This window comes from Arthrobacter sp. 'calajunan', assembly GCF_046940185.1.
Classification (GTDB): domain Bacteria; phylum Actinomycetota; class Actinomycetes; order Actinomycetales; family Micrococcaceae; genus Glutamicibacter; species Glutamicibacter soli.
Genome location: NZ_JBKZDY010000004.1, coordinates 287318 through 399535, shown reverse-complemented (window position 1 = coordinate 399535; position 112218 = coordinate 287318). Strand labels below are relative to the sequence as shown.

Genomic DNA, 112218 nt, shown 5'->3' with positions numbered 1-112218 from the left:
GTGCTGGTCGGCTTTTCCGCGGGGCTCGCGCTGGCCAAGACGATGTCGCTTCCCGAGGAGCAGATCGCGTTGATCGGCACCGTGATCACGCTGGTCACCTGGCTGGCGGACGAAGCGGTCACGCTCCCGGCGAAGGACACCCGGCTCGGGGCGGCCTTGCACGGCACCCTCAGGTTCCTCGCGCTGGTCGGATTCATCATGGCCCTGCAGTCCCTGGCGGCGCTCAACGGGCTGACCTCCTAAACCCCGCCGCGCTGCAACCCTGCGCGCAGGCCGCGCAGCGGTCCAGGCAACAAAAAAGCTCGGGCGGATGCTTCCAATCAAGGAAGCATCCGCCCGAGCTCTTGGCGTTCAACGCAGGGGCGTCGGAGCCTAGTCGGTGCCTGAATCGAAGGCGGCCAGCTCGTTGGCGCGGTCGGTAGCCAGCTCGTCGCTGTCCACCGGGGTGGCGTCGACGATCGCGTCGGCGCCGCCGGCCTCTAGCGAGCCCACCAGCTTGGCGGTGGTGCCGCCGACCAGGCCCATGGCAGCGTACTGCTCCAGGCGGCCGCGGGAATCGGCGATGTCCAGGTTGCGCATGGTCAGCTGGCCGATGCGGTCCACCGGGCCGAAGGCGGCGTCGCCCACGCGCTCCATGGACAGCTTGTCCGGGTGGTAGCTCAGGTTCTCGCCGGTGGTGTCGACGATGGTGTAGTCGTCGCCGCGGCGCAGGCGGATGGTCACGGTGCCGGTGATGGCCGAGCCGACCCAGCGCTGCAGGGACTCGCGCAGCATCAGGGCCTGCGGATCCAGCCAGCGGCCTTCGTACATCAGGCGGCCCAGGCGGCGGCCTTCGTTGTGGTAGCTGGCCACGGTGTCTTCGTTGTGGATCGCGTTGACCAGGCGCTCGTAGGCGATGAACAGCAGCGCCATGCCCGGAGCCTCGTAGATGCCGCGGGACTTGGCTTCGATGATGCGGTTCTCGATCTGGTCGCTCATGCCCAGGCCGTGGCGTCCGCCGATGATGTTCGCCTCGTTGACCAGGGCTACCGGGTCGACGTATTCCTTGCCGTTGATGGCGACCGGGCGGCCGGCGGAGAAGGTGACGGAAACATCTTCCGAGGTGATCTCAACGCTTTCGTCCCAGTACTTCACGCCCATGATCGGCTCGACGTTCTCGATCGAGCTGTTCAGCAGCTCCAGGGTCTTCGCCTCGTGGGTGGCGCCCCAGATGTTGGCGTCGGTGGAGTAGGCCTTCTCAGCCGAGTCGCGGTAGGGGAAGCCGTGGGCGACCATCCACTCGCTCATCTCCTGGCGACCGCCCAGTTCAGCGACGAACTGCGGGTCGAGCCACGGCTTGTAGATGCGCAGCTTCGGGTTGGCCATCAGGCCGTAGCGGTAGAAGCGCTCGATGTCGTTGCCCTTGTAGGTCGAACCATCGCCCCAGACGTCCACGCCGTCCTCGCGCATGGCGCGCACCAGCAGGGTGCCGGTGACCACGCGGCCCAGCGGGGTCGTGTTGAAGTACGACTTTCCGCCCGAGCGGATGTGGAAGGCGCCGCAGGCCAGGGCGGCGAATCCCTCTTCGACCAGGCCCGGCTTGCAGTCGACCAGGCGCGAAGCCTCGGCGCCGTACTCCAGGGCGCGGCCCGGAACGGCGTCGATGTCCGGCTCGTCGTACTGGCCGAGATCGCCGGTGTAGGTGTACGGGATGGCGCCGTTGTGGCGCATCCAGGCGACGGCAACGGAGGTGTCGAGGCCACCGGAGAACGCGATACCGACGCGCTCGCCTACTGGGAGATTGGTAAGAACTTTAGACATGTTTCCATCCTAATGGATAAATATGCATTGTAGTGAATTGAGACTGAATGCCGGGGCGCGGAGACCTAGCAGATAGCCTATGGGTATACGACGCTCCAGTGAAGCGGAGCACAACTATGAAGTGAAGAGGTGTCCATGGAATTCCGCCAACTTGGCCGCAGCGGCCTGAGTGTTTCCGTCGTCGGTCTGGGCTGCAACAACCTGGGGCGGACCGGTACCGCCACCGAGTCCCAGGAGGGGACCAACGCGGTCGTCCATGCCGCGCTGGAGGCAGGAATCACGCTGTTCGACGTGGCCGACACCTACGGGCGTGAACCGGGCCTTTCCGAAATCCGCCTGGGCGCCGCGCTGGGCAGCGCCCGCGGGGACATCATCCTCGCCACCAAATTCGGCATGGACATGCGCGGGGTCAATGGGCCAGACTTCTCGGCGCGCGGATCGCGCCGCTACGTCGTCAAGGCGGTCGAGGCCTCGCTGAAGCGTCTGGGCACCGACTACATCGACCTGTTCCAGTTCCACACCCCGGATCCGAATACCCCGATCGAGGAGACCCTGCGGGTGCTGGACGTCCTGGTGGCCAGCGGGAAGGTGCGCTACATCGGGCACTCAAACCGGTCCGGCTGGCAGATCGCGCAGGCCGAGTACGTGGCCCGGGAGCTTGGCACCGAACGCTTCATCTCCGCCCAGAACCACTACAACCTCATCGACCGCCGCGCAGAGCTGGAGGTGCTTCCGGCTGCGAGGGAATTCGGGCTCGGCGTGCTTCCCTACTTCCCGCTGGCCAACGGGCTGCTCACCGGCAAGTACTCCAAGGGCCACGCGCCAGAAGGAAGCCGCCTGACGCATTCACGGCAGCACCTGGTGGAATCCAGCAACTTCGAGCAGCTGCAGAAGTTCGCCGACTTCGCCGCAGCGCGCGGGCTCACCGAGATCCAGCTGGCCTTCTCCTGGCTGGCGGCCCAGCAACCGGTCGCCTCGGTGATCGCCGGAGCCACCCGTCCCGAGCAGATCACGGCCAACGCGGAGGCAGTCAGCTGGGTGCCGACCCCGGCCGAGCGCGCGGAGCTGGACGAGATCTTCCCGGCCCCGGAGAAGATCGCGCCGTTCTAAACGGAGCTTAAAAACACCATGCGGCGGAACCCCCGAATCGGGGAGTCCGCCGCATGGCGCTTTAAGCGACAGCAAACCAGCAGGGATCTATGCGTCGGCGGTGACGTAGACGACGATGTTCTTGTCCTTGATTTCCGCGGCGTAGCGCGGCAGCGCCGCCTTGGCCGGGCCGGCCACCACGGTGCCGTCCTTCGGGGCGAACTTCGAGCCATGGCAGGCGCAGTAGAAGTTCTCGTCCTGCGACTTCGGCGTCAGCGCGCAGCCCTGGTGGGTGCACTTGTTCGAGTAGGCCAGCACGGTCTTCTCATCCGGGCGGAACACCATGACCGCGGTCGCGCTGCCGTCCGGGTAGGTGGCCGGCGCCGAGGCGCGCGAGCCGACCGGCAGGTCCGAGACCGGCATCAGCACCTGGCCTTCGCCGCTCGGTTCGGGGATGGAATTGGCCTCTGGGGTTTCAACCGCTGATTCTCCGTTGCCGCAGGCGGTCAGCAGGGCTGCCGAACCGATCGCGGCGGAGGCGCACATGAACGTGCGGCGGGCTGGTCGGGCGAAGTCAGTCATGGCTTCATTGTTGCAGAATTATCTGTGACGTCGCCAAGAAGGCCCACCACACCCTGTTTCCGGACGCCGTATCTCTGTAGAGTGGGCGAATTCGCCAATGCCAGCGGAGAAGGACCCCGAGCCGAGGAGAACCCATGCGCACCTTGACCTACTACGTGGCGGTAAGCCTGGATGGATTCATCGCCGGACCGGCAGGGGAATTCGACGCGTTCCTCGCCGAGGGGGACCACATGCAAGCCACCGGCGAGCAGTTCCGCGGCACCGTGCCCACCGTCCTGGCCGAAGCCGTGGGTATCCCAATCCAGGACGGGCCCTTCGACACCGTGCTGATGGGATGGAACACCTACGCGGTCGGGATGCCCGACCAGCATCTGGCCAGCCCCTACGCCCACCTTCGCCAGGTCGTGTTCACGCACGGACGGCAGGGCCCGGAAGGCAGCCAGGACGTGCTGTTCACGGACCGGGATCCGGTGCAGCTGGTGCGCGAACTGAAAAAGGAAGACGGTAAGGACATCTGGCTGTGCGGCGGCGGCTCGCTGGCCGCCGCACTGGCCGAGGAGATCGACCAGCTGGCGCTGAAGATCAACCCGGTGACCTTAGGCGGCGGCATCCGGCTGTTCGGCGACCGCTCCTACCAGCCGCAGCCCTGGCGCAGCACCTCCGTGCAGGCCTTCGAATCCGGGGTCGCGCTGGCGCAGTACGAGCGGGCCTAGCGCTTCCCTCCAGTTGCAGAACACGACGGCGGGGCCCTCGGCCGGCGCATGCCGCCGCCGAGGACCCCGCCGTGATGCGCCTGATCAGTTGTTGAACTTTGCTCCGTTGACGCGTTCGGAGGCGCCGACCTGGTCGAGGTACGGAGTGATGCCGCCCAGGTGCATCGGCCAGCCCGCGCCGGTGATCATGCACAGGTCCACGTCGGCCGCTTCGGCCACCACACCCTCGGAGAGCAGCAAGCCGATCTCCTGGGCCAGCGCGTCCTGGACCCGAGCCAGGATCTGCTCCGCACTTGACGGGTTGCTTCCTTGCATGATGACCTGCGCCGCTGCCGGGTTCAGCACCTGGCCGCCCTGCTCGTCGGAGACCCACAGCGAGGTGACCTTCGCGTCGATCAGCTTCTGCAGGTTCTGCGACACCGCGAAACGGTCGCCGAAGGCGGCGTGCAGGGATTCGGTGACATGCTGGGCCACAGGCAGCCCGACCATCGACAGCAGGGTGAACGGGGTCATCGGCAGGCCCATGCTGGACAGGGCGTTGTCCGCGGCCTTGGCGTCGGTGCCTTCGTCAAAGGCCGCCTGGACCTCGCTGAGCAGGCGCAGCAGCACGCGGTTGACCACAAACGCCGCCGCATCCTGGGTGAGCACGGTGGTTTTCCTCAGCGCCTTGCCCAGCACGAACGCGGTGGACAGCGCGGTGTCGCTGGTCCATTCGGTGGCGGCGATCTCCAGCAGCGGCATGAGGGCCACCGGGTTGAAGAAGTGGAAGCCCACCAGGCGTTCGGGGTGCATCAGGTCCCGGCCCATCTCGGTGACCGAGAGCGAGGAGGTATTGGTGGCCAGCACGCACTCGGGGGAGACGACCGCCTCGACCTCGGCGAAGACCTGCTTCTTCACGCCCAGCTCCTCGAAGACCGCCTCGATGACGAAGTCCGCGTCGGCGAAGCCCTCCTTGGAGACCGAGCCGGAGACCAGCGCCTTGGCGCGGTTGACCGCGTCCTGGCTCATCCGGTCCTTGGCATGCAGCTTGTCGATCTCGCCGTGGATGTAGCCCAGTCCCTTGTCGATGCGCGACTGGTCAAGGTCGGTGATGACCACCGGCACGTTCAGCCGGCGCACGAACAGCAGCGCCAGCTGGCTGGCCATCAGCCCGGCTCCGACGATGCCGACCTTGGTCACCGAGCGGGCCAGCCTGGCGTCGGGCGCTCCGGCCGGGCGCTTGCCGCGCTTCTGCACCAGGTCGAAGAAGGCGTAGACCGTGTTCTGGAACTGCCTGCTGCCCATCAGCTCGGTCAGCGCCTGGATTTCCAGCTGCGCCGATTCGGGCTGGGTCAGGGTCAGGCCCTGGCGGAAGACCTCCAGCACCTTGGACGGGGCGGGGGCGGCGCCGTGCAGCTTCGCGTCGACGAACGCCTGCGCGGCATCCGCGGCCTCCAGCCAGCGGCGGGCCACCTCGGGATCGCGCGGGTCCACCGCGTTGGGGCGTCGCACCTCGAGCTCTCCGTTGAGCACGCCGTCGACGAACGCGACCGAATGCTCAATGAAGTCCGCCGGCTCGAACAGGGCATCGGCTACACCCATCTTGTAGGCGGCAGGCCCGGAGAGGGTCTTGTTGTTGTTCAGCGGGTTCTCGATCATGACCTTCAGTGCGTTCTCCGGGCCCACCAGGCGCGGCAGGCGGTAGACGCCGGCCCAGCCCGGAATCAGCCCGAGGAACGCCTCGGGCAGGCCCAGCGCGCCGGCGGCGGTGCTGACGGTGCGGTAGGTGCAGGCCAGCGCGATCTCCAGGCCTCCGCCCAGGGCCAGTCCGTTGACGAAGGCGAAGGTCGGCACACCCAGGTCGGCTAGCAGGTCGTAGGCGTGGTGGCCCAGGGAGGCCATGGCGCTGCCCTGCTCGGGGGAGCGCAGCTGGGTGACCGCGGACAAATCCGCGCCGGCGATCAGGAAGTGCGGCTTGCCGGTGATGGCCAGCGCGTGGATCGCCCCGGCCTTGGCGCGCTCGGCCTGGGTTTCCAGCGCGGCGCGCAGCTCGATCAGCCCGTTGGGGCCCAGCGTGGTCGGCTTGCGGTGGTCCAGCCCGTTGTCCAGGGTCAGCAGGGCCAGCACCTTGCCGCTGGGCAGCAGGACGTCGGAGACCAGCGAGTGGGTGACGGTCTCGTCGCGCATGAGCTCGGCGACGTCCGAGAAGTTCTGTGAAGTTGCTGCGGTCATGGTTCTGCTCCTTTAGGCCTTGCTGCCGAAGTCGGGGTGGTTCGGGTTTTCCCAGATGACGGTGCCGCCCATGCCCAGGCCGATGCACATGGTGGTGATCCCGTAGCGTACCGAGTGGTCCTCGGAGAACTGGCGGGCCAGCTGGGTCATCAGCCGCACCCCGGAGGAGGCCAGCGGGTGGCCGACGGCGATGGCGCCGCCGTAGCGGTTCACCCGCGGGTCCTCCTGGTCGATGCCGTAGTAGTCAAGGAAGGAGAGCACCTGCACGGCGAAGGCCTCGTTGATCTCGAATAATCCGATGTCCTGAATCTCCAGCCCGGCCTTGGCCAGTGCCTTCTCGGTTGCGGGGACCGGGCCGTAGCCCATCACGTCCGGCGCGACGCCGGCGAAGGCGAAGGAGACCAGGCGCATCTTCGGGGCCAGCCCCAGCTCGCGCACGGCTTGGCCGCTGGCCAGCAGCGCGGCGGTGGCGCCGTCGTTCAGGCCTGCCGCATTGCCGGCGGTGACCCGGCCGTGGGCGCGGAAGGGGGTGCGCAGTTCGCTCAGCGATTCCATGGTGGTTCCCGGGCGCGGCGGCTCGTCCACGCGGTGCACCGCCCAGCCTTCGCCCGGGCGCTTGGCGGCCACGGAGACCAGGTCAGGCTGGATCTGCTGGTTCTGGTAGGCGGCGGCGAGCTTGGCCTGCGAGGCCACCGCGTAGCGGTCGGCGCGTTCCTTGGTGATCGCGGGGAAGCGGTCGTGCAGGTTCTCCGCGGTGTTGCCCATGTTCAGCGCCTGCGGGTCGACGATGCGCTCGGATACGAAGCGCGGGTTCGGATCGGCCCCGGCGCCCATCGGGTGGTTGCCCATGTGCTCCACGCCGCCGGCGATGACCAGGTCGTAGGCACCGAAGGCGATGCCGCCGGCCGTGGAGGTCACCGCGGTCATCGCGCCGGCGCACATGCGGTCGATCGCGTAGCCGGGCACCGACTGCGGGATGCCGGAGAGCAGCGCCACGGTGCGCCCGATGGTCAGGCCCTGGTCGCCGGTCTGCGTGGTGGCCGCCAGCGAGACCTCGTCGATCTTCTCGGCCGGCACCTGCGGGTTGCGCTCCAGCAGGCCGCGCACGGCCTTCACTGCCAGGTCGTCGGCGCGGGTGCCGTGGTAGATGCCCTTCTCGCCGGCGCGGCCGAACGGGGTGCGGACCCCGTCGATGAAGACGACGTCGCGGTCATCGAGCATTCTGCTTGCGTTCTCGTGCTCGGTCGTGGTGTTGGCACTCACCGGCGGGCTCCTTGCGGGGTAGGTTCTGCCTGCCGGAGGGGCCCGGCAGTGGCCACCGTCACAGTGACCTGCCTCATACGTTACTCATGAGTAACTTTTAGCGCAAGTGGAGATCCCGCCGGCTGGCCGGCATCGGGGCCGCAGGGGACGCAAAAGCCGCATGCGGCACCCGCGCCGAGGGCTCGGCGGCAGGGTGCTGCATGCGGCAGCGGTATGCAACGGTGCGGTTCACAGGCCGGGCGAAGGTGAACCCGAATTTCGGCTAGGCCTTCATCGCGGCGGCCAGCTTGCCGGCCAGCAGCTCGCGCTGCCACGGGCGGGCGCCCAGCGCGCTCAGGGCCTCGTCGATGGAGCCCTCGCTGAGCACCGCCGGGGGAGTCCAGCACAGTTCGCGCAGGAACTTGGGGGTCAGCAGGTTTTCGGCGGGGATGTTCCAGGCCTCGCTGACCTCGGTCACCACCAGCTTGGCGGCGGCCAGCCGGTCCGCGGCCTTCGGGTTCTTCTCGCTCCAGGCGCGCGGGTTGGGCAGCCCGGTCTTATCAGTGCGCAGCTCGGGCAGGTCGCGGGTGCTGCGGCCGCGCCGCACCGCATCCAGCCAGCGCGGGGCGTCGCGCTTCACGCTGCGCCCGTGGAAACCGGGGATCTGCAGCAGCGCCGGCACCGAGTTGGCCCGGTGCTCGATCGCCGCCATGATGGCGCGGTCCGGCAGCAGCCTGCCCGGGGCGACATCGCGGCTCTTGGCCAGCGATTCGCGCGAAAGCCACAGCTCGCGGGCCACTGCCAGGTTGCGTTTGCTCTTGATCTTGTGGATGCCCGAGAGCTTGCGCCACGGCTCGGCCACCTCGGCGACCTGCGGCGGAATCAGCTCGAAGGCGAATTCCTGCCGGGCGAACTCCAGCTTGCCCTGCTCCTCGAGCACGCCGGTGACCTCCTGGCGCAGCTCTTCGAGCACCTCGACGTCCAGCGCCGCGTAGGTCAGCCAGGATTCGGGCAGCGGGCGCGTGGACCAGTCGGCGGCGGAGTGCTCCTTGGCCAGCGCCAGGCCCAGCAGCTCGGCAACCATGGTGCCCAGCGAGACGCGCGGGAATCCGGCCAGGCGCCCGGCCAGCTCGGTGTCGAACAGCGAGGCCGGGGCCAGGCCCAGCTCGTTCAGGCAGGGCAGGTCCTGGGTGGCGGCGTGCAGGATCCATGGCTGCTCGTTGGCGAACTCGACCAGCGGGGACAGGTCCTCCAGGGTTTCCGGATCGATCAACCAGGTGCCGGCGCCTTCGCGGCGGATCTGGATCAGGAAGGCGCGCTGGCCGTAGCGGAAGCCGCTGGCGCGTTCGGTGTCCACCGCCAGGTCTCCGGTTCCCGCGCGCAGGGCGCGCACCGCGCGGCGCAGCGCCGGCGGGGTGTCGATGACTTCGGGCACGCCATCGCGCGGCGCGGTGAGCGGGATCAGCGGCGGCGCGGAAGGCTGCGAGTCGTCGGAGGCGGATAACGGTGCGGTCGGCTGGGAATTGCTCATGGTGATTCCATTCTAAGACCGCGCGGGGAACTTCGGCGCTAGCTCAGGCGGCGGCGCGGCAGCTGCTGCACGCCCTCGGGCAGCGGAGGCAGCCCGGCGAAGGTGCAGACCATGTCCGCCCAGGCGCTCAGGTGCACCCCCTGGTCTTCGGATTCGGGGGACCAGGAGGCGCGCAGCTCGATGTCGATGTGGTCCTGCTCCCCGGCCATGTTGCCGAAGGATTCGGAGATCACGCGCGTGGCGGTGCCGCCGGCCGAATGATAGGCCGCGCCGCGTTCGCATAACGCGTCCTCCAGCCAGCTCCAGGCGACCGAGGCGAGCATGGAGTCCTGCCCCATATCGTTCTCGAGCCGGGCGCGGATGTAGGTGACGATGCGGAACTTGCCGTTCCACAGCTGCTGCCCGGCAGGGTCGTAGAGCAGGATGAAGCGGCCGGTGGCCAGCTGCTCGGCCGGCTGCAGGAACGGGGTGCGGCCCAATTCCTTGCCGAGGCGACCGTGGCTGGGACCGGCGTGCTCCAGCACGTCCCCGCTCAGGGCCAGGGCGAAGGGCGCGAGGCGTCCGGGGGCCGGGATTTCGGTGAACTGAAGCTCTTTGCGCACCGTGGCGCGGGACAACTCGTCCAGGGCCTTGGCGAAGGCCGGCGGGGTGGCGGCGGCAGGGCGTTCATTGGTCACAGTCAGAGTCTAAAACGCGCCGCACCGCTGGTGCGGTACGGCGCGCCGGTCGGCCGGGGGCCAACTGGAGTTCGAAGCTAGGCGGTCGCGAACTGGCCCATCAGTTCTTCGAGCTTCGCGGTGAAGGCGTCCACGTCGGCCTCGGTGGTGTCGAAGGAGCACATCCAGCGCACCTGCCCGGCGGCGCGGTCCCAGTCGTAGAAGCGGAAGTGCTGGCGCAGCTCGTCGCTGACCAATGTGGGCAGCTGCGCGAACACGCCGTTGGCCTGGGTTGGGTAGACCAGTTCCACGCCGTCGATGCGCTGCACCGCGGCGGCAAGTTTTGCGGCCATGGCGTTCGAATGCCCGGCCAGCTCGCGCCACAGCCCGGTGCCGTAGAGCTCGATCAGCTGCGCGGAGATGAAGCGCATCTTGCTGCCCAGCTGCATGTTCATCTTGCGCAGGTACTTCATGTCGGCGGCCAGCTCGCTGCGCAGCGTCAGGATGCCCTCGCCCAGCAGCATGCCGTTCTTGGTGCCGCCCAGCGAGACGATGTCCACCCCGGCGTCGGTGGTCAGCTCGCGCAGCTGGACGCCCAGCGAGGCGGCGGCGTTGGACAGCCGCGAGCCGTCCAGGTGCACCTTCATGCCCAGCTGGTGCGCATGCGCGGTGATCGCCTTGAGCTCTTCGGGGGTGTACAGCGTGCCCAGCTCGGTGGCCTGGGTGATCGACACGGCCAGCGGCTGCGCGCGGTGCTCGTCGCCCCAGCCCCAGGCCTGCTGGTCGATCAATTCAGGGGTCAGCTTGCCGTCCGGGGTGTCCACCTGCAGCAGCTTGAAGCCGCCCACGCGTTCCGGGGCGCCGTTCTCGTCCACGTTGATGTGGGCGCTCGAGGCGCAGATGACAGCACCCCAGCGCGGCAGCAGCGACTGCAGCGCGGTGACATTGGCGCCGGTGCCGTTGAACACAGGGAAGATCGCCGCCTGCTCGCCGAACAATTCGCGCGCCAGCGCATCGAGCTGCTCGGTGTACTGGTCCTCGCCGTAGGAGATCTGGTGGCCGCCGTTGGCGCGCTCGATGGCCGCCAGGATCCGCGGGTGCACGCCCGAGTAGTTGTCCGAGGCGAATCCGCGCAGTGCCGTGTCGTGGCTGAAGGTCATGATGGGTGAGGTCCTTTGCAAGTCGGGGCCGGCCGGTGGGCCGGGGAAAATGGTGGGCGCGGCACATCGGCCGGTGGGCCGTGTTCCGCGCCGGTGGCGGCACGACGCCTGCCCGCCGCCGGGAGCGGTTGCGGGCAGGCGTGCGCGGGCTAGGCCTCGGGCGCCGCGGGCGTGGCCTTCGCGCCGGCCTTGGGCAGCGCGACGCGGGTGCCGTTGAGCTTCGCGGCGTCTGTCCGCAGCGCGTCCACCGCGGCCTTGGCCAGGAATTCGACCGGGGTGTGCCCCTCGGGCGCCTGGTCGGCCGGTTTGTCGCTGAGCGCCTTGACCACCCAGCTGAAGGCCGCGGCCTGCGGAGCCTGCTTGGTGAACAGCCGGGCCACGGCGTTGACCCAGTGCTCCGCGGCGGCCTTGACGGCGCCGTAGTTCGCGTTGGAGGGGGTCGGGTTCAGCACCGATTCGGAGCTGACGATCGCCAGCCGGCCGGCCTCGGAGGCCACCAGGTCGTCGACGAACACGCGGCTCGTGTTGCGCAGCGTGGTCATGACCGACTCGTGCAGGAAATCCCAGTCCTCGTCGCTCTGCCCGGCGATCGACTTGCCGCCGCGCCAGCCGCCGACCAGGTGCAGCAGCACGTCGATCGGGCCGTGCTGGCCGTGGATGGTGTCGCGCAGGTGCTCGACCGCCGGGTGGTAGGCAAGATCGCACTGGTAGCGCAGCACGCCGCGCGGCATGCGCTCCACCAGCCGATCCGCATCGCTGCCGATGGCCAGCACCTTGGCTCCCGCCTCCATCAGCGCTTTCGCGCAGGCGATGCCGGATGCCGAGGTGGCCCCGGCGATGAGAACCACCGGGGCCTTGCGGCCTTGCTGCTTCTGGTCCAATGTTTGTTCGCTCACGTACCTAGCCTAAATCAAGCGGGCCTGAAAAGGGCCGACTAGATGCGGTCAGCGCCGGTCATGCCGCGAGTGGACTCGATGACCGCGGTCATCTTCTTGGACAGCGCCTCGTAGAACATGGACAGCGGGAACTCGTCGTCCATCACCTGGTCGGTGATCTCGCGCAGCGGTGCGGTCAGCGGCAGCGCCTGAGGGCCCTTGGCCCAGACCGAGGCCGGGTGCGGGGTGACGGTGGCGGACACCAGCTCGTAGGCGGCCAGCCAGTGGGCCAGCTTCGGGCGGTCGATGGACTTCCAGTACAGCTCGTCGATCGAGTCGCCCAGCGCGGCGACCACCGCGGGCACCTCGGCCCAGTCGATGCGCAGCTTGGTGTCGGTCCAGTGCAGCACGTGGTGCTGGTGCATCCAGGCGAACAGCAGCTGGCCGCCCAGGCCGTCGTAGTTGCGCACGCGCGAACCGGTGATCGCGAAGCGGAAGATCCGGTCGAAGATCACCGCGTATTGCACCAGCTTGGCCATCTTCGCGGTCTTGTCGTCCGCCTTCGGATCGGCGGCGATCTTCATGCATTCGCGGAACGCGGTCAAATCGCAGCGCAGCTCCTCGAGCGAGTACAGGAAGAATGGCATGCGCTGCTTGATCATGAACGGGTCGAAGGGCAGGTCCCCGCGCATGTGGGTGCGGTCGTGGATCAGGTCCCACATGATGAACGCCTCTTCGGCCAGCTGCTGGTCTTCGAGCAGCGCCGCGGCGTCGTCCGGCAGTTCGAGGTTGGTGATCTGCGCGGCGGCCTTGAGTACCTTGCGGAAGCGCGCGGCCTCGCGGTCCTGGAAGATCGCGCCCCAGGTGAACGACGGGGTCTCGCGGATCGCGACCGACTCCGGGAAGAGCACCGCGGAGTTGGTGTCGTAGCCGGCGGTGAAGTCGATGAAGCGCAGCGGCACGAACAGCTTGTTCGAGTACTCGCCGGCCTCGAGCTGCGAAATGAACTCGGGCCAGATCACCTGGACCAGCACCGCTTCGAGGTGGCGGTTGGTGGATCCGTTCTGGGTGTACATCGGGAAGAGCACCAGGTGCATCAGCCCGTCCACGCGCTGGGTCTGCGGCTGGAATTCCATGAGCGAATCGAGGAAGTCCGGCACGCCGAAGCCCTGCTCGGCCCAGCGCCTCAGGTCTGCGACGAGCTTGTCCAGGTAGTCGGCCTCGTGGGCGAAGAAGCCGCGCAGGGTCTGGATGGAGTCGACGATCGTGTCGACCAGCTCGCCGGCGCGGACGCGCTGCTCGGGCTCGGCCACGGAGCCGTCCTTGAGCTGCAGACCCTGGAATTCACTGGCGGCGGCCTTGAGTCCAAGCCATGCGTCGGACTCGGCGATGCGGCGGGCGTCGGAGGGGCTGGTTGGCCGTGGTTCTGCGGAAATCTGGGTCATTGAGATACACCTTCTTCTTCGGTAGGGCAGCGTTCAGTTGCTTGACTAGAACGCTACGCCCATCGAAAGGAAAAGTAATCCTGACTCCTCGGTGAATAAGTAATGCTTATTCTTGGGGTGACTTGCGTTGCTTCACGCTGAGCACTGTTTAGCCCTGCGTTTCGCGCAGCTTCAAGCTCAGCGAATTCATGCAGTACCGCAGGTCGGTCGGGGTTCCGAAGCCCTCGCCCTCGAACACGTGGCCCATGTGCGAATCGCAGTTGGCGCAGCGCACCTCCACACGCTTCATCCCCATCGACTTGTCGGTGATGTAGCGGACGCGGTCTTCGGCCAGCGGTGCGAAGAACGAGGGCCAGCCGCAGCCGGCGTCGAACTTGGTGGTGCTGGCGAACAGTTCGGAGCCGCAGGCACGGCAGGAATACACGCCCTCGGTCGTCGTGTCCCAGTATTCGCCGGTGAACGGGCGTTCGGTGCCGGCCTGCCGCAGGACGTGGAATTCTTCGGGGGAGAGAACCTGGCGCCAATCGATCTCGGCGGGGTTCCGGTCTTCGGTGTTCTGGTTTTCGTTCATACTTAGGAAACTACCTCCGGGGCGTGATGATTCCCAACACGCCATCTGCAAAGATGAAAACATGGCTCGGAAAATCGTCGACAAGCTCGAACCACGCAAGACAGTTCCCGCGACCCTGATCGGCGCCGGTCTGGGAGTCGCGGCAGGTTCGCTGGTGGCCGCCAGCGTTTCCGCGCTGGCCGGGTACTTCGCCCGGCGCGTGGTCACCCCGGAGGAGCGGCGCGCCTCGAACGCGGTCATCCGCGAGATTACCACCGACGCGCAGGGCAAATTGTGGATGCATCTGGCCCGCGACGCGGAGACCGCCGAACCCGGCGGGTGCACCTTCCTGGCCGAATTCGATGCCTGCGCGGTGCGTTTGTCGGCTCCGCAGGATGTCGCGGGCAAACCGAAGATCGTGGCCCGGCAGATCGAGCAGGTCTACCGCGGCACCCTGGACGGGGTCAAGCGCGGCTACCTCTCCGGGGCGATGTACGAGCACCCCTCGGACTTGGGCTTCGAGGCCGAGGACGTGAGCGTCAGCCTCGACGTGGGCGACGGACCGGCCTGGCTGGTGCCCGGGACCAGCCACCAGGACGTCTGGGTGATCGGGGTGCACGGGCGCGGGGCCCGCCGCACCGAATCCATCCGCGCGCTGCCCGCTCTGGCCAAGGCCGGGGTGAGCACCTTGTTGATGAGCTACCGCAACGACGGACTGGCACCGACCGCCCCCGATGGGCGCTACGGGCTGGGAGACACCGAATGGCTGGATGTCGAAGCCGCGGTCCACTTCGCGACCTCGCGCGGCGCGCGGCAGGTCATCTTGCTGGGCTGGTCGATGGGCGGGGCGATCAGTCTGCAGATGGCCGACCGCTCGGACTTGGCCGACCGGGTGGATTCGCTGATGCTGGTAGGCCCGGTGATCAACTGGGTCGACGTGCTCTCCCACCAGGCGCGGGCGAACAAGATCCCGCAGTCGGTCGGGCGCTTCGGCCAGTGGCTGCTGTCCAACGAGGCCGGGCGCTGGATCACCGGCCAGGCCGCCCCGGTGAACCTGAAGCGGCTGAATTGGGTGGACCGGGCCGAGGAGCTGTCCCACCCGATCCTGCTCATGCATAGCAGGGACGACCAGTTCGTGCCCAACGGGCCGAGCCTGAAGCTCGCCGCGCTGCGCCCGGACCTGGTCAGCCTGAAGACTTTCACCCTGGCCGGGCATACCAGGGAGCCGAACGTGGATCCGGACGGATTCACGCAAGCGGTCAGTGACTTCCTCGCCGCGCGGATCAACGCATATACGGCGAGGTAGCCGACCGCCGCGCCGGACCGCCTAGCCGGCGGCGATCGACGCCCAGATGGCGCCGGTGGCCTTCGCGGCATCCTGCGGGGCGATCTCCAGGCTGAAGCCGCGGCGCCCGCCGGAGATGAACACCGTCTCGAACTGCAGTGCGCTGTCGTCGATCACGGTGCTGGAGTGCTGGCGCTGCCCGAACGGGGAGATCCCGCCCAGCACATAGCCGCTGCGCCGCTGGGCTGCGGCCTTGTCGGCCATCTGCACCTTCTTGGTGCCCAGCGCCGCGCCGACCGCCTTGAGATCCAGCATGCTGTCCACCGGCACCACCGCGACGGCCAGGTCCTGGGCCGCGGTGGCGCCGGTGGCGACCATCAGCGTCTTGAACACCCGGGCGCCGGGAACCCCGAGCTGCTCGGCCGCTTCTCCGCCGTAGCTTTCAGCCGAGTCGCTGTGCGTGTAGCTGTGCGCCACGTAGCCGATCCCGGCGGCATCCAGGGCCGCGGTGGCCGGGGTGGAGGCGGCGTGTTTCTTCTTGCCCACGGGCGTTTGAACCTTCCTGCGCGGTATGTTGCGCCGCGCCTAGGCGGCGAGCTGTTCGGCGATCTGGCGCTTGATGCGGCCCAGCATGGCGGTCATGCCGCGCATGCGCAGCGGCGAGAGCGCGCGGGTCAGTCCCAGCTGCTGCGGCATGTCATCGGGCACCGCCAGGATCGCGGCGGCGTCCTTTCCGTCCAGCCCGGCGGCCAGCACCGAGGCGAAACCACGGGTGGTCGGCGCCTCGGGAGGAGCGGAGAAGAACAGGTTCACCGGGTTCGCGTCCGCGGCGGACACCTCCACCACCAGGAACAGCGGCGACTGGCATTCGACCACCTGCTCGAACAGCTCCGGGTGCTCGGCCAGGCGCTCGGGCAGCTCGGGCAGCTCGCGGGAGTACTCCAGCAGCAGCTCCAGGCGGTCGGCCTCGGGCACCTCGGTGAATTCCTCGATGATTTCGGCCAGTTCTGCGGGAATCGTGCTCATGCGCGCACCCCGCGCTTGGCTGGAACCTCGCCCTGCTCGGCGCCGCGGACGATCGGCACGCCCACGGCGTTGCCCCATTCGGTCCACGAGCCGTCGTAGTTGCGCACGGACTCGAAGCCCAGCAGGTGCTTGAGCACGAACCAGGTGTGGCTTGAGCGTTCGCCGATGCGGCAGTACGCCACCACGTCGTCGCCCGGCTTCAGCCCGGCCTCGTCCAGGTAGATCGCTTCGAGCTCGGCGCGGGAGCGGAAGGTGCCGTCCTCGGCGGCGGCGCGGGCCCACGGCACCGACGCGGCGCTCGGGATGTGCCCGCCGCGCAGCGCGCCCTCCTCCGGGTAGTTCGGCATGTGGGTGCGTTCGCCGGTGTACTCCTCGGCGGAGCGCACGTCGATCAGCGGGTTGCCCAGGTGCTCCAGCACCTGCGGCAGGAAGGCGCGGATTGCCTCGTCCGAACGCTCGATCACCGGGTACTGCGACGGGGAGACCGCCGGCTTCTGCGTGCTCAGCTCGCGGCCCTCGGCGATCCACTTGTCGCGTCCGCCGTCCATCAGGCGCACATCTTCGTGGCCGAACAGGGTGAAGACCCACAGCGCGTAGGCAGCCCACCAGTTCGACTTGTCGCCGTAGATCACCACGGTGCTCTCGCGGCTTATGCCCTTGGCCTGCATCAGCGCCGCGAAGCCCTCGCCGTCGACGTAGTCGCGGGTGACCTCGTCATTCAGCTCGGTGTGCCAGTCGATCTTCAGCGCGCCAGGCACATGCCCGGTGGAGTACAGCAGGATGTCCTCGTCGGACTCCAGCACCACCAGGTTCTCGGCGCCCAGGTTGTCCGCGACCCACTGCGTGGAGACCAGCCGTTCAGGATGGGCATACGCTGCATACTTCTCGTTGGACTCAACGGGCAAAGGCATTTTCTATCACGTTCCTTGACGGTATCGGGGCGGCGGGAGATCCCCGCCGATCGCTTGCTCTGCTTCTAGCCTAGTGCTCCGAGCGCCCCGGCACTGTGTGGGGTGCGACATTTCACCGTTTCTGCGGGTCATTCAAGGTAAACTGGCCGATGGGCCGCCCGCGGGCCGCCCGCACATCACCGCATTCAACCGAAGGATCCCCGAAGCCCATGGCGACGATCACCCACCTGAGCGAAACCATCCCGCAGCTGTCGATCGACGAGCTGCTCGCCGGATTCCATCCGTCATACCGCTTCGGTGAGGTGTCCTTCAATACCTACCGCCCGGACCCGAACCAGCCTTCGCAGACCGAGGCGGTCCACAAGCTCACCAGCTTCGCCGAATCGGTGGGCAAGAGCTCCTCGAGCTCCTTCCTGGGCAAGCTGTTTGGGAAGAAGAAAGTAACCAAGAACGGCATCTACCTCGACGGCGGCTTCGGCGTGGGCAAGACCCACCTGCTCGCCTCGCTGTGGCACGCCGCTCCCGGCCGCAAGGCCTTCGGCACCTTCGTGGAGTACACCAACCTGGTCGGCGCGCTGTCCTTCCGCCAGACAGTCGACGTGCTCAGCCAGTACTCGCTGGTCTGCATCGACGAATTCGAGCTTGACGACCCGGGGGACACCGTGCTGATGTCCCGCCTCATGCGCGAGCTGTCCGACGCCGGGGTGAAGCTTGCCGCGACCTCCAACACCCTGCCCGGCGCGCTGGGCGAGGGCCGCTTCGCCGCGGTGGACTTCCAACGCGAAATCAAGACCCTCTCCGAGCAGTTCGACGTGCACCGCGTGGAGGGCGAGGACTTCCGCCACCGCGGCCTGCCCGAAGCCCCGCAGCCGCTGGAGGACTCCGCCATCGAATCCTTCGCCGCCGAACGCTACCCGGATAAGACCCTGGCCGTGGACAACTTCGCGGACCTGGTGGCCCACCTGTCCAAGGTCCACCCCTCGCGCTACCGGCAGCTGCTCTCGGAAACCGACGTGCTGGTGCTGCACAACGTCGACACCATCACGGACCAGGCCATCGCGCTGCGCTTCGTGGTGCTCGCCGACCGCCTCTACGACAAGGATGTGCCGATCGTTGCCTCGGGCAAGCCGTTCAGCGAGCTGTTCACCCCGGAAATGATGGCCGGCGGCTACCAGAAGAAGTACTTCCGCGCTGTCTCGCGCCTCACCGCGCTGGCCCGCGAAGGCCAGATCGGCGAAGCGGCGCTCTAAACCGCGCCCCGCACTTCCAGCTCATCGCCGGGCAGTCACCTGCTCGGCGATGACGTGTATTAACAGGCCGATCACCAACGCCCAGAACGCCCCGCCGATACCGAACAGCGTCACGTTCGCCGCGGCCACGAGCATCGTGGCCAGGGCGCTGAGCTGCCAGCGAGGCTCCTTCATGGCCCCGAGCATCGCATTGGCCAAGGTCGCCAGCAGGGCCAGGCCCGCAGCGGCCTCGAACAACCCGGCGGGGGAGAGCGTCGCCAGCGAGGCGACCAGCGCCGATCCCAGCGCGAACACCAGGTAGAACACCCCGGAGGAGGCCGAGGCCTTCCACCGCTGCCCGGGATCCTTGCCACCGGACTCGCCGGCGGACAGGGCGGCGGAAATCGCCGCCAGATTAATCGCATGGCCGCCGAAGAAGGCGCCGGCGGCGCTCCCGAACCCGGTGGACAGCATGCTCGAACGCCACGGGGTGCGGAACCCGAAGGACGACATCACTGCCACGCCCGGGATGTTCTGCGAGGCCATGGTCACGATGAACAGCGGCAGGCTGATGCTCGCCACCGCCTGCCAGGAAAACTCCGGCGCCACGAATTCCAGCGTCGGAAGCACCTCGATCTGCGCCCAGGAATGGGAAGCGCCGATCGAGAACAGTCCGCACCCCACAGCGCCGAGCATGCTCAGGGCCACCGCATAACGCGGCAGGAAACGCAGCCCCGCCAGGAACACCGCCAGGATCAGCACCGCCGCCACCGGGATGCTGCCCAGCGCGGTGAAGGGCTTGAGGCACAGCGGAATCAGCACGCCGGCCAGCATTCCCTGGGCGATCGGCACGGGAATCGAAGTCAGCAGCCGGTGCAGCACCGGGATGAGCCCGGTGAGCATGATCAGCACGCCGCTGATAATGAATGCGCCGACGGATTCGGCGAAACTGAAACTGCCCGCAGCCAGGCTTGCCAGCAGCGCCGCGCCCGGTGTGGACCAGGCAACGGTGATCGGCAGCCGGTGCTTCAGGGACAGTACCAGAGAGGCTACTCCCACTAGGAAAGTCAGCGCGAGCAGGCCGGAGGATGCCTGTGAGGGGCTTGCTCCCGCCTGCAGCAGCCCGGTGATGACCACTGCGAAAGACGACGTGAACCCGACCATGGTGGTGATGAACCCGGCGAGCACGGCTTCGCGTGGCAGACGCGGACGGCTGATGATGTTGCTTTCCATGCTTAGTTTCTATCGGTTCGCGAGCCGGGTGGGAAATTGCGGCGATCCGCCGACCAAGATGTGGGATCGGCAGGAGCGGGCAACCTGCCCGGAAACGTAGAAAAGCGCCACCCGCTGGGGTGGCGCTTTCCTACGTGCCTAGGGTAAGGCCAAAGCTCTAACGACTGGACGTTAGGCCTGATCCTTGTTTCCGAGGTTGCCCAGGAAGTTCTTGGCTCCATCCTGAACGCCATCGACCTTGTCGGCGTACTTGCCGCCGGTCTTGCGGTCGATGAAGTCCCCGGCCTTGTCGATGCCGTCTGAAATCTTGTCAGAGTTCTGGCTCGCGAATTCTCCGGCTTTCAGTGCCAGTCCTTCGACCTTGCCCTTTAGCTCGTTAAAACCTGCCAATGGACACCTCCCTTCAACACGGAGGGCCTCTTGCCCTCAACTCCTGCGTCCCATCATAGGGTGCAGCCTTCGCGTTGGGTAGTTCACACGGCGAACAAATATGTTTCAGGGCCAGATCGAAGCCACGGAAGTGCCCGCTGAGCAGGAAACTACTAAAAGTTTTAGCTGAGAAAGAAACTTGGGACCCACACTGATGTGTGGGTCCCAAGTTTTTCGGAGCGGTCAACGAGGTTCGAACTCGCGACCTCAACCTTGGCAAGGTTGCGCTCTACCAGCTGAGCTATGACCGCAGGATCTATATGAAGTTATGGAGCGGTCAACGAGGTTCGAACTCGCGACCTCAACCTTGGCAAGGTTGCGCTCTACCAGCTGAGCTATGACCGCATGGACACTGAACTGTATCCAGTGCGCGATACTGGGATCGAACCAGTGACCTCTTCCGTGTCAGGGAAGCGCGCTACCGCTGCGCCAATCGCGCCGAAGATTCAATGAAGAATCCCGACAGAATTATCATTTTACCGATGAATTCTTGGAGCGGTCAACGAGGTTCGAACTCGCGACCTCAACCTTGGCAAGGTTGCGCTCTACCAGCTGAGCTATGACCGCATATATTTAGTTATGAAATCCGTAATCTGGTGGACTACGAGTTCCGTGCGCGATACTGGGATCGAACCAGTGACCTCTTCCGTGTCAGGGAAGCGCGCTACCGCTGCGCCAATCGCGCAAAAAAGATGAGCAATCTTCATTGCGAGGTGGGGACGGGATTCGAACCCGCGTATACGGCTTTGCAGGCCGCTGCCTCGCCTCTCGGCCACCCCACCAAATCCGGCCGAAGCCAGGCGACTAGTTTTACCTAGTCGGTGCATCTTTTTGCGAGCGGACAACGAGGTTCGAACTCGCGACCTCAACCTTGGCAAGGTTGCGCTCTACCAGCTGAGCTATGTCCGCAAAATGGTTGTTGTTGGAACGTTTTCGTTCTTTCCAACGAGTAAAAACTCTATACGAGTTTTCCCAAGCTTCCAAATCGAAAGGCTGAGATCTGGTTCACAAAGCCCAAAACCCGCGGAATTACGGGGAATAATTCCTAAACGCGCGGCGACTAGGGGCGAAGTGTCCACCTGCGGTGCAATCATCGTGTATATGACGTCACCGAAACTAGCGATTCAGACCGATCATGGCCGCATGTACAGCCGCCGGGTCGGCGGCGAGGCAACGGTTCCATCGATTACGACAATCATTGGTATGGACCATGTCGACCTCACCGGTTGGGCGGGCTACATGGCAGCCAAGTCCTTATCCGAGGATGCCCGGCTTGCCGCGTCCATCTCCGAGCTCGGCCGTATGAGGTCGCTCGTGCGTGATTCGGCTACCGCGGCGGAGTCCTACCGTGATGCGGCGGCCGCACGTGGCGACCGGGTGCACAACTATGCAGAGCAGTGGGCGCTGGCGGAACTAGGCCAGCCGCACGAACTGGATTCGGCGCGCCAACTGCTGCAGGCCCATGGCGAACAGGACTACGCCGCCCACTTTGAATCCTGGTGGCGCGACTACCGGGTGGAGCCGGTGGCCGCGGAGGTGACCGTGTGGAACGAGAGCATCGGCTACGCCGGGACCATCGACCTGGTCGCGAAGATCGGCGGAAGGGACTGCCTGGTCGACTACAAAACAAAGACCAGCGACCGCGACGGCTTCGTCAAGCGGCCCGACGACAAGGTGATCATGCAGCTTGCCGCCGCCTGCAAGGCCGAGGAGCGGGTCGCCGACGCGGAGGCCGGGCAGTGGGAGCCGTGGCCGTATGGTGCTGACACCATGCTGCTGGCGGTGGCCCTGGGCCCCACCGGCAGCCGCACCTTCATGGCGCCTGCGGCCGCCATGCCCGACTACTGGGCCAAGTTCTACGCGCTGCGCCGCAACTGGGAGGCGTCCTTCAGGATCGCCAAGTCACGGGCCACGCTGGTGGAAATCACTCCACCACCTCAGCGCCAGCCGTGATCGACCGCGTAGACTGGATGGGCTTGGGTCTGGCGCGGCTGGACCGGGCGATCCGCTGAAAACAACAGAAGGCAGTTTGAAGAACTATGGCAATTTTGGGAATTCGGATCATCGGTGATCCCGTCCTTCGCACCCCAGCGCAGGAGGTGACCGAGTTCGGACCGGAAATCCAAAAGCTGGTCGAGGACATGGACCAGACCATGGAAAACGTCGACGGCGCCGGCCTGGCCGCGCCGCAGGTCGGCGTATCGCTGCGCGTCTTCACCTACCAGATCGGCGAGGAGCGCGGGCACATCATCAACCCGGTGCTCGAGCTGAGCGATGACTTCCAGGAGGACCAGGTCGAAGGCTGCCTGTCCATCCCCGGCATCGCCGCCCCGGTCCCGCGCCGCCGCCATGTGCGCGCCACCGGCTTCGACAAGTTCGGCACCCCGCTGGTCCTCGAAGGCGAAGGCATGCTCTCGCGCTGCGTGCAGCACGAAACCGACCACCTGGACGGCATCCTCTTCCTTGACCGCCTGCCCGCCGACGAGAAGAAGGCGGCCTGGCGCAAGCTGCGCGCCACCAGCTACTCGCAGACCGCCAACCAGACCATCGCCAAGCGCTCCGGATCGCTGGGCTCCAGCTTCGGCGCAGGATTGGGGAAGTAGCCCGTGCGCATCCTCTTCGCCGGCACCCCGCAGGTCGCCGTCACCTCCCTTGACTCGCTGCACGCGGCAGGATTCGACATCGCCGCCGTGCTCACCCGCCCCGACGCCCCGCTGGGCCGCAAGCGCGTGCTGACCCCTTCGCCGGTTGCCGCCCGCGCCGCGGAGCTCGGCCTGCCGGTCATCAAGGCCTCCAAGATCACCGCCGAGGTCACCGAGCAGCTGCAGGGCCTGGATCTGGACGCCGCCGCCATCGTCGCCTTCGGCGGGCTGGTCCCGGAAGCCGCGCTCTTGGTCCCGCGCCACGGCTGGATCAACCTGCACTTCTCGCTGCTGCCGAACTGGCGCGGCGCCGCCCCGGTGCAGCACTCCATCATCAACGGCGACGACATCATCGGCGCGGTGACCTTCCAGCTGGAAACCGGGCTGGACACCGGCCCGGTCTTCGGCCAGGTCACCGAGGTGGTCAACGAGCTGGATACCGCCGGAGTGATGCTGGAACGGCTCAGCGCCTCCGGCTCGATGCTGCTGGTGCAGACCCTGCAGGCGCTGGACGCCGGCCAGGCAGTCGCGGTCCCTCAGACCGGGTCGCACACCTACGCGCCGAAGATCACCGACGAGGACGCGCAGCTGGACTTCACCCGCCCGGCCACCGAGATCCGCCGCCGCGCCCACGGCACCACCCCGTTCCCCGGCGCCTGGTGCGCGGTGGGGGGCCAGCGCTACAAGTTCGGCCCGCTGCGCGAACGCCGCGACGTGGCCGGCCTGGCTCCCGGGCAGCTGCGCATCGAACCGGGCAAGCAGCCCACAGTGCTCATCGGCACCGCCACCTGGGCCCTTGAACCGACAATGATCCAGCCCCCGGGCAAGAAGATGATGAACGCCTCAGACTGGGCCCGCGGCATGCTGACCCAGGGAACGGAAGTGAGCTTCGCATGAGCGCGAACGAACAGCGCGGGAATTCCCGCCCAGGGCGCCGCGGCGCGGAGCACGGCGACGGCCAGCGCCGCAACGAGGCCGGGCGCACCCGCAACCGCGGCCAGGGCGGGCGCCCGCGCCAGTACTCGCAAGCCGCCCCCGGCCAGCGCAAGCGCAGCGCCGACCCGGCCCGCCTGGTCGCTTTCAAGACCCTGCGCGAGGTGTCCGGCGCGGATGCCTACGCCAACCTGGTGCTGCCCAAGCTGATCCGCGAATACCAGCTGGACCGCCGCGACGCGGGCTTCGCCACCGAACTGGCTTACGGCGCGCTGCGCGGCCAGGGGCTGTACGACGCGATCCTCACCACGCTGGTCGACCGCCCGCTGGCCGAGCTGGACCCGGCGATCCTGGACGCGCTGCGCCTGGGCGCCCACCAGCTGCTTGCCATGCGCGTGCCGAAGCACGCCGCCCTGGACGAGACCGTGTCCCTGGCCCGCGCGCAGATCGGCGCCGGCCCCTCGGGGCTGATCAACGCCGTGCTGCGCCGCGTGAGCGAACGCGAGGCCGGCGAATGGATCGAGCAGCTCACCGCCGCCGCGGAGGGCGACGCCGCGAAGCTGGCCATCGAGCACTCCCACCCGGACTGGATCGTGCGCGCGCTGCGCGGCGCGCTGATCGCCCACGGCCGCGACGCCGGCGAGCTGGCAGCGCTGCTGGAAGCCGACAACGCCGCCCCGGTGGTCAACCTGGTGGCCCTGCCTGGGCTCGGCGACCTGTCCGGCGCGCTGGAATCCGGCGCGGAACCCGGCACCCTGCTGGCCGATTCGGCCACCTACAAGCACGGCGACGTGGCCCGGGTCCCCGGGGTGCGCGAAGGCACCGTGCGCGTGCAGGACGCCGGAAGCCAGGTCATGGCCCGCGCCCTGGCCAACGTGGAGCTGCCGGAAGCCGGCGACGACCGCTACTGGCTGGATCTGTGCGCCGGCCCCGGCGGCAAGGCGGCCCTGCTCGGCGCGCTGGCCGTGCAGCGCGACGCCCGGCTGACCGCCAACGAGCCCACCGCCCACCGAGCCCGCCTGGTGGAGAACTCCATGGACGCGGTGCCGCACGACTACTGGATGGTCACCCAGCAGGACGGCCGCGCCTACGGCGGGGAAGATTACGCCGGGGACTACGACCGCATCATGGTCGACGCCCCCTGCTCCGGCCTGGGCGCGCTGCGCCGCCGCCCCGAATCGCGCTGGCGCAAGGCCCCGCGCGATATCCCGGAGCTCACCGCCCTGCAGGGCGAGCTGCTGGACGCCGCCTTCCGCGCCCTGCGCGTGGGCGGGGTAGTCGGCTTCGTGACCTGCTCGCCGCACCAGGCCGAAACCCGCCTGGTGGTGGAGGACTTCCTCAAGCGCACCCCGCAGGCCAAGCTGCTGGACACCGGCGCCGAGGTCGCCAAGGTGATGTACCAGGACGCACCGGCCGCCGGCCACGCGCTGGGCGAGGGCTCCACCGCGCAGCTGTGGCCGCACCTGCACGGCACCGACGCGATGTTCATGGCGCTGCTGACCAAGGCCGCCCCGGCCGAATAAGGCCGCGCCGCGTCACCAACTGCCAGCGTCCGCCCGGACGCTGGCAGTATTGGCTTGAGAAGTATCCAGCCCCTGCCCGAACCCAAGGAGCCACCGTTGAGCACCGCGCGCATCCACCCCTCGATCCTCTCCGCCGACTTCGCCAACCTGGAGCGCGAGCTGCAGCGCATCCACACCGCCGACGGCGTGCACGTGGATGTCATGGACAACCACTTCGTGCCCAACCTGACCCTGGGCAAGCCGGTGGTCGAGGCGCTGCACAAGGTCAGCGAGCTGCCCATCGACGTGCACCTGATGATCGAGGACGCCGACCGCTGGGCCCCGGAATACGCGCAGCTGGGTGTTGACTCGGTGACCTTCCACGTGGAGGCCTCCGCTGCGCCGATCCGGCTGGCCCGCGAGCTGCGCGCCGCCGGTTCCAAGGCCGCCATGGCGCTGCGCCCGGCCACGTCGATCGAGCCCTACCTGGACATGCTCGGCGAGCTGGACATGCTGCTGCTGATGACCGTCGAACCGGGTTTCGGCGGCCAGAAGTTCCTGGACCTGGTGCTGCCCAAGATCCGCCGCGCCCGCGCCGCCATCGACGGCTCCGGCAAACCCATCGCCCTGCAGATCGACGGCGGCGTCTCGCGCGACACCATCCTGCGCGCCGCGGAAGCCGGGGCCGACGTGTTCGTCGCCGGGTCCGCGGTGTACGCTTCGCCGGAGCCGTCGGTGGAAATCGACGTATTACGCAATCTTGCGCTGGGTGCGCACTGAAGCGCCACAAAGTATGCAACAATAACGAATGTAAACGTAAATACGTGCTCCGGGGTCGGTGAAAGTCCGAACCGGCGGTGATAGTCCGCGACCCGCGTCCAAGGCCACAAGCCGAGGAAGCGGTTGAGCCGGTGGAATTCCGGTACCGACAGTTAAAGTCTGGATGGGAGAAGCACGAATTTGATTTGCCTTGCGGTAGTGCCGGCGGTTCCCTGAGCGGAGCCGTATTCTTCGGCCCATGCCGCAGGTCCATCAAATGCACACCCCCCGGAGCCGCCGCTTCGAGAAGGGTGGAAAGATGGATTTCCTGCGGTGGCTCATTGAAGCTTTTAATTCACAAATTGCGGTAGGTTCCTCGGCACTGCTGGTGCGCGAGGTTGTCGGCAACATCTTCGGCTTGGCCAGCGCCGTGGGCGGCATGCGCCGCAAGGTCTGGGCCTGGCCGGTCGGCATCGTCGGCAACCTGCTGCTGCTGACAGTATTCCTCGGCAGCCTGTTCGACACCGACTACGCCGCGAACCTCTGGGGCCAGGCTGGCCGCCAGATCATGTTCATCTCGGTCTCGATCTTCGGCTGGTACCGCTGGAAGCAGGCCCGCGACGGCAGCGGCAGCGCCGTCACCCCCGTCTGGGCCTCGAACAAGATCCGCCTTGGCCTGGCCGCCACGCTGGTGCTGGGCACCGTGGCGCTCACCCCGCTGTTCCGCATCCTCGGCTCCTACGAGCCGGTCTGGGCCGACGCGTGGACCTTCGTCGGATCGCTGCTGGCGACCTTCGGCATGGCCAAGGGCTGGGTCGAGTTCTGGCTGATCTGGGTCGCGGTCGACGCGGTCGGCGTGCCGCTGCTGTTCTCCGCCGGCTACTACGCCAGCGCGTTCATGTACCTGTTCTACGGCGCCTTCACGCTGATCGGCTTCTTCGTCTGGGCCCGGGCCAAGAAGGGCGACAAGCCGGCGGTGGAAACCGAGCTGCCCGACCCGACCCTGCAGTCCAAGCGGTAACCGCCATGGCCACCGAACAGCAGCTCGACGCGGCACTTGAAACCGCGCTGGAAACCGCCCGCCGGGGACACCGCGGCGCCAACCCGCTGGTCGGCGCCTGCATCCTGGACGAGAACGGTTCGCTGATCGCCACCGGCTACCACCAGGGCGCCGGCAGCCCGCACGCGGAGATCGACGCGCTGCGCCGCCTGGGCCGGATCTCCCGCGAACGCGCCGCCACGCTGACCATGGTCGTCACCCTGGAGCCGTGCAACCACACCGGGCGCACCGGTCCCTGCGCGGCGGCCATCGCCCAGGCGGGCCTCGGCGCGGTGCACTACGGGCAGGCCGACGACACCGCCGCCAGCGGGGGAGCGGACTACCTTTCCGCCGCCGGCGTGAAGGTCAGCCAGGCGCGCGAGGCCTCCGCGATCCGCGAGCTGAACCACCGCTGGATCCGCGCCAAGGAACAGGGCCGCCCGTTCATCACGGTCAAGACCGCCCAGTCCCTGGACGGGCGCATCAACGCTCCGGACGGCACCAGCCAGTGGATCACCTCAGCGCAGTCCCGGGCGCACGCCCACGCGCTGCGCGCCCGGGTGGACGCGATCGTGGTCGGCACCAACACCGTGGTGCACGACGACCCGCGGCTGAACGCCCGCGCCGCCGACGGCACCGCGCTGCCGCGCCAGCCGCACCGGCTGGTCATGGGCCGCCGTGAACTGCCCGGAACCCTGGCCCTGGCCTTCGACGAGCACTGGGAACAGGTGCGCACCCGCGAGGTGCACGAGCTGATCGCCCGCGCGAGCGAGCTGGGCTACGGGCACCTGCTGATCGAGGGCGGCGCCACCGTCGCCTCGGCCTTCATCGCCGCCGACCTCGCGGACGAGATCTACTGCTACCAGGCACCGGTCATCATCGGCGCCGGGGACTGTTCGGTGAACATCGCCGCCACCCGCACCCTGAGTGACGCGCGCGCCTACCGGATCGACGCCTTCAGCGGCGAAACGCTGGCCCGGCTCGGCCCCGACATTATGCTGCACTTGGAACCGCTGCCGGACAACTAGGCGCCATCCAGCACTCCCGCACCACCACCGCGCCCCGGGCGGCGGCTTTGCCGCACCCGAAAACCAGCGGTCCCACGCACTTCAGACTAAGGAAACCACCAACTATGTTCACCGGAATCGTCACCGGAACCGGCACCATCACCGGCATCGCCACCGATCCGCGCAAGGACCTTGCGGTCCTCACCCTGAAGGCCCCCGGGCACACCGAGGACCTGGGTCTGGGCGGCTCGCTGGCAGTCAACGGCGTCTGCCTGACCGCCACCGCGCTGGACGGGGACACGCTGAGCGTCGACGTCATGGGCGAAACGCTGAACCGCACCACCACCGGCCAGCTGGCCGAGGGCTCCATCGTGAACCTCGAACGCTGCACCCCGGCCGGGGCCCGGCTCGACGGCCACGTCGTGCAGGGCCACGTCGACGCGGTCGGCGCCGTGCTGGCCCGCGAGGACCACGGGCAGTGGACCACTTTCCGCGTCTCGGTGCCCGATCAGTACGCCCCGCTGACCGCGGAAAAGGGCTCGATCGCGCTGGACGGCATCTCGCTGACGCTCACCGCCGTCTCCCCGGCCGATACGCCTGCCGGCGGGCACTGGGTGGAGGTTGGCATCATCCCCATCACCCTGGCCGAAACCACCATGGGCTCCCGCCAGGTCGGGGACCGCATCAACATCGAGGTCGACGTCCTGGCCAAGTACGTCGCCCGCCTGAACGCTTTTGGAGGTCGAAACTAATGGCTGCCGCATCCTTTGATTCCATCCCCGCCGCCCTGGCCGCGCTGGCCGCCGGCCGCGCCGTAGTGGTCGTCGACGACGAAGACCGCGAAAACGAGGGCGACATCATCTTCGCCGCCGAGCACGCCACCGCGCAGCTGATGGCCTTCACCATCCGCTACACCTCCGGGGTCATCTGCGTTCCGCTGGATGCCGAACGCGCCGACGCGCTGCGCCTGGCCCCGATGGTCGGCATCAACCAGGATGCCAAGGGCACCGCCTTCACCGTCAGCTGCGACGCCGCCAGCGGCATCAGCACCGGCATCAGCGCCGCCGACCGCGCGCTGACCAGCCGGCTGCTCGCCGACCCGGACACCGTCCCGGAGCAGCTGCACCGCCCCGGGCACATCTTCCCGCTGCGCGCCGCCGCCGGCGGAGTGCTCGAGCGCCGCGGCCACACCGAAGCCGCCGTGGACCTGTGCCGCGCCGCAGGCCTGTCCCCGGTGGGCGTGATCGGCGAAATCACCCACGACAACGGCGAGATGATGCGGCTGGACGCGCTGCGCGTCTTCGCCGCCGAGCACAGCCTGCCGCTGATCACGATCGACGACCTGGCCCGATGGCGCCGCATCAACGACGCAATCGAGCTCACCGACCCGGTCGCGCTGCCCACCGGCTTCGGCGAATTCACCGCCCGCGCCGCGCTGGTCGAGGGCCACGAGCACCTGGTGCTCAGCCATCCGGGCCCGGACGGCGCCGAGCCCGGCAACCTGGTGCGCATCCATTCCGAGTGCCTCACCGGCGACGTGCTCGGCTCCTACCGCTGCGACTGCGGCGAGCAGCTGCAGGCCGCGATGACCCGGATCGCCGCCGAGGGCGGGCATCTGGTCTACATCCGCGGCCACGAGGGCCGCGGCATCGGGCTGGTCAACAAGCTGCGCGCCTACGCCCTGCAGGAGCGCGGGCTGGACACGCTGGATGCGAACCTGCACCTTGGCTTCCCGGCCGACGCGCGCGAGTACTTCGCGGTCGCCGCGATCCTGGCCAAGCTGGGCCTGCAATCCATCCGGCTGCTGAGCAACAACCCGGACAAGCGGGACAAGCTCGCCGAGGCCGGCATCCAGGTCGCCGAGCTGGTGCCCAGCCTGGTGCCGCCGCGACGCGAGAACGAGGACTACCTGCGCACCAAGCAGGCCCGCTTCGGCCACCAGCTGGGGTTGAACCTGCCCCAGGACGAGGCGCAGGCGCGAACCTACCACGGCGCCTGAGCGCCGACACCGACACGAACAAAGGACATCCCACCATGAGCAAGCACGGAGCACCCGCCAACGTCGCCGAGGAGTTGAAGGCGCTGGCCGCCGGCGATGCCTTCTCCCAGCTGAAGGTCGCCATCGTCGCGGCCAGCTGGCACGAGGTCATCATGAACGGGCTGATCGACGGCGCGCAGCGCGCCGCGAAGGACGCCGGGCTGGAAGCGTCCACCACGCTGATCCGCGTCCCGGGCACCTTCGAGCTGCCGGTCGCCGCCGCCACCCTGGCCGGGGACTACGACGCGGTCATCGCCCTGGGCGTGGTCATCCGCGGCGGCACCCCGCACTTCGACTACGTCTGCCTGGCCGCGACCAACGGCTTAACCAATGTGAGCGTGGACACCAAGACCCCGATCGGGTTCGGCGTGCTGACCTGCGACACCGAGCAGCAGGGCCTGGACCGCGCGGGACTGGAGAACTCCAGCGAAGACAAGGGCTACGAGGCCTACAGCGCCGCGGTCATGACCGTCGCGGCGCTGGCCTGAGCCGCCGGCCGGAGCACCGCCGCGCGGCCGGGTCCGGGCCCGGGGCCGAGCCGTCACAAAGCAGGCCCCGAGTTCGGTCCCGACCGCGCGAAACGCTAGACTGGTGGATGTGAAAACTTTTGAGGAGCTCTTCAGCGAACTGTCGCTCAAGGCCCAAACCCGCCCGGAAGGCTCTCGTACCGTCACCGAACTCGACTCCGGTGTCCACGGCATCGGCAAGAAAATCGTCGAGGAAGCCGCCGAAGTGTGGATGGCCGCCGAGTACGAATCGGACCAGGAAGCCGCCGAGGAAATCTCGCAGCTGCTCTACCACGTGCAGGTCCTCATGATCGCCAAGGGAATGTCCCTGGCCGACGTTTACAAGCATCTCTAGCCGTCGCGCGGGCCGCGGTCGGATCCCTGTCCGGCGATCCGCACCGCGCCTACGCACGGCGGCAGTAGCAACGGCCAACGAAACCACTCCTTGGCGCTTGTTCTTGGCACCACGCCGCAGCGCCACACTCCTGAAACGAGTCACCTTATGCTCCGCGTAGCCCTGCCCAACAAGGGTGCCCTGTCCGATATCGCCTCCACCATGTTCAAGGAGGCCGGCTACCTCCAGCGCCGCGATTCGCGCGAACTGGTCATGGTGGACGAGGACAACCACGTTGAATTCTTCTACCTGCGTCCCCGCGACATCGCCGTCTACGTCGGCCGCGGCATCCTGGACGTGGGCATCACCGGCCGCGACCTGTACCTGGACGCGGATGTCGACGACGACGTCGAGGAGCTGATCCCGCTGGGCATCGGCAAGTCGGCGTTCCGCTTCGCCGCCCCGGTCGGCGCCTACACCGACGCCAGCCAGCTGAACGGCAAGCGCATCGCCACCAGCTACGACGTGCTGCTGCGCCACTACCTTGAGAAGTCGGGCATCGACGCCTCCGTCGTCCGCCTGGACGGCGCCGTCGAGTCCTCGGTCCGCCTGGGCGTGGCCGACGCGATCGCCGACGTGGTGGAAACCGGCAACACCATCAAGGCCGCCGGCATGGAGATCTTCGGCGAGACGCTGCTGGCCTCCGAGGCCGTGCTGATCGGCCGCATCGGCCACCAGCCTGCCGGCCTGGACGTGCTCACCCGGCGCCTGGGCGGCGTGCTCGTCGCCCGCCAGTACGTGATGCTGGACTACGACGTGCGCCGCGACCTGGTGGAGCAGGCCTGCGCGCTCACCCCGGGCCTGGAGTCGCCGACCGTCTCCGATTTGGCGAACTCCGAATGGTGCGCGGTGCGCGCCATGGTCAAGAAGTCGCAGACCAACAACATCATGGACGAGCTGTACGACGTGGGCGCCCGCGCCATCCTGGTCAGCCAGATCCACGCCTGCCGCATCTAGCCGGCCCGCACCCAAGGAGCAATACGCGATGAGCGTTGCAATTCGAGTGATTCCCTGCCTCGACGTCGATGCCGGCCGCGTGGTCAAGGGCGTGAACTTCGAGGGCCTGCGCGACGCCGGGGACCCGGTGGAGCTCGCCCGCCGCTACAACCTGGCCGGCGCCGACGAGCTGACCTTCCTGGACGTCACCGCGTCCAGCTCGGACCGCGAAACCACCTACGAGGTGGTCCGCCAGACCGCCGAAGAGGTGTTCATCCCGCTGACCGTCGGCGGCGGCGTGCGCGCAGTGGAAGACGTGGACCGGCTGCTGCGCAACGGCGCCGACAAGGCCTCGATCAACACCGCCGCCGTCTCCCGCCCCGAGGTGATCAACGAGATCACCGAGCGCTTCGGCTCGCAGGTGCTGGTGCTGTCCCTGGACGCGCGCCGCACCACCGACCCGTCGATCGCCTCCGGCTACGAGGTGACCACCCACGGCGGCCGCCAGGGCACCGGCATGTGCGCGGTGGCCTGGGCGAAGGAAGCGGCCGAGCGGGGCGTGGGGGAGATCCTGCTGAACTCCATCGACGCCGACGGCACCAAGGACGGCTTCGACCTGGAAATGATCCGCGCCGTGCGCGCCGAGGTCAGCGTCCCGCTGATCGCCTCCGGCGGTGCCGGGCGCCCGGAGGACTTCCCGCCGGCCATCGAGGCGGGCGCCGACGCGGTGCTGGCCGCCTCGATCTTCCACTTCGGCCCGACCGACATGATCGCCCGCGTCAAGCAGAAGATCCGCGAGGCCGGCTACCCGGTCCGCTAACGCCGCAGGCAGAAAAGCGCCGGCCCCTTCCACCAGGGGGCCGGCACTTTTTGCGCCGTCGCGAACGCCTGCGGACTGAGGGTCCAGGCGGCGGGGACTAGAGCGAGGGCTTGTAGCGCTTGATGATTTCCAGCGCGGTGTCCCCGCCCTCGAAGGTGACCAGGCAGTGCTCGGTGCGCCCGAACGCATAGAGCATCAGCTCCGGCACCGGGCCGCTGATCGACACCGCGTTGCGGGCCTTCTTCGCCACGTGGCGCTGGCCGTCCGGGCGGGTGAGGATGATGCCGACCGGGGCCTTGCGGAACAGCAGCCGGGACATCCGGGTCAGCGACTGCCAGAGCATCTCGGTGTACTCCTTGTCCAGCACGCGCGGGGCCCACTGCCCGCGGGCGCGGCGCACGTCCTCGGTGTGGACGAAGTATTCGCTCAGGTTCGCGGCCTGGTCGACCTTGTCGATGGCGAACGGCGAGTACTTCGCCGGCCCGGAGCGGAAGCGGCGCACCAGCGCGGCGTAGCGCTCGGGGGATTGCGCCTCGGCGGCGGTCTGCCGCAGCTTCTCCTCCAGTTTCCCGGACAGCGGCTTGAACACCGTGCCGGCGGAGAGCAGCGAATTCTCGCGCAGGACGAGGTGCGCGGCCAGGTGGCAGGTCTGCCAGCCGGCGCACAGGGTTTCGGCGGTGGGACCTGCGGCCAGCAGCGTCTCGGCCAACGCCAATCGGGAAGCGTGAACTAAGTGCATCACCTCTGAAACTAGCACGCTTCGCGGTGCCGTGCGCGCAATGCGCGGCGGGTGTCGGGCACCTCCGGGCCCGGCCGGCGTCAACCCGCAGGTCACGGGGCACGGGATCGGGCGCGCACGCAGTATGCTGTAGGGGATGGCTACTTCTCATGAGGGTCCGCGCCCGGACCCCGAATCCCCGGAACTCGACCCTGCGATCGCGCAGCGTCTCAAGCGCGATGCCAACGGCCTGTTCGCCGCCATCGTGCAGCAGCACGACACCGGCAAGGTGCTGATGCTCGGCTGGATGGACGACGAGGCCCTGCGCCGCACGCTGGGCACCGGCCGGGTGACCTTCTTCTCCCGCTCCCGCCAGGAGTACTGGCGCAAGGGCGATACCTCCGGACATTTCCAGTTCCTCAAGTCCGCGGCGCTGGACTGCGACGGCGATGCGCTGCTGCTGCAGGTCGACCAGGTGGGCGCCGCATGCCACACCGGCACCGAATCCTGCTTCACCGGCCGCGAGCTGCCGGCCGTCGTCGGCCATCGCCCGGCCTAGGCCGCACCGGATCCGGCCGCACTGCCCAGGCATCGCCCGCACCAAGGCCCGCGCACGGGCCGGACGACCAGAGCATCGATCAGCGCGTAGAAGAAGAAACAGATGAAAACCCTCGGCACGATTACCCCCACCCGCGAGGCATTCCTCGCCATGGCCGCCACCCGCCGCGTCATCCCGGTGACGGTCTCGGTGCTGGCCGACTCGCTCACCCCGATCGGCCTGTACCGCACCCTGGCCGGCGGCCGCCCGGGCACCTTCCTGATGGAGTCGGCCGCGGCCGGCGGCGTCTGGAGCCGCTACTCCTTCATCGGCGTGAACTCGCCTGCCACCCTGAGCACCCGCGGCGGCCAGGCCTACTGGCAGGGCAACGCCCCGGCCGGCCTGCCCACCAGCGGCGTCGGCGTCGAGGTGCTGCGCGACACTGTGCGCGCCCTGCACACCGAGCCGATCCCCGGCATGCCCCCGCTGACCGGCGGCATGGTCGGCTTCATCGGCTGGGACTGCGTGCGCCACTGGGAGAAGCTGCCCCACCCGCCGGCCGACGACCTGAACCTGCCCGAGCTGAGCATGAACCTGGTCGGCGACATGGCGGTGCACGACGCCACCGAGGGCACGCTGACGCTGATCGCCAACGCCATCAACTTCGATGACAGCGACGAACGCGCCGAGGCGGCCTACGACGCCGCCGTGACGCGCCTGCAGGGCATGCTTGAAAAGCTCGACGCCCCGCTGCCGGGCACCGCCGCGGCGCTGTCCGGCACCGACGTGCCCGCTCAGCAGCTGATGTCCTCCGTCACGCACTCCTGGGAGGAATCCGGCTACCTGGATGCGCTGGCCAAGTCCAAGACGGCGATCGTGGACGGGGAGGTCTTCCAGATCGTGGTCTCGCGCCGCTTCGAGCTGGAAACCCAGGCCGACGCGCTGGACGTCTACCGCGTGCTGCGCGCCACCAACCCCAGCCCCTACATGTACCTGTTCAACTTCGTCAACGAGCACGGCGAGCCGTTCCAGATCGTCGGCTCCTCCCCGGAAGCGCTGGTCACCGTCAACGACGGCCACGTCGTCACCCACCCGATCGCCGGCTCCCGGCCGCGCGGGGCGAACTACGAGGAAGACCAGCTGCATGAGAAGTCGCTGGTCAACGACCAGAAGGAACGCGCCGAGCACCTGATGCTGGTGGACCTCTCGCGCAACGACCTCTCCCGGGTCTGCCAGGCCGGCAGCGTGGAGGTCACCCAGTTCATGGAGGTCGAGCGCTTCAGCCACATCATGCACCTGGTCTCCAACGTCGTGGGCAAGGCGCGCGAGGACGTGGACGCGTACGACGTGCTCGCCGCGACCTTCCCGGCCGGCACGCTGTCCGGGGCGCCCAAGCCGCGCGCCCTGCAGCTGCTGGATCAGTACGAGCCCTACCGCCGCGGGATCTACGGCGGCGTGGTGGGCTACCTGGACTTCGCCGGGGACATGGACATGGCCATCGCGATCCGCTCCGCGCTGCTCAAGAACGGCCGCGCCTACGTGCAGGCAGGCGGCGGCATCGTGAACGACTCCAAGTTCGCCGACGAGGCCCTGGAAACCGTGAACAAGGCGGCCGCGCCGCTGCGGGCCGTCTGGGCCGCGCAGTCCATGCGCGCCGCGCACACCACCACCGAACCGGATGAGAGCAAGTGAAGCAGAAACTGACCGCCCGTAACCTGGCCTTCCTCGGTGCGCTGGGCGCCGTGATCGTGCTGTGGTCCGCCACCCGCACCTGGATCACTGTCGACGTGGCCTCCGGCACCGTGCAGATCCCGCAGATCGTGGTCGACGGCGCCGCCGCGGCGGCCGCCACCACCGCGCTGTCCATCGCGGTGCTCGCCGGCTCGCTGGCCTTGCTGATCGCCGGCAAGATCTCCCGCTACATCATCGCCGCCATCTGCCTGCTGGCAGGCCTCGCGATCATCTCCGCCGGCGTAGCCACGCTGGCCGATCCGCAGGCCGCCGCCCTCACTGCGGTGTCCACCGCGACCGGCCTGGCGCAGAACGCCGCCGAGTACTCCGTGAGCGCCTGGCCGGCGGTGGCCATCGCCGGCGGAGCGCTGATCTGCGTGCAGGCGGTGCTGGTGCTGGCCGTCGCCCGCAGCTGGGCGGTCAAGGCGGACAAGTATTCCCGGTCGGCGGGGAAAACCGCGGCTGAACCCAAGGACGCCTCCTCGCGGAACATCTCCAGCTGGGAGCAGCTTTCCGACGGCGAAGACCCCACCGAGGACCCGCGCTGAACGTGATTCCGGCCACCTGGTCGACACGTTCGCCGCAGGAATAGGACTGAAGCGAACTCAGATGGCAGAATGGAAGCAAGCAGATCACCGTGCAGGCCCGGCTACCGGGCAGGCGCACGCACCACAACAACCAAGGAGACATCGAGCAATGTCGCAGAAAACCGAGATCGATCCGGTATACACCGAGCAGATTGGCCACGGTAACTCCGTCGCAGCCTGGGCTTGCGTCCTGACCATGATGGTCGGCGCGATTGCCGGCGGCATCGCCTTCGCCAACCTGAACTGGACCTTCTTCTGGATCTCCATGGGCGTCGTCGTCCTGGGCCTGGTCCTCGGCGGCGTGCTGAAGGCCGCGGGCTTCGGCGTGGGCGGTTCGCGCAGCGGAGCAGCGCACTAAGTTGACTGTTCTTGATGACATCATCGCGGGCGTCCAGGAAGACCTGGGCGCCCGTCGCGTGCTTCAGAGCCTTGACGTGGTCAAGCAGCGCGCCGCGCAGGCCCCGGCGGCGCTCGACGCCTACGCCGCCCTGGGGGGCCATGCCGACCCCGCGCAGCGCGACACCGTCCTGCGGGTGATCTCCGAGGTCAAGCGCAAGTCCCCGTCCAAGGGCGCGCTGGCCGACATCCCGGAGCCGGCAGTGCTGGCCGGCGAGTACGAGGCCGGCGGCGCCTCGGTGATCTCCGTGCTGACCGAGGCCCGGCGCTTCGGCGGCTCGCTGGACGACCTGGACGCCGTGCGCCAGGCCGTGAGCATCCCGGTGCTGCGCAAGGACTTCACGGTCGACGAGTACCAGATCTACGAGGCCCGCGCCCACGGCGCCGACCTCGTGTTGCTCATTGTTGCGGCGCTGGATGACCAGAGACTGCGAACCTTTCTAGAATTGACCCATGACTTGGGAATGAACGCGCTGGTGGAGACGCACACCGAAGAGGAGATCGCGCGCGCGATCGCCGCGGGCGCGAAGATCATCGGCGTGAACGTGCGCAACCTGAAGACGCTGGACGTTGATCCGGCGAATTTCGGCAAGCTCGCCCACCTGCTGCCGGCCGACGCGGTCATCGTCGCCGAATCCGGCGTGGAGTCCACCGTGCAGGTGCGCCAGTACGCCGCGGACGGCGCCGACGCCATCCTGGTCGGCGAGGCGCTGGTCAAGCACGCCGACCCGCGCACCTCGGTGCAGGAGTTCATCCAGGCAGGAACCGCGGCCAAGCCGCAGCGCTGAGGCGGACGACCCCGACCACGGCGCAGCCCACCAAACTGATCGTGCCCCGCAGGAAGCTTCCGGCGGGGCACGAAATCTACCACGATTGACGTTTCGTTGAAGGAAAGAGGGAATCGATGAGCACACCGGAGCACTCCGAGCACGCCGACTCGATCGACCAGCAGTCGCTTAAGCACGCCAGCGGCCCGTACTTCGGTGCCTACGGCGGACGATGGATGCCAGAATCCCTCATGGCCGCCATGGACGAGCTGAACGAGACCTTCGAAGCGGCCAAGAACGACCCCGAGTTCGTCGCCCAGGTACGCGACTTGAACGCCAACTACTCCGGGCGCCCCTCGCTGCTGACCGAGGCCGAGCGCTTCTCCCAGCAGTACTGCGACGGCGTGCGCATCTTCCTCAAGCGTGAGGACCTGAACCATACCGGCAGCCACAAGATCAACAACGTGCTCGGCCAGGCCCTGCTGGCCAAGCGCATGGGCAAGACCCGCATCATCGCGGAGACCGGAGCGGGCCAGCACGGCGTCGCCTCGGCCACCGCCGCGGCCCTGATGGGTCTGGAGTGCGTGGTCTACATGGGCGCCGAGGACTGCCGCCGCCAGGCGCTGAACGTCGCGCGCATGCGCCTGCTGGGCGCCACCGTGATCCCGGTGACCGTCGGCTCCCAGACGCTGAAGGACGCGATCAACGAGGCGCTGCGCGACTGGGTCGCCAACGTTCAGACCACCCACTACCTGCTGGGCACCGCCGCCGGCGGCGCACCCTTCCCGGCGATGGTCCGCTACTTCCACGAGGTCATCGGCGAGGAGGCCCGCGAGCAGATCCTGGCCCAGGCCGGACGCCTGCCCGACGCGGTCACCGCGTGCATCGGCGGCGGCTCGAACGCCATCGGCATCTTCCACGGCTTCCTCGATGACAAAGACGTGGCGTTGTACGGCTTCGAGGCCGGCGGCGACGGCGTGGACACCGACCGCCACGCCGCGACCATCACCCTGGGCCGCCCGGGTGTGCTGCACGGCGCGAAGAGCTACCTGATGCAGGACGAGGACGGGCAGACCATCGAGTCGCACTCGATCTCCGCCGGCCTGGACTACCCGGGGGTCGGCCCCGAGCACGCCTTCCTGGCGGACATCGGCCGCGTGAACTACGAGCCGGTCACCGACACCGAGGCGATGGACGCGTTCAAGGCGCTGTGCCGCACCGAGGGCATCCTGCCGGCGATCGAATCCTCCCACGCGCTGGCCGGCACCATGCGGCTGGCCAAGAAGCTGGTCGCCGACGGCGCGACGCCGGAAGAGACCATCATCATCGTGAACCTCTCCGGCCGTGGTGACAAGGACGTGGGCACCGCCGCCGCCTGGTTCAACATGATCGACGAAAAAGACGCAGACGCGGAAATCAGCGGCGCCGCGGCGGCCGCCGAGCGCTCCGCCGCGGATGACGAGGAGAAGTAGATGACCCGCGTGACCAGCGCCCAGAAGATCGCCGCGGCCCGCGCCGAGGGGCGCCCTGCCCTGATCGGCTACCTGCCCGCAGGCTTTCCCGACGTGCCCACCAGCATCGAGGCGGCCGTCGCGCTGGCCGAGAACGGCGTGGACATCATCGAGATCGGCATCCCGTATTCGGACCCCGTGATGGACGGCGAGGTCATCCAGGCCGCCACCGTGCAGGCGCTGGCCAATGGCTTCCGCGTGGCCGACGTGTTCGAGATCGTGCGCGGCATCACCTCGCGCACCGACGCCGCGGTGATGGTCATGACCTACTGGAATCCGGTGCTGCGCATGGGCGTGGACGAGTTCGCCCGCCGCTTCGCGCAAGCCGGAGGCTCCGGGCTGATCACCCCGGACCTGGTGCCGGAGGAAGCGGCCGAATGGATCGAGGCCAGCGACAAGCACGAGCTGGAGCGCGTGTTCCTGATCGCGCCGTCCTCCACGGCCCAGCGTGTGCAGCGCACCGTCGACGCCTCCTCCGGCTTCATCTACTGCGTTTCGCTGATGGGCGTCACCGGCGCCCGCGCCGAGGTGTCCTCCGCGGCGCAGGCAGTGGTCGACGCGGCCCATGCCGCCGGCGCGGAAAACGCCTGCGTGGGCCTGGGCGTCTCGCGCCGCGAGCACGTGCAGGAAATCGGCGCCTACGCGGACGGGGTGATCGTGGGCACCGCCCTGGTTGCCGCGCTGCGCGACGGGGGAGTCGCAGCGGTCGGAGCGCTGGCCGCGGAGCTGAGCGGCGCGGCCGCCAAGGAGCACGCCTAGGATGAACCTGTCCGCACAGCTTGCCCTGGCCCTGCCCGCCTCCATCCCGTCCCCGCCGCCGGAGTTCTCCAAGTTCTCCATCGGCCCGCTGACCATCCACGCCTACGCCCTGTGCATCCTGGCCGGCATCCTGATCGCCCTGTGGGTGACCAACCGCCGGCTGACGGCGCGCGGGGGCAACTCCGACATGCTCTGGGACATCGTCATCTGGGCGATCCCGTTCGGCATCGTCGGCGGGCGGCTCTACCACGTGCTGATCACCGACCCCGGCTACTACTTCGGCCTGGGCGGGCAGCAGTCCCACTGGGCTGAGATCCCGCAGCTGTGGCTGGGCGGGCTGGGCATCATGGGCGCGATCTCGCTCGGCGCGGTCGGCGCGCTGATCGGCTGCCGCCGCACCGGGATCCGGCTCTCGGCGTTCGCCGACGCGGCCGCCCCGGGCGTGCTGCTCGCGCAGATGGCCGGACGCTGGGGCAACTGGTTCAACCAGGAGCTCTTCGGCTCCCCGACCACCCTGCCCTGGGGCCTGGAGATCGACCCGGGCAACCACAACTTCCCGCCCGGGCTGCCGGCGGACACGCTGTTCCACCCGACCTTCCTGTACGAATCGGTCTGGAACCTGCTGGGCTTCTTCGTGCTGATCGGGCTGGACCGCAAGTTCCAGCTGCGCCGCGGCGCGCTGTTCTGGTGCTACGTGATCTGGTATGGCATCGGCCGCACCTTCACCGAGTCGCTGCGCCTGGACCCGGCCGAAGTCATCACCATCGGCCCGCTGTCCCTGCGCATCCACCAGTGGCTGGCCATCGGCCTGATCATGCTGGGCACCGTCGCGCTGATCTACGTGCTGGCCAAGCTGCGCCCGCAGCACCAGGACTCGATCTTCCTGCCGGGCCGCGAACCGGCGGCCGTGGACGCGGGCCAGGACGCGAGGGCCGCCGACGCCTCCGCCTCGAACACGCCTGCCGACTTCGACAAGCCTGCCGACTCGGGCTCGCCCGAGGGCCCCGAGGCCAAGGGCTGAGCGCACCGCATCAAGCAACTCCGGCAAGGGGGCCATCCATCAAGGATGGCCCCCTTTGCCATGCCCGCCAGCAGGGCCCGAATCGTCGACAACGCGCGTCCTGCTCGAAACCCCGCGTCAAAAACCCGCAATCGGGCGAAACATTTGCCCGCGCGCCGAATGCGGCGGCGTTGCGCGCGCAACATTTTCGAAACATGGCGCGGCTGCCAGCTTCGGGCAGAACGGCGGGGTTCGCGCCCAGTCTCGGCGACGAAGCGGGCAAGGAAGCGCAGAAAGCTCAAAGGTGCTTTTAACATTCCGGAAACACAACCGTGCGCACGAAAGAAACAAACCGTGCGTAGTCTGGATCCCACGCACCGCACTGCAAGCCTCCCCACCCCGCGGAGGCCCGGCGGCGCGTGAACCACAACGAGGTGGGAACCGTTCGTCTCTCATGACCTCGACCGTAGAGCCCACCGGCGCTACCCGTTCGATGTGTTGGGGAACGATGATGAAACACAGGTGGCCGGCAGCCGATGGATCCCTGCACCGAGCATTGCTGCCGCGCAGCGCAGCCTCGCCAGCCCGACCGCCTTTCCTGCTTGAACCATAGAAAGGCACGCTCATGAGCATGACCGGAGTCCAGTTGAACGCCTCGCCAGGCTTTGGCGGGGGACGCCCCTCGCCCTATACCCGATTCTCCGCCGTGCCACCCGCGCAAGGCCTGTACGACCCCGCCGCAGAGAAAGACGCCTGCGGCCTGGCGATGATCGCATCGCTCAAGAATTCCGCATCCCACCAGATCGTCTCCCACGCGCTGACGGCCCTGCGCCGCCTGGAGCACCGCGGCGCGATCGGCGCCGACGAAGGCACCGGCGACGGCGCCGGCATCCTGCTCCACCTGCCCGACGCCTTCCTGCGCAGCGTCGCCGAATTCGCCCTCCCCGCCCCCGGCAGCTACGCCGTCGGCATGGGCTTCCTGCCCGCCCAGGCCGCCGAACTGCAGCTGGCCCGCGAAGAGCTCGAAGCCCTGGCCGAAGAGGAAAACCTCACCGTGCTCGGCTGGCGCGACGTGCCAGTGGACGCCTCAGTGCTGGGCGCCTCGGCCCGCGCCGTGATGCCGCACATCACCCAGTTCTTCGTCGCCGCCCGCAGCGGCGCCGCGTCCGCCGCCGCCTCGCGCGAGCTGGACGCCGCCGCCTGGCGCATCCGCCGCCGCGCCCACAACAAGCTGGGTGTGTACTTCGCCTCGTTCTCCTCGCAGAGCATCGTCTACAAGGGCATGGTCTCCACCGCCCAGCTCGAGCCGTTCTACCCGGATCTGTCCGACGCCGGCTTCGCCAGCCGCTGCGCGATCGTGCACTCGCGCTTCTCCACCAACACCTTCCCCTCCTGGCCGCTGGCCCAGCCCTTCCGCACCATCGCGCACAACGGCGAGATCAACACGGTCAAGGGCAACCGCAACTGGATGCGCGCCCGCCAGTCCACGCTCAGCTCCGACCTGCTCGGCGAAGTGCCCGAGGAGCTGTTCCCGATCTGCACCGCCGGCGCCTCGGACTCCGCCTCCTTCGACGAGGTCGCCGAGATGCTCATGCTCTCCGGGCGCGACGTCGCCGAGGCGATCATGATGATGATCCCGCAGCCGTGGGAGAACGACACCGCCATGGACGCGGACCTGCGCGCGTTCTACCAGTACCACTCGATGCTCATCGAGCCGTGGGACGGCCCGGCCGCCGTGTGCTTCACCGACGGGAAGATGGCAGGCGCCGTGCTGGACCGCAACGGCCTGCGCCCTGCCCGCTGGTGGGTCACCGACGACGACCTGGTGGTGCTGGCCAGCGAGGTCGGAGTGATCGACGTCGCCGAGGAGCACATCCTGGCCAAGGGGCGCGTCGCCCCGGGCAAGATGTTCGCGATCGACCTGGACGCCGGGCGCATCGTGCAGGATCACGAGATCAAGGCGCAGGTCGCCGCCGCCAAGCCGTGGCGCGAGTGGGTGTCGCAGAACCTGAAGTCGCTGGACGACTTCCCGGACCTGGAGCACGTGCGCCACAACTCGGCCTCCGTGCTGCAGCGCCAGCTGACCTTCGGCTACACCACCGAGGAGCTGCGCATCATCCTGGCCCCGATGGCCGCGCACGGCGCCGAGCCGCTGGCCGCCATGGGCACCGACACCCCGATCGCCGCGCTGGCCGACCGCCCGCGCCTGCTGTTCGACTACTTCACGCAGTCCTTCGCGCAGGTCACCAACCCGCCGCTGGACGCCATCCGCGAAGAGCTGGTCACCTCGCTTGCCACCTCCATCGGGCCCGACGGCAACCTGCTGGCCACCGGACGGGTGCCGCAGGCCCAGCTGGCGCTGGACTACCCGGTGCTCTCCAACGACCAGCTGGCCAAGATCGTGAACCTGCGCGACGAATCCGGCGCCAAGTACTCGCTGAAGGTCCGCGGGCTCTACCGCCCCACCGGCGGCGAGTCCGAGCTGCGCGCCCGGCTGCAGGAAATCTGCGAGAAGGTCTCCGCCGCCGTGAACCGCGGCGTGCGCTACATCGTGCTCTCCGACCGCGACTCCTCGGCCGCCTGGGCGCCGATCCCATCGCTGCTGCTCACCTCCGCGGTGCACCACCACCTGCTCAAGAGCTCTACCCGCACCCGCGTGTCGCTGATCATCGAATCCGGTGACGCCCGCGAGGTGCACCACATCGCCGCGCTGGTCGGCTACGGCGCCAGCGCCATCAACCCCTACCTGGCCCTGGAGTCGGTGGAGCAGATGGCGGAGCACGGCGAGCTGCCCGGCGTCGGCCCGGGGAAGGCCAGCGCCAACCTGATTAAGGCCCTGGGCAAGGGGCTGCTGAAGATCATGAGCAAGATGGGCATCTCCACGGTTTCCTCCTACTGCGGGGCGCAGACCTTCGAGGCTGTCGGACTGTCCCAGCGTGTGGTGGACCAGTACTTCACCGGCACCGCCACCAAGCTCTCGGGCATCGAGCTGGACGTGGTGGCCGCCGAAGCCGCCGCCCGGCACTCCCGCGCCTACCCGCAGATCGACGGCGGCGCGCAGCCGGCCGAGCTGGAGACCGGGGGAGAGTACCAGTGGCGCCGCGAGGGCCCGCCGCACCTGTTCAACCCAGAAACCGTCTTCCGGCTGCAGCACTCCACCCGCACCCGTCGCTACGACGTGTTCAAGGAGTACACCAAGGCCGTCGACGACCAGGCCAAGGAGCTGAAGACCCTGCGCGGGCTGCTGGAATTCGACACCGCCGGCATCACCCCGATCGACATCGACGAGGTTGAGCCGGTGAGCGAAATCGTCAAGCGGTTCGCCACCGGCGCGATGAGCTACGGCTCGATCTCCGCCGAGGCTCACGAGACCCTTGCCATCGCGATGAACCGGCTGGGCGCCAAGTCCAACACCGGCGAGGGCGGCGAGGATCCCGAGCGCCTGCTGGACCCCGAGCGGCGCAGCGCGGTCAAGCAGATCGCCTCCGGGCGCTTCGGCGTGACCAGCCTGTATCTGACCAACGCGGACGACATCCAGATCAAGATGGCCCAGGGCGCCAAGCCCGGCGAGGGCGGCCAGCTGATGAGCCAGAAGCTCTACCCGTGGATCGCCAAGACCCGGCACTCCACCCCGGGCGTGGGCCTGATCTCCCCGCCGCCGCACCACGACATCTACTCGATCGAGGACCTGGCCCAGCTGATCCACGACGCCAAGTGCGCCAACCCGTCGGCCCGCGTGCACGTGAAGCTGGTCTCCGAGTCCGGCATCGGCACCGTCGCGGCCGGCGTGGCCAAGGCGAAGGCCGACGTGGTGCTGGTCTCCGGGCACGACGGCGGCACCGGCGCCTCGCCGATCAACTCGCTCAAGCACGCCGGCACCCCCTGGGAGCTGGGCCTGGCCGAGGCGCAGCAGACGCTGATCCTCAACGGGCTGCGCGACCGCGTGACGGTCCAGGTCGACGGCCAGCTGAAGACCGGGCGCGACGTGCTGATCGGCGCCCTGCTGGGGGCCGAGGAGTTCGGTTTCGCGACCGCCCCGCTGGTGGTCTCGGGCTGCATCATGATGCGCGTGTGCCACCTGGACACCTGCCCGGTGGGCGTGGCCACGCAGAACCCGGTGCTGCGCGAGCGCTTCTCCGGCAAGGCCGAGTTCGTGGTGAACTTCTTCGAGTTCCTGGCCCAGGAGGTGCGCGAGCTGCTCGCCAGCCTGGGAGCCCGCAGCCTGGCCGAAATCGTCGGCCGCGTCGAGCTGCTGAAGGTCAACCGGGAGCAGCTGGCCGCGCACCAGAAGGTCGCCGGGCTGGCGCTGGAGGCCATCACCCACGTGCCCGAGGTGCCGCTGGCTGCCCGCAGCCGCCGGATCTGTCAGGACCACGGGCTGGAAGCGCACCTGGACCAGCGCCTGCTGGCCGCCGCGCAGCCGGCCCTGGCCGACCGGCTGCCGGTGTCCATCGAGGCGGACATCGTGAACACCGACCGCTCGGTGGGCACGCTGCTGGGCCACCATGTGACCAAGACCTTCGGGCTGGACGAGCTGGATGCGGACACCATCAAGGTGAACCTGTCCGGCCGCGCCGGGCAGTCGCTGGGCGCGTTCCTGCCCGCCGGCATCACCCTCGCGCTGGCCGGGGACGCGAACGACTACGTCGGCAAGGGCCTGTCTGGAGGGCGGATCGCCATCCACCCGCCGCAGCGCACCGAATCCGCGCCGGAGGAGCAGGTCATCGCCGGCAACGTGGTGGGCTACGGCGCCACCAGCGGGCAGCTGTTCATCAACGGCTGCGTGGGCGAACGCTTCGCGGTGCGCAACTCCGGAGCCACCTTGCTCGTGGAGGGCATCGGCGAGCACGGCTGCGAGTACATGACCGGCGGCCAGGTGCTCATCCTGGGTCCGACGGGGCGCAACTTCGGCGCCGGCTTCTCCGGAGGCACCGCCTGGGTGCTGGACTTCGATGCGGCCACGCTGAACCCGCTGGCCGCCGCGGACGGCGACCTGCTGATCCGCGGGATCGACGACGAGGAAGCCCAGCGCATCTTCGAGCTGCTCACCGAGCACATCGCGCTGACCGCCTCGCCGCTGGCCCAGCGCCTGGTGCTGGACTGGGAGCGCACCCGCGCCCGGTTCACCAGCATCATCCCGCGCGGCTTCGCGGCCGTGCAGCAACTGCGAACCGACGCCGTCGCGGCCGGGGACAACCCGGACTCGCCGGAGGTCTGGACCAAAATTCTGGAGGTGACCCGTGGCTGATCCACGCGGATTCTTGACGGTGACCGAACGGGTCACCCAGCCCAAGCGGCCGGTGCCGATCCGGCTCATGGACTACAAGGAAGTGACCGAACGCCAGCAGGCCGGCATCCTGAAGTCGCAGGCCGGGCGCTGCATGGACTGCGGTGTGCCGTTCTGCCACAACGGCTGCCCGCTGGGCAACCTCATTCCGGAGTTCAACGACCTGGTCTACAAGGACCGGATGGACGACGCCGCCGCCCGGCTGCTGAGCACCAACAACTTCCCGGAGCTCACCGGGAAGCTGTGCCCGGCCCCCTGCGAGGCCTCCTGCGTGCTGGGCATCAACCAGCCGGCGGTGACCATCAAGCAGGTGGAGGCCGAGCTGGCCGAGCACCTGATGGACGGCGGGGACTTCACCCCCGCCCCGCCGGCGCGCCACACCGAGTTCCGCGTGGCGATCGTCGGCTCCGGCCCGGCCGGCCTGGCCGCCGCCCAGCAGCTGACCCGCGCCGGGCACACCGTGGCAGTCTACGAGCGCGACGAGGCCATCGGCGGGCTGCTGCGCTTCGGCATCCCCGACTTCAAGCTCGAAAAGCACGTGATCGACCGCCGGCTGGAGCAGATGCGCGCCGAGGGAACGATCTTCCGCACCGGCATCGAGATCGGCAAGGACATCACCTGGCAGCAGCTGCGCCGCGACTACGACGCGGTCATCGTCGCCACCGGCGCCACCGTGCCGCGCGAGCTGCCGGTACCGGGGCGCGAGCTGGGCGGGGTGCACCACGCGATGGAATTCCTCACGGAGAACAACCGCGTGGTCGCCGGCCTGAAGTCCGAGCGCGGCATCGACGCGGCGGGCAAGCATGTGATCGTGCTCGGCGGCGGCGACACCGGCTCGGACTGCATCGGCACCGCGCTGCGCCAGGGCGCGGCCAGCGTCACCACGCTGGCCATCGGCAAGCAGCCGGGCACCGAACGCAGCGAGAACCACCCGTGGCCGATGATGCCGGTGCTCTTCGAGGTGCAGTCCTCCCACGAGGAGGGCGGCGAACGCACCTACTTGGCATCGACCGTCAACTTCGTCGGCGGCGAGGGAAGTAAGCAGAACACCGTGATCGGTGTTACAGTGGCAGAGACAGAATTTGTTGCTGGCAAGCGCCTCCCGAAGCCTGGAACCGAACGCGTCATCAAGGCGGATCTGGTTTTGCTTGCCCTCGGGTTCACCGGTCCGGAAGATTCCGGGTTGGTCGAACAGGTCAGTACCGAATTCGACAACAGGGGCAACGTCGCCCGAGATGGCTACTACATGACGAACGCCGACGGGGTGTTCGCCGCCGGAGACTCCGGTCGGGGGCAGTCGCTGATCGTGTGGGCAATCGCCGAAGGGCGTGCCTGCGCAGCCTCGGTGGACAAGTTCCTCATGGGCTCGACCACGCTTCCCGCGCCCGTAGCTCCAACCGATAGGGCCATCAGCATCATTTGAGAGTCACAGGCTTGAATGCGGCACACCCCGCCCGGGGTGGGCCGCATTTTGCCTACGGTTTACATGAAAGGCATATGGCTGACGGAATGAGACGCGCAAAGATTGTTGCTACCTGGGGCCCCTCCCTGGCGAGCTATGAAAACACCGTAGCGGTACTGAAGGCGGGCGTCGACGTGGCCCGCCTGAACATGAGCCACGGGGACCACTCGATGCACGCGCAATCCCTGGCGAACGTGCGCAACGCGGCGGCCGAGATCGGCCGCGCGGTCGGCGTCTTCGCCGACCTGCAGGGCCCGAAGATCCGCCTGGGCCGCTTCAAGGACAACGCGAAGTACATCCTGGAGGCCGGCGAGGAATTCACCATCACCATCGAGGAGGTCGAAGGCACCCGCAACCTGTGCGGCACCACCTTCAAGGGACTGCCCTCCGATGTGCAGGTGGGCGACTTCCTGCTGGTCAACGACGGCAAGGTCAAGCTCAAGGCCGTCGAGGTCACCGACACCGAGGTGCGCTCGGAGGTCGTCGTCGGTGGCGAGGTGTCCAACAACAAGGGCATCAACCTGCCCGGCGTAGCCGTGAACGTGCCTGCGCTGAGCGACAAGGATGAAGACGACCTGCGGTGGGCGCTGCGCGCCGGCATCGACATGGTCGCGCTGTCCTTCGTGCGCAATGCCAGCGACATCGAGCGCGTGCACGAGATCATGGACGAGGAAGGCCGCCGCGTGCCGGTCATCGCCAAGATCGAGAAGCCGCAGGCAGTGGACGCGCTGGAGGAAATCATCAACGCGTTCGACGCCATCATGGTCGCCCGCGGCGACCTGGGTGTGGAACTGCCGCTGGAAGACGTGCCCGTGGTGCAGAAGCGCGCCGTGGAGCTGGCCCGCCGCTGGGCGAAGCCGGTCATCGTCGCCACCCAGGTGCTCGAATCCATGATCGAATCGCCGACCCCGACCCGCGCCGAGGCCTCGGACTGCGCCAACGCGGTGCTCGACGGCGCCGATGCGGTCATGCTCTCGGGGGAGACCTCGGTGGGCGCCTACCCGGTGGAGACCGTGGAGACCATGTCCCGCATCATCGCCTCCACCGAGCAGCACGGCCTGGACCGCATCCCGCGCCTGGGCTCCAAGCCCAAGACCCGCGGCGGCGCGATCACCCGTGCCGCGGTGGAGATCGCCGACCAGCTCGACGCGAAGTACATCGTGGCCTTCACCCAGTCCGGCGACTCGGCCCGGCGCTTATCGCGCCTGCGTCCGAAGAAGCCGGTGCTGGCTTTCACCCCGCTGCAGCAGACCTACAACATCATGACCCTGATGTGGGGCGTGCAGGCCCGCCTGGTCGCCTACGCGGACCACACCGACAAGATGACCGCCCAAGTCGACGAGGCACTGCTTTCCGAGGGGCTGGCCGAGCTGAACGACATCGTTTGCATCGCCGCCGGTTCCCCTCCGGGGCAGGCAGGCTCGACCAACTCGCTGCGCGTGCACAAGGTCGGAGACCTCGCCGACGCCGGCCAGCTGGTCAACGGCAAGCCGATGCCGGCCCGCGAGAAGGTCGGGCCGTGGGCCGAGGAAAACGTCTCGGTGCCCAAGTCGCTCTAGCGCTTCGGCCTCGGCTGGCAGGCTGAAACCCAAGGACCCGTCCGCGCTTCGATCTCCATCGAAGAGCGGATGGGTCCTTCGCCTTCCTCCACCGGGTGCCGTCCGGCGAAGATGAGCGCAGCTGCCTCGGTGTCCGGTGACGCAAAAAATCCGCTGGCGGCAGTTGGAAAACTGCTGCCAGCGGATCTGCTTTGGTGCCCAAGGTGGGACTCGAACCCACACATCTTTCGATACCGCATTTTGAGTGCGGCGCGTCTACCGATTCCGCCACTTGGGCGAGCACAAAGAATATCTTACTTGAGCGTTCGCGGAATTCCTAATTGAGTTCGTGGTCGATATCAGCCCTGTTCCGTGCGCAAACCAGTAGGCTTAGAGGTGACACTGAGGCAACGGGGCTTCACGTACTGAAACCACCGAAATCTGCCGATCAAGATGGCAGGCATTCTTAATACGAAGGACGGCGCCGAATGAGCGAGCTACCAGAAATCACCAGAATCCCCTCCGAGGCGAGCAGCGCGCCGCGCCGCGTCATCGTGGCCGAAGACGAGACCCTGATTCGCCTGGACATCGTCGAAATTCTGCGTTCCGAAGGCTACGACGTCGTCGCCGAGGCGGACAATGGCCAGAGCGCGTTGGAGAAAGCCCGCGAGCTGAAGCCTGATCTGGTGCTGATGGATGTCAAGATGCCGGTCATGGATGGCATCACCGCGGCCGAAGCCATTGTGAAGGAGCGTATCGCCCCGGTGGTACTGCTGACCGCGTTCAGCCAGAAGGAGCTCGTGGAGCGCGCCCGCGAGGCCGGTGCCATGGCCTATGTGGTCAAGCCGTTCACCCCGGCCGATCTGACCCCCGCGATCGAAATCGCCATCTCCCGCAACGACGAGCTGCGCGCGCTGGAGGAAGAAGTTTCCAGCCTGGCCGAGCAGTTCGAAACCCGCAAGCTCGTGGACCGCGCCAAGAGCCTGCTGATCACCAAGATGGGATTGAGCGAGCCCGAGGCCTTCCGCTGGATCCAGAAGACCTCCATGGACCGCCGCCTCAGCATGCGTCAGGTCGCCGAAACCGTCATCGATCAGGTGAAGTAACCGGCGGCAAGCCCGTAAACCATCGAAATGTGTGTCAGACCACCTGTGGTTTGACGCACATTTTTTATTTTCCGCGTCAAGCGCGCAATTCTCGATTCCGGTGTTTGCGCAGGAAGTTGCCGGTTGTTCACCTTCCGTTAACCTTGCGTTGCCATGGTGGACATGTTGACGAACCATTACATGGGCATAAGATTGAAATTACGCGCAGACCCTTGGTTTGGCGCGCCCTCCAACTTGCAACACGGATCGTCCGCGGTCCACGTAATTTTCCTTGCCGTTCGACCCCTCAGGCTGGTATTCAATGGATTTGACGCTTATCGTCGTCCTGGTCATTGCCTTGGCGTTGTTTTTCGACTTCACCAACGGTTTCCATGACACGGCCAATGCGATGGCCACCCCAATCGCAACCGGGGCAATCTCGCCCAAAAAAGCAGTTGCCCTCGCCGCAATTTTGAACCTCGTCGGCGCATTCCTTTCCACCGAGGTCGCCAAAACGATCTCCGGAGGCATCATCAACGAGGACCCCACGACCGGGGTCGCCATCGGCCCGGCCATGATTTTCGCCGGTCTGATGGGTGCGGTGATCTGGAACCTGCTGACCTGGCTGCTGGGCCTGCCATCCAGCTCCTCCCACGCATTGTTCGGCGGCCTGGTGGGCGCGGCAATCGTCGGCGCCGGATTCGGCGCAGTGAACTACGGCGTACTGCTGTCCAAGGTGCTGCTGCCGGCCATCGTGGCCCCGTTGATCGCGGGTATCTCCGCGTACCTTTGCACCAAGCTGGCCTATGCGATCACCAAGCGCCAGTCGGGAACCTCGCCCAAGCGCGGCGGTTTCCGCTACGGCCAGATCTTCTCCTCCTCGCTGGTCGCGCTGTCGCACGGTACCAACGATGCGCAGAAGACCATGGGCGTCATCACCCTGACCCTGGTGGCCTCCGGCCTGCAGGACGCCGGCACTCCGGTGCACTTCTGGGTTGTCGCGGCCTGTGCGTTCGCGATCGCGCTGGGTACCTACACCGGAGGCTGGCGCATTATCCAGACCATGGGCTCGGGCCTGACCGACGTCAAGCCCGCACAGGGCTTCGCGGCCGAGATGTCGACCGCGTCGGCCATCCTGACCTCCTCGCACCTGGGCTTCGCCCTGTCGACCACCCAGGTCGCTTCCGGCTCCGTCATCGGTTCGGGACTCGGGCGCAAGGGCGCCGAGGTCCGCTGGGGCACCGCCGGGCGTATCGCCCTGGGCTGGCTGTTCACCCTGCCGGCAGCGGCAATCGTCGGCGGCCTGGCCGCGTGGATCACCCACGCGGGTACCGTCGGAGTCATCATCGTCGCAGTTGCCGGTTTGGTTTCGATGCTCGCCATCTGGGTGCTGTCGCGCAAGAATCCGCACACCCACGAGACGGCGATGTCCGACATCGACAACTCGGGCGCCGCAGTGAACATCCTGAGCAAGAAGGAACGCCGCGCGAAGGCCAAGGCCGAAGCCAAGGCGAAGCAGGCTGCCTTGCGCGCCAAGGCCGAACGCGAGGAAGCTGAAGAAGAGAAAGTTGACAAAGCATGATCGACTGGACAGCATTTCTGATCGTTGCCGTCGTCACCTGGGCCGCCGCCCTGCTGATCGTGGCCGCATACTCGATGGGTGTGCGATTGCTGGCCGTGGCCAAGGACAAGGGTGCCAACGTGGGACTGAACAAGTCCGGCGCCTACGCCTGCTTCACGCTGTGCGGGCTGATCGTCGCCTTCGGCGTGGTCCTGATCGTGCCGCAGCTGAGCGAGGCGATCCTGGGGATCTCCTAGGGCCACCGGCCTGACGTGCCGGGACCCGGCGGACAACTGAATATTGCCTTCGATGGAGGCACCCATAGACTAGAGCCATGACAAGCTTCAAGTACTACGTGGGTGCCTCCATCGACGGTTTCATCGCAGATCGCGCCGGGGATGCGCATTGGCTCCAGCCCTTTTCCAAGCTGGCCGGAGTCCGCGAGCATTTTGACGATTTCTTCGCCGGCGTCGGAGCCATCGTGATCGGCGGCAAAACCTATGAGAACATCGCCCGCGATGTGGCCGAGGGCAAGCTGGAATGGGTCTACGGCGACAAGCCGGTGTGGGTGTTCACGCACCATGAGCTGCCGACGGTGCCGGGGGCGGACCTGACCTTCATCCGCGGAGAAATCGGCTTCTGGAGCCGCGACATCGCGCGCAGCGCCTCGGTGGGGGACGTCTGGGTGGTCGGCGGCGCCGACCTGGCCGGCGGCTTCGTCGAAGCGGGCATGCTTGACGAACTGCTGCTGATCACCGTGCCGGTGCTGCTGGGCGGCGGGGCGAACATCTTCGGCCGCGGCGTGAACATGGAGCTGGACGGGCTGGAGCTCAAGGACCTGGGCGGCAACGTCTTCGCCTCGCGCTACGCCATCACCTGATCCGCCTGCGCCAGGCTGACTTCCTGCGGCATGACAGCGCCCGCCCCGGGTCCATCCGGGACGGGCGCTTTTTTCTGACCGGGACGTGACTTAGGGCTCGATGGGCAGCAGCATGTTGGTGATGCGCGCGGTGGCCACCCGTTTGCCGTCCGCGTCGCTGATCACGATCTCATGGGTGGTGCTGCGCCGGCCCAGGTGCAGCGGGGTGCAGGCGGCGCTGACCAGCCCGGCGCGCCCGGCGCGGTGATGGGTGATGTTCAGGTCCACACCTACCGGGTTGGCCTTGCCTGCCCCGTGCAGGGCCGCGGCGAAAGAACCCAGGGTTTCGGCCAGCGCCGCCGACGCACCGCCGTGCAGGATACCCATCACCTGGGTGTTGCCCTCCACCGGCATGGTGGCGCAGAGCCGGTCCACCGAGAACTCGGTGAATACGATGCCCAGCTTTTCCACCAGGGTGCCCACCCCATGGCGGGACAGGAAAGGCCACATCGATTCGGGGACCCCGTGGGCGGCCAGCTGCTGGGCAAACGGGTGTGCTGAAGATTGCGCGGTTCGGGAAGTGAAATTGTCGCTCATGCCAACTAGGCTTTCAGGTGTGAGCGAAACTACCAAACCGACGCCCACGTCGGACAAGACCCTGCTGATCATCGACGGACACTCCATGGCCTTCCGCGCGTTCTACGCGCTGCCCGCGGAGAACTTCGCCACGAGCACCGGTCAGCACACCAACGCCGTGCACGGCTTCGTCTCGATGCTGCTGACGATGATCCGCCAGCAGAAGCCCACCCACGTCGCGGTGGCCTTCGACTTGGACACCCCGACCTTCCGCGTGCAGGAATACAGCGAATATAAGGGCGGACGCAACAAGACCCCCGAAGAGTTCTACGGGCAGATCGAGCTGATCCAGCAGGTCATGCACGGGATGAACATCCCCACGGTGAGCCTCGACCCGTTCGAAGCCGACGACGTCCTGGCCACCCTGTCCACGCGGGGCGAGGAAGCCGGATTCAAGGTCCTGGTCGTTTCCGGCGACCGCGACGCCTTCCAGCTGATCACCGACAAGACCCTGGTTTTGTACCCGAAAAAGGGCATCAGTGACATCCCGCCGATGGACGCCGACGCGGTGGAAGCCAAGTACTTCGTGCGCCCCGAGCGCTACTCGGACCTGGCCGCACTGGTCGGAGAATCCGCCGACAACCTGCCCGGGGTGCCCGGGGTCGGCCCCAAGACCGCCGCCAAGTGGATCAACCAGTACGGCGACCTGGCCGGCATCCTGGAGCATGTCCACGAGATCAAGGGCAAGGTCGGCGAGTCGCTGCGCGCCCACGTGGACAACGTGACCCGCAACCGCCGCCTGAACCAGCTGCGCCACGACCTGGACCTGCCGGTGACCCTGGACGAGATGGAGCTGGTGGCTCCGAACCGCGAGGAGATCGAGAACCTCTTCGACGCGCTGGAATTCAACACGCTGCGCAAGCGCCTGTTCGACCTGTTCGCCGCGCAGGAGGAGGACACCGCTCCGGAGGTCGCCGAGTTCGCGCGCGTGATCACCGACAACGCCGAATCGCTGGCAGCATTCCTGGCCGCCGGAGAAGGTGCGCCGGTCGCAGTGCAGCCCGGCGTCGCCAACGGCGAAGCCGTGGGCCTGGGCCTGTTCCGCGGCAACGAAGCCGCCTGGGTGGAGCTCTCCTCCTTGGACGAGGCCACCGAAACCGTGCTGGCGGACTTCCTGAAGGATGCCGGAGCCCCGAAGATCTTCCACGACGCGAAGGCCGCCATGCACCTGCTGGCCGAGCGCGGGCTGGGCGTGGACGGGATCGCCGATGACACCCTGATCAGCGCCTACCTGATCCAGCCGGACCGGCGCAGCCACGAACTGGTCGACCTGGTGCAGTACCACATGAAGTACCAGGTGCCGGTGTACCAGGCGAAGAAGGGCGAACTGGATCTGGGGCTGGCCGGAGAACTGGCCGAACCGACCCTGGCCCAGGCGCAGGCGATCTTCGACCTGTCGGCCTACCTGGACACCAAGCTGGTGGAGAAGCATGCGGACAAGCTCGCCCGCGACATGGAGCTGCCGCTGATCCCGGTGCTCTTCGCGATGGAGCGCGCCGGCGTGGCGGTGAACCGCGCCCGCCTCGATGAGCTGCGCGCCCACTTCACCACCCAGGTGGACCAGGCGACCAATGAGGCGTTCGCCGCGATCGGCCATGAGGTCAACCTCTCCAGCCCCAAGCAGCTGCAGGTGGTGCTCTTCGAGGAGCTGGACCTGCCGCGGACGAAGAAGATCAAGACCGGCTACACCACCGATGCCGAGTCGCTGCAGGACCTGCTGGTCAAGACCGGGCACCCGTTCCTCATCGCGCTGATGGCCTACCGCGACGCGATCAAGCTGCGCCAGACCGTGGACGGGCTGCTGAAGTCCGTGCAGCCGGACGGCCGCATCCACACCACCTACGCGCAGACCGTCGCCGCCACCGGCCGCCTGTCCAGCCTGAACCCGAACCTGCAGAACATCCCGGTGCGTTCGGAGGAGGGCCGGCGCATCCGCGACGTGTTCACCGTCGGGGAGGGCTACGACACCCTGCTGACCGTCGACTACTCGCAGATCGAAATGCGCATCATGGCGCACCTCTCCGAGGACGAGGGGCTGATCGAGGCCTACCGCAACGGCGAGGACCTGCACCGCTACGTCGGCTCGCGCGTGTTCAACGTCGAACCGGCCGAGGTCACTTCCGAGATGCGCTCCAAGGTGAAGGCGATGAGCTACGGCCTGGCCTACGGGCTGAGCAGCTTCGGGCTGTCCAAGCAGCTGAAAATCGGCGTCGACGAGGCCCGCAAGCTCATGAAGGACTACTTCGACCGCTTCGGCGCCGTGCGCACCTACCTGCGTTCGGTCGTCGAGCAGGCGCGCAAGGACGGCTACACCGAGACCATCTTCGGGCGCCGCCGCTACCTGCCTGAGCTGAACAGCTCCGACCGCCGCCTGCGCGACATCGCCGAACGCGCCGCGCTCAACGCCCCGATCCAGGGTTCGGCCGCCGACCTGGTGAAGGTCGCGATGCTCAAGATCGCCGACGGCCTGGCCTCCGGCGGCTACGCCTCGCGCATGCTGCTGCAGGTGCACGATGAACTCGTGCTGGAAATCGCCCCGGGCGAGCTGGACGCGGTGCGCGAATTGGTGACCCTGGAAATGGGCCGCGCCGCGGACCTGCTGGTCCCGCTGGACGTCCAGCCCGGCGTCGGCGCCACCTGGCACGAGGCGGCGCACTAGCCCCCGGCCGCCACCCGATTCCGGTCCGCCGGGCCGCACCTTCCACCGGTGCGGCCCGGCGGTTTCGGCACCAGCCCACAAAACATCCACCAGCGAAAGGCCCGACACCATGAACCCTGCAACCCCCGAAGGGATCGAACTGGAATTCATCGGGTCCGGCCTCGTCGACGGCCAGCCCTCCGCGTCCTGGCTGCTGCTCGAACGCGCCATCGCCCGCGGCTTCCATGAATCCAGCGCGGACGCCGATGGCCGCAAGATCCTGGCGGAGCTTGACGAGCAGGACGAAGTGCAGTCCATCCTCGCCTTTGACCGCACGGCGGCCGCGCCCAGCCTGCATGCCGCCGATCCCGTAGGCACCTATTCGTATTTTGCCGGCACGCTGAACGTCGGCGGGCCGCAGCTGCTGGAGGTGCACGAGATCACCTCGGTCACCGTCAGCCCGACCCACCGCCGCCGCGGCATCCTGCGCTCGATGATCACCACCCACCTGGACCGCGCCGCGGCCGACGGCGTCCCGGTGGCGGTGCTGACCGCCTCGGAAGCCACCATCTATGGCCGCTTCGGATTCGGGGTGGCCGCCGAACGCTGCCGCTTCGAGCTGAAGTCCGGGCAGGGCGCGCAGTTCCGCGCCCCGGCCTCCGGCACCGTGCAGGCCGTGGCCCCCTCGGCGATGGCCGAGCAGGTGGCGCAGCTCTACCGCGAGCACCACCTGGCCACGCTCGGCTCGGTGAGTAACAACTCCTTCGACCTGGGCAGGGCCACCGGCCGTTGGGAAAGCTACGACAACCTCAAGCCGGCCGCGAAACTGCGCGGCGCCCTGCACTACGACGCGAATGGCACCCTGGACGGGTTCATCACCTACACCTTCGAGGGGTGGAAGCAAGAGGAGCCGGCGATGTCCATCGGCACCCTGTGCACGGTGAACGAGACCGCGCGCCGCGAACTTGTCGCCTACCTGTGCGACCACGACCTGATCGAACGCGTCACCGGGCGCGGCCCGGTGGACGACGTGCTGCCCACCGCGCTGCGCAATACCCGCGACTACAAAACCACCGCGCGCGGGGACCACCTGTGGGTGCGCATCCTTGACGTGCCCGCAGCGCTGGGCGCCCGGAACTACCGGCGTGATGCGCGAGTGGTCCTGCAGGTCGACGACGATCTGGGCTACGCCGCGGGCACCTGGGTGCTGGAAACTGCCGCGGGAGTGATGTCGGTGCAGCACGCGGACGGGGCCGCCGCCGACGCCCGGCTGGACGCCCGGGATCTGGCCACGCTCTACCTGGGCACGCGCAGCGCCACCCATCTGGCTGGCGCCGGGCTGCTCGCCGAGCACCGGGCCGGCGCCCTCGATGACCTGGATGCGCTGTTCACCGGTCCGCGCACCCCGTACTGCTAGGCGGACTTCTAGACCCGATGCCGACCTTCGAACGATCACCCGCTCCCACCCGGCGCGGGGTCCTGCGCGGTGCGCTGGGTCTGGGAACACTGTCAATCGCCGCACTCACCGGGTGCGCACCCAACCCCGAAGCACCGGCCCCGACCCGCGGCGGTCCCAGCGGGACGGACGCCCCACCCGCGCCCGAACCCTCGCGAAGCGCCTCCGCCGGTCCATCCGCGACGCCGCAGCCAAGAGCCGCGGCGGTCATGTCGCGCGCCGAGGCGGTCGCGAAGTACCACGGCCGGAAGCCCGGCACGTTCGGACTGGACGTCCCGGGGATCCAGCTCGGGCTGCCCCGCGGGAACAAAACCGCGGCGCTGACCTTCGATGCCTGCGGGGGACCGGGCGGAGCGTTATTCGACCCGGCGCTGATCACGGCGCTGCGCGACGCCGAGGCGCCGGCCACGCTGTTCGTCAACCAGCGCTGGGCGCGGGCCAACCGGTCCCTGGCCGCGGAGCTTGCCGCCGATCCTTTGTTCGAGATTGCCAATCACGGAACCAGCCATGCGCCGCTGGGCACCGCCGGGCAGATGGCCTATGGCATCCCGGGCACCGCGTCGGTGGGACAGGCCTACGACGAGATCATGGGCAACCAGCGCTACCTGCAGGAGGAGTTCGGCCTCACCGCGAAGTTCTTCCGATCCGGCACCGCCCACATGGACCAGGTCGGCGCCGCGCTGTGCCGCGACCTGGGGCTCGTGCCGATGAACTTCACGGTCAATCTGGATGCCGGGGCGACCTTCCCGGCCTCCACCGTCGCGGCGCAGGTCGGCGGCCTGCGCGCCGGCGACGTCGGGATCGGCCATTTCAACCGCCCGGATTCCGGCACGGCCGCCGGGGTTCGCCAGGGGCTCAAAACCTTGCAGGATGCCGGAGTCGAGCTCGTACGGCTTTCCCAGGGCCCCGCCCGCGGAACGCAAATGTAGCGAACCTCACAAAGCAGAGCTGCGGATGTTGGGGTGATCTGCTTTGCCTCGGCAAAGCCCAGCGCGTAGACTTGAACAGCGTGCCGTGGCCATGCCATGTCCGCAAATTGTTTTACCCGCTCGAAATTCCGGGACTTCCGGGGTTTCGACTGATCAAATCTATCCACATCGGAGTCCCTACTACATGACCATCACCTCGAACGAGAACAACAGCGCACCAGTCGTCGCAATCAACGACATTGGATCCGCTGAGGACTTCTTGGCCGCAGTCGATGCCACCATCAAGTACTTCAACGATGGTGACCTCGTCGAAGGCACCGTCGTCAAGGTTGACCACGACGAAGTTCTGCTCGACATCGGTTACAAGACCGAAGGTGTCATCCCTTCCCGCGAGCTTTCCATCAAGCACGATGTTGACCCGGGTGACGTTGTCACCGTTGGCGACAACGTCGAGGCCTTGGTCCTGACCAAGGAAGACAAGGAAGGCCGCCTGATCCTGTCCAAGAAGCGTGCACAGTACGAGCGCGCTTGGGGCGACATCGAAAAGATCAAGGAAGAGGACGGCGTCGTTACCGGTACCGTCATCGAGGTTGTCAAGGGTGGCCTCATCCTGGACATCGGCCTGCGCGGCTTCCTGCCTGCGTCGCTGGTCGAGATGCGTCGCGTTCGCGACCTGGCCCCATACATCGGCCAGGAAATCGAAGCCAAGATCATCGAGCTGGACAAGAACCGCAACAACGTTGTGCTGTCCCGTCGTGCATGGCTCGAGCAGACCCAGTCCGAGGTCCGCTCGACCTTCCTCAACAAGCTGGAAAAGGGCCAGGTTCGTCCGGGCGTCGTTTCCTCCATCGTCAACTTCGGTGCATTCGTGGACCTGGGCGGCGTAGACGGCCTGGTACACGTTTCCGAGCTGTCCTGGAAGCACATCGACCACCCATCCGAGGTTGTCGAGGTTGGCCAGGAAGTCACCGTCGAGGTTCTGGAAGTCGATCTGGACCGCGAGCGCGTTTCCCTGTCGCTGAAGGCTACCCAGGAAGATCCATGGCAGACCTTCGCCCGCACCCACGCACTGGGTCAGGTTGTACCGGGCAAGGTCACCAAGCTGGTTCCATTCGGTGCGTTCGTTCGCGTCGAAGACGGCATCGAAGGCCTGGTTCACATCTCCGAGCTGGCAGTTCGCCACGTTGAGCTGGCCGAGCAGGTTGTCTCCGTGGGCGACGAGCTGTTCGTCAAGGTCATCGACATCGACCTGGAGCGCCGCCGCATCTCGCTGTCGCTCAAGCAGGCCAATGAAGGCGTGGACCCAGAGGGCACCGAGTTCGACCCAGCACTCTACGGCATGGCTGCAGAGTACGACGAGGCCGGCAACTACAAGTACCCAGAGGGCTTCGACCCAGAGTCGAACGAATGGCTTGAAGGCTTCGAGACCCAGCGCGCTGCATGGGAAGCACAGTACGCTGCTGCCCAGGAGCGTTGGGAAGCCCACAAGAAGCAGGTTGCTGCCGCAATCACCGCCGATGCAGAAGCAGAGCCTGCTGCTGCCGGCGAGGCTGCCCCAGCATCGTACTCGTCGGAGGCTCCAGCCACCGACGCCGGCACCCTGGCTTCCGACGAAGCACTGGCTGCTCTGCGCGAGAAGCTGACCGGCAACTAATTTCGCTTCTCCCGCTGCGGCGGGGTGAACGAAAGCGTTTGCTGTGCAAGGCCCAACCCGTTTCGGGTTGGGCCTTGCCCCATTTAACCGCCGGCTCCGCCCGGCCGGCCCAGACCGCGTCATCATTAGTGCTGATCCGCGCAATTCCAGATCGCTCCCGCGGTGGACTCCCGATAATAGATCCGTTCGGTAGTCTAAACCCAAGAGCGGTTTCCCGACTCCGGCAACGGCCGGATCGCCGGTCCGAAGGAGTGCGCAAAATGCAGATGGCGAACCAGGCCGCGTCCGGGTCCACGTCGCACAAGAACATCCCGTTCTGTTCGCTGCGCGAGGACGAGTGGGCGCAGGTACCGCGTACCATCCCGGACCTGTGGCTGGGCGTCGGCGTCTGGGTCCCGCTGGGGGCCCTGCTGCTCTACCTCATCCGCTTCGCGCCGCAGCCCCTGGTTTTGGGCAGCTGGGCGCCAATCCTGCTGAGTTACTCGTTTTTCATCGGGGTCATCGTGCTGCTCGGCGGGGCCGGCCGGCACGCGGCGTGGATCGGGCTGGCGGCCGCCATCTGGTTCGATGCGCTGCTGGATCCGACAGGAACCGAGCAGCAGGTGCTGTATGCCGCCATGGGCTACTTCGGCCTGCTGGCGATCGCGGGACTGATCGGCCAGCTGAGATTTGCGGCATTGCTGACGACCTGGCACCGGCAAGCGCAGGGAAGCGTGCAGGTACCCTCGAACGCATTCAAGCCGCTGCGCTACAGCCAGCTGATCCCCACTTGGATGTGGGGCCTGACCAGTGCCATCGTAGTTTGGCCGCTACTCAAGGCAGGCTGGAAATTCTTCACCGTCGCCGACATGGACTTCGCCGCGGTTGACGCTGAGCTGTACTACGAACTGGGCGTGGGGCTCGGGGTGATGGGCCTGGTCCAGTTGGTCGGCCTCTTCAAGTGGTTCGAATCCCGTAGTGTTCCGCTGATGGCGCTGGAGATCCCGGTGGTACCCGAAACCGGGCCGCTGGGCTTCATCGGCGTGGGCAATGGGCTGCCGGCGTCCCAGGTACAGCCCGCGCAGTGCACCTGCGCCCAGGATGAGGCCAACAACAAGGCCGAGGACTTCAAGCATCCCGGCTGGTTTCTGGTGTCCGACCAGTGCGCGGTCCACGGCATCCGCGCCGTCAACGAGCTTTCCGCAGGGCAATTCCTGGAGATCGCGCAGGAGCCGTGGGTGTACGGAGCGAATGTGGAGGCACTGCCGTGCGCGGGCACCGGGCGTATGGTCATCTCCGGGTTGTACGGCTGGGGCGCGAAGCCGGTCCGGCTGGGCGTTCGCAGCTTCTTCAGTGGCGGCCTCCATACCGGGGCGCATCTGCTGCCCGGCACGGCGCGCGAACCGCTGCGCCGCGCCACGCGCAGCATCAGGTGGGTGGATCCGAGGGGCAACGCCCTGGCCCCGGAAGCGATCGATGCCGCTTCGGAACAGGTCATCGACCGGATCAATCTGGCGCCGGTGGGCCTGCGCGGGCATGCCGTGCGCGTAGCAGGCCAACGGGTCCGCTTCGAGGCGGCCGATGCCCGGATACAAGCTGAACGGGACGCCGCGAGATCCTAGCATCGTGATCCCGCGCGGATTTATCATGCTTGCATGAGCGAACCGCATTCGATCGCCGTGATCGTCGCCCACCCGGACGACGATGCCTATGGGTGTGCGGGATCGATCGCCCTGCACGAAACCGACCCCGGCTTCAAGTTCATCCTGGTGATCGCGACCGACGGCGGGGCGGGACTGATCGCCGACGGCATCCCGGCGACCCCGGAAACCTTGGGCGCCTGGCGGCGCGGCGAAAGCGTGCGCGCCTGGCAGGCCCACGGGCGGGTGCCCGACCGCCATGTGTGGCTCGACTACGCCGATGGCGGGCTGCACCTGGTAGAACCCGGTGAGCTGGAGGACCGGGTGCGCCGGATCCTGCTGGAAGAACGGCCGCAGGTCGTGGCGACCTTCGGCCCCGACGGGATCACCGGGCACCGGGACCACATCGCCATCGGGCGGGCTGCCGACGCCGCCTTCCACCAGGCCAGGGAGGTCCCCGGGCCGGGGCTGCGCCGGCTGGTCCACGGGGCGGTGCGGGAATCGACCTTCCAGCGCTGGAACGCCTCGCGCGAACGTCGCGGGCTGCCGCCCTTCGACCCGGCGGTCGAATACCAGCTGCGGCCGGTGCCAGACAGCCTGATCGACATTGAGGTGGACACCACGCAAGTCGCCGGACGGATCCTCGCCGGGCTGCATGAACACCGCAGCCAGCGCCCGGTGCTGACCTACCCGGGCGGCGAAGCCGGGTGGGAGCGCATCGTGGGGCGGGAACCAGCGGTGCTCGCCTGGCCGCCGCGCCCACCCGGCGCACCGTTGTTGACCGACCTGTTCGAAGGGCTGTAAGCCCGGCACCGACTCCGGCACCGGGGCCGAGGCTAGGCGGCGCGGTGCTGGTTGACGGTGTTGCGCACCGGACGCTGGTCCGGGTCCATGAAGCGGGGCATGATCACCTGTGGCACCCCGCCGTTCGCAATGACCTTGATCAACCCCGCGTGCACATCGTGGTGGTGCTTCTCGCACAGCATTGCGCCCCAGTATACGGAGGTCACGCCACCTTCGGACCAAAGCCAGATGTGGTGGATGTTGCAGGACTCCGGATCGCGGGTGCACCCGGGCACGATGCAGCCTCCGTCGCGCACCGTGATCGCCAGGCGCATCGGCTCGGTGTGGTACCGCGCGGCCCGGCCCATGTCCAGGACCTGGCTCTTGCCGCCGAGCACCAGCGGGATGATTTTCGCCTCGGCCAGTGTGCGGCGCAGCTGCGCGGCGGACAGCTGATGCCCGTGCAGGGTGATGCCGTGGGTGGCGGCACGCTCCTCAAGCTCGGCCAGCGTGAGGGTGACGACGACCTGCGGCGCCACCGTGGCCACGCCCTGCGCCCCGTCGGTATCCCCGGTCCCGGGCAGCGGGTCCTGCCCGCCGGGTTCCACCAGCTTGCGCAGCCGCTGCGAATTGATGCGCAGGAAGCCGAGCAGGGCGTTCAGCCGGCGCAGCGCCACGGAGGGCTCCGGGGCAGGATCGGGCTCGGTGTGGGCGGCGGCTTCCTCGTCGGTCACGAAATCAGGGTGTTCGGGGATGGGGGCGGCGGATTCCTGACGCCCGAACGCGCCGAAAACGACGTTTGACTGACCTTCGCGCGCCTGCTGGCCGGCTTGGGTGCGCGGATTGTCCGCCTGCGCGACAATGGAGTCGAACAGCTCCGCGCCCAGCGGGTCCAGCAGCAGCTCGATGCAGGTCAACCCGTGGCGGGTGCCGCGACGGAACAGGCCCGCCAACGCGGCGGGATCCTCCTCTTCGGCCTGGGTGCGGGCCTGCTTGAAGATCTTGTTCACCCGCCGCTGCCGCGAGGTCGACTGCGGTTCGTCCAGGGCGTCGTCGATAAGCCGCTCCAGCAGCGCGCCGGAGGCATCCTGCGCGGAAGCGGTGCGGGGGGCCGCGAATTCGGCGGCAGGTTCCTCAAACTTCTCCAGCCGTCGGGCGGCGGAGAGGATTTCGCGCGGGTGCTGGCCGGGATCCGCGAACCTGGCGGCCAGCCGGGTGAACTGCGGCGGGTGCTGCTGGTGCTGGTAGTCGAACTGGGCGATGACGTGGTGGGCGTCGGCCATCCGGCGCCGCGCCTCGAAGAAGTCCACATCCAGCCAGGCGGCGGCCAGTTCCTCGGGGGAGGTGAAGCTGGGGCGGCCCTCGCACAGCTGCGGCGGCAGCGCCAGGTCGGGTTCGGTCTCGCGCAGCGCGTCGAGCTCAAGCACCGACAGGCTATGGGCGGCGCTTGCCTCGATCAGGTGCGCGGCGTGGATCTGGACGCGCACGGATTCGTCGGCGGTTTCCTCCGCCGCGGCGGCCAGGGCCAGCGCGAAACGCGGATCGGCGGACGACGACGGGCCGCCGGCGGAGCGCACTCGGCGCAGGAGCGCGGGGATGAGCACGGCGAGGGCCAACGCGTCTCCGGCGCCCAGATCCGGCTGCTCCAGCCTGCGGGACAGGTCCTCGAGGACCTGCGTCAGTGGTGTGCTCATGGACCCAGCATGCCCCCGCGCCGCCGGCCTCGGTGAGGGGCCGGCGAAAATGTGGATAACTATTTTTGAGGGATGCCCTGCGGGGTCAGCCCCGGCGGCGGGTGGAGGCGGTGACGGTGAAGGTCTTGTCGCGCGCGAGCTGGCGGGTGGGGCCGATGCGCCGGGCCAGCTCGCCGCGGTAGCGCAGGTGCGAATTGAACACGCAGAGCAGCTCGCCGCCGTCGGCCAGCACGCGGGCGGCGTCGTCGATCAGCTTGAAGGCGATGTCCGCGGTGACCGCATTGCCGATGTGGAACGGCGGGTTCAGCGTGATCAGCGTGGCGCTGGCCTCCGGCAGCCGGGACAGGGCGTCGTCCTGCACCGCGTCGATCCGCTCCGCCAGCTGGTTGGCGCGAGCGGCGGCCAGCGTGGAGGCGACGGCGGAGGCCGAGTGGTCACAGGCGGCGATGCGCAGCTGCGGGTGGGTGAGCGCCGCATAGATGCCGATGGAGCCGTTGCCGCAGGCCAGGTCCACCAGCGTCCGGTGCGCGGAGAGGTCGGGCAGGTGCTCCAGCAGCAGCCGGGTGCCCGGGTCCAGCCGGGCTGCCCCGAAGGTCGCGGCGCCCGCGGCCAGCGTGAAGGCGGTGCCGTTGACCTGGTGCTCGGCAAGCTGCGGGAAACGGCTGGCGGGGCGGGTTTCGCGCACCCCGCAGGCGGTGAGCACCCGGGACTTCTGCCTGGCCAGCGAGACGTCGACGCGCGAGAAGCGCTCGTCGAGCACCTGGTTCATCGAGCGGTTCATGTGCTTGATGCGCCCGCCGGCGAACACCTGCACCGCCGGGTCCGCCGTTGCGGCGATGGCGTCGGCCTGCTCGGCCAGCACGTCCAGCCCGCGCGGCAGGTTCATCAGCACGAGGTGCGCGCCGCGGGCCGCCTCGTCCAGCGAGGTGAACGCGACCCGCTCGGCCCACAGCGGGGTCAGGGATTCGAGGTTGTTCTCGATGGCGCGGCGGGAGGTCAGCGCGTCGGTGAATACACGCACCGTTCCGGCCCCGCGGGCCAGCGCCCCGAGGGTGAGCGCCCCGTAGTGGTCGCCGATCACGGCGAGCGTGCCGGGCCAGGGGGCGCCGAGCTGCGCCAGCGCTGCGGCGCAGGTGTCAAGCACCAGCCGGTCGGCGGCGTCGACCGCGAACAGGTTTTCCGCCTGCACGTCGGGCCAGCGGCTCAGCTGCGCGAGCAGGGCCTGGGCAGGGTCGGCGGGGGTCTGCGCGGGGGCCGGGATGCCGGCCGGGTCATGCTCGGTGCTCATGGAAGGTCCACCCATTTGGTGTCGAATGGCTGCAGCCGGCCCGCGCCGGAAGTCAGCGCGGCGGTGAAGGCTGCCAGTTGGCCGGCGTCGTGCTCGGTGTCGTCGATCCCGATGTGCAGCACGGCGTGCGCCGCTTCCCAGACGCTGGGTTCGAGCTGGTAGCCGGCGGCACGCAGCTCGTTCTCCCAGCGCGCGGCCAGCGCGTGCGGGGCGGGCAGCGTGAAGATACGCAGGCGCTGGCGCACATGCAGGGTCGAATGCTCCAGGGCCTGTGAGACCGAATCGGAGTAGGCGCGGACCAGGCCGCCGGCGCCGAGCTTGATGCCGCCGAAGTAGCGCACGCACACTGCCAGCACGTCGGACAGGTCGGTGCCGTGCCCGGTGTCGCGCTTGGCGAGGGCTTCGAGCATCGGGATGCCGGCGGTGCCCGAGGGCTCGCCGTCGTCGTTTGAGCGCTGGATCATCCGGTCCGGGCCTAGGATGAAGGCGCTGCAGTGGTGGCGGGCGTCGAAGTGCGTTTTGCGCAGCGCGGCGATGTGCTCGCGGGCCTGCGCCTCGGATTCGACCCGGAAGAGGTAGGTGATGAAGCGGGAGCGCTTGATCTCGACCTCGTGGACGCTGTCGCGGCTCAGGGTGGTGTAGGCCGACGCGCGAGAATCGGTGGAGTTCATTATCACCAGTTTATCGCGCGGCGCGCCAAGCGGTCCGGAAGCCGGTCCGGAAGCCGGGCCGCGGCAATAGTCCGCGCTGCACGATTTAACACGATGTGTGCACCTCGCAACGGTTTTTCAGGTTGATTTATCCGTGGTTTCAGCATTGACGCTAGGCCTTGGGGGGTGGGAAAATATTCTCCACATGGGGCATCTACTGGGGCTGGTTTTGCATTGCTGGGGGAGTTGCCAATGGCTGCATCGTATGAAATTGAGCTGCTTGACCGATGGCGTCTGATTGCTGACTGCCAGCCGGTTAAACTGCGTTTGCGTGAACAGCGGGTGCTGACCCTGCTGGCGGTCCATGGACCGGTCTCGCGGCGCCGGATGGCCGGAATGCTCTGGCCTGAAACCACCGAAATGCGCGCGGCCGACAGCCTGCGCGTAAGCCTGTGCCACATCCACCAGCAGTGCCCCGGGGCGATCCGCTGCGACGACGGGTGGGTGGAAATCGACCCTGCGGTATCCGTAGACCTGCACACCCTACGCCACCGGCTGCAGCACTTGTTGCTGGCCCCGGACGCCGACAGCCTGCAGGAGGACATTTTCCTGAACACCCGCGCGCTGCTGCCCGACTGGGACGAGCCGTGGCTGTTCGAGGAGCAGGAGGCGCTGCGCCAGCTGCAGCTGCGCGCGCTGGAGACCGCGTCGGCGCAGCTGCTGAACCTGGGGCTGCAGCATCGGGCCTGGCAGCTGGCGCAGAGCGCGCTGCGGCTGGATCCGATGCGCGAATCGGCTGCGAGCCTATGCGCCCGCGCCGAATCCGGGCAGGGCAACAACGCCTCGGCCACCGCGGGGCTGCTGCAATTCATCGGGCGGCTGAAGACCGAACTCGGGGTGGAACCGGGTCCCGAGCTGCTGCACACACTCACCCAGCTGCGCGGCGCGTAGCCGCCTAGCCGCCTAGCCGCCTAGCCGCCCGGCCGCCCGGCCGCCGCGGCACGGACGGTGCGCCAGGCCGCGGTGCGCCGTAAACCCGGTGCAGGCCGGCCCCGTACTAGGCTGGAACCCATGATGCATGTGGGCCTGACCGGTGGGGTGGCATCCGGTAAATCAGTAGTGGCGGCGAAATTGGCACAGCTCGGGGCGGTGGTGATCGACGCCGACGCGCTCGCGCGGGTGGTCGTCGAGCCGGGCACCCCCGGGCTGGCGGCGATCCGCGAAACCTTCGGCGAGCACATGCTGCAGGCCGACGGGACGCTGAACCGCGCGGCGCTGGGCGCTCTGGTGTTCTCCGACGACGGCGCCCGCGAAAAACTCAACGCGATCGTGCACCCGCTGATCCGCGAGGAAGCCGCCCGCCTGCGCCAGGCCGCGGCCCCCGGGGCGCTGGTGGTCGAGGACGTGCCGCTGCTGGCCGAATCCGGGCAGGCCGGGGCCTACGACGTGGTCATCGTCGTGCAGGCCCCGCGCGAGGAGCGCATCCGCCGCATGGTCGAGGACCGCGGCTGGACCCGGCAGGACGCCGAGGCGCGCATGGCCGCGCAGGCCACCGACGAGCAGCGCGCCGAGATCGCCGACTACCTGCTGGTCAACGACGGCACCCGGGAACAGCTGCTGGCCCGGGTCGAGGAGCTCTACCGGCAGGAGCTGGTGCGCTGATGCTGAAAACCGCCAAGTGGATCATGCTCGCCAGCTTCGCCGCCGCGCTGGTGCTCTGGCTGGGATTCGGTGGGCGCAGCGAATTCGTCGCCTCCGACGGGCCCTACTCGCCGGTGGTATATATCAGCGGCTGGCTGGCCCTTCTCGGGCTGGTGGCCGCGACCTGGCTAACGGTCGGGTTCTTCGGAGGGGCCATCCGCCGCACCGTGGCGCGCAATTCCATCCGCTACGGCATGAAGCGTGGACGCTAGGAAGCCTGAGACGCAGCGAGGCGCGGCAGGCCACGTGGCCCGCCGCGCATCATGCACTATCCCGGTGCGGAATCGGGCACCGGATCAGGAACCGCCCGGATCGGGCAGTCGGTCCAGCACCATGGGTTCTGGCGCAGCGTCCGGCCCTCCGGCGGCCATCTGGCCCAGCGCCATCGGCGTGGGCGCCGACCCCGTTGCGTCCTGTCCGGCTGCGGAAGCCGCCAGCTGTTCCAGCGGCATCGGAGACGGGGCCGAGGAATCCGCTCCGCCTCGGGAACCGTCCCCGCCGGTGCCGGCAACACTGATCTTGATCTCGTAGTCCTTGCTCATGTGCGTTTGCACCCCTTTCTTGGACCGTCGGGCTAGAGGTAGACCTGGGTGATGTTCTTCGCCGTATCCAGCACGATGTACACCTGCTTGCCGGTGGCCTTGGCCACCGAGAGCACCAGGTGGACGTTGGTCACCCCGTCGGTCGCTCCGGTCAGCACCTTGTGCCAGGCGTTGTCCGAGGCCAGATGGGCCCAGGCGTTCTGCGAATGGTTCGAGGTGAAGATCTGGTTGATGGTGGTCCACATGGTTGATCCTTCTTTCACGTTGCTCGTGCACGGTTTCACAGGTAGCACTGCGAGATGTTTGACGCGTCGGCGACGACGGTGACCTTCAGGCCCTTGGCCTGCGCCAGCGCGAGCATGGCCAGCATGTTGGTGATGCCGTCCGGGGCGCCGGTGGTGATCTTGCGCCATCCCAGGGTTCCCACGTGCGCCCATGCGTTCTGCGCATTGACGGTTGCGAAGACCTGGTTGACCGAGATGTTGTAGTAGGTGGCCGGACCGGTGTTCCGGGTGGCCACCGTCATCGAATGGGCGACGGCGGAGACGGACTCGATGTCCAGTCCCGAGCCGCTGCCGTCCCACCAGTTGCTGTTCGGTGCCGAGGAAGGGCCGAAGCTGGAGCCCGACCCTCCGTAGAGGTCGGTGGCGTCGCCGTAGTTCACCCGCCGCTCCAGATCGAAGCGGTTGTCCGCCTGCTCCAATGACAGTTCGTAGTGCTTGGCCGGGGTCATCTCCTGGTTGCTGTTGTTGCCGGTGGTGTCCACATGCCAGATCGCCACACCCGAATCAGGCAGCGAGGCGTCCCTGCCGGCCTGCTCGCGGTTCTCCACGATGAAGTACTCCGTGGCGCTGCGCGGATGCAGCAGGAACTCGTTGCGCCCTGCCGCGATGGTGTAGCTCTGCCCGGAAGCCATGGTGGTGGCCGCCGAGGACCAGCCCGCCGCATGCTTCAGGTAGGCGTCGACCTGGGTCGGGTTCTTGTCGTTGCCGCCGTAGCACATCAGCGAATAATGCCCGACGCCCAGGCCGACCCCGACGCTGTCGTAGTCGTACAGGTCCGGGAAGTCGCACACCATGTGCCCGTTCTCGTGGCAGAACGTGCGCAGCGTGAGCTGGTTGCCCAAATCCGTGATCTGGTAGTCGGAGAAGCGGCGCGTCGCGCTGAGCACATAGGGCGAGGCCAGCGCCCAGCTGTGCGGCCATAACCCTTCGCTCCACGCGTTCGAGCGCACCCCGGCGTAGAAGACGCTCAGCGCCTTGATGTAGCCGCCCGCGTCGGCCGTCAGCGAGGAGAAGTCGAAGCCGGCCGCGACCAGGCTGTCCAGCGCCTCGCGGATCAGCTCCTGGGCCCGGGTGCCGTAGCTGATGGCGGGGTCCGTGTAATAGGTGCGCGGATGCGCCGCCCGGTAGTAGGCGGCCACGAGGTTCTTGTAGGACAGCTTGCCGTCCGAGACGTCGCGGAAGTAGTCGAACGCCGATCCGTTGTTGCCGAAGCCGGTGTAGCCCGCCAAGTTGCAGAAGTCGTCGACCTCCTGCCGGCTGATCGTGGCCGGGAAGTCGCTGAAATCAATGAGCAGCACCAGCCCCCGGAAATTTCCGGTGGTCGGGTTCGCCGGCGGCGCCGCATCAGGGGAGGCCGACTGCGCCTTCAGCTGCGCCTGGGCTCCGGTGCGGCGCTGCATCCAGCGCGGCACCGGCCCTAGGGATTCGCGCGTCTCGCGGGCCTGCATGGCGCTGGATTCGCGGGTGATGCGCAGATGCTGCGGCAGGTTGAGTGTTTGCGGATCGGCGGTGTCTACGCGCTCGCCGGTGGGCTGCAGCGATTCGCCGTTCTCGGCGAGCGCCGCGTACTGGTAGAAGCCGTCCTCGCCCTTGACGACGGTGTAGCCGTCCAGGGTTTCGAAGACCGCGTGGAACTGGTTGCCCCAGCCCTTGAGCGTCAACTCGGATCCGTCGGGGTTCTGAAAGGTGAATAATTCGCCTTGGAATGGGACTGGCATTCGGGTGCCTTCCTCCCTTGGGTGGCGTGGATTGGAATGGATCCCCCGCCGGCCGCGGCGAAGCGGCGGCAGACGGGACCCGCAAGGGCACAGCGAGGGGAGGTTCGAGAAAGCCGGCCCCCGGGTGTGCGTGTCAACGGCCAAGGGGACCGGGCGGCAATACATGCACCGGTTCGCCCCAGGACTCGCCCGTCCCCGGATGATCCGGCGGCGAACGTGCTGCCCCTACTATCGCGCGGAGAAATTACTGCGGTGTTACCCCGGCATTACCGCTGCGGCACCCCGTTGGCCACGGCGATCGTTCCATGCCCGAAACGGAGGGCGGATCGCAGCTTGGAGCAGAGCGAGGAGCACCCGAGAGCGGGATACGGCGTCTTTGCGGGGGTGTGGTTGCTCTATGGCCGGGTGGAGAGTCTGGGCGGTAGCAACCTTGGCCCTGGTTCACGCAGGTACCAGGTACTTGCCGCCGCCCAAGCAACATCTGCCCCCCCGAATCAATCAGGCTCAACTCGTCGAAAAGCGGCATCGGCGAATACCTGGTCCCGTTCCAGCAAGGTCTCGATCGCGCGAGCCTGCTGGACGGAGCAGGAGGAAGCCTCCGGCCGTGTCACCCCTTGCTGCGGCTGCCCCTCGCAGTGATGATCGACGATGTGCCCGGAACCCGGCGGGCCACGATCCTGAGGTTCGCATCAACCTTGGCCGCAGGGCAGAACGAAGTGATTACCGGCCGCCATCTATTGGCCAAGCACCCAATCGACGCGGACTGGGCACCGTCGAACAAGATGGTCTACGGATGGAATTCTTGGTGGCCTCACCGATCACGTGGAATAACTCCTGCTGCGGTGAGCCGATCGTGCAGGTACACCATGTTGGCAGGCTACTTGTGCTGCCCTGTTTGCGGAGCGACACGGTGGCAATCTGGCCTGCGCTGTTTGAAGCGCTGGAAGGATCCATGTCGATGGGCACCGGCCGCGGCTCATTCTGCGCGGAAATCTCTCTTGCGGGGAACCTGTACGCCGCGGGTTTTCGCTGGGCGGGGTACCGGATCGCATCGGGTCGCCGGTTCTCATGCCCGCCGTGCTTGATGGGGCAAAGCGCTACTTCGACTGGGCCGATGCCATGGCGCGCCGCCCCATCCCGAGACCCCGAGCGCATCGAGGCGATTAACCGATTGCTGGATTCTTTCAGCCAATCGCCAGCAGCGCGCAAAGAGTCGGGACCCAGGGCGTAGCCTAGATGTATGAGTCTTGCACAGCCCATCAAACGAGTTGTCGCCCCCTTCGAGGTCATCAGCGAATACGAGCCTGCTGGCGACCAGCCGCAGGCCATCGCAGAGCTGACGCAGCGGATCCAGGCCGGTGAGAAGGACATCGTGCTGCTCGGCGCGACCGGTACCGGCAAATCCGCGACCACCGCCTGGCTGGTCGAGCAGGTGCAGCGCCCCACCCTGGTACTGGTGCAGAACAAGACCCTGGCCGCCCAGTTGGCCAACGAGTTCCGCGAGCTGATGCCGAACAACGCGGTCGAGTACTTCGTGTCCTACTACGACTATTACCAGCCCGAGGCCTACGTGCCGCAGACCGATACCTTCATTGAGAAGGACTCCTCGATCAACGAGGAGGTCGAAAGGCTGCGCCACTCGGCCACCAACTCGCTGCTGACCCGCCGCGACACCATCGTGGTCGCTACGGTCTCCTGCATCTACGGCCTGGGCACCCCGGAGGAGTATGTCGCCGGGATGGTGACGGTGCGCCAAGGCGAGGAGCTGAACCGCGACGCGATGCTGCGCCAGTTCGTGGCCATGCAGTACACCCGCAACGACATGGACTTCCACCGCGGCACCTTCCGGGTGCGCGGGGACACCGTGGAGATCATCCCGATGTACGAGGAGCAGGCGGTGCGCATCGAGTTCTTCGGCGACGAGGTGGAAGCGATCTACACGCTGCATCCGGTCACCGGCGAGGTGATCCGCGAGGAAACCGAGATGTACATCTTCCCGGCCAGCCATTACGTGGCGGGAGCCGAGCGCATGCACAAGGCGATCAAGTCCATCGAGGACGAGCTGGCAACGCGGCTGAAGGAACTGGAGTCGCAGAACAAGCTCGTCGAGGCCCAGCGGCTGCGCATGCGCACCACCTACGACCTGGAAATGATGGAGCAGATGGGCTTCTGCAACGGCATCGAGAACTATTCGCGGCACATCGACGGTCGTGCGCCGGGTTCCGCCCCGCACTGCCTGCTGGATTACTTCCCAGACGACTTCCTGCTGGTCATCGACGAATCCCACGTGACCGTACCGCAGATCGGAGCCATGTACGAGGGCGACATGTCGCGCAAGCGCACGCTGGTGGAGCACGGGTTCCGCCTGCCCAGCGCGATGGACAACCGTCCGCTGAAATGGGATGAGTTCCTGGAGCGCATCGGGCAGACGGTGTACCTGTCGGCTACCCCGGGAAAGTACGAGCTGGGCAAGTCCGACGGCTTCGTGGAGCAGATCATCCGCCCTACCGGCTTGATCGACCCGGAGATCATCGTCAAGCCGACCAAGGGCCAGATCGACGACCTGCTGGATGAGATCCGCACCCGCGTGGATCGCGACGAACGCGTGCTGGTCACCACCCTGACCAAGCGCATGGCGGAAGACCTGACCGACTACCTGACCGAGCACCAGGTGCGCGTGCAGTACCTGCACTCGGACGTGGACACGATCCGGCGCGTGGAGTTGCTGCGCGAACTGCGCATGGGCTCCTTCGACGTGCTGGTGGGCATCAACCTGCTGCGCGAGGGCCTTGACCTGCCCGAGGTGTCGCTCGTGGCGATCCTGGATGCCGACAAGCAAGGCTTCCTGCGCTCGGCGACTTCGCTGATCCAGACCATCGGCCGCGCAGCCCGCAACGTGTCCGGCCAGGTGGTCATGTACGCGGACAAGATCACCGACGCCATGAGCCAGGCGATCGAGGAGACCAACCGCCGCCGGCAGATCCAGCGGGCGCACAACGAGAAGCACGGCATCGACCCGATGCCGCTGCGCAAGAAGATCGCGGACATCACCGACCAGCTGGCCAGGGAGGACGCCGACACCCAGGAGCTGCTGAACAACAACCGGTTGGCCAAGGGCGCCAAGCGCACCTCGGCGTCGTCGACAGTGCGCAAGGACGGCCTGGCCGCCGCGCCGGCCGAAGACCTGCTGGGCCAGATCGAAGAGATGACCGGACAGATGCACGCGGCGGCGGCCGAGCTGCAGTTCGAGCTGGCGGCCCGGCTGCGTGACGAGGTGGCGGAGCTGAAGAAGGAGCTGCGGCAGATGAAGGCCGCCGGCCACGCCTGAGCGGCACTGCCTTCGGGAAAACGTCGACCCCGTCCGGACAAAAATCCCCGCCGGGACGGGGTTTCGCGCGCCCGGATGTCTGACTTGGCGTAGGACGCCCCACCCGGGGCTGTGATTTCGCTGTGGGATACAATGGTTGATTGGACGTAGGGGAGTATCCCAAATGCTGTGAACGTCAGCACGCGAATCAACGGCGATTCGCCGGGCGCAGCAGCCGAATTTCGCACCGCCGGATCGCGGTGCGGCCGGCGGAGAGACTTGCGAATATCAGCCATACCCTGCAATGAAAGGTCGCTCTTCCGTGGGCATTTCCGGGTTAACACTTCAATTTGAAACCATCGCACTGATCGTGCTGTGCGCGGTGCTCGTCGCCGATCTACTTTATGTGACCAAGCGTCCGCACATTCCTTCCATGAAGGAAGCTGGCATCTTCGTCGTCATCTACATCGGCCTGGCGCTGGCCTTCGGCGGCGTGCTCTGGTGGCAGGCAGGCCCGCAGCTCGGCCAGGAATTCTACGCCGGCTGGGTTACCGAATACGCACTGTCCGTGGACAACCTGTTCGTGTTCATCATCATCATGGCCCGCTTCTCGGTACCGCGAAAGTACCAGCAGGAAGTGCTGATGTTCGGCATCATCATCGCGCTGATCCTGCGCGCGATCTTCATCGTGGCCGGCGCAGCCATCATCGAGCAGTGGTCGTGGGTCTTCTACATCTTCGGAGCCTTCTTGCTGTGGACCGCATGGAACCAGCTGAAGGACGAGGGCGACGAAGACGAGGAAAGCGGTCTGGTCAAGAAGCTGACCAGCAAGCTGCCGATCTCCGACAGCTTCGACGGAAACAAGCTGCGCACCGTGGTCGACGGCAAGAAGCTGTTCACCCCGATGGTGATGGTGTTCATCACCATCGGCATGACCGACCTGCTGTTCGCCTTCGACTCGATCCCCGCGATCTTCGGGCTGACCCAGTCGGCGTTCATCGTGTTCACCGCGAACATCTTCGCCCTGATGGGCCTGCGCCAGCTGTACTTCCTGCTCGGCGGCCTGATGAACCGACTGGTGTTCCTGAAGCACGCACTGAGCTTCATCCTTGCGTTCATCGGCGTCAAGCTGGTCTTCCACGCCCTGTATGAGAACCAGGTGCCATTCATCAACGGCGGCGAGCCGCTGCACCAGTTCGCCTGGCTGGACATTCCGGTGGGCATCTCCCTGCTGGTGATCCTCGGCGCGATTGTCGTCGCCACCGTGCTGTCGCTGTGGACCCCGATGGGCCGCCGAGCCGCCGAAAAAGCCGAGGAAGCCGAGGCGATTTCCGCGGCAGCCAAGGCCGCGGCCGAGGCCAACGACGGCAAGTAGCAACGTCAGGCGAACTGCCCGCCGCCTGCCCGACCAGGGCCGGTCAGGCGGGCTTTTCGCTGTCCGGAATCCACCATTCACGCATTCTGCTAGGGTACACATCATGAGCACCACACCGTCCTCCGTCACCGAAACCGCCGCAGGAATTGCGGTGGCCTCCGGCACCCTCTCCCGACTGCTGGGGCATGCCGCCGGGCAGGGGCGATCTGTCACCGCCTGGCGCGTGCTCTCCGGGCTGGACCGGGACGGGGCGCAGCGCGTGGGGGATCTTGCACTCCAGCAGCGCGTCGCGCAGCCGACCATGACCGGACTGGTCATCAGGCTGGAACAGGACGGCCTGGTCGCCCGCCGTCCCGATCCCCACGACGGCCGCGCCAGCCTGGTCGAATTGACCGGGCAGGGCAGGAACGAGGTCGAAGCCTACCGGTTGCGCGCCTACACGGCGCTGGCCGGCGGCATCCAGACGCTGCCCGAAGCCGACCAGCAGATCCTGGGCACCGCCGCGCCGTTGCTGCAGAAGCTGTGCGATGAACTGGCCGTCCAGCTGGACGGCTGAACGGCCTGAACGCGCCAGCCAGGCCTAGGACCCGGAAAGGCCCTTCGCGGCGGCTTCCGGGTCCTCGCCATTTGTCATGGCCAGCAGTCGGCGGAAGATCGCCGGACCCTCGTCGCCCAGCCCGTCGTGGTGGAAGTCCTCGGTCACCCAGGCCTGCAGGCCCTTGACTCGCGAGGCGGTTTCCAGCGACAGTTCGCGGTCCACGTAGACGTCGTCGTGGTAGACCGCCGCGGCCACCGGCACGGTGTTCTCGGCCAGCACACCCAGGTCGTAGAGCGGGCCGAAGTGCTCGTGCTCGGCCAGGATCCGGGCCACGTCCTCCAGCGGGCGCAGGGCCGGGTCCTCGGCGAAGTGCCAGCGGAAGATCATCTCCCCGGTCAGCAACGGGGTTTTCGCATGCGAGGTGAACTGCGGGAACTCCGGCAGCACCGCCTCGGCCGCGAAGTTCGTCGCCGAGCCCTGGGCGTAGATGCTCTCGTGCATCAGCGCATACAGCGGGTTGGCGGCGAAGGATGACTGCGCGTAGAGCGCCTCCAGGAAGGTGTCCGACAGGCGCGGGCCGCCGGGGGTGTCGATGAACGCTTCCTCGAACACATGGTGCAGCAGGTGCACCCGGCTGTTGCCGCCTAGGTACATGCCCAGCATCTGCACCAGCGGCACGGTGACGCGCTGCCCGTTGGGCAGCACCTCGTCGCCGCCGTGGCGCACGTGCTCGTAGATCCGGCCCAGGACCTCGAAGTCCTGCGGATACCAGGAGAAGTACTCGGTATTGCGTTCGGCCATGCGCTGGTAGGTCGCCCGGTAGACATCCCGCGGATCGGCATCCAGGGAGGCCAGGCCGCCGGTGACCAGGCAGCGTTCGAGGGACTGCGGGAACAGCGACAGGTAGGTGAGCGTGCAGAACCCGCCGTAGCTCTGGCCCAGGGTGCTCCACATGTCGATGCCCAGGTGCTCGCGCAGCGCCTCGGCATCGCGCACGATCGAGTCCGCGCGGAAGTGCTCCAGGTAGCGGGCCTGGGCGGCGAAGTCGCCGCGCAGTGGCAGGGACTTCCGGGTGGCAGGGGTGGACAACCCGGTGCCGCGCTGGTCCAGCAGCAGCACGCGGAAGTGCTTGACCGCCTCGGCCAGCCAACCGGACAGGGATCCGGGACGCGGGGACTTCCCGCCCGGTCCGCCCTGCAGGAACAGCAGCCAGGGCAGGGTCGCATCGGTGCTGATCTCGCGGGCGAACACGCTGATCTTCTCGCCGGCCGGGCGCGCGTAGTCCAGCGGGACCTCAATGCGGTGCTCGGTGACGTCCATGCCGCGGTAGTGGTTCATCGTGCTGCTCCTTTGGTGCCCAGGGCGGTCAATGCGTCGCCGTCCAGGCGGCGGGTGGTCCAGCCGTCCATGGAGGACGAACCGATCGAATCGTAGAATTTGATGGCCGGCTCGTTCCAGTCCAGCACCGCCCATTCCAGGCGCTTGTAGCCGCGCTCGACGCAGATCTGCGCAAGCGTTTGCAGCAGCGCGGTGCCGGTGCCCGATCCGCGCCGGGCGGAGCGCACATACAGGTCTTCCAGGTGGATGCCGTGGCGGCCCTCCCAGGTGGAGTAGGTCAGGAACCAGATCGCCACGCCGATCACGGTGCCGGACTCGTCCTCGGCCACGTGGGCGAAGACCTTGGGGTCCGCGCCGAAAAGGTGGCTCTGCAGGTCCTGCACGGTGTTGCACACCGCGTCCGGCTCCTTCTCGTACACTGCAAGTTCGTGGATCAGCTCCAGAATCTGCGGGCAGTCGGCCGGTGTTGCTTCGCGCACATTACTCATGTGCTCAAGCTTACCGCCGCCGCGCCGCCAATTCGTCGGTGACCAGTCTTAAGGTTGAATCCATGATGGGTGGACACCACGCCATGAGCGGCGCTGCCGCATGGCTAGCAATTACGACTCCGGTGAGCATTGGCTCCGTAGACCTCGGCTTCGGCGCGCTGCAGATGGACCGGTGGGAAACGCTGGCTGGGGCGATCGTGTGCGCGGGCGCCGCGCTGCTGCCCGACGCGGACCACCACGGCGCCACTATCGCCAGGTCGCTGCCGCCCATTTCAAGCATCTTCACCCGCATCATTGGCAAGGTCTCCGGCGGACACCGCAATGGCACCCATTCCATCCTAGGCATGGCGTTTTTCATCCTGCTGGCCTGGCTGGCCAACGGCTGGGCGGTGCAGACCGCGGCGCTGGGCATCGTGTATCCGGCCGCCGCGCTGTTCGCGGTGTTGCTGATCTCTTTCGCCGTGAAGTCGGTGAAGTTCATGCCCCCGGCCCTGTGCTGGGTCATCGCGCTGGCGGCCGGGGCGTTTGTCGGCATGAATACGCCCGAGGAGAACCAGTGGTTCCTGCTGGCGGTCGCCGTCGGCGTGGCGGCGCACGTGCTGGGGGACATGCTCACGATCGGTGGCTGCAACCTGATCTGGCCGATCAAGATCCGCTCCCCGCGCTGGTTCCGGCGCCTGCCGGTCATCGGCTCGGTGTGGAAGGCCAACGGACGGGTTGCCGTGCCGGTTCTGGCTGCAACCGGGTCCGCCGCCGAATGGACTCTGGCCTCGCTGCTCACCGTGTACGTGGGGGTCGCACTGATCGTCGCATGACCGCGCCGGCAGGACCGGGGATGCGGCAGATCCTGGTAATGCTCGTGTAACGGGCGCCGGCGGACACTGGGCTTATCCGTGTACCGGCGTATCTCCCAGGCGGGCCTCGCGGTCCTGCACCGGGGTGGTGTTGCTGGTTGCTTGTATCCTGCCGGCGACGCGCAGAGCTGCGCCGGCGGGTTGAAATGCTATGCATTTCCCTGAGCCGTGGGAGATCATCGAGGTACTGACCATGCCGAACACCGGCCCCCTTCCGCAATTCACCGCAAACATGGCCCAGCAGCGTTTTCCGATAGTCGTTTCGGATCTCACCGCCTTGCAGGATGAAGCGCGCTATCTATCCCAATTGCCGCCGCCGGCGGTCCATCAAAACAGCGCGGTGCAGGATGTCGCCAAGCTGGACGAGGCGATCAAGCAGCACCTGAAGACCGCGCAGGCGCGGCTGACCAATCCGCGGTTCAAGATGATGCTGGGCACCACGCTCATCGGCAGCGTCCTGGCCCACCTGCACGCGGCGGAGTCCATGATGTTGCGGCGCGGAGACACCGACTATCTCATGGGGAAGCTGCCCAAGATCCGGACCGATATCAGGAACCACCTCGCAACGATGGATCCGCAGCGAATTTCGTTCGAACAGCTGGTCAAGGACCTGGAGGAGATCCACACCACCGCTGAAAGGAAACGGGCTTATCTGCAGCAACCGCATATCCGCGAGGAAATCATCAGCGCGAGCATCGCAGCCAATATGGCCTACCGCCGGGAGTATGCGCGAATGCTCAGTTTCCATCGGGGCTTGAGCGTCTGGAGCGTCGTATTGCTCATTCTGGGCATCGGGTTGGGGCTCTGGGGAGTGGCCAGGCCGACCGATCTGGCGATCTGCTTCAACCCGGAAGGGAAAAACGTCGTGGTGTGCCCGAGCAACGAAAGTCCGCTCCCGGCAACCCTTGCTGCCACCGGGGATGGCGCCGGCGGAACGACATCCGAAGCAGATGGCAAGAGCAGCGAATCCGTCGCCGCCGACAACAGGGCAGTTTTCGACCGGGATGCGGTGATCGCGCAGACGGCCGGCAAGGCGGATATATTCCTGCTGATTTTCGTTGGCATGGTTGGCGCTGCCATCACGGCAGCCAGTTCCTTCAGGAAGGTCGGCGGCACGGCGACGCCCTTCAACCTTGCGATCGCGTTGGCTTTCCTGAAGCTGCCATTGGGCGGGCTGACCGCCGTATTCGGACTCTTGCTGATCCGCGGAGGATTCTTCCCCGGCCTCTCAGACCTCGACAGCGCCCCGCAGATCATCGCGTGGGCGGTCATTTTCGGTGCCGCGCAACAGCTGTTCACCTCCATGGTGGAGAAGCAGGCCAAGCGGGTGCAAGACCAGGTTGGGGAGATAGACGAACCTGCAAGGGCCTGATCTTCGAGACGAGGAAGGAATATCCGAATGCCGCTGGCCAACGGGTACGGGGTGCTGATCGGGACCCTGCACGACTACTACCGGGACCCGCCGGATGACTTCGGGCGCTACTACCACGGCAACCTGGTGATCCACGCGCCGGCCGGCAACTACAAGTGCGCCATCGACGTGGATCCGAAGAACATGCCCGACGGCGTGCAGTGGCGCACCGTGCGGCTGCGCGCGCTGGACTTCGCGGCGCTGTCTTCCCTAGCCGACGGCTGGCACCCGCTGGCCTCCGATCCGTCCTCCGGGGCGCTGGACTACATCCGCGCCGCGGTGCTGCACCCGCCGGTCATCGTCCACCTGCTGCGCTTTTCAAGCTGCCTGAACCGGCTGCTGGCCTGGCTGCGCTGGAACCCGCCATGGAAGAGCGGCACCGGGTTCCAGGCGCTGACCGAGCTGGAAAGCGTGATTGATGCGGGCACCCGGTTCTTCGTGTTCGGCGAGCCGTTCTCCAGCGGGCTGGGAGTGCACAACGTGCACCAGAACCAGGGCGACCCGGTGGGCGGCGGGCACGATGCGGAGAACTGGATCTGGCAGGATGGCGGCACCATCGTGCTCAAGCCAGACGGGAGTCTGCTGGGATTCCTGAACAAGTTCCAGACCCAGTCGTTCAAGACCGATCAGACGGGCCGTCCGGCCTAGGTGTACAGCCCAGGGCGCAAGGGCGCCCCGGACCGTCCGGGATCCGACGGTCTGGGGCGCGATGCCGCGCGCGGCTACCAGTACATGATGCTTGACTTGCCGCTGCCGCCTGCCCAGTACAGGCGCAGCCGCACCACGTAGCGGCGCCCGGCCAGCAGGCGGGTCTTCAGCTGGGCGTTCAGCCCGGTGCCGCTGTCGTCGTCGCCGCCCAGGTAGCGCAGCGAGCCGTTATCGTCCTCGAAGAGCACCAGCACCATGTCGGATTGGCCGAACGTGGCGATCGTGTAGTCCTGCGAGGCGTCCGGGACGATGGTGAAGTCCGCCTGCTGCCCGGCGGACAGCTGCAGCACCTTGGATTCAAAGGCTTTCAGCTCGGTGACGGCGGCGGTGGTGGCCGGGTAGAACTTCTTGGCCCACTCCTTGTCCTGATCCGAGAGCCCTCCGGCAGGTTCCAGGCCGCCGGAATACTGGGCGGGCTGCACGATCAGGCCTGCGGGGAACCAGTACTCCATGACAGAGTTCGGATCCCACGGGGAGCCGTCCACCTCCTGCGCGCTGAACTTGTGCAGCACGTTCTGCTCGGTCTGCGCCCGCGTCCAGAAGTTCGGGGACCCGGTGAAGAACTTGTAGACCGCGTCCTCGTCCCACACGATGCCGGAGAACGGGTTCTGGTGCTCGTGCGGCAGGCCCAGGCTGTGCCCGATCTCATGCAAGGCGGTGGTGTGCCCGTAGTCGTCGGTCAGGTCCCAGCCGAAATTCATGGTGGTTTCGGTGGCGGGTATGCCCAGCAGGTCGCGTCCCACATAGGACCAGGATCCGTCAGCCTGGTCGAAGGCGATGCGGATTTCAGAGGATCCGCGGTCGGTGGTCTCGGTGAACTTCAGGCCCAGCGGCAGGGCCTTCCACTCGGCGAAGGCCTGGCGCACGGCTTCGCGCTGCGCTTCGGGCCCGTCGATAAAGAAGTAGTGCAGCTCGGTCTCATTGACCCAGACCTTGGACAGCACCCGTATGAGGCGCATCCGCAGGTCCGGCAGACCGGCCGGAAGCTCGCGTTGGACGATCGGCTTGGTCAGGCACAGCGGCCGGTTTTCATTGCTCATATCCTGCTCCCTGGATTCAGGTTTCACGGAGTTTCGAGGGTGCGCGCCGCACCGGGTGCGGTGCGGCGCGCGGTCTGCCTAGCTGACGTAGACGAGCGGAACGCCAAGGTAGTTGGCATTGCCGTCGGCGAAGTTCAGCTGGGCGTTGGAGCCTCCGCCGCGCGCGTAGACGTAGAGCGCGACGGACAGCAGCAGGTAGGCCTGGTCGGCACCGAGCAGGTCCGAATAGTACATCGTGCGCCAGCCGTCGAAGCGGTCGTTGACGTTGATGTTGTCATCCCCGGTCGACAGCACGTTCACGCTGCCGGCCGGCTTGTAGTTGTACTGGTAGCCGCGGGCGGTCATCGAGATGTTGACCTTCGCCTCCTTGGAGTCGAACCATCCGTCGTCCGCCCGCACGATGTAGAAGCCGTTGAACGGGACGTAGATGGTCTGGGCGTAGTTGCGGTTCTCCGGGGCGCGGAAGGTGAACCACCAGTCCATGTACAGGGTGAACGAGCCGGCGCCGGTGCCGAAGAGCCCCGAGCCGGCGCCGCTGGCCCAGCAGGACGCGTCGATGTTGCCGGGGTTGTAGCCCTGCCAGGCGATGGCCCCGTTGGAACCGTGTAGCGTGCCGTAGTACGGGGTCAGCCAGCCCACCGCCGCCGCGGAAGGCCCGTTGCCCATGACCGCGGAGAGCGCCGTAGATTCGCGCGGCGCCTGCTCGGCCAGCGTTGCCGCGCAGGACTTCATGTCCTTCGCCGCTGCTTCCTCTGCGGAGGAATCGCTGCCCAGGTACGAGGCCAGGGATTCCGGCAGCGAGTCCTGCAGCGCGGCCAGGCTGCGCTGCCCGCGCGTCTCGACGTCGGCCAGCCGGTCGGCCTGCGCCTTCTGCAGGGCGACGACCTCTTCGCGCCGGGCCGCTAGCAGCCGGTCGAAGACCAGATCGGTCCCCTCATTGATATCCGCCATGATTTTTCCCCCTCATGCTGAGGCCAACGCCCGTGCCGTAGCCGGTGGATACCGGGTCGGCCGCCCGGGTTCGGGCGCGTCGGCCGCGTGGAGGCTCCAGCGTAGCCGGAGCGTCGTTACCCGGTTATTACCCCGGCGTTACGCGCCGGGATCATCCGGTGGACACCCGGTAGGCGACGCTGTTCAAGGTGGCCGGGTCCTCGTCGAAGGTGCCATGCGCGGAGGCCAGGCAGCGCCGGCCCGGGGCGCCGACTTGGGTCTTGGACCAGGTCGCGTCCGCCGCGGCGGTGCCCAGGAAGCCGGTCAGGTCCGCATCCGCGGCGACCGAGCGTTCCAGGCCGAGCAGGCCGACGCCGCGTTCGGCTTCCAGCGCGGAGCTGATCAGGCAGAGCAGCGAGCGCGGGTAAAGCCACAGCACGCTGTCGTCTTCTTCCAGCTGCCGGTGCAGGCCGAACAGGTGCAGCTGTTCGATGCCCTGCGGCGAGCCGACGAGCGGGCGCAGCAGCCGGTTGAAGTCGGCGATGGAAAGGGCCGCTGCCAGCAGGTTCAGCGAACTGACGCCGGTGCCCGAGCCGTGCTGCAGGTACAGCGGCAGGAAGCGTGAGTGGAAGATCGCGCCGGCCGAATGCCCTGCCGCGTGCACCTGGACGGCGCCGGGATTCCGGGCGGTGAATTCGGCTAGCCGCTGCGCCACGTAGGCGGCGCCGCCGTCCGCGGCCACGGCCTGGTCCGCGCCGACCTTCATTTGCGCCCAGACCTTCTGGCCCAGCGGGCGCACTGTCCGTTCCACCCCGGCGCTCCACAGGTCCTCGACGAGGTTGCGGGCCCGGCCCTGTTCCTGCAGCTCGCGGGCGCCGCTGCGCGGCAGCAGCGAGCACAGGGCGTCGAGCAGCCCGGTCTCCCAGATGAAGAAGATAGGGTAGATGCCGTGTTCCAGCCAGTGCGGCAGCAGGCGGGAAGCGCCGATGATGCCGCGCGCCTCGCTGACCAGCCCGCCGTGCGCCCAGAAGAGCAGCCGCAGCGGGCCCTCGTGCTGCTCCATGTAGCGGGGCAGGTGCTCGGCGAAGATCGCGTCCACGTCCTCGGCGCTGGTGACCAGGGCGCCGTCGTCGGAGAACTGCCCGTTGGAGAGGTTGACCAGGTGCGGGCGCAGGGCCTCCAGGTCAAGGGTGGGAGGCAGCGAATGCAGCGTCGCCGGTTCGTCTGGCTGCAGGCTCAGCAGTGTCATGGGGTGCTCCTTTGCGGTGCCGCGAACGCGGTGTTGGCACAAAGGATGGGCGCTGTAGCGTTACCGGAGCATTACCCGCCGGCTTGGGCCGGGGGATTCTCGCCCCGGTACACCATGGCCAGGCCTGCGGCGAGCAGGGCGAACTGCACGATGGTGGGCACCGCGCCTTCGGCGGAGAACAGCACCGACCAGCCGCTGAGCAGCAGCACTAGGGTCGGCAGGAGGATCAGTGCGCCGCACAGGCGCAGCCGCGGACCGTTCATGGCCAAATCCTACGACACGGCCCGCGGCAAGGCCAGAGCTGCTGGCGCTGCCGCGGGCCGTAGAAAGCACGCAGGTGCGGGGGAGTGGGAGGGACTCAGGAGTCCAGGCGTCCCACGGCGGTGACCGTGACCACCGGCTCGCCCACCGCGTCGGAGTCGTCCAGCGAGATGGTGGCGTTGATGCCCCAGTCGTGGTTTTCCTCCGGGTCGGCGAAGATCTGCCGGACCTCCCAGATCCGGCCGGGCTTCTCGGTGACGATGAACAGCTTGGAGCTGCGCCCGGTCGGGCCGTCGTCGATGTCCTCGTGCTCGTCGAAGTAGTCGTCCATGGCGTCGGCCCAGGTGTCCGCGTCGAAGCCGTTGTGCTCGTCCAGCTCACCCAGCGCCTTGTCCTGCTCGTCGGCGAAGAGCTTGACGCGGCGGAACATCTCGTTGCGGACCATCACGCGGAAGGCGCGCACGTTGCTGGTGAGCTTCTCCGGGGCCGGCGGGGTGATTTCCTCGGACTCGTCGTGCAGTTCGCCGCGGGAGAGCTCCTCCCACTCGTCAAGCAGCGAGGAGTCGATCTGGCGGATCATCTCGCCCAGCCACTCGATCAAGTCTTCCAGGTCCTCGCGCAGCGCGTCCTGCGGAACGGACTGGCGCAGCGCCTTGTAGGCGTCGGTCAGGTAGCGCAGCAGCACACCCTCGGAGCGAGCCAGCTGGTAGTACTGCACGAAGTCGGAGAAGCCCATGGCGCGCTCGTACATGTCGCGCACGACGGACTTGGGCTGCAGCTCGAAGTCAGCCAGCCACGGGGCGCCGGCGCGGTACTGCTCGAACGCCGCCTCCAGCTTCTCGGCCAGCGGCATCGGGTAGGTGACCTCTTCCAGCGCGGTCATGCGCGCGTCGTAGTCCATGCCCTCGGCCTTCATCGCCGCGATTGCCTCGCCGCGCGCCTTCTTCTCCTGCCCGGAGAGCACCTGGCGCGGCTTTTCAAGGGTCGCCTCGATGGTGGAGACCACATCCAGCGCGTAGCTTCCCGAATCAGGGTCAAGCAGCTCCAGGGCCGCCAGCGCGAACGGGGACAGCGGCTGGTTCAGCGCGAAGTTCTGCTGCAGGTGCACCGTCAGCTCGTAGTAGTTGCCGTACTGGTCTGGCTGCTCGCGGCGCACCACCACGCCGGTGGCGATCAGCTCGCGCAGGATGCCGATGGCGCGCAGCTTCAGCTTGCGCTGCGTGGAGGGGGTCTCGTGGTTCTCGGTGAGCAGGCGCACCGCTGCCTCGAACGCGTTGTCCTCGCGCTCCAGGAGGTTCAGCAACATCGAGTGCGAGACCTGGAAGGAAGACTTCAGCGTCTCGGGGGCGGCGTCCACGATCTTCTCGAAGGTCTTCTCACCCCAGGTCACGAATCCCTGCGGCGGCTTCTTCTTGGGGATCTGCTTGAGCTTGGTCGAGCCCTCGCCGTGCTTCTTCAGGGCCTTTTCCATGGCCTTATGATTCTCGATCGCGTGCTCCGGGGCCTGCACCAGCACGGTGCCAGCGGTATCGAAGCCTGCGCGTCCGGCGCGTCCCGCGATCTGGTGGAATTCGCGGGCGTTCAGGATGCGGGTGCGGGTGCCGTCGAACTTCGACAGCGCGGTGATCACCACGGTGCGGATCGGCACGTTGATGCCCACACCAAGGGTGTCGGTGCCGCAGATGACCTTCAGCAGCCCTGCCTGCGCCAGCTGCTCGACCAGGCGGCGGTACTTGGGCAGCATGCCTGCGTGGTGCACGCCGATGCCGTGGCGGACCAGGCGGTTCAGCGTCTTGCCGAAGCCCGCGGCGAAGCGGAACCCGGCGATCAGCTCGGCGATGCGGTCCTTTTCCTCGCGGGTGGCCACGTTGATGCTCATCAGCCCGGTGGCGCGGTCGATCGCGTCCAGCTGGGAGAAGTGCACGATGTAGATCGGCACCTGGCGGGTCTTGATCAGCTCCTCCACGGCTTCCTGCACCGGGTCCATGGAGTAGTAGAAGTGCAGCGGAATCGGACGCTGGGTGTGCGCGACGGTGACGGTGGTCTTGCCGGTGCGCTCCTCAAGCTCCTTCTCGAAGCGGGACACGTCGCCCAGGGTCGCGCTCATCAGCAGGAACTGCGCCTGCGGCAGCTCGATCAGCGGCACCTGCCAGGCCCAGCCGCGCTGCGGGTCGGCGTAGAAGTGGAATTCGTCCATGATCACGCAGCCCACGTCGGCCCGCGAGCCTTCGCGCAACGCGATGTTCGCCAGGATCTCCGCGGTGCAGCAGATGATCGGGGCATCCGCATTCACCGACGAGTCGCCGGTGACCATGCCGACGTTCTCCGCGCCGAAGATCTTGCACAAATCGAAGAACTTCTCCGAGACCAGCGCCTTGATCGGCGCGGTGTAGAAGCTGATCTGGTCGCGGGCCATGGCGTAGAAGTGCGCGGCGATCGCGACCATCGACTTCCCGGAGCCGGTCGGCGTGGCCAGGATGACATTGCTGCCGCCGGCCAGGGCCATCGACGCTTCGTCCTGGGCCGGGTACAACTCGATGCCGCGGGTGGACACCCAGCGGCCGAAGGCCTCGTAGATTTCGTCGTCGGATACGTTTTTCGCGTCTGCAGGCAGGTAATCGGTGAGCAACATGATGCTCCAAGCCTATCCTTTGCGAACTGTGACCACGGGCTAGGCGATGACGCGCCGCGCGAATATGCTCTGGAATATGAAGTGGGACCCGACAAAGTACACCGAATTCGCCGACTACCGCGGCCGCCCCTACAAGGACCTGCTCGGCCAGCTGGACGAGCTGGACCCAGCGAAGGTTGTCGACCTGGGCTGCGGGCCGGGAAACATGACCCGGCTGCTGGCCCAGCGCTGGCCGCAGGCGCAGGTCACGGGTCTGGACTCCTCGCCGGAAATGATCCAGCGCGCCTCTGGCAGCGAGCACGAGCCGAATCTGGGATTCGCGCTGGCCGACGCCATGCACTGGCATCCGGACCCGGACACTGACCTGTTGTTCTCCAACGCCATGCTGCAGTGGCTGCCCGGGCACCGCGAGCTGCTCAGGGTGTGGCTCGATGAGCTGAAACCCGGAGCCTATGTGGCCATCCAGGTGCCGGGGAACTTCGGCTCCCCGTCCCATGCGGTGATGCGCCAGGTCGCCGACAGCGCCGCCTGGGCGGACAAGCTGGTCGGGGTGCTGCGCCACGACGACGTGGTGGGGGAACCTGACGAGTACCAGCGCATCTTGCTGCAGGCTGGGTTCCAGGCGAACGTCTGGGAGACCACCTACCAGCAGGTGATGATCGGCGAGGACCCGATCCTCGACTGGGTGCGGGGCACCGCGCTGCTGCCGATCAAGGCCGCGCTGAGCGCCGAGGACTACCAGCGCTTCGAGGATGACTACCGGGTGCAGATCTCGGCACACTATCCCTCGTTCGCCGGACCTGACGGAACGAAAGTCACGAACTTCCCGTTCCGCCGCATCTTCATGATCGGCCGCAAGCTCGGCTGACGACGCGCGTCCTGCCACCCGGCAGGCCACCGGCTCTGGCGCGACCGGGCCAAGCGGAGCATACTGTGTGCATGGACGCGTACGATGCCTTTCTTGCGGCACCGGAGCACAGCCTGAATCTGGCCCGGCTGCAAGCCGACTTCAATCGAGAGTTCGATTCGCCGTGTCCGCCGGTTGAGGTGCTCGCGCGGCGTCTGGAGTCCATGCTGGCCAGCGCGCAGTGTTTCGCCGTCGCCGCCCAAAATGGGCACGGCCTCGTGGGGCACGCGCTGCTCACCCTGCGGCCCACCATCTATTTCGACGGGCCGCTGGCGGTGCTCGACGAACTCTACGTGCAACCCGCCCTGCGCGGCCGGGGCATCGGGTCAGCCCTGGTCAGCTGCCTGCTCCAGGAACTGAAGCGGCGCGGCAGCCTGGAGCTGCATATCAACGTGGACGAGGACGACACCGGAACGCGGCGCTTTTATGAGCGCCACGGCTTCGCCAATCGCGAGCCGGGCAGCGAGTGGCGCATGCTGCTGTACTACCAGGAGCTGCCGCCAGCCGGATAACCTGCGGCAGCCGCCTGAGGGTTCCTACCAGCCGCGTTCGCGCCATTCATCCAGGTGCGGACGCTCGGTGCCCAGATCCGTGGTACCGCCATGGCCGGGGAGGACCTTGGTCTCGTCGGGGAAGCGGTCGAAGATGCGTTCGGTGACGTCGGCGATCAGCGAGCTGAAGCGCTGCGGATCCTTCCAGGTGTTGCCCACCCCGCCCGGGAACAGGCTGTCGCCGCTGAGGATCACCGGCTGGCCCGAGGAATCCACCAGCGCGTAGGCGATGGATCCCGGGGTGTGGCCGCGCAGGTGGATCGCCTCGATGACCACGTCGCCCAGCTGGATCTTCTCTCCATGGGAGAGCGGATGGCTGATCTTCACACCCGACTCGTCGGCGATGCCCTGCCTGTCGTCGGCCCCCGCATAGGTGGTGACCGGGTACTTCTCGACCGCCGCGGCCAGCGCGCGCACATGGTCCCAATGCTGGTGGGTTGTTGCGATGGCAACGATCTCGGTGTCCGGTCCGTCCTCGGACGCGGCGGAGATCAACTCTTCAATGGCGGGGAAATCATCGGCCGCATCAACCAGCAGCTGCTTGCCGCTGGCCTTCTCGGTGATCAGGTACACGTTGTTGCTCATCTCGGATACGGAGATCCAGCGGATGCTTACATCGTCCAGAAGAAGTTCATTCATGTCCCCAGACTACGGGGAAACCAGGTGCGTACACGATAGGCTCGGAATACGACATCCAATCTATGAAACGGAGCGTTGCATGACCGACCTGGATTTTGTCAGCCTCGACCAGAAATCAACGGTAGCTCCATATCAGCAGGTGCGCGAGCAGATTCTGACGGCCATCTCCGATGGCAGGCTCGCCCCGGGAACCAAGCTTCCCTCGGTGCGCGCGCTCGCCGGATCGCTGGGCCTTGCAGTGAACACTGTCGCCAAGGTCTACAAGGAGCTGGAGCTGCAGGGTGCGGTCGCCACCCGCGGCAGGCACGGGACGGTAGTCCAGGCCGCGGAGGACCGCGGGGACCAGGAAGTCAGCGACGCCGCCGCCGACCTGGCGCGGATCTCGCAGATGTGGAACGTGGACGAGGGGACCGCGGTGAAGTACCTGCGCGCCGCCTTCAGCTCGCTGCCCAAATAATCCGCACCCGCGAAGTGCCGCGGAATTCTCGGCCCGGTCCCTTCAGGCGGATGGCGCTGCGGGTGGAGTCACCGTCAACGAATATCTGCCTGCGGGAAGCTTCGACGGCATCCGTCCCGCACGCAGCGCGCCGAGCAGCTCGACGGGGTCCATGGTGAAGTCGACCAGTTGCTCGCGGCCGGTCATGATCGCCTGGTTGGCGGCCAGCTCGAATGCCGAGACCTGGGCAAGATGCGGTACCTCGGACCCGAGCGAACCGGACAGCGCCCATTCGATGAATTTGCGCGCCTCATTCGAAGCCATCTGCTCCGACGGGGTGCATGCCCAGAAGTCATCCAGCACCTGATCCACGCGGGCGGCGCCGAGCGTGAGCAGCAGCAGGCGCGTGGTCAAGGGCAGTGCGTCGGCGACCTTTCCGGCCCTGGCAGCGGAAATCAACTTGCGGATGACCCCGGCGCCGTCATCCCCGGCCAGGGATTCGGCGAAACCCGGAGCGGTGTGTTGGTGCGGCAGCAAGATCGAGGCCAGCGCTTCCTCCCATTGGCCAGGCGCAGGCAGCACCGGGCCCGGACGGGCTCCCGCTCGGCGCGGACCCGGAACCGGTGCCTCGGAAACCGCCGTGCCGCGCAGCTGCCACAGTTTCCGCAATTGCGCGAACTGGTCGATCAGCGCATCATCGGTGATGCCGTAGGCCAGCAGAAACTGGGGCATCACCTCGAAGGTGATGGCCTTCAAGTTCGGCAGCCGGGGCACCACCTGCCGGGCAATGTCCATCAGTTCCGGGTCGACGAGCCCGCTATGCGCGTCGACCCAGTACCCGCCGTATTCCTGTCCGCCTGCCAGGTGCATTTCGATGACCCGCTCCAGCGGCAGCTGGTTGACCACCTCGCAGATGGGCTGGCGGCCATTGCGTTCGTTGGCCCAGAGATTGTGCAGGTCCAGGAGGATCCCGCAATCGGCCTGATCGGCGACGGAGCGGAAGAACTCGCCGTCCGGCATTTCGCCGGGCAAGGGCTTGAGATAGTTGACCCCGGTTTCGACGGCGAGCGGCACCGGCAGGTGGCGCTTCAGGAAGCGGATGTTGTCCACCGCGCAAGCCACCGACTCGGGGGACTGGATCGGAGGAAGCAGGAAACCCATGTCGATCTCGCCGCCGGCTTGCCGCAGCCGATTGAAACTCAGGTGCTCGCTGGCCCACGGGGCGCCCAATCGGATAATGCTGCGCACGAATGCATCAACCTGGTCAGGGTCCGGTGGGCAGGTTCCTCCGACGGGGAAGCCGACACCGTGGGCCAGGCAGGTCTGCGGAGCCTCGGCGAGGTGGCTGAACACCGCTTCATCCAGCATGTACCCATGCGTGTCGGGCCCGGGCTGGAACCAGAAGGCCTGCGGTTCCAGTTCGAGCACGTCCACGCCGTTGTCCGTCCGGGAGAGCACCCCGTCGAGGGCAGGCCAGTAGATCACTCCGACGCCGAGCTCGGGCAGAGCGGTGAGCGGAATCAAGCCAGCTCGTCCATCGGGCGGACAACAAGATCCTCATCGACCATGAACCTCCGGGCCAGATCGAAACGGATGTCGAAGCCCGAGCAACAGGCGGGGCAGCCGAGCCGTCCCAGCACCTCGCGCTGAATTTTCTGCATCTGGTCCAAGTCGTACATCGCCGTGGCGGGAACCGTCACCCTGATGGTTTTGTCATCCAGCAATACCGATCGGTTCAGTCGTTCCATCGCAGTCTCCTGGTTCTCGACGTGGGCGGGCTGCGCAAAGCGCTATCCGCGGGAGTTGCTGCGGCACTCCTGGAACACATGATGCGGGGCAGTCCATTACCCACGTATTACTGGGTACCTCTCACCAATGTTTTCCGGCTGTGGAAAACCTTCCACGAATTTTTCAGTAGCTCATAGGCTGTGCCAATCGACCCAACGGAAGATTCGGGAGCACACCATGAACCACACTGCTGAAAACCGGTTGAAACTGCCAACCGCTGTCGCGGCCTGCCTGATGGTCGGCCTGCTGGCAGGTTGTACGGCACCGCCTGCGCAGCCCGAGCCCCCTGCGGTTGACCGCAGTGCGCAACCGGTCTCGCTTGCCTGGAGCAGCAAGGAGAACGTCGTCTCGGAAATCCAGGTCGAAGAGCAGCTTGGTTTGGCCATCGCCTATGTTGAACGCCAGCGCAAGCTGACACTGGTGGCCCGCGAGCTCGCCGACGGTTCGCTGCGCTGGAAGCGCGAGGCATCGGTGGGGCACAACCCCGGGGGCATGAGGATGAGGCTGCCGGTGTTCGAGCACAACGGAAGCCGGATGGCGGCATTTGTTGAATCGGTGAAGGGGAAATCCGAACGGCTGGTGGTCATTGATCTCGCTACCGGGAAGAACACCTCGGCGAGTATTGAGGTTGACTTCATGACCAACCGTCCCGTTGAATGCGAAGAGACCTGGTGCGTTGAGGGTGACAGGAAATCCGGAGAACCGGTGAACATGCGCTACGACATGGAGAAGGGCCGCTGGAAGCAGCTCGCCGGGGAGGACCTTCCCACACCGAAAAAGAATCCGGACGACCGATTCGTCGGCGAAGGTCTCTCGTCGTCGTCGGAGCGCGGGCCCAGGGAGGAACTGCTCAGCTACGCGCGGGACGGCAAGATCCTGTGGAGCGTGCCCTACGAACAGGTCTTCGACTCGTACTACTCCACGGACAACGGGTGGGAGTGGACTACGTTCGAGGAACCGCAGCAGATCTTCGTCGGCCATGGTTCCCGGATTGACTACCAGTACCACCCCGAAGGCGATGCCTACGTGCAGGACTGGAACAAGGACGCCATGATGGTCGGGATCGACCCAGACACCGGAAAACGCCGGTGGGCGGTGCCCGGCGCGGACCAGGCCTGCTCCGGAATCGTTGAGACCCGCCAAGCCCAGACGCGCAGCACCTTCGTCACCTGCAGATTCCACCAGGCATTGGCCACGGTGCATCCGTCCACCGGCAAGCGCGGGGCGCTCACGGGCCTCGAATGGGACGTTGCAGGCATCGACGCGGCCACCGGCAAGGAACGCTGGGCGTATGACATGCCCGGATACGAGAAAGCTGTGGAACTGGCCAAGGCCAACAACAGAATCCTCGGCGACCAGAAATACGTGATCGTCCCCATGGCCTCGGGATTCGCCGCCGTGGACAGCTCGACCGGGGAAAAGCTCGAACTCTCCCACGTCCTTGGTGACACCGTCTTGTGCACCAGCGACCGCGATTCGGTGGAAGTCAGGCACATCGACGGATACGAACAGACGGCCTACCTGAGGGTGCCGCAGACCGTGCAACCATGCACCCGTGACACGCAGAAGGCCACGAAGGACCTTCCGCTGTATGCGGAGTTCCAGCGCACAGGCAAGGACCAGCAGCGGATCGCGGTGCTCCCGGACCGCGCGGGCATGGTCGCGTACCGCATGCCCGATGAATAGTGCCCCAGGCGGCAAACCCTGCGGGAAGCTTCTCTGGGAACAGGCCTGAAACTTGCTGGAATACCCTCCCAGAAACCAGGCCTACAATCACGTCTCATGACTACAGAATCCGCTCGGGTCGCCTCAACGCGGCCTGCCATCCCAGTGCTCATCGCCCTGGGCCTCATGGCGCTGTCACTGCCGGCATTTATAGTCCGCGAACAGCTGTACACAGCGGTCACCGCGGCGGCCGGTTCCTCCCCGGCACTCACCCTGCTGGCGGTGTTCTTCGCCGACGCGGCGTTGCTGCTACTGGTCTTGTTCACCGCCGGGCTGGCCGTATGGTCATGGTTCAGGGACCGGGCGGCGTTCGCGAGGCTGGTGCTGGGAGGCCTGGGAGTGATCCTCGCCTACGCCGCAAGCAGCACGCTCAAGCTGATCCTGACCGAGGCGCGGCCCTGCCAGAGCATTCACGTGGCCATTGCGGAAACCTGTCCGCCGCACGGGGACTGGTCCTGGCCTTCGAACCACTCGGTGCTCGCCGCCGCCTTCGCGACCGCCTGCGCCTTGGCCATCGTGCGGCTGCGCTGGTACCTGGCCGCCACGGCCCTGCTCATCGCCGTGGCGCGGGTGGGAGTCGGCGCGCACTACCCGCACGACGTGCTGTTCGGTCTTGGCCTGGGCATGCTGGTGGTCCTCGTTGTGTTCAATTTCCTCCCGCGACTTGTCCGTCGCCTGCCCGGAACCGCGCGGATCGCCCAGCAGGCCGGCGGGCACTGAGCCCGCCCGGTGCGGGGGATCGCACGGCGCTCGCCGGTCGACGGTGCGGCCTTTGGCGATTTGCATGTGAGTTGCGTCAGAGTTCACACTCATTCGAAGCAATTTTCGATTAGTATTGCTTCGTGGCTATTACTGCAGAGAGCAAGAAAACTGATCTGACGCGCCTGGTCGTGAAGGGCGCGCGCGAGCACAACCTGAAGAACGTGGACATCGATCTGCCCCGCGACGCGATGATTGTCTTCACCGGCCTGTCCGGGTCCGGCAAGTCCTCCCTCGCGTTCGACACCATCTTCGCCGAGGGCCAGCGACGTTATGTCGAGTCGCTCTCTGCCTACGCGCGCATGTTCCTGGGCCAGGTCGACAAGCCGGACGTGGACTTCATCGAGGGCCTGTCCCCGGCGGTGTCCATCGACCAGAAGTCCACCAGCCGCAACCCGCGTTCCACTGTCGGCACCATCACCGAGGTCTACGACTACATGCGCCTGCTCTGGGCGCGCGTGGGCCGGCCGCACTGCCCGGAATGCGGCGAGCCGATTTCCAAGCAGACCCCGCAGCAGATCGTGGACCAGCTCATGGAGCTGCCCGAGCGAACCCGCTTCCAGATCCTGGCTCCCGTGGTCCGCGCCCGCAAGGGCGAATTCGTCGACCTGTTCGCGGAGCTGTCAGCCAAGGGCTTCTCCCGCGCCCGCGTGGACGGGCAGACCATCCAGCTGACCGATCCGCCGAAGCTGGCCAAGCAGGTCAAGCACACCATCGAGGTGGTCGTCGACCGCCTGGCCATGAAGGAGGAGGTCCGCCAGCGGCTGACCGACTCCATCGAGACCGCGCTGGGCATCGCCGACGGCCGCGTGCTGGCCGACTTCGTGGACCTGGAGGACGACGACCCGAAGCGCATCCGCTCCTTCTCCGAGAACCTGGCCTGCCCGAACGAGCACCCGCTGGCCATCGACGAGATCGAGCCGCGCACCTTCTCCTTCAACAACCCCTTCGGCGCCTGCGCCGCCTGCTCCGGCATCGGCACCAAGCTGGAGGTGGACGAGCACCTGATCGTCCCCGACGACGAGGTGACCCTCAGTGAGGGCGCAATCGCCCCGTGGTCGCTGGGCAAGGCCACCACCGAGTACTGGAACCGGCTGATCGAGGGCTTGGGCAAGGACCTGGGCTTCAGCATGGACACCCGCTGGAAAGACCTTCCCGCCGCAGCCCGCCAGGCCATCCTGAACGGCAAGGACCACAAGGTCGTGGTGCAGTACAAGAACCGCTTCGGCCGCGAACGCAAGTACTCGACCGGCTTCGAGGGCGTCATCTCCTACGTGCACCGCAAGCACCAGGAAACCGAATCGGACCACGCGCGCGACCGCTACGAGCAGTACATGCGCCAGATCCCGTGCCCGACCTGCGGCGGCGCCCGGCTGAACCCGGCCTCGCTGTCGGTGCTGGTGGGCGGCAAGTCCATCGCCGAGGTCTCCGCCATGGACCTGCGCAGCGCCGCCGAGTTCCTGACCACCCTGGAACTGAGCAACCGCGAGGCGCAGATCGCGGTGCAGGTGCTCAAGGAAATCGGCGCTCGCATGAAGTTCCTGCTGGACGTGGGCCTGGAATACCTGACCCTTGAACGCGCGGCCGGCACGCTGTCCGGCGGCGAAGCCCAGCGCATCCGCCTGGCCACCCAGATCGGCTCCGGCCTGGTGGGTGTGCTCTACGTGCTCGACGAGCCGTCCATCGGCCTGCACCAGCGCGACAACCGACGGCTGATCGAGACCCTGCTGCACCTGCGTTCGCTGGGCAACACCCTGATCGTGGTGGAGCACGACGAGGACACCATCGCCGAGGCGGACTGGATCGTTGACATCGGCCCTGGCGCGGGCGAGCACGGCGGCGAAGTGGTGCACTCCGGCTCCGTGGAGGGGCTGAAGGAGAACACCCGTTCGCTGACCGGCGACTACCTTTCCGGCCGCAAGCAGATCGAGATCCCGTCCAAGCGCCGCAAGGTGGACAAGGACCGCAAGCTCAAGGTCGTCGGCGCCAGCGAGAACAACCTGCAGAACGTCAGCGTCGAGTTCCCGCTGGGCGTGCTGACCGCGGTGACCGGCGTGTCCGGCTCGGGCAAGTCGACCCTGGTCAACGACATCCTCTACAAGGTGCTGGCGAACAAGCTCAACGGCGCGAAGCAGGTCCCCGGCCTGCACACCCGCGTGCAGGGCTTGGAGCACCTGGACAAGGTGGTCCACGTGGACCAGTCGCCGATCGGCCGCACCCCGCGCTCCAACCCTGCCACCTACACCGGCGTGTTCGACAACATCCGCAAGCTGTTCGCGGAGACCAACGAGGCGAAGCTTCGCGGCTACCAGCCGGGCCGCTTCTCCTTCAACGTCAAGGGCGGACGCTGCGAGGCCTGCTCGGGCGACGGCACGCTGAAGATCGAGATGAACTTCCTGCCGGACGTCTACGTGCCCTGCGAGGTCTGCCACGGGGCGCGCTACAACCGCGAAACCCTGCAGGTGCTCTACAAGGGCAAGAACATCGCCGACGTGCTGGACATGCCGATCGCGGAGGGTGCCGAGTTCTTCAGCGCCTTCACCCCGATCGCCCGCCATCTGAAAACCCTGGTGGACGTGGGCCTGGGCTATGTCCGCTTGGGCCAGCCGGCGACCACGCTCTCCGGCGGCGAAGCGCAGCGCGTGAAGCTTGCCGCGGAGCTGCAGAAGCGCTCCAACGGCCGCTCCATCTACGTGCTGGACGAGCCGACCACCGGCCTGCACTTCGAGGACATCCGCAAGCTGCTGCTGGTGCTGCAGGGGCTGGTGGACAAGGGCAACACCGTGCTGACCATCGAGCACAACCTGGATGTCATCAAGTCCGCCGACTGGGTCATCGACCTGGGACCGGAAGGCGGTTCGGGAGGGGGCACCATCATGGCCACCGGCACCCCGGAGAAGGTCGCGAAGGTCGCCGAATCGCACACCGGACGGTTCCTGGCCGAAATCCTCTAGCCCGGGGGCGCCGCGAGCGGCGAACCCGGGGAACGGGCGCGGGTATATTCGATTTCAGTTATGGATTATTTACCCGCGTCCGCTTCATGGGATGATGTCCTAGTGAATATGTCGGTAACCAGCGTGCTCTTTGATCTGGACGGGACCCTCGTGGACCCTGCAGGGTCCATAACCTCAGGAATCCGCCATGCCTTGGTGGCCCATGGGCTCCCGGATCCCGGCGAGGAAAAAATCGAAGCGTTGGTCGGCCCGCCGCTGCAGATCGGGCTGCGCACCCTGGACGGTGTCACCGACGCGAATATCGACTCGGTGATCGCCGCCTACCGGGCCCGATACTCGGAGGTCGGCATGCGTCAGTCGGTGGTCTACCCGGGCATGCGTACGCTGCTGGACGGGCTTCGCGCCGCCGGCATCCACACCGCGGTCACCACCGCCAAGCCGCTGCCCATCGCCCGCGAGCTGATCGAGGCGCAGTCCCTGGCCGGCAGCTTGGATGCGGTGCACGGGAACACCAGCGAAGGCGGATCCCACGGATCGAGCAAGGCGCACATCGTGGCCGCCGCGTTGAAGCACGCGGATCTGGATCCGTCGCGTAGCGTGGTGGTGGGGGACCGGCACTACGACCTGGATGCGGCGCGCGCGAACGGCGTGAAGTCCATCGGCGTGCGCTGGGGCTTCGCGCAGGGCGACGAGCTGGACGCCGCCGACTACCGGGTCTCCACCGCGGTCGAACTGGCGCAGCTGCTGCTGGGCAGGGACGGCGCGGCCGAATTGAACTTTGAAGAACTGATGCAGGAAGGTGCACAGTAGATGAGCATCTACACCATGACGCGATCCTCGATCCGCGGCATCATCCACGGCATCTGCCGCGCCGAGGTCACCGGCCTGGAAAACGTGCCCAAGGAGGGCGGCTTCATCGTCGCCTCCAACCACCTGTCCTTCTTCGACTCGCTGATCATCCAGGCGCTGACGCCGCGCGATGTCGCATTCTTCGCGAAGGCCGAATACTTCACCACGCCCGGAGTGAAGGGCAAGCTGATGAAGTCCTTCTTCGAGTCGGTGGGATCCATCCCGGTCCAGCGCGGCGAGCAGGCCGCCTCCGTGGCGGCCCTGGATTCGCTGGTGGAGATCATCGAGGGCGGTTCCGGCATCGGCATCTACCCGGAGGGCACCCGTTCGCGCGACGGCAGGCTGTACCGCGGCCGCACCGGGGTGGGCTGGCTGGCGCTGACCACCGGCGTGCCGGTGGTCCCGGTCGGGCTGATCGGCACCGAGAAGCTGCAGCCCGCGGGCACCAAGGGCTTCCGCCCGGCCAAGTTCCACATCCACTACGGCGAGCCGCTGTACTTCGACAAGCTCGGACGCAAGCACCCGCTGCCGCAGCGCCGCCTGGCCACCGATAGGATCGTCGACGCGATTGCCGAGCTTTCCGGCCAGGACCGCGTGGACTCCTACAACCAGCTGCCCCCGGACGCCAAGTAAGCCATGGCCGATCCCGCCAGCTACCGTCCGAAAACCTCGGACATCCCCACCAGGCCGGGCGTGTACCGCTTCCGCGACGAGCACGGCCGGGTCATCTACGTGGGCAAGGCCAAGATCCTGCGCAGCCGGCTGCTGTCCTACTTCGCCAAGCCCGAGCGGCTCACGCCCAAGACCCGCACCATGGTGTTCACCGCCGCGAGCGTCGAGTGGACCGTGGTGGGCTCGGAGCTGGAGGCGCTGCAGCTGGAGTACACCTGGATCAAGGAGTACAACCCGCGCTTCAACATCGTCTTCCGCGACGACAAATCCTACCCCTACCTGGCCGTGACCATGGACGAGAAGTTCCCGCGCGCCTTGGTGATGCGCGGGGACAAGCGCAAGGGCGTGAAGTACTTCGGCCCGTTCTACCCGGCTAAGGCCATCCGCGAAACCCTTGACACGCTGCTGCGCGTCTTCCCGGTGCGCAGCTGCGCCCCCGGGGTGTTCAAGCGCGCGCAGGCCTCGGGCCGCCCGTGCCTGCTGGGATACATCGACAAGTGCTCCGCGCCCTGCGTAGGGCGCATCAGCGAGGAAGACCACCGGGCGCTGGCCGATGACCTGTGCACCTTCATGGGCGGGGAGGCCACCCGCTTCACCAAGGCGCTGACCGCCAAGATGCAGGAAGCCGTAGCCCAGCTTGAATACGAGCAGGCGGCCCGCTACCGCGACGACATCGCGGCGCTGAACAAAGTCTTCGAGCGCAATGCGGTGGTGCTGGCGGACAACACCGACGCAGACATCTTCGGCATCCACGGGGACGAGCTGGAAGCCGCGGTGCAGGTGTTCCACGTGCGCGACGGGCGCATCCGCTCCCAGCGCGGCTGGGTCGTGGAGAAGGTCACCGACACCACCGACGGGGAATTCGTCGAGCAGCTGCTCACCCAGGTCTACGCGGACCACGCCGACCGCATCCCGCGCGAGATCCTGGTGCCGACGCTGCCCGAGGACGTGGACGACGTCACGCAGTGGCTCTCCGAGCTGCGCGGCTCGCGGGTCTCGCTGCGCGTGGCCCAGCGCGGGGACAAGGCCGCGCTGGCCGGCACCGTGGTGGAAAACGCCGAGCAGGCGCTGCGCCTGCACAAGTCCAAGCGCGCCGGCGACATCACCACGCGTTCGCTGGCCATGCAGGAGCTGCAGGACGCGCTGGGCGCCGAGCAGGCGCTGCTGCGCATCGAATGCTACGACGCCTCGCACACCCAGGGCACCAACGTGGTCGCCTCGATGGTCGTGTTCGAGGACGGACTGCCCAAGAAGAGCGAATACCGCAAGTTCTCCATCACCGGGGAAGCCGCGCGCGACGATACCGCCAGCATGTACGACGTGATCCACCGCCGTTTCAGCCGCTACCTGAAGGAAAAGGTGGACCCGCTGGTGCTCGCCGGCGGCGAGGTGGAGCCCGGCACCGCCGAGGTGAAGAAGTTCGCCTACCCGCCCTCGCTGGTGATCGTCGACGGCGGCCCGCCCCAGGTCGCCGCCGCCCAGAAGGCCCTGGACGACCTGGGCATCGACGACATCCCCGTCGTCGGCCTGGCCAAGCGCCTGGAAGAGCTGTGGCTGCCGGATGACCCGTTCCCGCTGATCCTGCCGCGTGCCTCCGCCGCCCTGTACCTGGTGCAGCGGCTGCGCGACGAGGCGCACCGCTTCGCGATCACCTTCCACCGGGCCAAGCGCGGCAAGTCGATGCTCGCATCCGAGCTGGATGCCGTGCCGGGGCTGGGCAAGGCCAAGCAGGAAGCGCTGCGCAAGCATTTCGGCTCCATGAAGAAGATCCGCGCCGCCAGCGTGGAGGAGCTGCTCGAAGTGCCGGGTGTGGGCCCGAAGCTGGCGCAAACCATCAAGGATTCGCTTCAAGGCGCGTCACCGGGCGCGGTAAACATGACTACCGGAGAAATTCTGGACTAGCCTTGAAGTATGAGCGCTGAGTATGAAGCCGTAAAGCCCCCGGAGTCCGAGCTGGTGATCGTTACCGGCATGTCAGGTGCCGGTCGCACGACTGTTGCCCACGCCCTGGAGGACCAAGACTGGTATGTGGTGGAGAACCTGCCGCCGGCCATGCTCGGACCCCTGACCGAGCTGATGAGCCGCTCGCAGGGATCCATCCCGCGCATGGCCGTGGTGATGGACGTGCGCTCCAAGGACATGTTCCCGGAGATCCGCGACGCGCTGGCCAATCTGACGGCCAGCGGCGTCAAGTACCGCCTGGTCTACCTCGACGCCAGCGACGAGGTGCTGGTGCGCCGCTTCGAGCAGGGACGACGCCCGCACCCGCTGCAGGGCGACGGGCGCATCGTCGACGGCATCCAGCGCGAACGCGAAATCACCCGCGAGCTGCGCGACGCCGCGGAGATCATCCTGGATTCCTCCTCCATGTCGGTGCACGACCTGGCCCGCTCGGTCAACGAGCTGTTCAGCGAGTCCGGACCGATCATCCTGCGTATCAACGTGATGAGCTTCGGCTTCAAGTACGGCCTGCCCACCGACGCCAACTACGTGGCCGACGTGCGCTTCATCCCGAACCCGCACTGGGTGCCGGAGCTGCGCCCGCAGACCGGCCGCGACAAGGAAGTCTCGGACTACGTGCTCTCGCAGACCGGAACCAGCGAATTCATCGAGAACTACCTCAAGGCGCTGGAGCCCGTCTTCGAAGGCTACCGCCGTGAGAACAAGCACTACGCGACGATCGCCGTGGGCTGCACCGGCGGCAAGCACCGTTCGGTGGCCACCAGCATCGAGCTCGGCCGCCGGCTGGCCCAGCTGCCCAACGTCCGCGTCAACGTCAGCCACCGAGACCTGGGACGCGAGTAGGGATTATGGCTTTCGCTACCGGCCCCATCCCGATCCAGGGCCTGAACCGCAGCGACGACTACCGCAACCCGTCGGTCGTCGCACTGGGCGGCGGACACGGACTGTCCGCATCGCTGTCCGCGCTGCGCCGGCTGTCCACCGACCTCACCGCCGTGGTGACAGTCGCCGACGACGGCGGCAGCTCCGGACGCCTGCGCAATTCCTTCGACGTGCTGCCCCCGGGCGACTTGCGCATGGCGCTGGCCGCCTTGTGCGACGACAACGACTGGGGCCGCACCTGGCGCGATGTCATGCAGCACCGCTTCGAGTCGCTGGAGAACGCTGACGAGCCGCTCAACGGCCACGCCGTGGGCAATCTGCTGATCCTGGCGCTCTGGGAGCTGCTGGACAGCCCGGTGGCGGGCCTGCGCTGGGCTGGCGCCCTGCTCGGGGCTCGCGGCCAGGTGCTGCCGATGAGCACGGTGCCGCTGTCCATCCACGGCGAGGTGCTGGAGGCCGACTCGGCCACCGATACGCTGGTGCGCCGACGCATCGAAGGCCAGGCGAAGATCGCCAAGGCGGGGCACGGGGGACTGGTCACCAACGTGAGCCTTGATCCGCCCGATGCGCCGGCCTGCGCCGAAGCCCTGGAAGCCATCGAACTGGCCGACTGGGTGGTCCTGGGCCCCGGCTCCTGGTACACCTCGGTGCTGCCGCACCTGCTGCTTCCCGACATGCGCCAGGCCATTGCCAGCACCACTGCCAAGCGGCTGCTGACCATGAATCTGGACCTGGAAACCGCCGAAACTTCCGGACTGGATGCCGCGGCGCACCTGGAGGTGCTCAGCCGCTACGCCCCGGAGGTGAAATTCGACGCCATTCTGGCCGACGAATCGCTGGTGAACAACAAGGAGCGATTTGAGCTGGCAGCGCAAAAACTCGGTGCCCGGACCTTTTTTAGTAGAGTAGGAGTATCTGACGGTCGTGCAGTGCACGACCCGTTGCGTCTAGCGGCGGCCTATCACGAGGTGTTTACCGCAATCGGATCCTAGGAAGGATCCATGTAAGGGAGTTTGATTCATGGCATTGACGGCTTCCGTCAAAGACGAGCTGTCGCGGGTGGAAATTCGCAAGCCTTCGGTCCGCAAGGCCGAAGTCTCTACCATGCTGCGCTTCAGCGGAGGATTGCATATTGTCTCCGGGCGAATTGTCATCGAAGCTGAAGTGGACCTGGCTGCGACCGCCCGCCGCTTGAAGATTGCCATTGGCGAGCTGTACGGCCACGATGCCGAGATCGTCATGGTGTCCGGATCGGGGATCCGCAAGGGCAGCCGCTACATCGTGCGCGTTTCCAAGGACGGCGAAGTCCTGGCCCGCCAGACCGGCTTGCTCGACCAGCGCGGCCGCCCGGTGCGTGGCCTGCCCTCGGTGATCGTCAACGGCTCGACTGCAGACGCCGAGGCCGTGTGGCGCGGTGCGTTCCTGTCCCACGGTTCGCTCACCGAACCCGGACGCAGTTCCGCCCTGGAAATCACCTGCCCGGGCCCCGAAGCAGCGCTGGCCCTAGTGGGCGCGGCGCGCCGCCTGGGGCTGACCGTCAAGGCCCGCGAGGTGCGCGGCGTGGACCGCGTGGTGATCCGCGACGGCGACGCCATCGCCCAGCTGCTGACCCGCATGGGCGCGCACGATGCGCTCATGGTCTGGGAAGAGCGCCGCATGCGCAAGGAAGTGCGCGCCACGGCCAACCGCCTGGCGAACTTCGACGACGCCAACCTGCGCCGCAGCGCGCAGGCCGCGGTGGCCGCCGGTGCGCGAGTTGAGCGCGCCATCGAGATTCTGGGTGACGAGGTGCCAGAGCACCTGCGTTACGCCGGACTGCTGCGCCTGGAGCACAAACAGGCGTCGCTGGATGAGCTCGGCCGCATGGCTGAACCACCCATGACCAAGGACGCGATTGCCGGCCGGATCCGCCGCCTTTTGGCGATGGCCGATAAAAAAGCCAGTGATCTGGGAATACCCGGCACCGAGTCCAGCGTTCCAGTAGATGAACTGGAACAGTAAAGTGTCCCCGCGGTAATCCTTTCCGCGGAGATTCATCCAATTGAACAGATTGAGGAGAATCATGGCTGTCTATTCGCTGCCAGAACTGCAGTACGACTACGCTGCCCTTGAGCCGAACATCTCGGCTCGCATCATGGAGCTGCACCATTCGAAGCACCACGCAACCTACGTTGCCGGCGCCAACTCGGCACTGGAGCAGCTGGCTGAGGCTCGCGAAAAGGGCGAGTTCGGCAACATCCCAAAGCTGTCCAAGGATCTGGCCTTCCACCTCGGCGGCCACACCAACCACTCGATCTTCTGGAACAACCTGTCCCCAGAAGGCGGCGACAAGCCTGAGGGCGAGCTGGCTGCCGCGATCGACGACTTCTTCGGTTCCTTCGATGCATTCCGCGGTCACTTCACCGCGTCGGCCATGAGCCTGCAGGGCTCCGGCTGGGCAGTCCTGGCATACGATGCAATCGGCGGCCAGCTGGTCATCGAGCAGCTCTACGATCAGCAGGGCAACGTCCCAGTGGCAACCATCCCGCTGCTGATGCTGGACATGTGGGAGCACGCCTTCTACCTGGACTACGTCAACGTCAAGGCCGACTACGTCAAGGCCTTCTGGAACATCGTGAACTGGGCCGACGTCCAGGCTCGCTTCGAGGCTGCCCGCAACGGCGCCGCCGGGCTGATCGTTCCAGGCAAGTAAACTGACTTATTCGGTAAGTTAGCTCACATTCAGCGCTGAGATGGCGTAGGATGTTTAAGTGTGTGGTGGATCCCGGCATCAGCCGGGGTCCGCATGCACGGCACAACGGAGTGTCCTCTTTAAAGTAGGCCACTTCCGTAAGATTGCGGTCGTGGCATCATTTTCCCATTTAGAGGAGATAGTCACGTGACAACCCGTGTTGGAATCAATGGTTTCGGTCGTATCGGACGCAACTTCCTGCGTGCGGTCCTTGCCCACAAGGCGGACATCGATATCGTCGCCGTGAACGACCTTGGTTCAATCGATTCGCTTGCTCACCTGGTGAAGTTCGATTCCGTCCTCGGCCCGCTGGGCGAGCCGGTTTCCGTCTACGGCGACGAGATCGTCATCGGCGAACGCCGCATCAAGGTCCTGTCCGAGCGCAAGCCAGGCAACCTGCCATGGCGCGACCTGAACGTAGACATCGTCATCGAGTCCACCGGCCTGTTCACCAAGGCCGACGAGGCCCGCCACCACATCGAAGCCGGCGCCAAGAAGGTCATCATCTCTGCCCCCGCCAAGCATGAGGACATCACCATCGTGATGGGTGTCAACCAGGACAAGTACGATCCGGCCAGCCACGCCATCATCTCGAACGCTTCGTGCACCACCAACTGCCTGGCCCCGGTGGCCAAGGTGCTCAACGACGAATTCGGCATTGTCGACGGCTTGATGACCACCATCCACGCCTACACCGCCGACCAGCGGCTGCAGGACGCCCCGCACCGCGACCCTCGTCGCGCCCGTGCCGCGGCGCTGAACATGATCCCGACCTCCACCGGCGCCGCCAAGGCCATCGGCGTGGTGCTTCCGGAGCTGAAGGGCAAGCTCAACGGCTACGCCATGCGCGTGCCGGTTCCCACCGGCTCGGCCACCGACCTGACCGTCAACCTGGCCCGCACCGCCACCGTGGAAGAGGTCAACGCGGCCTTCGAAAAGGCGGCCAGCGAGGGCAAGCTGTCCAAGTACCTCGAATACTCGACCGACCCGCTGGTTTCCACCGACATTGTGACGAACCCGCATTCGGCGATTTTCGATTCCGGGCTGACCACCGTGATCGGCAACAGCGTGAAGGTTGTGGCTTGGTACGACAACGAGTGGGGATACACCTCACGCCTTGTTGACCTTGTCGAATTCGTGGGTTCCAGCCTCTAGTCGATAACCTAGAGACATGACTTCACATACTCTCGACGAATTGCTCGCTGACAACGGTGTCCGCGGACGCTACGTACTGGTCCGCAGCGACCTGAACGTACCGCTCGACGGAGCCACCGTGACCGATGACGGCCGTGTCCGCGCTTCGCTGCCGGTCATTTCCAAGCTGGCCGATGCCGGCGCCAAGGTCATCGTGATGGCCCACCTGGGCCGTCCGAAGGGCCAGTTCGACCCGAAGTACTCCATCGCTCCGGCGGCCAAGCGCCTGAACGAGCTGGCTGACTTCGACGTCACCGTGGCATCCGACGTCGTGGGCCCCTCGGCCCGCGAGGCGGCTGCCGGACTGGCCGACGGCTCGGTCCTGGTGCTGGAAAACGTCCGCTTCGACGCCCGCGAGACCTCCAAGATCGACGCGGAGCGTGTCGAGCTGGCCAAGGAACTGGCCGCGCTGACCGGCCCCGACGGCGCCTACGTCAACGACGCCTTCGGTGCAGTGCACCGCAAGCACGCTTCGGTGTACGACATCGCCGCACTGCTGCCAAGCTACCAGGGCGACCTGGTCGCGACCGAGGTCCAGGTCCTCAAGACCCTGACCGAAGCACCCAAGCGCCCCTACGTGGTCGTGTTGGGCGGTTCGAAGGTCTCGGACAAGCTGGCGGTCATCGACAACCTGATCGGCAAAGCCGACCAGCTGCTCATCGGCGGCGGCATGGCGTTCACCTTCCTTAAGGCCCAGGGTCATAACATCGGCGGCTCGCTGCTTGAAGAAGACCAGATCGCCGTGTGCCAGGAGTACCTGCAGCGCGCCGAGAAGCTCGTCTGCGACATCATCCTCCCGGTTGACGTCGTGGTGGCCGACAAGTTCGGCGCCGACGCAGCCCACGAGGTGCTGGACGCCGACAAGATCGAGGAAGCCAGCTTCGGCTCCAACGGCCTGGGCCTGGACATCGGCCCGAAGTCCGCGGAGAAGTTCGCCAGCTACATCACCGGCGCCAACACCGTGTTCTGGAACGGCCCGATGGGTGTCTTTGAGATCCCTGCGTTCGCCGAGGGCACCCGTACCGTCGCGCAGGCACTGGCCGGTTCGGAGGCGTTCAGCGTGGTAGGCGGCGGCGACTCTGCCGCGGCCGTGCGCGCGCTGGGCTTCTCCGAGGACGACTTCGGACATATCTCCACCGGCGGCGGCGCCTCCCTGGAGTACCTTGAAGGCAAGACCCTCCCGGGTGTTGCCGCACTGGAAGGCTAATTAATGACCATTTCGCAGAACGGCGCCTTTGTGCGCCAGCCGCTGATCGCCGGCAACTGGAAGATGAACATGGACCATGTCCAGGGCATCACCCTTGTCCAGAAGCTGGCGTGGACGCTGAAGGACCACGAGCACGACTACGATCGTGCAGAGGTTGCGGTCTTCCCGCCCTTCACCGACATCCGCGGTGTGCAGACCCTGACCCTGGGCGACAAGCTGGATCTTGTCTACGGTGCGCAGGATCTGTCCGCCCACGATTCGGGCGCCTACACCGGCGAGATTTCCGGGCAGTTCCTGAAGAAGCTGGGCTGCACCTACGTGCTGGTCGGCCACTCGGAACGACGCGAGTACCACAACGAAACCAACGAGGTTATCGCCTCGAAGCTCGCGGCGGCCTACCGCCACGAAGTGACCCCGGTTCTCTGCGTGGGCGAAGGCCTGGAAGTCCGCAAGGCAGGAGAGCATGTAGCCTTCACCCTTGAGCAGCTGAACGAATCCCTGGCGGGCGTGAGCGCCGAGCAGGCCGAAAACATGGTCATCGCCTACGAGCCGGTCTGGGCCATCGGCACCGGCGAGGTCGCGGGACCGGCTGACGCGCAGGAACTGTGCGCGGCGATCCGCGGGGCACTGGCCGAGCGCTTCGGCGAGGACATCGCGCAAAAGACCCGACTGCTCTACGGCGGCAGCGTCAAGGCCTCGAATGCGGCTGCGATCATGCGTGAACGCGACGTCGACGGCGTGTTGGTTGGCGGAGCCAGCCTCGACGCCGAAGAATTTGCTAATATTGTACGGTTCGAGCATCATCTCGTTACCGACTGAATCTAACTAAGGAACCGTCGTCTTGGATATTATCAAGATCATTTTGCAGGTCCTGCTGGGCATTACCAGTGTCTTGCTGACCCTCCTGATTCTCCTTCACAAGGGTAAGGGTGGCGGTATGTCCGACATGTTTGGCGGCGGCATGACCAGTTCGATGGGTTCTTCGGGGGTCGCAGAGCGAAACCTGAACCGCATCACCATCATCCTTGGCCTGATCTGGGGCGCAGTCATCATTGGCTTGGCCCTAGTGATGAGATTCAATATCGAGGCATAGTCTTCGGCATCGCATCGCGTGCAATCGGTGGGCATCTTCCGCATACTTGTGGAAGATGCCTACCGATTTTTTAATTGCCCGAGGACCAGCATCAGTTCGGACCAGCAGCTGGAGACCGAACCCGCCGATCGCGCCAACGCCGGCTGGATGGCCGGTTTCGGAATCGTCGCCATGGCGCTCGGGGTGGCTTTGGTGATGCTGTTCACGGAGCGGGACTCCCTGACGGCCGACGGCAGGCTCGCTGTTGCAAACGCCACCCGGACCGAATCCTTGGGCCCGCTGCTGGCAAGCATCATCGCCCCGCTGCTTATTTTCAGCGGCCTGGCGTTGGTCATGTCCTCGTCGCTCTTTGCACGCAAGATCCCCGGGCTCTTCTAGGACTTCAAGACAGGATCACGTGGAACTCATCAGCGTCATCCCGTTCATGGCGGGGCTCCTGGTCGTCACCGTGGTTGCGGCCGTTCTAGCGCCCTCGATGCGCGAGGGCCGACTGCCGCGGAACACCGCGATCGGAATCAAGACGAGGCATACGCTCGCCAGCGATGCGGCGTGGCTGCGCGGCCATGCAGCCGGCGCGCCGGTGCTGAAGGCAGCTGCCCGCTGCGGCTGGGCGGTGCTGCTTGCCGGTGCAGCATTGTGCCTGCTGCAGCTGGCCGGGTGGGCCTTCGCCGTGACGGCCATCGGCTATCTTGCAGTCACCTGCCTGGCCTTGCTCTCTGCGAGCAGGGCGAATGCCGCGGCCAAGAACATGGCCGCCGCGCCGCCTGCCGATCTGCAGCAGCGGTAGCTGCTAGTTCGTGCCTGCGCGAAGCGCCTCGGCCAGCTCCACGACGCGCTGCGCGGTGCCCCAGGACAGCGTGACTCCGGCGCCGCCGTGCCCGTAGGCCGCGATCACCGGCAGCGGGTGGTCTGGGACGTGCTCCAGCCGGATGGTCTCTCGCGCCGGGCGCAGACCGACCTTGTGCTCCAGCACCTCCAGGCCTTCCAGCTCCGGCACCAGCTTGGCAGCGCGCTCCAGGATGTCGATGGAGGTCTGCGGCTCGACCTCGCGGTTCCAGTCGTTCGCGGTGTCGGTGCCGCCGACGATGATGTCCTCGCGGCGGGGGATGATGTAGCTGACGCCTTGCGGGTAGTCGTCGTCGCACAGCCACTGCGTCAGGTTCTTCGTGTTGGCCAGGCGCACAACCTGCCCGCGGATCGGGTAGACGGTCTCGTCGTCGCCTAGCAGCTCGCCGCCGCGCAGGCCCGCAGCCAGCACCACCAGATCCGCTTCGTCCTTGAGCTCCGCCAGATCGCCAACGGTGCGCTTTTCGAACTTCACGCCCAGCGCTTCGACCTGGCCGCGCAGCCAGCCGAGGTAGGTGCTCATGGTGATGATCGGCACCGTCGCCCAGACGCCCGCGTGGGCACCGTCCGGCAGATCCGCTGGGGATGCTTCCTCGGTGCCGGCGACGATGCGGGTCCAGCTGCGGTCCGCGCCCGGCAGGTGGTCCACGTTCAGGCCGCGGCGCAAGTCGATGCCGGTCTCGGGGTTTTCCGAGAGCTGCTCGAAGCGGGCCAGCGAATCCGCCAGCAACTGGTCGGCGGCCGGGGAGTTCTCCGAGTGGTAGGGGAACCAGATGGCCGCGGCGACCGAGGAGACGCACTCGTGCAGTTCCTGGTCGTAGGCGACGGTGACCTGGTGTCCGGCGGCGGCCAGCTCGTGGGCCGCGGACAGGCCGATGACACCGGCGCCGATCACGGTGATGCTCAGGGCAGTGCTGGGCATGGGGGAGTCCTTTCGGGAAAAGCAAAGGCCGATGCCGCCAACAGCTGGTGTTGGCGGCATCGGCGGATAACGCGTTTTAGAGCAGCGTGGCGGCGGCGCGGTCCACAAGCCAGCGGGTGGCCTGCGTTCCCTGCACCGCGCTGGCGGGCACGGCGGCTTCGTTGACCTCGTGCTGCGCGGCGGCCAAGGCCGGAGCCTTCTCCGCCCCGGCCACCAGCAGCCAGACCTCGCGGGCCGAGTTGATGGTGCCCATGGTCAGCGACACGCGGTGCGGCGGAGGCTTGGGGGAGTCGTGGATCGCAATCGCTCCCAGCTCGGCCGACCTGGTGTGGTTCGGGAACAGGGATGCCACGTGCGAATCCGGGCCCATGCCCAGCATCAGCACGTCGAAGGCCGGGCTCGCGGCGCCTTCCGGAGCCTCCTGGGCCAGCAGGGCCGTGTAGGCGGCCGCCGCGTCCTCGGCGCAGTCGTACTGGTCGGTGGAGCCCATGGCGTGCACGGTCTCGCGGTCCAGTCCCAGCTGGTCAAGAGCCGCGAACAGCACCTCCGCCTGTCCGGCATTGCGGTCCGCCGAATCGGCGGGGACAAAGCGCTCGTCGCCCCACCAGAAGTGCACCTTCGACCAGTCCACGCTCACGCGGGCGGGATTCTCCGCCACGGCGGCCAGCGCGGCGATGCCCAGCGAGCCGCCGGTCAGCACCACGTGCGCCACCCCGCGGGCGGCAATGGCGTCGGCGATCGAGGTGACCAGCCGGGCGGCGATGCCGAGCGCGGTGGCTGCCAGGTCCTCGTGGATGACGATCTGTCTAGCGATCACTTGAACGGATGCTCCTCAGGTTGGTCAGGGCCAGGCCGCGGGTGATGACCTCGCCGAAGACGTCGTCCGCATCCAGGCGGCGCATCTCCTCGGCCAGGCATTCGGCCACCGAGCGGCGCGGCAGCGAGATGCGCTGCGGAGCGGAGCCCGGCAGGTACAGATGAGCCACGGGACCCGAGGGGCGGGAGAGTTCCACGTCGCCGCCCTCGCGGGAGAGCCGCACCGAGGACAGGCCCGCGGTGGACTTGTCAGCGGCGATGGTGACCGGCACGTCGAGGCACATGGTCAGCCAGGCTGCCAGCAGCGTGGTGGAGGGGGAGTTCTCCGAACCCTTCACGGTGATGCTGGTCAGGCCCTCGGTGCCCACCAGGTCGATGATGCTCGCCAGCTGGGCGCGCCACAGGGTCAGGCGGGTCCAGGCCAGGTCGGTGTCGCCGGCGCGGTAGGTCGCCACGCGGCTGAACAGCGCCGCGGTGGGGTCCTTCGTCTCGCCGGAGTCGGTGATGCGGCGGTGCGCGATCTTGCCCAGCGCGGTGGCGGCCGGGTCGACCGGCACACCGTGCGGCCACCAGGCCACGATCGGCGCGTCGGGCAGCAGCAGCGCGGAGATCAGCGCCTCGTCGGCCTCCATGTCCGGGCCGTGCGTGCGCATCACGATGACCTCCGAGGCGCCGGCGTCGCCGCCCACGCGGATCTGCACGTCCAGGCGGTTCTCGCCCTGCGCGGAGCCGCGCACCACCACGATGATGCGGCAGGGGTGCTCGCGGCTTGCGAGGTTGGCGGCCTCGATGGCGTTCTCCGCGAAGCCCTCGCGGGTGATGACCACCAGGGTCAGCACGCGGGAGAGCGCCACCACGCCGTGGGTGCGGCGCGAGGAGATCAGCTTCTTGGCGACCTTGGAAGTGGTCGTGTTGGGAAGTTCGATCATCATGGGCGTCGCCACGTCCTTCCATCCTTGGCCATCAGTTCGTCGCTGCTGGCGGGGCCCCAGGAACCAGGGGCGTAGGGGTCCGGCTGCTCGGGCTGGGCCGCCCAATACTCCTCGAAGGGATCCAGGATGCGCCAGGACTGCTCGACCTCTTCATGGCGCGGGAACAGCGGAGGCTCGCCCAGCAACACGTCCAGGATCAGGCGCTCGTAGGCCTCCGGGGAAGACTCGGTGAACGCGTTGCCGTAGCCGAAGTCCATGGTCACGTCGCGGATCTCCATCTGGGTGCCGGGCACCTTGGAGGAGAAGCGGATGGTCGCGCCTTCGTCTGGCTGCACCCGGATCACGAACGCGTTCTGCCCGAACTCGTCGTCCTTGTGGTCGGTGAACAGCAGGTTCGGGGCCTTCTTGAACACCACCGCGATCTCGGTGACGCGCCGTCCCAGGCGCTTGCCGGCGCGCAGGTAGAACGGCACCCCGTCCCAGCGGCGGGTGTTGATGTTCAGCCTGATCGCCGCGTAGGTCTCGGTCTTGGACTTGGGATTGAAGCCCTCCTCGTCAAGGAAGCCGACAACCTCCTCGCCGCCCTGCCAGCCGGAGGTGTACTGGCCGCGCGCCGAAGCCGCGCCCAGGTCCTGCGGCAGCTTGACCGCTGCGAGCACCTTTTCCTTCTCGCTGCGCAGGTGGTCCGCGTCGAAGCTGATGGGCTCCTCCATCGCAGTCAGCGCCAGCAGCTGCAACAGGTGGTTCTGGATCACGTCGCGGGCCGCGCCCACGCCGTCGTAGTAGCTCGCGCGCCCGCCGATGCCGATGTCCTCGGCCATGGTGATCTGCACGTGGTCCACGTACTTGTTGTTCCACAAAGGCTCGAACATCTGGTTGCCGAAGCGCAGCGCCAGCAGGTTCTGCACCGTCTCCTTGCCCAGGTAGTGGTCGATGCGGAATACGGCGTCCGGCGGGAACACCGACTCGACGATCTCGTTCAGCTCGCGCGCGCTGGCCAGGTCGTGGCCGAAGGGCTTCTCGATGACCACGCGCTCCCAGCCCTCGTTGGCGTCGTTGGCCAGCTTGTGCTCGGAGAGCTTTTCGCAGACCACGTCGAACCAGCTGGGCGGGATGGACAGGTAGAACGCGTGGTTGCGTCCGGTGGAGCGGGTCTCTGCCAGCTCGTCCAGGGTGGCGGAGAGCTGCTCGTAGGCGTCGTCGTCGTCGAAGGCGCCGGAGATGAAGCGCATGCCGGAGGCCAGCTGCGCGAACACCGTCTCGTTGAACGGGGTGCGGGAGCTGGCCAGGATCCATTCGCGCGCCTGGGCGGCGAAGTCCTGCGCGGACCAGTCGCGGCGGCCGAAGCCGACGATGGCGAAGTTCGGGGGCAGCAGGCCGCGGCTGGCGAGGTCGTAGACCGCCGGCATCAGCTTCTTGCGGGCAAGGTCGCCGGTGATTCCGAAGAACACCAGCGCGCCCGGACCGGCGATGCGGTTAAGCCGCCGGTCGCGGGCGTCGCGTAGTGGATTGCTCATCTGCGGCTACTTCGCCGCCTCGAGCAGGGCCGCGATGCCGGCCTTGCGGTCGGTGAGGTTCACGCGCAGCACCGGGCGGTTGTGCGCCGCATCGGAGAGCACCCCGGCGTCGCCGCTGGCCTGGGCGGAGATCAGCCCGCCGAAGCTGTAGGGGCGGCCCGGGATTTCCAGGTCCTCGTGGTGGTCCGCGGTGACCTGCAGGAACACGCCCTGGGCAGGTCCGCCCTTGTGGTACTGGCCGGTGGAGTGCAAGAAGCGCGGGCCCCAGCCGAAGGTCACCGGGCGGCCGGTCTTGGCGGCCAGCGCGTCGCGCAGGCCTTCGAGATCCGCGTCGCCATTGCGGTCGAGGTAGGCCTGCACCGCGAGGTAGCCGTCGTCCGGCAGCGCGGCGGTGAGCTCGTCCAGCGCGCCGGCCAGGGTGGCGGCCGAGGTGCCGAACAGCTCAACGGAGCCGTCCACTGCATCCGGGGCGGACGCGGCCGGGGCGTCGAGCAGCGAACGGGCGGCGACCTTGGCGGCTTCCACGTCCGGCTGGTCGAAGGGGCTGATGCCCAGCAGGTAGCCGGCCACGGCGGTGGCATACTCGAAGATCATGAAGGAGGTGCCCAGCGGGGCGCTGAAGTGCACCGCAGTGGCCTCCTCGTCGATGTCCTCGGGCAGCTGATCGTAGACGTAGAGCGGCAGCACGTCGGCGGCCGGCTCGTGCAGCTCCGGGGCCCCGGGGTGCGCCACCACCGGCAGCACGCCCTTGGAGTCCTTGCCGGTGGATTC

105 protein-coding genes, 8 tRNA genes and 1 riboswitch (2 of these 114 only partly in view) are annotated in these 112218 nt (G+C 67.2%); of the genes, 67 read left to right on the top strand and 46 right to left on the bottom strand.

Annotated elements, in window-relative coordinates:
* Positions 1-243 carry the 3' portion of a hypothetical protein gene (locus tag RF641_RS09090; protein ID WP_424573016.1) on the top strand. It extends 21 nt beyond the left edge of the window, so the window shows 243 of its 264 coding nt (coding positions 22-264); the start codon falls outside the window, past its left edge; it ends in the stop codon at positions 241-243.
* A gap of 129 nt (positions 244-372) precedes the next feature.
* Here the strand turns inward: RF641_RS09090 and argG are convergent, their stop codons facing one another.
* The gene (argG, locus tag RF641_RS09085) at positions 373-1800 is read right to left on the bottom strand and encodes an argininosuccinate synthase (protein ID WP_053798351.1); all 1428 of its coding nucleotides are present in this window, start codon (positions 1798-1800) and stop codon (positions 373-375) included.
* 135 nt (positions 1801-1935) lie between these two features.
* On the opposite strand from argG, the gene RF641_RS09080 reads away from it, so the two are divergent.
* On the top strand, positions 1936-2910 hold the full coding sequence (locus RF641_RS09080) for an aldo/keto reductase (RefSeq protein ID WP_424573015.1): 975 nt from the start codon (positions 1936-1938) through the stop codon (positions 2908-2910).
* Between the two features lie 87 nt (positions 2911-2997).
* On the opposite strand, the gene RF641_RS09075 is transcribed toward RF641_RS09080, so the two are convergent.
* The gene (locus RF641_RS09075) at positions 2998-3471 is read right to left on the bottom strand and encodes a Rieske (2Fe-2S) protein (RefSeq protein WP_053798350.1); all 474 of its coding nucleotides are present in this window, start codon (positions 3469-3471) and stop codon (positions 2998-3000) included.
* A gap of 134 nt (positions 3472-3605) precedes the next feature.
* On the opposite strand from RF641_RS09075, the gene RF641_RS09070 reads away from it, so the two are divergent.
* Complete coding sequence (locus RF641_RS09070; RefSeq protein WP_424573014.1) at positions 3606-4184, top strand: dihydrofolate reductase family protein; 579 nt, start codon at positions 3606-3608, stop codon at positions 4182-4184.
* Between the two features lie 84 nt (positions 4185-4268).
* On the opposite strand, the gene RF641_RS09065 is transcribed toward RF641_RS09070, so the two are convergent.
* From RF641_RS09065 to msrB, 8 genes are all read right to left on the bottom strand, one after another.
* Complete coding sequence (locus RF641_RS09065) at positions 4269-6395, bottom strand: 3-hydroxyacyl-CoA dehydrogenase NAD-binding domain-containing protein (RefSeq protein ID WP_424573013.1); 2127 nt, start codon at positions 6393-6395, stop codon at positions 4269-4271.
* A gap of 12 nt (positions 6396-6407) precedes the next feature.
* Positions 6408-7616: a thiolase family protein gene (locus RF641_RS09060; protein ID WP_047120778.1), complete on the bottom strand. Its 1209-nt coding sequence runs from the start codon at positions 7614-7616 to the stop codon at positions 6408-6410.
* Positions 7617-7920: 304 nt separating this feature from the next.
* Positions 7921-9168: an HRDC domain-containing protein gene (locus tag RF641_RS09055; RefSeq protein WP_047119422.1), complete on the bottom strand. Its 1248-nt coding sequence runs from the start codon at positions 9166-9168 to the stop codon at positions 7921-7923.
* Positions 9169-9206: 38 nt separating this feature from the next.
* On the bottom strand, positions 9207-9845 hold the full coding sequence (locus tag RF641_RS09050) for a DUF3000 domain-containing protein (protein WP_424573012.1): 639 nt from the start codon (positions 9843-9845) through the stop codon (positions 9207-9209).
* Positions 9846-9922: 77 nt separating this feature from the next.
* Entirely contained in the window at positions 9923-10984 is a 1062-nt protein-coding gene (locus RF641_RS09045; RefSeq protein WP_047119420.1) for a threonine aldolase family protein, read from the bottom strand.
* Positions 10985-11133: 149 nt separating this feature from the next.
* Positions 11134-11880, bottom strand: a complete 747-nt coding sequence (locus RF641_RS09040) for an SDR family NAD(P)-dependent oxidoreductase (protein ID WP_047119419.1) — start codon at positions 11878-11880, stop codon at positions 11134-11136.
* 38 nt (positions 11881-11918) lie between these two features.
* Entirely contained in the window at positions 11919-13304 is a 1386-nt protein-coding gene (locus tag RF641_RS09035) for a DUF6421 family protein (protein ID WP_047119418.1), read from the bottom strand.
* Positions 13305-13452: 148 nt separating this feature from the next.
* Positions 13453-13875, bottom strand: coding sequence for a peptide-methionine (R)-S-oxide reductase MsrB (gene msrB, locus RF641_RS09030; protein WP_424573011.1), 423 nt, complete (start codon positions 13873-13875; stop codon positions 13453-13455).
* A gap of 61 nt (positions 13876-13936) precedes the next feature.
* On the opposite strand from msrB, the gene RF641_RS09025 reads away from it, so the two are divergent.
* Positions 13937-15160: an alpha/beta hydrolase gene (locus RF641_RS09025; RefSeq protein ID WP_047119416.1), complete on the top strand. Its 1224-nt coding sequence runs from the start codon at positions 13937-13939 to the stop codon at positions 15158-15160.
* A 21-nt stretch (positions 15161-15181) separates the two neighbouring features.
* On the opposite strand, the gene ybaK is transcribed toward RF641_RS09025, so the two are convergent.
* Genes ybaK through RF641_RS09010 form a run of 3 tightly spaced genes read right to left on the bottom strand, consistent with a single transcriptional unit; the run spans position 15182 to position 17076 of the window.
* Entirely contained in the window at positions 15182-15685 is a 504-nt protein-coding gene (gene ybaK, locus RF641_RS09020) for a Cys-tRNA(Pro) deacylase (protein WP_047119415.1), read from the bottom strand.
* Between the two features lie 39 nt (positions 15686-15724).
* Positions 15725-16165: a SufE family protein gene (locus RF641_RS09015; RefSeq protein WP_424573010.1), complete on the bottom strand. Its 441-nt coding sequence runs from the start codon at positions 16163-16165 to the stop codon at positions 15725-15727.
* A complete protein-coding gene (locus RF641_RS09010) occupies positions 16162-17076 on the bottom strand; it encodes a sulfurtransferase (RefSeq protein WP_047119413.1) in 915 nt (304 codons plus the stop codon). Before RF641_RS09010 ends, RF641_RS09015 begins: the two co-directional genes overlap by 4 nt.
* Positions 17077-17285: 209 nt before the next feature.
* On the opposite strand from RF641_RS09010, the gene zapE reads away from it, so the two are divergent.
* Positions 17286-18326, top strand: a complete 1041-nt coding sequence (gene zapE, locus RF641_RS09005) for a cell division protein ZapE (RefSeq protein WP_424573009.1) — start codon at positions 17286-17288, stop codon at positions 18324-18326.
* A 21-nt stretch (positions 18327-18347) separates the two neighbouring features.
* Here the strand turns inward: zapE and RF641_RS09000 are convergent, their stop codons facing one another.
* From RF641_RS09000 to RF641_RS08960, 9 genes are all read right to left on the bottom strand, one after another.
* Positions 18348-19538 carry a benzoate/H(+) symporter BenE family transporter gene (locus RF641_RS09000; protein WP_120989271.1) on the bottom strand — a complete coding sequence of 397 codons (1191 nt, stop codon included), beginning with the start codon at positions 19536-19538 and terminating at the stop codon, positions 18348-18350.
* A gap of 171 nt (positions 19539-19709) precedes the next feature.
* Positions 19710-19928: an antitoxin gene (locus RF641_RS08995; protein WP_047119410.1), complete on the bottom strand. Its 219-nt coding sequence runs from the start codon at positions 19926-19928 to the stop codon at positions 19710-19712.
* Between the two features lie 217 nt (positions 19929-20145).
* Positions 20146-20218: transfer RNA gene (locus RF641_RS08990), tRNA-Gly, on the bottom strand.
* Between the two features lie 18 nt (positions 20219-20236).
* Positions 20237-20312, bottom strand: a tRNA-Gly gene (locus tag RF641_RS08985).
* 22 nt (positions 20313-20334) lie between these two features.
* A tRNA-Val gene (locus tag RF641_RS08980) sits at positions 20335-20406 on the bottom strand.
* A 52-nt stretch (positions 20407-20458) separates the two neighbouring features.
* Positions 20459-20534: transfer RNA gene (locus RF641_RS08975), tRNA-Gly, on the bottom strand.
* 46 nt (positions 20535-20580) lie between these two features.
* A tRNA-Val gene (locus tag RF641_RS08970) sits at positions 20581-20652 on the bottom strand.
* 26 nt (positions 20653-20678) lie between these two features.
* Positions 20679-20749, bottom strand: a tRNA-Cys gene (locus RF641_RS08965).
* Positions 20750-20803: 54 nt separating this feature from the next.
* Positions 20804-20876, bottom strand: a tRNA-Gly gene (locus tag RF641_RS08960).
* A gap of 294 nt (positions 20877-21170) precedes the next feature.
* Between RF641_RS08960 and RF641_RS08955 the strand changes: the two genes are divergently transcribed.
* The 13 genes from RF641_RS08955 to hisF all read left to right on the top strand — a co-directional run bounded on the left by RF641_RS08955 (position 21171) and on the right by hisF (position 32543).
* Positions 21171-21920 (top strand): cytochrome, encoded by a 750-nt coding sequence (locus tag RF641_RS08955; RefSeq protein WP_424573008.1) that lies wholly within the window; start codon positions 21171-21173, stop codon positions 21918-21920.
* An 86-nt stretch (positions 21921-22006) separates the two neighbouring features.
* Entirely contained in the window at positions 22007-22570 is a 564-nt protein-coding gene (gene def / locus RF641_RS08950) for a peptide deformylase (protein WP_047119409.1), read from the top strand.
* A gap of 3 nt (positions 22571-22573) precedes the next feature.
* Positions 22574-23506, top strand: a complete 933-nt coding sequence (fmt, locus tag RF641_RS08945) for a methionyl-tRNA formyltransferase (protein ID WP_047119408.1) — start codon at positions 22574-22576, stop codon at positions 23504-23506.
* Entirely contained in the window at positions 23503-25065 is a 1563-nt protein-coding gene (locus tag RF641_RS08940) for an RsmB/NOP family class I SAM-dependent RNA methyltransferase (protein ID WP_424573007.1), read from the top strand. The genes fmt and RF641_RS08940 overlap by 4 nt, the downstream gene beginning before the upstream one ends.
* 96 nt (positions 25066-25161) lie before the next feature.
* On the top strand, positions 25162-25824 hold the full coding sequence (rpe, locus tag RF641_RS08935; protein WP_053798341.1) for a ribulose-phosphate 3-epimerase: 663 nt from the start codon (positions 25162-25164) through the stop codon (positions 25822-25824).
* Between the two features lie 41 nt (positions 25825-25865).
* Positions 25866-26003, top strand: a riboswitch (FMN riboswitch).
* A gap of 119 nt (positions 26004-26122) precedes the next feature.
* Positions 26123-26824, top strand: coding sequence for a nicotinamide riboside transporter PnuC (pnuC, locus tag RF641_RS08930; protein ID WP_047119405.1), 702 nt, complete (start codon positions 26123-26125; stop codon positions 26822-26824).
* 5 nt (positions 26825-26829) lie between these two features.
* Positions 26830-27870 (top strand): bifunctional diaminohydroxyphosphoribosylaminopyrimidine deaminase/5-amino-6-(5-phosphoribosylamino)uracil reductase RibD, encoded by a 1041-nt coding sequence (gene ribD / locus RF641_RS08925; protein ID WP_047119404.1) that lies wholly within the window; start codon positions 26830-26832, stop codon positions 27868-27870.
* A 104-nt stretch (positions 27871-27974) separates the two neighbouring features.
* The gene (locus RF641_RS08920; RefSeq protein WP_053798339.1) at positions 27975-28601 is read left to right on the top strand and encodes a riboflavin synthase; all 627 of its coding nucleotides are present in this window, start codon (positions 27975-27977) and stop codon (positions 28599-28601) included.
* Positions 28601-29848 (top strand): 3,4-dihydroxy-2-butanone-4-phosphate synthase, encoded by a 1248-nt coding sequence (gene ribB, locus RF641_RS08915; protein WP_424573006.1) that lies wholly within the window; start codon positions 28601-28603, stop codon positions 29846-29848. The genes RF641_RS08920 and ribB overlap by 1 nt, the downstream gene beginning before the upstream one ends.
* A 35-nt stretch (positions 29849-29883) precedes the next feature.
* Complete coding sequence (gene ribH / locus RF641_RS08910; protein WP_424573005.1) at positions 29884-30375, top strand: 6,7-dimethyl-8-ribityllumazine synthase; 492 nt, start codon at positions 29884-29886, stop codon at positions 30373-30375.
* A gap of 109 nt (positions 30376-30484) precedes the next feature.
* Positions 30485-30748, top strand: a complete 264-nt coding sequence (locus RF641_RS08905; RefSeq protein WP_047120776.1) for a phosphoribosyl-ATP diphosphatase — start codon at positions 30485-30487, stop codon at positions 30746-30748.
* A 147-nt stretch (positions 30749-30895) separates the two neighbouring features.
* Positions 30896-31744, top strand: coding sequence for an ATP phosphoribosyltransferase (gene hisG / locus RF641_RS08900; protein WP_424573004.1), 849 nt, complete (start codon positions 30896-30898; stop codon positions 31742-31744).
* Between the two features lie 28 nt (positions 31745-31772).
* A complete protein-coding gene (gene hisF / locus RF641_RS08895; RefSeq protein WP_053798336.1) occupies positions 31773-32543 on the top strand; it encodes an imidazole glycerol phosphate synthase subunit HisF in 771 nt (256 codons plus the stop codon).
* Between the two features lie 97 nt (positions 32544-32640).
* On the opposite strand, the gene RF641_RS08890 is transcribed toward hisF, so the two are convergent.
* Positions 32641-33282: a TIGR03085 family metal-binding protein gene (locus RF641_RS08890; RefSeq protein WP_424573023.1), complete on the bottom strand. Its 642-nt coding sequence runs from the start codon at positions 33280-33282 to the stop codon at positions 32641-32643.
* Positions 33283-33418: 136 nt separating this feature from the next.
* Here RF641_RS08890 and hisI point away from each other — a divergent pair, with 136 nt between their 5' ends.
* From hisI to pyk, 11 genes are all read left to right on the top strand, one after another.
* Positions 33419-33820 (top strand): phosphoribosyl-AMP cyclohydrolase, encoded by a 402-nt coding sequence (gene hisI, locus RF641_RS08885; protein WP_047119397.1) that lies wholly within the window; start codon positions 33419-33421, stop codon positions 33818-33820.
* 102 nt (positions 33821-33922) lie between these two features.
* Entirely contained in the window at positions 33923-35491 is a 1569-nt protein-coding gene (locus RF641_RS08880; RefSeq protein ID WP_424573003.1) for an anthranilate synthase component I, read from the top strand.
* The gene (locus RF641_RS08875; RefSeq protein WP_424573002.1) at positions 35488-36078 is read left to right on the top strand and encodes a Trp biosynthesis-associated membrane protein; all 591 of its coding nucleotides are present in this window, start codon (positions 35488-35490) and stop codon (positions 36076-36078) included. Before RF641_RS08880 ends, RF641_RS08875 begins: the two co-directional genes overlap by 4 nt.
* Before the next feature lie 148 nt (positions 36079-36226).
* Positions 36227-36475: an HGxxPAAW family protein gene (locus tag RF641_RS08870; RefSeq protein ID WP_047119394.1), complete on the top strand. Its 249-nt coding sequence runs from the start codon at positions 36227-36229 to the stop codon at positions 36473-36475.
* A gap of 1 nt (position 36476) precedes the next feature.
* Entirely contained in the window at positions 36477-37301 is an 825-nt protein-coding gene (gene trpC / locus RF641_RS08865) for an indole-3-glycerol phosphate synthase TrpC (protein WP_424573001.1), read from the top strand.
* A gap of 116 nt (positions 37302-37417) precedes the next feature.
* On the top strand, positions 37418-38752 hold the full coding sequence (trpB, locus tag RF641_RS08860; RefSeq protein WP_424573000.1) for a tryptophan synthase subunit beta: 1335 nt from the start codon (positions 37418-37420) through the stop codon (positions 38750-38752).
* Positions 38753-39550, top strand: a complete 798-nt coding sequence (gene trpA, locus RF641_RS08855; protein ID WP_424572999.1) for a tryptophan synthase subunit alpha — start codon at positions 38753-38755, stop codon at positions 39548-39550.
* Between the two features lies 1 nt (position 39551).
* Positions 39552-40571 (top strand): prolipoprotein diacylglyceryl transferase, encoded by a 1020-nt coding sequence (gene lgt / locus RF641_RS08850; protein WP_424572998.1) that lies wholly within the window; start codon positions 39552-39554, stop codon positions 40569-40571.
* Between the two features lie 604 nt (positions 40572-41175).
* A complete protein-coding gene (gene gltB, locus RF641_RS08845) occupies positions 41176-45798 on the top strand; it encodes a glutamate synthase large subunit (protein WP_424572997.1) in 4623 nt (1540 codons plus the stop codon).
* Positions 45791-47260 (top strand): glutamate synthase subunit beta, encoded by a 1470-nt coding sequence (locus RF641_RS08840; protein WP_424572996.1) that lies wholly within the window; start codon positions 45791-45793, stop codon positions 47258-47260. The genes gltB and RF641_RS08840 overlap by 8 nt, the downstream gene beginning before the upstream one ends.
* Before the next feature lie 86 nt (positions 47261-47346).
* Complete coding sequence (gene pyk, locus RF641_RS08835) at positions 47347-48858, top strand: pyruvate kinase (protein WP_047120774.1); 1512 nt, start codon at positions 47347-47349, stop codon at positions 48856-48858.
* A 192-nt stretch (positions 48859-49050) separates the two neighbouring features.
* Here the strand turns inward: pyk and RF641_RS08830 are convergent.
* Positions 49051-49135: transfer RNA gene (locus RF641_RS08830), tRNA-Leu, on the bottom strand.
* Between the two features lie 190 nt (positions 49136-49325).
* On the opposite strand from RF641_RS08830, the gene RF641_RS08825 reads away from it, so the two are divergent.
* The 4 genes from RF641_RS08825 (at position 49326) to RF641_RS08810 (ending at position 52363) form a co-directional block, all read left to right on the top strand.
* On the top strand, positions 49326-49943 hold the full coding sequence (locus tag RF641_RS08825) for an ANTAR domain-containing response regulator (protein ID WP_047119388.1): 618 nt from the start codon (positions 49326-49328) through the stop codon (positions 49941-49943).
* Between the two features lie 301 nt (positions 49944-50244).
* On the top strand, positions 50245-51504 hold the full coding sequence (locus tag RF641_RS08820) for an inorganic phosphate transporter (RefSeq protein WP_113606414.1): 1260 nt from the start codon (positions 50245-50247) through the stop codon (positions 51502-51504).
* A complete protein-coding gene (locus tag RF641_RS08815) occupies positions 51501-51740 on the top strand; it encodes a hypothetical protein (RefSeq protein ID WP_047119386.1) in 240 nt (79 codons plus the stop codon). Before RF641_RS08820 ends, RF641_RS08815 begins: the two co-directional genes overlap by 4 nt.
* 77 nt (positions 51741-51817) lie before the next feature.
* Positions 51818-52363, top strand: coding sequence for a dihydrofolate reductase family protein (locus RF641_RS08810; protein WP_424572995.1), 546 nt, complete (start codon positions 51818-51820; stop codon positions 52361-52363).
* Positions 52364-52453: 90 nt separating this feature from the next.
* On the opposite strand, the gene RF641_RS08805 is transcribed toward RF641_RS08810, so the two are convergent.
* On the bottom strand, positions 52454-52939 hold the full coding sequence (locus RF641_RS08805; protein ID WP_047119384.1) for a hotdog fold thioesterase: 486 nt from the start codon (positions 52937-52939) through the stop codon (positions 52454-52456).
* 85 nt (positions 52940-53024) lie between these two features.
* Between RF641_RS08805 and polA the strand changes: the two genes are divergently transcribed.
* The 6 genes from polA (at position 53025) to RF641_RS08775 (ending at position 62078) form a co-directional block, all read left to right on the top strand.
* Positions 53025-55637: a DNA polymerase I gene (gene polA / locus RF641_RS08800; RefSeq protein ID WP_424573022.1), complete on the top strand. Its 2613-nt coding sequence runs from the start codon at positions 53025-53027 to the stop codon at positions 55635-55637.
* A gap of 109 nt (positions 55638-55746) precedes the next feature.
* Complete coding sequence (locus tag RF641_RS08795; RefSeq protein WP_424572994.1) at positions 55747-57033, top strand: GNAT family N-acetyltransferase; 1287 nt, start codon at positions 55747-55749, stop codon at positions 57031-57033.
* 248 nt (positions 57034-57281) lie between these two features.
* The gene (locus RF641_RS08790) at positions 57282-58001 is read left to right on the top strand and encodes a polysaccharide deacetylase family protein (protein ID WP_424572993.1); all 720 of its coding nucleotides are present in this window, start codon (positions 57282-57284) and stop codon (positions 57999-58001) included.
* A 184-nt stretch (positions 58002-58185) separates the two neighbouring features.
* On the top strand, positions 58186-59655 hold the full coding sequence (gene rpsA, locus RF641_RS08785; RefSeq protein ID WP_047119382.1) for a 30S ribosomal protein S1: 1470 nt from the start codon (positions 58186-58188) through the stop codon (positions 59653-59655).
* Between the two features lie 260 nt (positions 59656-59915).
* Entirely contained in the window at positions 59916-61256 is a 1341-nt protein-coding gene (locus RF641_RS08780) for a hypothetical protein (protein ID WP_424572992.1), read from the top strand.
* Between the two features lie 33 nt (positions 61257-61289).
* Positions 61290-62078, top strand: coding sequence for a PIG-L deacetylase family protein (locus RF641_RS08775; RefSeq protein WP_047119380.1), 789 nt, complete (start codon positions 61290-61292; stop codon positions 62076-62078).
* Between the two features lie 32 nt (positions 62079-62110).
* On the opposite strand, the gene RF641_RS08770 is transcribed toward RF641_RS08775, so the two are convergent.
* From RF641_RS08770 to RF641_RS08760, 3 genes are all read right to left on the bottom strand, one after another.
* Complete coding sequence (locus RF641_RS08770) at positions 62111-63751, bottom strand: HNH endonuclease signature motif containing protein (RefSeq protein WP_424572991.1); 1641 nt, start codon at positions 63749-63751, stop codon at positions 62111-62113.
* Positions 63752-63836: 85 nt separating this feature from the next.
* Positions 63837-65039, bottom strand: a complete 1203-nt coding sequence (locus RF641_RS08765; RefSeq protein ID WP_113606405.1) for a class I SAM-dependent methyltransferase — start codon at positions 65037-65039, stop codon at positions 63837-63839.
* Positions 65036-65710 (bottom strand): IMPACT family protein, encoded by a 675-nt coding sequence (locus RF641_RS08760; RefSeq protein ID WP_047119379.1) that lies wholly within the window; start codon positions 65708-65710, stop codon positions 65036-65038. Before RF641_RS08760 ends, RF641_RS08765 begins: the two co-directional genes overlap by 4 nt.
* Positions 65711-65941: 231 nt before the next feature.
* On the opposite strand from RF641_RS08760, the gene RF641_RS08755 reads away from it, so the two are divergent.
* From RF641_RS08755 to RF641_RS08745, 3 genes are all read left to right on the top strand, one after another.
* Complete coding sequence (locus RF641_RS08755; RefSeq protein WP_424572990.1) at positions 65942-66640, top strand: AfsR/SARP family transcriptional regulator; 699 nt, start codon at positions 65942-65944, stop codon at positions 66638-66640.
* Between the two features lie 120 nt (positions 66641-66760).
* Positions 66761-67351 carry a dephospho-CoA kinase gene (gene coaE, locus RF641_RS08750; RefSeq protein WP_424572989.1) on the top strand — a complete coding sequence of 197 codons (591 nt, stop codon included), beginning with the start codon at positions 66761-66763 and terminating at the stop codon, positions 67349-67351.
* Positions 67351-67602, top strand: coding sequence for a hypothetical protein (locus tag RF641_RS08745; protein ID WP_113606403.1), 252 nt, complete (start codon positions 67351-67353; stop codon positions 67600-67602). Before coaE ends, RF641_RS08745 begins: the two co-directional genes overlap by 1 nt.
* Positions 67603-67686: 84 nt before the next feature.
* On the opposite strand, the gene RF641_RS08740 is transcribed toward RF641_RS08745, so the two are convergent.
* Genes RF641_RS08740 through RF641_RS08730 form a run of 3 tightly spaced genes read right to left on the bottom strand, consistent with a single transcriptional unit; the run spans position 67687 to position 69934 of the window.
* The gene (locus RF641_RS08740) at positions 67687-67932 is read right to left on the bottom strand and encodes a hypothetical protein (RefSeq protein WP_113606402.1); all 246 of its coding nucleotides are present in this window, start codon (positions 67930-67932) and stop codon (positions 67687-67689) included.
* A gap of 32 nt (positions 67933-67964) precedes the next feature.
* The gene (locus RF641_RS08735; protein ID WP_424572988.1) at positions 67965-68177 is read right to left on the bottom strand and encodes a hypothetical protein; all 213 of its coding nucleotides are present in this window, start codon (positions 68175-68177) and stop codon (positions 67965-67967) included.
* Between the two features lie 35 nt (positions 68178-68212).
* Positions 68213-69934: a M6 family metalloprotease domain-containing protein gene (locus RF641_RS08730; RefSeq protein WP_047119373.1), complete on the bottom strand. Its 1722-nt coding sequence runs from the start codon at positions 69932-69934 to the stop codon at positions 68213-68215.
* A gap of 1240 nt (positions 69935-71174) precedes the next feature.
* Here RF641_RS08730 and uvrB point away from each other — a divergent pair.
* From uvrB to RF641_RS08715, 3 genes are all read left to right on the top strand, one after another.
* The gene (gene uvrB, locus RF641_RS08725) at positions 71175-73262 is read left to right on the top strand and encodes an excinuclease ABC subunit UvrB (RefSeq protein ID WP_047119372.1); all 2088 of its coding nucleotides are present in this window, start codon (positions 71175-71177) and stop codon (positions 73260-73262) included.
* Positions 73263-73545: 283 nt separating this feature from the next.
* A complete protein-coding gene (locus tag RF641_RS08720) occupies positions 73546-74616 on the top strand; it encodes a TerC/Alx family metal homeostasis membrane protein (RefSeq protein ID WP_047119371.1) in 1071 nt (356 codons plus the stop codon).
* Positions 74617-74719: 103 nt separating this feature from the next.
* The gene (locus RF641_RS08715) at positions 74720-75172 is read left to right on the top strand and encodes a MarR family winged helix-turn-helix transcriptional regulator (protein ID WP_424572987.1); all 453 of its coding nucleotides are present in this window, start codon (positions 74720-74722) and stop codon (positions 75170-75172) included.
* 24 nt (positions 75173-75196) lie between these two features.
* Here the strand turns inward: RF641_RS08715 and RF641_RS08710 are convergent, their stop codons facing one another.
* Both RF641_RS08710 and RF641_RS08705 read right to left on the bottom strand, forming a co-directional pair.
* Positions 75197-76492 carry an alpha/beta fold hydrolase gene (locus RF641_RS08710; RefSeq protein WP_053798312.1) on the bottom strand — a complete coding sequence of 432 codons (1296 nt, stop codon included), beginning with the start codon at positions 76490-76492 and terminating at the stop codon, positions 75197-75199.
* The gene (locus tag RF641_RS08705; RefSeq protein WP_424572986.1) at positions 76489-76980 is read right to left on the bottom strand and encodes an N-acetyltransferase family protein; all 492 of its coding nucleotides are present in this window, start codon (positions 76978-76980) and stop codon (positions 76489-76491) included. Before RF641_RS08705 ends, RF641_RS08710 begins: the two co-directional genes overlap by 4 nt.
* Before the next feature lie 38 nt (positions 76981-77018).
* Here RF641_RS08705 and RF641_RS08700 point away from each other — a divergent pair, with 38 nt between their 5' ends.
* From RF641_RS08700 to RF641_RS08690, 3 genes are all read left to right on the top strand, one after another.
* Positions 77019-77795 carry a metal-dependent hydrolase gene (locus tag RF641_RS08700; protein WP_231735939.1) on the top strand — a complete coding sequence of 259 codons (777 nt, stop codon included), beginning with the start codon at positions 77019-77021 and terminating at the stop codon, positions 77793-77795.
* Between the two features lie 190 nt (positions 77796-77985).
* Positions 77986-79206: a hypothetical protein gene (locus RF641_RS08695; protein ID WP_424572985.1), complete on the top strand. Its 1221-nt coding sequence runs from the start codon at positions 77986-77988 to the stop codon at positions 79204-79206.
* Between the two features lie 27 nt (positions 79207-79233).
* Positions 79234-79893 (top strand): DUF2278 family protein, encoded by a 660-nt coding sequence (locus RF641_RS08690; protein ID WP_047119366.1) that lies wholly within the window; start codon positions 79234-79236, stop codon positions 79891-79893.
* A 74-nt stretch (positions 79894-79967) separates the two neighbouring features.
* Here the strand turns inward: RF641_RS08690 and RF641_RS08685 are convergent, their stop codons facing one another.
* The 5 genes from RF641_RS08685 to RF641_RS08665 all read right to left on the bottom strand — a co-directional run bounded on the left by RF641_RS08685 (position 79968) and on the right by RF641_RS08665 (position 86065).
* Positions 79968-80993, bottom strand: a complete 1026-nt coding sequence (locus RF641_RS08685; RefSeq protein ID WP_047119365.1) for a M12 family metallopeptidase — start codon at positions 80991-80993, stop codon at positions 79968-79970.
* Positions 80994-81071: 78 nt separating this feature from the next.
* Entirely contained in the window at positions 81072-81944 is an 873-nt protein-coding gene (locus tag RF641_RS08680) for a hypothetical protein (RefSeq protein WP_047119364.1), read from the bottom strand.
* A gap of 151 nt (positions 81945-82095) precedes the next feature.
* Positions 82096-83172 (bottom strand): hypothetical protein, encoded by a 1077-nt coding sequence (locus tag RF641_RS08675; RefSeq protein ID WP_424572984.1) that lies wholly within the window; start codon positions 83170-83172, stop codon positions 82096-82098.
* A gap of 71 nt (positions 83173-83243) precedes the next feature.
* Complete coding sequence (locus RF641_RS08670) at positions 83244-83435, bottom strand: hypothetical protein (protein WP_047119362.1); 192 nt, start codon at positions 83433-83435, stop codon at positions 83244-83246.
* Between the two features lie 95 nt (positions 83436-83530).
* On the bottom strand, positions 83531-86065 hold the full coding sequence (locus RF641_RS08665; RefSeq protein WP_424572983.1) for a DEAD/DEAH box helicase: 2535 nt from the start codon (positions 86063-86065) through the stop codon (positions 83531-83533).
* 76 nt (positions 86066-86141) lie between these two features.
* Here RF641_RS08665 and RF641_RS08660 point away from each other — a divergent pair, with 76 nt between their 5' ends.
* Together RF641_RS08660 and RF641_RS08655 are read left to right on the top strand one after the other, a co-directional pair.
* Positions 86142-86933 carry a trans-aconitate 2-methyltransferase gene (locus RF641_RS08660; RefSeq protein WP_424572982.1) on the top strand — a complete coding sequence of 264 codons (792 nt, stop codon included), beginning with the start codon at positions 86142-86144 and terminating at the stop codon, positions 86931-86933.
* Between the two features lie 71 nt (positions 86934-87004).
* Positions 87005-87484 (top strand): GNAT family N-acetyltransferase, encoded by a 480-nt coding sequence (locus RF641_RS08655; protein ID WP_120989292.1) that lies wholly within the window; start codon positions 87005-87007, stop codon positions 87482-87484.
* A gap of 24 nt (positions 87485-87508) precedes the next feature.
* Here the strand turns inward: RF641_RS08655 and RF641_RS08650 are convergent, their stop codons facing one another.
* Complete coding sequence (locus RF641_RS08650) at positions 87509-88162, bottom strand: MBL fold metallo-hydrolase (RefSeq protein WP_424572981.1); 654 nt, start codon at positions 88160-88162, stop codon at positions 87509-87511.
* 79 nt (positions 88163-88241) lie between these two features.
* Here RF641_RS08650 and RF641_RS08645 point away from each other — a divergent pair, with 79 nt between their 5' ends.
* On the top strand, positions 88242-88619 hold the full coding sequence (locus RF641_RS08645) for a GntR family transcriptional regulator (protein WP_424572980.1): 378 nt from the start codon (positions 88242-88244) through the stop codon (positions 88617-88619).
* A 42-nt stretch (positions 88620-88661) separates the two neighbouring features.
* On the opposite strand, the gene RF641_RS08640 is transcribed toward RF641_RS08645, so the two are convergent.
* Together RF641_RS08640 and RF641_RS08635 are read right to left on the bottom strand one after the other, a co-directional pair.
* Complete coding sequence (locus RF641_RS08640) at positions 88662-90122, bottom strand: DUF692 domain-containing protein (RefSeq protein ID WP_424572979.1); 1461 nt, start codon at positions 90120-90122, stop codon at positions 88662-88664.
* Positions 90119-90346: a hypothetical protein gene (locus RF641_RS08635; RefSeq protein ID WP_047119356.1), complete on the bottom strand. Its 228-nt coding sequence runs from the start codon at positions 90344-90346 to the stop codon at positions 90119-90121. Before RF641_RS08635 ends, RF641_RS08640 begins: the two co-directional genes overlap by 4 nt.
* A 217-nt stretch (positions 90347-90563) precedes the next feature.
* Here RF641_RS08635 and RF641_RS08630 point away from each other — a divergent pair, with 217 nt between their 5' ends.
* The 16 genes from RF641_RS08630 (at position 90564) to RF641_RS08555 (ending at position 107201) form a co-directional block, all read left to right on the top strand.
* Positions 90564-92072, top strand: a complete 1509-nt coding sequence (locus tag RF641_RS08630; RefSeq protein ID WP_424572978.1) for an outer membrane protein assembly factor BamB family protein — start codon at positions 90564-90566, stop codon at positions 92070-92072.
* A gap of 96 nt (positions 92073-92168) precedes the next feature.
* Entirely contained in the window at positions 92169-92831 is a 663-nt protein-coding gene (locus RF641_RS08625; RefSeq protein WP_183043092.1) for a phosphatase PAP2 family protein, read from the top strand.
* A 122-nt stretch (positions 92832-92953) separates the two neighbouring features.
* Positions 92954-95824, top strand: coding sequence for an excinuclease ABC subunit UvrA (gene uvrA, locus RF641_RS08620; RefSeq protein ID WP_424572977.1), 2871 nt, complete (start codon positions 92954-92956; stop codon positions 95822-95824).
* 108 nt (positions 95825-95932) lie between these two features.
* Positions 95933-96634: an HAD hydrolase-like protein gene (locus RF641_RS08615; protein WP_424573021.1), complete on the top strand. Its 702-nt coding sequence runs from the start codon at positions 95933-95935 to the stop codon at positions 96632-96634.
* Positions 96635-97306 carry a lysophospholipid acyltransferase family protein gene (locus tag RF641_RS08610; protein ID WP_047119352.1) on the top strand — a complete coding sequence of 224 codons (672 nt, stop codon included), beginning with the start codon at positions 96635-96637 and terminating at the stop codon, positions 97304-97306.
* Positions 97307-97309: 3 nt separating this feature from the next.
* A complete protein-coding gene (gene uvrC, locus RF641_RS08605; protein ID WP_424572976.1) occupies positions 97310-99247 on the top strand; it encodes an excinuclease ABC subunit UvrC in 1938 nt (645 codons plus the stop codon).
* 9 nt (positions 99248-99256) lie between these two features.
* Positions 99257-100150 (top strand): RNase adapter RapZ, encoded by an 894-nt coding sequence (gene rapZ, locus RF641_RS08600; protein ID WP_047119350.1) that lies wholly within the window; start codon positions 99257-99259, stop codon positions 100148-100150.
* A gap of 5 nt (positions 100151-100155) precedes the next feature.
* Entirely contained in the window at positions 100156-101181 is a 1026-nt protein-coding gene (locus RF641_RS08595) for a gluconeogenesis factor YvcK family protein (RefSeq protein ID WP_047119349.1), read from the top strand.
* A 28-nt stretch (positions 101182-101209) separates the two neighbouring features.
* Positions 101210-102190, top strand: coding sequence for a DNA-binding protein WhiA (gene whiA, locus RF641_RS08590; RefSeq protein ID WP_047119348.1), 981 nt, complete (start codon positions 101210-101212; stop codon positions 102188-102190).
* 61 nt (positions 102191-102251) lie between these two features.
* Complete coding sequence (locus RF641_RS08585; RefSeq protein WP_047119347.1) at positions 102252-102881, top strand: superoxide dismutase; 630 nt, start codon at positions 102252-102254, stop codon at positions 102879-102881.
* 186 nt (positions 102882-103067) lie between these two features.
* The gene (gene gap, locus RF641_RS08580) at positions 103068-104075 is read left to right on the top strand and encodes a type I glyceraldehyde-3-phosphate dehydrogenase (protein ID WP_424572975.1); all 1008 of its coding nucleotides are present in this window, start codon (positions 103068-103070) and stop codon (positions 104073-104075) included.
* Positions 104076-104091: 16 nt separating this feature from the next.
* The gene (locus tag RF641_RS08575; RefSeq protein ID WP_047119345.1) at positions 104092-105321 is read left to right on the top strand and encodes a phosphoglycerate kinase; all 1230 of its coding nucleotides are present in this window, start codon (positions 104092-104094) and stop codon (positions 105319-105321) included.
* 3 nt (positions 105322-105324) lie between these two features.
* Positions 105325-106140 (top strand): triose-phosphate isomerase, encoded by an 816-nt coding sequence (gene tpiA, locus RF641_RS08570; RefSeq protein WP_424572974.1) that lies wholly within the window; start codon positions 105325-105327, stop codon positions 106138-106140.
* A 22-nt stretch (positions 106141-106162) separates the two neighbouring features.
* A complete protein-coding gene (gene secG / locus RF641_RS08565) occupies positions 106163-106414 on the top strand; it encodes a preprotein translocase subunit SecG (protein ID WP_047119343.1) in 252 nt (83 codons plus the stop codon).
* 27 nt (positions 106415-106441) lie between these two features.
* A complete protein-coding gene (locus tag RF641_RS08560) occupies positions 106442-106792 on the top strand; it encodes a hypothetical protein (protein WP_424572973.1) in 351 nt (116 codons plus the stop codon).
* Positions 106793-106811: 19 nt separating this feature from the next.
* On the top strand, positions 106812-107201 hold the full coding sequence (locus RF641_RS08555) for an SdpI family protein (protein ID WP_424572972.1): 390 nt from the start codon (positions 106812-106814) through the stop codon (positions 107199-107201).
* Positions 107202-107204: 3 nt separating this feature from the next.
* On the opposite strand, the gene RF641_RS08550 is transcribed toward RF641_RS08555, so the two are convergent.
* From RF641_RS08550 to RF641_RS08530, 5 genes are all read right to left on the bottom strand, one after another.
* Entirely contained in the window at positions 107205-108182 is a 978-nt protein-coding gene (locus tag RF641_RS08550) for an NAD(P)/FAD-dependent oxidoreductase (RefSeq protein ID WP_424572971.1), read from the bottom strand.
* Between the two features lie 76 nt (positions 108183-108258).
* Positions 108259-108999: a 6-phosphogluconolactonase gene (gene pgl, locus RF641_RS08545; protein ID WP_424572970.1), complete on the bottom strand. Its 741-nt coding sequence runs from the start codon at positions 108997-108999 to the stop codon at positions 108259-108261.
* A complete protein-coding gene (locus tag RF641_RS08540; protein WP_047119339.1) occupies positions 108989-109930 on the bottom strand; it encodes a glucose-6-phosphate dehydrogenase assembly protein OpcA in 942 nt (313 codons plus the stop codon). The genes pgl and RF641_RS08540 overlap by 11 nt, the downstream gene beginning before the upstream one ends.
* The gene (gene zwf / locus RF641_RS08535) at positions 109927-111447 is read right to left on the bottom strand and encodes a glucose-6-phosphate dehydrogenase (RefSeq protein WP_053798296.1); all 1521 of its coding nucleotides are present in this window, start codon (positions 111445-111447) and stop codon (positions 109927-109929) included. Before zwf ends, RF641_RS08540 begins: the two co-directional genes overlap by 4 nt.
* Before the next feature lie 6 nt (positions 111448-111453).
* A protein-coding gene (locus tag RF641_RS08530; protein WP_424572969.1) for a glucose-6-phosphate isomerase crosses the window boundary here: on the bottom strand, positions 111454-112218 show its 3' end. It continues 810 nt past the right edge of the window; only the last 765 of its 1575 coding nucleotides appear in the window; its start codon lies beyond the right edge, outside the window; it ends in the stop codon at positions 111454-111456.

Bases quoted from the DNA above. Each gene is read 5' to 3' on its own strand.
- RF641_RS08760 (WP_047119379.1), bottom strand. From the start codon at position 65,710: ATGAACTCCACCGATTCTCGCGCGTCGGCCTACACCACCCTGAGCCGC.
- coaE (WP_424572989.1), top strand. From the start codon at position 66,761: ATGATGCATGTGGGCCTGACCGGTGGGGTGGCATCCGGTAAATCAGTA.
- RF641_RS08540 (WP_047119339.1), bottom strand. From the start codon at position 109,930: ATGATGATCGAACTTCCCAACACGACCACTTCCAAGGTCGCCAAGAAG.
- gltB (WP_424572997.1), top strand. From the start codon at position 41,176: ATGAGCATGACCGGAGTCCAGTTGAACGCCTCGCCAGGCTTTGGCGGG.
- zapE (WP_424573009.1), top strand. From the start codon at position 17,286: ATGGCGACGATCACCCACCTGAGCGAAACCATCCCGCAGCTGTCGATC.
- RF641_RS08775 (WP_047119380.1), top strand. From the start codon at position 61,290: ATGAGCGAACCGCATTCGATCGCCGTGATCGTCGCCCACCCGGACGAC.
- RF641_RS08550 (WP_424572971.1), bottom strand. From the start codon at position 108,182: ATGCCCAGCACTGCCCTGAGCATCACCGTGATCGGCGCCGGTGTCATC.
- RF641_RS08625 (WP_183043092.1), top strand. From the start codon at position 92,169: ATGACTACAGAATCCGCTCGGGTCGCCTCAACGCGGCCTGCCATCCCA.
- RF641_RS09070 (WP_424573014.1), top strand. From the start codon at position 3,606: ATGCGCACCTTGACCTACTACGTGGCGGTAAGCCTGGATGGATTCATC.
- RF641_RS08690 (WP_047119366.1), top strand. From the start codon at position 79,234: ATGCCGCTGGCCAACGGGTACGGGGTGCTGATCGGGACCCTGCACGAC.
- RF641_RS08745 (WP_113606403.1), top strand. From the start codon at position 67,351: ATGCTGAAAACCGCCAAGTGGATCATGCTCGCCAGCTTCGCCGCCGCG.
- trpB (WP_424573000.1), top strand. From the start codon at position 37,418: ATGAGCACACCGGAGCACTCCGAGCACGCCGACTCGATCGACCAGCAG.
- RF641_RS08585 (WP_047119347.1), top strand. From the start codon at position 102,252: ATGGCTGTCTATTCGCTGCCAGAACTGCAGTACGACTACGCTGCCCTT.
- RF641_RS08755 (WP_424572990.1), top strand. From the start codon at position 65,942: ATGGCTGCATCGTATGAAATTGAGCTGCTTGACCGATGGCGTCTGATT.
- RF641_RS08705 (WP_424572986.1), bottom strand. From the start codon at position 76,980: ATGAGTAATGTGCGCGAAGCAACACCGGCCGACTGCCCGCAGATTCTG.
- RF641_RS08675 (WP_424572984.1), bottom strand. From the start codon at position 83,172: ATGACACTGCTGAGCCTGCAGCCAGACGAACCGGCGACGCTGCATTCG.
- RF641_RS08575 (WP_047119345.1), top strand. From the start codon at position 104,092: ATGACTTCACATACTCTCGACGAATTGCTCGCTGACAACGGTGTCCGC.
- RF641_RS08655 (WP_120989292.1), top strand. From the start codon at position 87,005: ATGGACGCGTACGATGCCTTTCTTGCGGCACCGGAGCACAGCCTGAAT.
- RF641_RS08815 (WP_047119386.1), top strand. From the start codon at position 51,501: ATGATCGACTGGACAGCATTTCTGATCGTTGCCGTCGTCACCTGGGCC.
- RF641_RS08890 (WP_424573023.1), bottom strand. From the start codon at position 33,282: ATGCACTTAGTTCACGCTTCCCGATTGGCGTTGGCCGAGACGCTGCTG.
- pyk (WP_047120774.1), top strand. From the start codon at position 47,347: ATGAGACGCGCAAAGATTGTTGCTACCTGGGGCCCCTCCCTGGCGAGC.
- RF641_RS08920 (WP_053798339.1), top strand. From the start codon at position 27,975: ATGTTCACCGGAATCGTCACCGGAACCGGCACCATCACCGGCATCGCC.
- uvrB (WP_047119372.1), top strand. From the start codon at position 71,175: ATGAGTCTTGCACAGCCCATCAAACGAGTTGTCGCCCCCTTCGAGGTC.
- RF641_RS09000 (WP_120989271.1), bottom strand. From the start codon at position 19,538: ATGGAAAGCAACATCATCAGCCGTCCGCGTCTGCCACGCGAAGCCGTG.
- lgt (WP_424572998.1), top strand. From the start codon at position 39,552: ATGAACCTGTCCGCACAGCTTGCCCTGGCCCTGCCCGCCTCCATCCCG.
- RF641_RS09045 (WP_047119420.1), bottom strand. From the start codon at position 10,984: ATGACCTTCAGCCACGACACGGCACTGCGCGGATTCGCCTCGGACAAC.
- hisF (WP_053798336.1), top strand. From the start codon at position 31,773: ATGAGCGTTGCAATTCGAGTGATTCCCTGCCTCGACGTCGATGCCGGC.
- zwf (WP_053798296.1), bottom strand. From the start codon at position 111,447: ATGAGCAATCCACTACGCGACGCCCGCGACCGGCGGCTTAACCGCATC.
- msrB (WP_424573011.1), bottom strand. From the start codon at position 13,875: ATGAACGAAAACCAGAACACCGAAGACCGGAACCCCGCCGAGATCGAT.
- RF641_RS08790 (WP_424572993.1), top strand. From the start codon at position 57,282: ATGTCGCGCGCCGAGGCGGTCGCGAAGTACCACGGCCGGAAGCCCGGC.
- RF641_RS08955 (WP_424573008.1), top strand. From the start codon at position 21,171: ATGGACCATGTCGACCTCACCGGTTGGGCGGGCTACATGGCAGCCAAG.
- RF641_RS09025 (WP_047119416.1), top strand. From the start codon at position 13,937: ATGGCTCGGAAAATCGTCGACAAGCTCGAACCACGCAAGACAGTTCCC.
- whiA (WP_047119348.1), top strand. From the start codon at position 101,210: ATGGCATTGACGGCTTCCGTCAAAGACGAGCTGTCGCGGGTGGAAATT.
- RF641_RS08720 (WP_047119371.1), top strand. From the start codon at position 73,546: ATGAAAGGTCGCTCTTCCGTGGGCATTTCCGGGTTAACACTTCAATTT.
- RF641_RS08735 (WP_424572988.1), bottom strand. From the start codon at position 68,177: ATGTGGACCACCATCAACCAGATCTTCACCTCGAACCATTCGCAGAAC.
- RF641_RS08660 (WP_424572982.1), top strand. From the start codon at position 86,142: ATGAAGTGGGACCCGACAAAGTACACCGAATTCGCCGACTACCGCGGC.
- RF641_RS08710 (WP_053798312.1), bottom strand. From the start codon at position 76,492: ATGAACCACTACCGCGGCATGGACGTCACCGAGCACCGCATTGAGGTC.
- rapZ (WP_047119350.1), top strand. From the start codon at position 99,257: ATGAGCGCTGAGTATGAAGCCGTAAAGCCCCCGGAGTCCGAGCTGGTG.
- ribB (WP_424573006.1), top strand. From the start codon at position 28,601: ATGGCTGCCGCATCCTTTGATTCCATCCCCGCCGCCCTGGCCGCGCTG.
- tpiA (WP_424572974.1), top strand. From the start codon at position 105,325: ATGACCATTTCGCAGAACGGCGCCTTTGTGCGCCAGCCGCTGATCGCC.
- RF641_RS08870 (WP_047119394.1), top strand. From the start codon at position 36,227: ATGTCGCAGAAAACCGAGATCGATCCGGTATACACCGAGCAGATTGGC.
- RF641_RS08595 (WP_047119349.1), top strand. From the start codon at position 100,156: ATGGCTTTCGCTACCGGCCCCATCCCGATCCAGGGCCTGAACCGCAGC.
- argG (WP_053798351.1), bottom strand. From the start codon at position 1,800: ATGTCTAAAGTTCTTACCAATCTCCCAGTAGGCGAGCGCGTCGGTATC.
- hisI (WP_047119397.1), top strand. From the start codon at position 33,419: ATGGCTACTTCTCATGAGGGTCCGCGCCCGGACCCCGAATCCCCGGAA.
- RF641_RS08730 (WP_047119373.1), bottom strand. From the start codon at position 69,934: ATGCCAGTCCCATTCCAAGGCGAATTATTCACCTTTCAGAACCCCGAC.
- RF641_RS08940 (WP_424573007.1), top strand. From the start codon at position 23,503: ATGAGCGCGAACGAACAGCGCGGGAATTCCCGCCCAGGGCGCCGCGGC.
- pnuC (WP_047119405.1), top strand. From the start codon at position 26,123: ATGGATTTCCTGCGGTGGCTCATTGAAGCTTTTAATTCACAAATTGCG.
- RF641_RS08780 (WP_424572992.1), top strand. From the start codon at position 59,916: ATGCAGATGGCGAACCAGGCCGCGTCCGGGTCCACGTCGCACAAGAAC.
- RF641_RS09075 (WP_053798350.1), bottom strand. From the start codon at position 3,471: ATGACTGACTTCGCCCGACCAGCCCGCCGCACGTTCATGTGCGCCTCC.
- RF641_RS09010 (WP_047119413.1), bottom strand. From the start codon at position 17,076: ATGCCTTTGCCCGTTGAGTCCAACGAGAAGTATGCAGCGTATGCCCAT.
- RF641_RS08715 (WP_424572987.1), top strand. From the start codon at position 74,720: ATGAGCACCACACCGTCCTCCGTCACCGAAACCGCCGCAGGAATTGCG.
- RF641_RS08770 (WP_424572991.1), bottom strand. From the start codon at position 63,751: ATGAGCACACCACTGACGCAGGTCCTCGAGGACCTGTCCCGCAGGCTG.
- RF641_RS08650 (WP_424572981.1), bottom strand. From the start codon at position 88,162: ATGAATGAACTTCTTCTGGACGATGTAAGCATCCGCTGGATCTCCGTA.
- trpA (WP_424572999.1), top strand. From the start codon at position 38,753: ATGACCCGCGTGACCAGCGCCCAGAAGATCGCCGCGGCCCGCGCCGAG.
- RF641_RS08805 (WP_047119384.1), bottom strand. From the start codon at position 52,939: ATGAGCGACAATTTCACTTCCCGAACCGCGCAATCTTCAGCACACCCG.
- RF641_RS09060 (WP_047120778.1), bottom strand. From the start codon at position 7,616: ATGCTCGATGACCGCGACGTCGTCTTCATCGACGGGGTCCGCACCCCG.
- RF641_RS08820 (WP_113606414.1), top strand. From the start codon at position 50,245: ATGGATTTGACGCTTATCGTCGTCCTGGTCATTGCCTTGGCGTTGTTT.
- RF641_RS08810 (WP_424572995.1), top strand. From the start codon at position 51,818: ATGACAAGCTTCAAGTACTACGTGGGTGCCTCCATCGACGGTTTCATC.
- RF641_RS08610 (WP_047119352.1), top strand. From the start codon at position 96,635: ATGAGCATCTACACCATGACGCGATCCTCGATCCGCGGCATCATCCAC.
- polA (WP_424573022.1), top strand. From the start codon at position 53,025: ATGGCCTTCCGCGCGTTCTACGCGCTGCCCGCGGAGAACTTCGCCACG.
- ribD (WP_047119404.1), top strand. From the start codon at position 26,830: ATGGCCACCGAACAGCAGCTCGACGCGGCACTTGAAACCGCGCTGGAA.
- RF641_RS08880 (WP_424573003.1), top strand. From the start codon at position 33,923: ATGAAAACCCTCGGCACGATTACCCCCACCCGCGAGGCATTCCTCGCC.
- RF641_RS08615 (WP_424573021.1), top strand. From the start codon at position 95,933: ATGTCGGTAACCAGCGTGCTCTTTGATCTGGACGGGACCCTCGTGGAC.
- RF641_RS09080 (WP_424573015.1), top strand. From the start codon at position 1,936: ATGGAATTCCGCCAACTTGGCCGCAGCGGCCTGAGTGTTTCCGTCGTC.
- ribH (WP_424573005.1), top strand. From the start codon at position 29,884: ATGAGCAAGCACGGAGCACCCGCCAACGTCGCCGAGGAGTTGAAGGCG.
- def (WP_047119409.1), top strand. From the start codon at position 22,007: ATGGCAATTTTGGGAATTCGGATCATCGGTGATCCCGTCCTTCGCACC.
- RF641_RS08765 (WP_113606405.1), bottom strand. From the start codon at position 65,039: ATGAGCACCGAGCATGACCCGGCCGGCATCCCGGCCCCCGCGCAGACC.
- hisG (WP_424573004.1), top strand. From the start codon at position 30,896: ATGCTCCGCGTAGCCCTGCCCAACAAGGGTGCCCTGTCCGATATCGCC.
- RF641_RS08665 (WP_424572983.1), bottom strand. From the start codon at position 86,065: ATGTTGCTCACCGATTACCTGCCTGCAGACGCGAAAAACGTATCCGAC.
- RF641_RS08670 (WP_047119362.1), bottom strand. From the start codon at position 83,435: ATGAACGGTCCGCGGCTGCGCCTGTGCGGCGCACTGATCCTCCTGCCG.
- rpsA (WP_047119382.1), top strand. From the start codon at position 58,186: ATGACCATCACCTCGAACGAGAACAACAGCGCACCAGTCGTCGCAATC.
- RF641_RS08645 (WP_424572980.1), top strand. From the start codon at position 88,242: ATGACCGACCTGGATTTTGTCAGCCTCGACCAGAAATCAACGGTAGCT.
- RF641_RS08680 (WP_047119364.1), bottom strand. From the start codon at position 81,944: ATGGCGGATATCAATGAGGGGACCGATCTGGTCTTCGACCGGCTGCTA.
- RF641_RS08795 (WP_424572994.1), top strand. From the start codon at position 55,747: ATGAACCCTGCAACCCCCGAAGGGATCGAACTGGAATTCATCGGGTCC.
- RF641_RS09015 (WP_424573010.1), bottom strand. From the start codon at position 16,165: ATGAGCACGATTCCCGCAGAACTGGCCGAAATCATCGAGGAATTCACC.
- RF641_RS09035 (WP_047119418.1), bottom strand. From the start codon at position 13,304: ATGACCCAGATTTCCGCAGAACCACGGCCAACCAGCCCCTCCGACGCC.
- RF641_RS08695 (WP_424572985.1), top strand. From the start codon at position 77,986: ATGCATTTCCCTGAGCCGTGGGAGATCATCGAGGTACTGACCATGCCG.
- RF641_RS08740 (WP_113606402.1), bottom strand. From the start codon at position 67,932: ATGAGCAAGGACTACGAGATCAAGATCAGTGTTGCCGGCACCGGCGGG.
- RF641_RS08825 (WP_047119388.1), top strand. From the start codon at position 49,326: ATGAGCGAGCTACCAGAAATCACCAGAATCCCCTCCGAGGCGAGCAGC.
- RF641_RS08630 (WP_424572978.1), top strand. From the start codon at position 90,564: ATGAACCACACTGCTGAAAACCGGTTGAAACTGCCAACCGCTGTCGCG.
- RF641_RS09065 (WP_424573013.1), bottom strand. From the start codon at position 6,395: ATGACCGCAGCAACTTCACAGAACTTCTCGGACGTCGCCGAGCTCATG.
- RF641_RS08635 (WP_047119356.1), bottom strand. From the start codon at position 90,346: ATGGAACGACTGAACCGATCGGTATTGCTGGATGACAAAACCATCAGG.
- RF641_RS08685 (WP_047119365.1), bottom strand. From the start codon at position 80,993: ATGAGCAATGAAAACCGGCCGCTGTGCCTGACCAAGCCGATCGTCCAA.
- RF641_RS09055 (WP_047119422.1), bottom strand. From the start codon at position 9,168: ATGAGCAATTCCCAGCCGACCGCACCGTTATCCGCCTCCGACGACTCG.
- uvrC (WP_424572976.1), top strand. From the start codon at position 97,310: ATGGCCGATCCCGCCAGCTACCGTCCGAAAACCTCGGACATCCCCACC.